This window comes from Amycolatopsis sp. PS_44_ISF1 (genome assembly GCF_032335455.1).
In the GTDB taxonomy this organism is placed as follows: domain Bacteria; phylum Actinomycetota; class Actinomycetes; order Mycobacteriales; family Pseudonocardiaceae; genus Amycolatopsis.
This window is the reverse complement of the sequence record NZ_JANUXO010000004.1, coordinates 694,431-782,902: the sequence shown is the minus strand read 5'-3', so window position 1 is coordinate 782,902 and position 88,472 is coordinate 694,431. Positions and strand designations below refer to the sequence as shown.

Sequence of the window (88,472 nt, the reverse complement as noted above, 5' to 3'; positions counted from 1 at the left end):
TCCTCGGGAGGTCTGCGAGACTTTCCCGGCCTGCTCACGTCGTCACCTGGGCCAGGATGGCGCGGGCCAGGACCGGCGGGACGGCGTTGCCGATCTGCTGGAACGCCTTGGTCCGGACGCCCTGCCACGGGTGGTCCGCCGGGAAGGTCTGGAGCGCGGCGGCCTCCTCGACCGTGACGCGGACCGGCTCCGAGCCGACTCCGCCGTCCTGGGGCCAGCGGAGCCAGCTCCGGGCCTTCTCGGTGACGGTGAAGCTCGGCTGGTCGGCGCCGCGGAGGTCGCGGGCGCGGTACTCGGTGCCGTTGATCGTGACGGCCCTGCCGCCCGGGTCGACGAGCCGCGGGAAGCCGACGAGCCCGGCCGGCCAGCCGAGCGCGTCGGCCATCGAGACCCAGGGCAGGAGGTGCGGGTCGCCGCCGTCCCGGGGGACGCCCTTGACGAGGGGGCGGTGGGTCGGCGCCGGGAGCGCGGCCGTGCCGGAGCGCTTCGCTACGAGGATTGCGCGGGAGCGGGTCTGGGGGACGCCGAACTCCTCGGCGGAGAGGAGCCCGGTGTCCACGGAGTAGCCCTCGCGGCGGAGCACTTCGGCGACGGCCTCCCAGACCGGGAGAACGGTGGCGACCTGTTCGAACGCGGCCCACTGGGCCGGGGCGCCGAGGTCGAGGAGCGCGAGGAGCCACCGGAGCGGTTCCAGCACGAGGGCGGTCCGGTCGTCGGTGAAGGCCGACGTGTCAACGGTCTGGCGGACTTCGAGGCTTTTGATGCCGATGAGGACGAGGTCGAGGGCCCTCCGCCCGGCGCCCTTCCCGGCGGGCGAGAAAGTCTGGCACGGGGGCGAGGCGATGAAGCCGGGCACGCCAAGGAACTCGGCCGGGTCGAAGTCGCGGACGTCGCCTTCGTAGGTAGGGAGTCCAGCGGCGCGGCGGGTCGCGCACGCGGAGGCGTCCTTCTCGATGCCGCGGACGCGGAGGCCGAGGTCTCGCGCGGCGACGTCCCAGCCGCCCGGCCCGGCGAAGAGGTCGGTGGCGTCGTAGTCGGCGGTCGGGTTGGCCCGCAGTGTCTCCATAAAGTGGAGGTCTGCGAGTTAGGGCACCGCCGGCCGGCGAATTTGTTGTGGTGCAACGAAAGTGGAGGCGTGTAAACGCGTCGATAGTGGGCGCGGCGGGGCGTCGTTCAAAACCCCACTCTCGGTGGGGTTTTCCTCCTCTCTGTCATTAACGTCATAGAGATCTCCGATGTATGAGGGTTAATAGGGCAAGAGGGCCAAAACCTCACTCCCAGTGGGGTTTTAAACGCCTCAGCCGCGCTCAGGCGTACTTCCCGCGTCCGAAAGGACTTTGGGGATGGCGGCCCCGCCCAGGAAGTGAGCGGGGCCGCCGGTTCAGTCGCCGATCTGGGCGTGCCAGGCGTCGTGATACGCGGCGCGATCGGCGCCGACGATGGCTCCGCATCGGAGGCACGACGTCAGTGGGAAGTCGTCGGGAACATCGATGAACTCCACCGGGGCCCGGGTCGGAGCGTCCGGGTGCTGGCCGGGTGCCTCACCACGGCGGCGGGCGGCGACGAGTTCGTCATGGAAGCGGCTCACCGGAGGGCCTTCCCGATGAGGTTGCCGATGTTCCAGGCCACTTCGTAGCCCGCGCGGTCGCCGACGATGTCCGGGTGGCGGTTGCGGAACTCCTCCACGCTCCGGTCGTCGTCGCCGGCCATGCGCTCTTCGAGCTTGTCGAGGAGTTCCCGGGCGTTCATCGGGAGCCTCCCTCAGCCGCCGCCAGGAGCGAGCGGAGGTCGGAGACGAGGAGCCGCGCGGCGTCGCCGTCGAGGCCGAACGACTGGATCAGCTCCGGGTTGGTGTTTGCGCCGCTCTTGATGCGCCGGTCCAGCTCGGCGAGGTAGGTCCGGACCCGCGCGGCGGCGGTGCCGGCCGCGGTGCGCCGGGCGACCAGCTCCTCCGCGTCGGCGTCGAGCACCACGTTGCCGTCGGGACCGTAGACGTACTGGACCTCCATTTCGCCATCGGGCTCGAAGGAGTCGTTGCACTGGTGGCAGGGCCGGAAGTTGGTGAGGGCCGTGGCCTTTGCGATGGCCTCCTCCACCGAGTCAGCCTCAACGTCGATGACGCTGCTCATGCCGTGCACGAAGTAGACGCTCATCTTGCTCACGGGCGGCTCCCTTCGTTCTCGGCCTTCTCCTTGTCGCAGTGGCACCCGGGGCATGAGTCGGTGAGGGCGTAGTCGTGCGGGCAGAGCGTGCGCGAGGCGATTTCGCGGCCGGGGCCGGAGATCCAGTACTCCGGCGCGGCGGCTACATCGGCGACCGTCGGGACCTGAACCGGCGGCATCTCCAGCGCGAGCGTGAGCGGGCTCCGGCTGGAGCGGCGGGCGACCGTGTAGCCGGTGGCCAGCCCCTTGCCGCCGAGCCGAATTCCGCCGGGGCCGTCGTCGAGGGTGAAGCCGAAGCGGCTCTCCAGCTCGGCCAGGGCCTCGACGAACGCGGCAACCTTACGAACCTCGGTGGGGTCGACGAACTTGATGGGCACGGACGGCGCGGTCATTGGGCGTTCTCCTCCATGAGGTCGTGTAAACGAGTTGCGGTCGCTGCGCGCTCTGAGGGCGGCAGGACGTAGACAGCGACCGGCGCGAAGCGCGAGTCCTCGTCAAGCTGGAACGCCTCCGGGTGGCGCCTCGCGACGTCGAGCAAGTGGGCCTCGGCGGCCCGCTCGGCGTCGGCGCGGGTGTCAAGCCCATAGTCCGCTGTCTCGCAGCGGCATTCCCAGTCGAAGAGCGGCTCTCCGGTCTCGATGTTCCGGCTTCCCGGCCGGGGGGTGACCGTGGTCGTGTGGATCATGAGTCTGTCCACTTCTGGCCGTTGCGGAGGCCGTCGAGCCACTTACGGATGGCGGAGCGGGTATGGCTCTGCCACAGCGCGATACCGAAGCCGCGCGCGGCGAGGTCGTCGAGGGCCTCCTGGGCGAAGTCCTTGCGCCCCTGCTCGTAGACGGCCGTGACGGCGGCCCGGAACGCGTGCTTGCCGTTCCGGTGCGGCCACGCCATCACCACGCGGCGGACGCCCGGAACCTCCTCGACCTCGACCCGCTCGGCCTCGGCGACCTGAGCGGGTGAGAGGCAGAGGTTGTAGCCGCCGACCGGGTAGGAGGTGCGGACTTCGGGAGCCGCGAAGTCGGCATATCCGGCAACCGTGGCGTTCCACCAGCCGCCCGCCGTCAGCTCGAACGGCACGGCGACGAGCCCGGTGGAGAGGAGCAGGATGTGGCCCTTCACGTCGCGGAAGGGTGCCGGCCGGGCCATGCCCGGGAGCGGCGCTTCGATCACAGCGGGTCCCTTCGGTTGACGAGCGTGCGGAGGGCGTCGGCGCACGGGGCGCACATCCATAGGCGGAGGTCGCGATGACCGCCGACGACCGGCTCCCCGGTCTGCATGAGCACGAAGCGGCCCTCCCCGGGGCGGTTCCGACACGCGGAGTTCGCGCAGTAGTTCGGCATTTCGACGGCGGCGAGCATGGTCACTGCGGGCTCCGGCCGAGGTCGTTGATCCAGGTGGAGACGTGCTTCTCGACGGCGACCAGCGCGGCGCGGAGCGCGTGCGGCTCATCGGCGGCCATCGCAGCGAAGACGCGGGCCAGGAGGTGGTCGGCCAGCGTGTCGACGCCCTTCGCGGCGCGCTCGTCGGTGATGCGCTGGGCCTCGGCAGCGGGCGCGGCCCACGTGGGGCCGGTGCCGTAGAGCTTCGCGGTCACAGGACGACTTCCCAGTCCTCGAATGGGATTATGGCCTCGCCGTGGTGGCTCTCGATCCAGCTCTCCACGGCGCCCTCGTCGTCCGGGTCGACGTCCTCCGGGAGTTCGACGTACTGGGGCTCCGGCCGGGGGAAGTCGATGCGGATCTTCACTCGGCCACCTCCGCCGCGAGCTTCTCGCCGTTGCGGCGGCCGGCCGCGAAGAGCGCGTCGAGCCGGGCCGTCGACTGGCGCCGGTTCTCGGCCGCCTCCAGGAGGTCGGCGATGGTCTCCAGGGCGACCGGCTTGAGCGCCCAGGCGTCGAGTCCCACATGGATCTCGCGCTCCCCGTAGGTCAGGGTCTCCGGGCCGTGCGTGTGGCCGTGGAGGAGCCAGAGGCCCTCGTCCCGGAGGCGCCACTGTTGGTGACGCGCCGGGCCGCGGTCGCGCCGGTACGGGAAGTGCGAGAGGACGACCTCCCGGCCGTTGATCCGGCGCCGGGCGGCGCTCGCCGCGCTGGCGAAGACCTCCAGGTACGTCCGGAGGTGGCGGTGGGCGTCGCGGTTCATCGGGTGCGCCGTGTCGTGGTTGCCGAAGATGAGGTGCTTCTCGCCGGGCAGGTCGGCCAGGACTTCCAAGGCGCGTGTTGGTGAGCTGGCGGCGATGTCGCCGAGTACCCAGACCTGGTCGGCGGGCTTCACGACGGCCCGCCAGCTCGCGGCCAGGTGCTCGTCGTGCTCGTGGGCAGAGGAGAAGCCGCGGATCTCGGCGACGCGCCGGTGCCCGATGTGGAGATCGGAGGTGAAGTGAACGGTCATGCTGGGGACTTCTGCGCGTCGGGGAAAGTCTGCTCACGGCTTCACGAACAAGCCCCGCCCTCCGCGAGGAGGACGGGGCCTGGGCAGTCAGCGGCGGGGCTCGAGGAAGGAGGTGGGTTCCGGCGCCGCGCCGAGCTGGTCCACCCAGAGACGGAGGCGGCGGCCTTCGTCCCACTGGACCGTGACCTTGTCGCACCAGAGGTCGCCCTCGACGATGGTTCCGGTGATGTCGGGGTAACCGGCGAGGTAGACGCGGGTGGGTTCGAGGGTCGGGGCGGTCATCGTGATCTCTGTTCTCGGTGGTGCGGTGTTGGCACGTTTAAACGAAGCCCCCGCCGAAGATGTGCTCATCGGGTCTGCCGTTTCGGGTCGACGAATCCGGCGCGGCGGAGCGCGGCGAGCCCGTTCTGTCGGCCGCGGTATTCCGACGGAGTGGAGCCGATGATGGTTACGAACTTGCCGCCTTTCCGGATCATGTAGTGGAGGCTCCGGGTGCGCTTGACGTCGAAGCCCTGGGTCTTCAGTTGGCGCAGAAGGACGTTTGTCGCCTTGTCCATGTCGATCTCCTGGGGTGCGGGTCGCCCCGCCTCGAAGGGCGGGGCGACCGAGGAACTCTCGGTGGTGAGGTCAGCCGTTGATCAGCTCGGCGCCGCACGGGCAGGAGGGGTAGCCGACGGCGAGCCATTTAGCCGTCGTGCGGACCGTGTAGCCGTCCTCGGGGCACACGAGCTTGAGCATCCGCGTGCCCTGGGCCGACGGGCCGGAAGAGACCTTCGGCTTCGGGGCGGGCTCCTCGCCGGGCTTCGGGGCCGGAGCGTGATCGAAGGCGGTGAACTTGCCGTGCGGGTAGTCGCCCAGGGTCTCCGCGAGGGTGATCATCTCCGCGGCCAGCTCGACCGACGCGACCGTGGCGGTCATCTTGCCCGTGAGGCCGAGCCGGGTGGCAGCCTCGGCAAAGGGGCCTTTGTGGCCGCTCTTGCAGTTGTCCGCGGCGTGGATCAGCTCGTGGATCAGGACGTCCAGGATGCGCGCGGTGTCGTCGAGGACGGGGGAGATGAAGATGTGGTTGGCCTTGTCGGCGCTGGCCTCGGTGGCCCAGCAGACGGCGAGAATGAACTTGTTCTCGGCGCGAGCGGCACCGCCGAAGCCGACGGAGACGTGGATCTTCTCCGGGAGCGGCATACCGACCTCTTCAAAGCGGGGGCGGAGAGCCTCGATGGCCTTGTGGAGCCACATTTCGCGGGTCTGGGTGGGAGCGGTCATCGGGTGCCTCCGGGGTGTTCCTGGTGGCCCTGGGTGGGCCGGACAAGAGGAACACTACCGAGAATTCTCGGTGGGAGGGAAGACTTTAAACCGGTGGTCTACGTCACATCCACAGAGAAGTCTCGGTGGCTTAGGGTGTGTAAACGAAACCGGCCCCGCCTCCACGTGGGAGACGGGGCCGGGTGAGCGGGCCGAGCTACTTGAAGAGGGTCTGGATCTCGTTGAAGGTGGCGTCCGCGGTGGCAGCGCTATTCGGGTTGAAGTGGAAGGCGGCGATGTTGAGCCCGTCCTTGCGGGCGGTGAACTTCGCGGTCATCTTCGCCGACGAGCCGGCCACGAGCTGGCGCGGGAGATCCGCTGCTCCGCCCTCCTGGACGGCCCAACTCGTCGCTTTGTACTGGTCGGCGCCGTAGAGCAACTCGGCCCGGACGGAGCTGCCTTCCGGCGGGAAGGCGAAGGTGGTGTTACCCCGATTGGAGATCTCGGTGGTGATCGTTACCAGGGTGTTCTCGGTGGGGTCGGAGTCGTAGATCTTGGGGTCGGCCGGCTTCGAGGTGGCCGAGACGACGCGGACCTGGATGTCGCCGGGGAGCGTGAGCGGAGCCGTTGCAGGGCCGGAGACTGTGGGCGGGTTGTTCACGCAGAAAGCCTTGTGCTCGTTCAGGAAGCTCGGATCGGCGCACTGCGCGGGGTCGAGGCCGGCGTCTTGCTGGGTGACCGAGGGGGCGGGGCTGGGCGCGGCCGGTGCGGCGGTGTCGGTGCCGCCGCACGCGGCCAGGACCAGAGCGCCGGCCACCGTGAAGAGGCCGACCGAGAGTCTTGAGGTGGGCATAACCGCCCACTTTACGTCATTCCGGGCGCTTCGAGAACCTCGCGCGGTTCAGGAGGAACGCGATGACCGGGCCGACGGTCGCGGCAGGGACCACGACGGCGCCCAGGTCGCCCTCGAAGACGAAGGCGCCTTCGCGGCCGTGGTTCGCGCACTGGCGCTCCACGTAGTGGATGTCCAGGACGTCTCCGGCGTAGTCGACGACGCGGAAGTTGCTACCCGGACCGGGGGTGACGGACAGGCCGTCCCAGGGCTCGCCGGTAAGCGCGGTGGCGACCTTCTCCTCCTCGGCGCCGAGGGCGGTGTCCGCGGTCTCGACCCACGTGGCCAGCTCGTCGTCGGCGGCCAGGAGCGCACGGAAAGCGGAGTCGACCTCCTCGTCCGGCTGGGCGGGCCTGTAGTCGTTGACGAACGGCTCCACGCCGTCGAGGCCGAGGTAGCGGTTCCCGTGCGCAGAGGCGACCAGGAGGACGTCGACCTCGGCGCCGTCCTCGATCTTGGTGACCTGCTCGATGACGGTGACGACGTCGCCGGCGACCAGCTCGGTTGCGTAGGGCTTGTCGGCCAGGACGCGGACCTTGTCGCCGGGGCGGTACTCGGGGTTGGCGGTGGCGCTCATGGTGCTCCTTCGGAGGTGTGTAAACGCAGAAGAGGCCCGGCCGCCGGGACACAGGGTCTCCGGCGGCCGGGCCTCGGTTCAGGGATGGATCAGCGGGCGGTGTGGACGAGCTTCGCCGCGCGGAGGTACGCGATGAGCTTGTCGACCTGCTCTTCGGTGAGGTACTCGCGAGAACCGCGAACCTCCATCATGATCACGTCCGAGTCCGGATGGAGGTCCGGGCCTACGTCCAGGCTGTTGATGTGCAGCGTCTCGGAGGTCACGCGCCGGGCCTCATCGAGGGTCATGTCCGGTGCCGTCTGGACGCGGTGCGTGCTCGGTGCGGCCAGCGCGCCGAGGTCGACGCGTCCTCCCTTCGCGTGCTCGCCGAGGATGAACTCACCGAGTCCGATGAGGGTGTCGAGCGTCGCGTCCTCGCCGAGAAGCGCATGGGCCGCGTGGGCGGCCTGGAGGCGTTTGGGGTCGATCAGGGCGTCCACGGGCTTCGGCCTGCTCTCCGCGGTCGGCTCGTCAGCGTGGGTCATCGGTAGGGACCCGGCGACCCGCTCCACCGTGGTCGCCCGGACGAGCGCGGCGCCGACGCGCACCCGGTGGAATCCCGGCCGGATGCCGTTCGCCGGCACGGCCTCTTCGACCGTGCCGGTCTGTCCGATCTTCAGGCGGCTGCCCGAGGAGTCCGAGGGCAGGACTTCGACAACGCGGACTCGATCACCGACGCTGACCCGGCCGGGCTGGGTGAGCGTAGGGAGCTCCGCCTGGAAGCGCCCAGTCTTCAGGGTGTCCCGCTCGATGCGGGTGGCGCGGATGGTGCAGGTGGTGCGGGAGCCATCCCAGGCGTTGACCTCGACGAGGTAGGCAGGCTTCCCGCTCGCGTCGTTGGTGGAGCCGACAGTGCCACGGAACCGGCCCTTCTTTCCGACGTAGATGTGGCTGTGGATCGCTTCGACCTCGCGGACGATGACCGGGTCGTTGCGGCGGAACGTGGTCATGTGGACGCTCCTCGGTAGGGAGTTTCTCTGTCGGAGATGGACTTCTGCGCACGCGATATGACTTGCTCACCAGAGAACGGAAAGGCCCCGCTGCCCAGGGCGCGGGCGGCGGGGCCGGGGAGGAGCAGGTGCTACCGCTGCTCGCGGACGGCGTCGAGGAAGCCGTCAAGTGCGGCGGTTCCGGCGAACACGGCCAGCGCGGCCAGCGCCCAGGGCCACGACCACGCGATGACGGCGACGCCCATGAGTAGGACGAGGCCGCCGCAACCGATCAGGCGAAGGACGCGGGTGCGCCCAGGTTCCTTCTGGTTCACGGGGTTCCTCCCGAGGTGAGGTAGTCGAGGGCTTCGCCGAGTTCGGCGATGAGCGTGCGGACGGTGGCGGGGTCGGCGGTGCGGACGGCGTTGGTCGTGCGCACCGAGAGCGAACGGATCGCGACGACGCGTCCGCCGGCGCCGTCGTGGCCGAGGAGGACGTCCAGTGAGCCGCCCATGCTTCCGGCGAGGGAGCGCCGGGCGTGGCGGACGCTCATGTCGCGCCGGCCGCGTGAGCCCGGGGGCGGTCTCGGTGGGGCTCGGTGAGGGCGTCAGAGAGGTTGGAAGGCAGCATTCGAGGGCGTTGCTCCAGGTTGCCGGTGTTCGGGGGGCGGCCGTCAAGGGCCTCTTGACGCCGAAGGGCCTCCGCCCAAGGCGCTGGGCGCCGAGGGCGGAGGCCGGGGTCGGGCGGCTCTCAGCCGCGCTTGTCGTTCTTCCCAATCAGGTGACCGAGGAGGAAGCCGCCGAGGAGGGCAAGACCCAGCCAGGCCAGGAAGAACCAGGCCAGGAAGCTCACTCGGCGACCTCACATCCGCGCGGGTAGCCGGTCCGTTGCCAGCGGGCGAGCCGGGCGACGACGGCGTCCAGGTCGGCGAGGATCTCCTGGTCCTCGGCGTCGATGAGGCCGTAGCGTCGGGCCGTCTTGGCCGTGAGGAGCGCCCGCGCATGGACGGCGCGGGCGTCCGTGAGTAGCCCGCTGGAGCGCATCCCGACCGGGAGGGTGTGCTCCAATTCGAGCTGCCGGACCGCGGACTCGGCGTCCTCGCGCCGGGCGTTGCGCCCGTAACAGCGCTCGATCTCGTCCACGATCATGAACGGCCGGACCCGGTGCTCGTCGGGACCGAAGTGGTAGCGGTTACCCGGGTTCGCCGGTGTGTCGACGACGCGGAAGGTCTTGGTCACGTGCGTCCGATTTCCTCGATCAGCGCGAGGGCCGCGGTGGCGGCCTCCTCGGCTGCCTCGCGGGTCTTGTAGCCGCCGTCGAAGTAGCAGGACAGGTTCTCGGCGCGGAGGGCCTTGTCGAACGCCTCGCGAAGTCGGGCGGCGAGATCTTCGCGTCCGGCCGTGGACCTGATCGCGAGGCCCTCGGCCGCGAGCTGCTTGACGACGTCCTCGGCTCGGCGGAGAAACGGTGTCGTTGCGCCGTGGCCCTCCAGCGCGTAGGCCACGGTCGAGAGGACGCGGAGGTCCGTGGCGGTCATCGCCGGGTCCCGGGGCGGGCCGGGAGGCCGGTGACGACCTCCCTGGCGAGTTCGGCGAGGCGGGTCTCCATCTCGTCCAGCTCGTCGAAGTCGAGGGGCCACGTGTCGGTCAGGTCGTCGGCGGAAAGCGTTGAAACGGGGGACATGTCGGGCTCCTGCTCGGTCTTTTTCTTGGGCTGATCGGGAGTTCTGCGGGTCGGGCGGGAGTTGCTCAGTCGCTTTCCGCGGCGAGGGATTCCAGAGCGGAGCGCATGGTGGCGAGGGCCTCGCGCTTGTAGCGGTTGCAGCTCGACAGGGCGAGGCCCATGCACTGGGCCACTTCGCGGTCGCTCATGACGAGGTCGTCGACGTCGGTGCGGAAGCCAGCGCGGGACCGGAGATTCTCGGTGGTGAGGTCGTCGAAGCCGTAGCGGAGGCGGAGGATCTGGGCCTCCCGCTCGGCGACCTTGGTAAAGGCCCAGCGGACGAGGTCGCGGTTCGCCAGGTCCTCCTCGAACGCGGCCATGTGATCGATGAGGATGCGCTCGTGTTCGTTCCAGTCCCCGGCGGCGCCCGCATCGCTGTCGCCCGGCGCGATGTCGAGGGAGATGAGCATTCCGTAGGCCCGGTGGACGGCGAGGAACGTGGACGGGTCGAAGCCGTTCGGGGTGGTGCGGCATTCCTCGTAGGCGGCGCGGACGTCGCCCGCGTGCTTCTGGACGAGGCGGAGGTAGCGGGCGGCCACGTTCTCCTTGATCGCAACGACTCCGCGAGTGCGGGTCTTGTCGGACAGCTCGAAGCGCAGCATGGTCCGGATGTCGCGGGAGAAGGGGAGTTCGGAGTTGAGGTCGTACTCGCGGATGGCCTTCATGAAGCGCTCAAGGCAGATGGCTTCGGCCTCGTCGTAGCCGAGGGTCGGGGCCGTGCGGGCCATCGAGCGGATGAGCGGGGTGAAGCTGACGACGAGCTGGGTGAGAGCGGTTTCGGAGGCGGCGGTCTTGCCGAAGGTGACGGTCTCTTCGCCGGTCTCCGGGTTGGTGGTCACCGTGCAGGGGACGTCCTGTGCGGCGGCGATGAGGGCACACTGCTCCTCGTGCGACAGAAAACTCTCGGTGGCGAGGATATTGGTGTAGTCGCGCACGAAAAAAACTCCTTGAATTGGTAAAGTTGCAGAAAGTGACAATTGAGGGCACGGGTATGCCCGGGTTTGCGCGGACGCGCGCTCCGAAGACGGACGTGGCGTGACGTCTGCACGTCCGAGAGCTAGGACGGAAGTCCTTGTGTGGAGCCGTTTCGGGCGCGGGGAAGGCGCCGGACGGTACGGCTGTCAGGAAGGGGAGGGCTTAGCCGAGGAGAGGAGCCTGCTTTCGGGGTGTTCGGTGCCGGAGTTCAGTCGCAAGGGCTCGTCCGACGCTCTCACCGAGAGTTCTCGGTGGAAAGAACGTAACAGGCTCCCCGGGCCTGATCAACACCAGGGGGAAACTACTCAGATTCGTGATATCTACTTGTAAGTAGCAAAAGACCCCCGCGCTCCATAGTGGAGTGCGGGGGTCGTGGGTGGGCGCGGGTGCTCTCGGTGGAGCCTCCGTCAGCCGGCGGTGGAGAGTGTCAGGTCGTCCGTCTCGTGTGGGTCGAGCTCGTGGCGCTCGTCCTGGGGAATGTCCCAGTTCATCGCAGCAACCGCGGTGCGGGCCTCGGCGAGCAAGCGCGCGTGCAGGACCCGGCCGCCGAGTTCGACAGCCGAGGGGACGGAGCTGGTCACTGTGTTCCTTCCTGGCCCTCCCACCGGTTCACGGCGGAGTGGAGCGCGGGGATGTGCGGTTCGAGGATGGCCCGTGCCTTGAGAAGCGCCAGGCGCGTCGAACGGATCTCGTCCGACAACGCAAGCCGACGGGGGTCGAGCACGGTGTCCAAAGTGGGATTGGAGACGCCATTCGACGCGGGCACCTTGGATGCACGAGTTCCAGGCGGCGCCTCGTACTGAGCGTCGATTGCAGGAGACAACACACCCCCCAGGCGCGTCATGGTGTCGATGAGCTGCTTGAAGCTTTCCTTTACCATACTCAACTGATCTTTTACCTTTCAACTTTGTTCATCGCCCGTTGGGCGCATTCCGTAACCTGCGAACGTATGTTCGAAAAGTGGGATGGGTCACATGGCCGAACCCTTGTCAGGAAGCGTCAAGCAGGGCCTTTTCCTCCTCGGGCATGTAGCCCGCACCCCAGCTCCGGCCGTATACCTCGGGCTCCGACGCAATCGGGATCTCACGGAGCGTGGTCTCCATGAGGCGGCCGATCTCGCGGATGACCTCCTCCGCGTCCTCCGCCGGGGCCTGGCAGACCAGCTCGTCGTGAACCGGGAGGAGCACGTGATGGCTCAGGCCGGCGTCGTCGATCCGGCAGAGCGCACGGGCGAGAACGTCCCGCGCGGTGCTCTGGACCACGTAGTTCGTCGCCGCGTAGGCGCGGTCGCGGTCGAGCGGCAGGCGGCGACCGATCGGCGTGTAAACGGCCCCGCCCTTGTACGCGGCCTGGCGCTGGAGCGTGCGGCCGAAGCGCGGGATCTCCGGGTAGACCTCGTCGTAGCCGTCGGCCGCGGCCTTGACCGGCTCGTAGGGCAAGCCCGCCTGCTTGGCCAGCCCGGTAGGGCCGCCGCCGAAGACCTTGCCGAAGCCGATGATCTTCATCAGGCCGCGCATCTTCTTCTGCTCGGCCGGCGAGGCGGCGTCCCACCGTGCTCCGTAGACCATCCGGGCCGTCTCGGTGTGGAGGTCGGCTCCGGCGGCGATCAGCGTCTTCATGCGCGAGACGTCGGCCAGCGCCGCGAGGACGCGCATCTCCACTGCGGAGTAGTCCGCGGCGACGATGAGCTGGCCCGGGTCGGCGAGGATCGCGCGCCGGATGGTCCAGTCGCCGGAGGGGAGCTGCTGGAGCGGCGGGCCGGACACACTCATCCGGGCCGTCCGCGCGGCCAGGCTCTTGATGGAGGGGTGGATGCGGTCGTGCTCGTCCCGGTCCAGGAGGAAGGGGAGGGCGTAGCTTTCCTTCCACTTCTCCGCGCGCTTCGCCCGGACGATGGAGTCCGCGAGGGGGTTCGGCTCGCGGATGCCGAGCCGCTGCCAATCCTTGTTGAGGTCGGCCATCGGCAGGAGCACTTCCTTGCCCACGGCCGGATTTCCGGTGTCGGTCTTGTCGTTCCAGGCTTCGCCCATGCCCAGAAGGGCCGCGATGACCTGGGCTGTCGAGTTGACGTTCTCGACCCCGTAGCCCTTGGCCGCGTGACGGTAGGTCTCCGCCTCCTCCATCAGGCGGCGGATGAGCTTCTCCGTGTACTCGACGTCGACCAACAGGCCGCGGCGCTGCTGGCGGGCGAGAATGAGCTGGACGCGGTGCTCGAACTGGGCCAGCTTCGAAAGCCCGGCCTGCTTGATGATGACACCCAGCTCGGCGAGGAGCCGGGCGGTGTAAACGACGTCGAGCCCGGCGTAGGTGACGTAGAGCGGGTGGTCGATGGCGACGTGGGTGAAGCCGTACGCGACGTGCGGCTTCTTCGGGTACTGCTGCTGCCACGCCAGGATCTCGTCGCGCGAGACGGTCTTCTTCCAGGCCCGGTACAGCTCCAGGAAGATCCCGTTGAGGCCGCTCTGGGTGTCGGCGGCGTCGGAGTCGACGTACACAGTGGACATCGGCTTGAGGCCGAGGCCCGTGCCGCCGTCGGATTCGGTTCGCGGGTCGCACAGGTGACCGAGGATGTAGGTGTCGAACACCCGCGGGCCGAGTGACTCCAGCGACGCGAGGCCGCACCGGTCGAGGACCAGAAGGTCGAAGACCGCGTTGTGCGCGACGAAGCGGAGGTCCAGGCGGGCGAGTGCGCGCTGGATCGCGGCCCGGAACCGGTCGGTCCGAAGCACCCACGCTTCCCGGGCATCGCCGAACTGGACGAGTCGACACTTGAAGGTTTTGGAGTAGATCTTGAGGCCGGTGGTCTCGGTGTCGAGCGCGATGATGCGGGGGAGAGCGGTGAGGAACCGTTCGAAGCCGGCCAGATCCTCGCCGTGCTCAGGGAAGTGAATGGGGATTTCGTCCCCGTTTACACGGTGCTTGAAAATCTTCACGGGCCGCCGTCCTTCTTGGTGCCGGGCGTGGGAACGCGAGAAGGCCCCGCCTCCCGGGCGGGGAGGCGGGGCCTGGTGGTGGACCGGCGGAGGGCTACTCGCCCAGGAGCGTCCGGAGGTTCTCGATGACGACGGCGTTGTCCTGCCGCTGGGCGGCGGCCTCGGCGCGGACGTCCTCCAGCCGGGCGGCCTCTACGGCGGCCTGGGTCTCGACGTCGGCGAAGCGGGCGTTCGCCAGCTCCAGGTCGTCGATGGCGTGCCGGAAGGTGCCCTTGGCGTGAGCCGAAACGCCCGACGCGGTGGAGAAGATCTCGTCGAGCGAGGGCGGGGTGGCAAGGACGTTCGTGCGCTTGGACATCGGGTGCTTGTGCTCCTTCGATCAGAGGAAGGCGTCGAGGCTGGGGGCCTCGACCGCGCCTTCCACCGGTACTTCTGCGAGGCGCTCGGCTTCTGCTCGCGATTCCTCAGACGAGTTGCCGGGGGCGGTCTTCTCGGGGGCACCGTGCTCAGAGGGGCGGCGCTTGCGGATGCCCTTGAAGGTCACGGTCCCGCTCGGTAGGGTCTTGACGGCGCCGCGCTCTTCGAGGGCCTTCCAGAACGTCGAGCGCTTCCAGCGCTCTTTGCGGTCGAGCTGCTCCTCCTCGCACCACTCCTGGTAGAGGCCCCAGACGTCCTGTCCCTTGATCCGGCCCTTCGGGTCCTTGACGAGATGCTCGGCGTAGAACTCGGCGAGGTTGTCGGAGGTCTCCTTGAACTCCGCGGTGGCCCTGGTGACGACTTCGGGGTCCTGGAGCGTTTCGCGGAACCATTCCCGTGCGCCCTCGACAGCCCAGGCCAGAATCCCGGCCGGACCGTCGCCGTAGTCCTCGCCGTCGCGGTAGGCGGCGTCGGGTACGCGCTTACCGAGGAACTTGGCGGTGAGGTACTTGTCCTTGTCCTCGTCGGTGAAGGTGCGGTCGAAGGGCACGAGCTTGACCCGCCTCCAGAGGCCGTAGTCCTGACCGCGGAAGTTGGGCTTGTAGTTCGTCGCCAGCATGATCAGGAAAGCCGGTACGAATTCGAAGAACTCCTTGCGCATGAAGCGCGCGGAGATCGTGTCGCCGCCCGTGAGCCGCTTGATCACGGCTTCCGCCATCTGGCGGCCCTGCTCGCCCTCGGACGCCATGACGAGCCGGGAGCCCTTGAGCGCGGCGATGTCGTTGGGGATGCCGCCGGAGGGCTTCACCTCGAATGTCGAGAAGGGCGTGGTGGTGGAGATGCCCTTGAAGATCCCGGTGAGGGTCTCGATGAAGACGCCCTTGCCGTTCGAGCCGCCGCCGTAGAACACAGCCAACGCCTGTTCGGTGGTGTGCCCCGTGATGCCGTAGCCGACGAGCCGCTTCATGTAGGCCGGGAGGTCCGGATACTTCTCGAAGATCTCGCCGAGGAACTTCTCCCAGCGCGGGTTGCGGGCGCCCTTGAGGTAGGACGTCTCGACCCGGCGCAGGAGGAGGAGGTCTTTGGTCGCCGCGGAGTACGGCGCGAGGTCGCCGGACTCCAGGTTGACGACCCCGTTCCCGCAGGCGAGGAGGTGAGGGTGCTGGTCGAAGTCCTCGTAGGACGCAAACACCCCCGGGAGCGCGCGAAGCTCACGGATCATGGAGTCGATGCCCTTGGTGGACATGACGTAGGAGACCAGCGATCCGGAGCGGGCCTTCTTGCGCTGGGCGTCGAGGAGGTCCCCGGTGGTCTCGCGGAGGGCCTTGTCGTCGATGCCGGCGACGCGGGTGTCCATCGCCTGCATCCGGTCGAGGATGGCGCGCTGGACTCGAGCCGCGACGGTCTGGGCCTGCGAGCGGACCCACTCCGCGTGGTCGACCTGCCAGGTTCCGGCGTCCGGCCGGTAGGCGATGAAACCCGCCTCGGTGGTGAAGCGGACGTCGCCGCCCTGCTCCTGGATCACGGCGAGGAGCGTCTTGGCGTTGTAGACGTCGGAGAAGAGGCGGGTGATGTCCTGGGCGATCTGCTCCACCGTGATCTCGTCGGAGCCGTAGCGCGGTGCCTCCTGGACGGCCTGGACGAAGGCGCGGTCGAAGGCCGCCCCGGCCAGCTCCCGCCACTTGGTGATGTCGTTCCCGCCCTCGACGGGGATGGTGAGCTTGTGAACCTCGACCTTGCGCGTCGAGAGCGCGGCGGCGACGTCGCGGGTGAACTTGGCCCCGGCGGTGTCGGCGTCCCCGGCGACGACCACGCGGCGCCCGGCGAGCCCGGCGGCCAGCTCGTCGGCGAGCGCAGCGTTCGCGCCGAGCCCGGCGCCGCGGATGAGGATGACGTCGTAGCCGAGCGCGGCGGCGGTGAGCGCATCGCCAGGGCCCTCGGTGACCACTACCTCGGCCCAGCCGGAGCCGCCGGAGAAGTAGCCGTACTTCGACCACGCGGCGCCCTCGGGGTTCTTCGGACCCGACCACTTCGCGCGGACGCCCTCCTCGCGCAGGGCGCGGGCCTGGAGGTAGTGCGGATGGCCGTCGAAGTCGTTGAACGGCACCACGAGCCGCGGTGCGTCGTGGTAGAGCGCGCGGGAGAGGATCAGCTTTCCGCCGTCCACGGTGCCGTCGTCATAACCGAGACCCAGCTCCCAGAACTTCTCGGTGTCAACGCCGAACCGGCGGTAGGCGTAGTCGAGCGCCTCGGCGGTCTCGGCGTCGCGAGCGTGCTGGATCGCACGGTCGAGGTAGAACTTGAGCGCGGCCCGGTCGCCCACCGAGGGCTTCTCAGGCACGCGGCCCGCGGAGCGGAGATCGTCGATCGGGCCGGGCTCGACGTCGAAGAGGTCGGCCATCGAGAGGTCGAGCGCCGTGAGCACGTCCCTGGTCTCGCATCCGGCGCGGCACTTGAGGCCGACCTTGCGCGACTCGGCGTTGTAGCCGACGCGCAGCGACGGCCGCGCGTCCTCGTGGGCCGGGCACGTGACGACGTACCCGTTGGACTCGGTCTCGACCTCGTCGAAGCGGTCGAGGAGAGCGGCGAGGGTGAGGCGATCCGACGGCCCGGCGGGGGCGGGGTCGTTAAAGAGGTCCACGGTGCTCCTGCTTGTTTAAACGACGGAAGGCCCCGCCCTCCGGGTGGAGGACGGGGCCTTCCGGTGCGCGTCCTTGGCGTCGAACCGGGACCTCTGCGAGGAGGCCCGGTTCTGCTCACGTCAAGGCAGGCTTGACGCGGTTCGGCCGCTCAGGACGGGACCGAGCTGATGGGCTCACGCACGCGCCAGGCGGCCGTAGTCGTCACGCCAGACCTGGGTCGGGTAGGGCTGGCCGGGGTAGAACCGGTCGTGCCAGACCCGGCTGGCCGTGTCGGTAGGGCCTTCCCACTTGCCGTCCGCCCAGCTGCTCGTCGCCCAGGCCGAAGCCGGGACACCGGCGACGCAGCCGTGGTAGATGAGCCACTGCTGAATGTTGCGGACCTCGTCGCGCTCCGAGCCGTAGAAGCCGCCGTGGCTGGCGGCAGGACCACGGAGATTGCCGTAGTAGTGGCCTGTCGGCAGATTCCAGGCGAAGACGCCCGGACGCCCAGCCGGAGCCGGGTTCGAGGTGACTCCGCCGAGGAAGCCCCACGGCGCGTTCGAGTCGAAACCCGCGCGATTGCGGGAGAATGACACGTGGACGTGCTGGGTGTGCGGGTTGGAGCCGTTGTACGGCGTCCAGCGTGAGAAGTCATCCGACGTGATGCGCCGGTTCCAGATCACGTACCCGCCGCCTGCCAGTCGCGGGTCGCCGGCCGCGCCGAGCTTGCGCAGCTCCTCGGCCAGCCATCCGGCATCGATGCCGTCCTTATCGATGTCGCGGGCGCGGACGACACCGACGCCGTCCACCACTACCCACGGGTTGTGGTCGGACGTCCGCGACGCGTGCGCGGCGTCGCCGATCGTGCCGTCGCTGGCCTTGTCACGGCCCGGCCATCGCGCGTTGACCGCGGCGACGAGGGTGAGGCTTGCGTTGCAGTTACGCCAAGTCATGAAGGGAAGTTCCTTTCGGAGACGACGAAGGCCCCGACGTCCGAAGTGGACGACGGGGCCTCCGCTGTGGGCGCGGCTACCGGCGGAAGAGCCGGGCCACGGAGGAGGCCGCCCGCAGGACCAGGCGGCCTCCGACGGCCAGGAGCGAGGCGGGGACGATGACCGGTGCGGCAAGGGCCGTGAGGCCCAGCACGGCCGGGGCGTCCTTGCACCACTCGGGCCGACGGATCGGGTTGAACACGGCGCCCCAGCGGACGCCGACCCAGACGAGCCAGCGCGTGACGATGTCCACGTCCAGTTCGCGCATGATGCGGCGGAAGACGGCGTCGGTGTCCCGCGCCGAGATCTCGCCGGCCGCGATGCCGACCGAGCAGAAGTAGTCGTGGACGATGGCGGCCTGGGTGTAGGCGCCGAGCTTCGGGATGGCCCAGGAGACGACGGCCGGGATCGTGGCGAAGTCGGTGACGAATCCGCGCGGGATGCGCCACGAGTCGACCTGCCCCCAGTAGAAGGCGTCGCGGAGGACCTCGAAGCTCACGCCGTCCGGTCGGCAGGCGACCTCGGGGTCATTCGGGAACGGCACTCGTGCACTCCCTCTCGTGAACGACCTCGTTGCCGAGGGCAATGGGCTTCCACTCGGGGTGGGCCTCCTCGACGCGACCGACGACCCGCGACGGGTCTCGGTGACGGGTCGCCCCGGTGAGGCGGGCCTTCGCCTTGCCGGCCGTGTCGTACGGGCCGAGGTAGTAGTGGTGGACGACGTGGCCGCTCTCGTCGAGGAGGCGGATGGACGCGCGGTAGAGGACGTCGCCCTCGTACTGCCGGGCGTAACTGCTCACGCGCTGACCTGCTCCCAGGCCGCCACGGTGGACTCGACGTGGCCGTCCACAGTCTTGCCATGCGTCCGGCCGCAGCGCTCGGCGTACGCGCGGTTGTGGTCGTTGCGCCGTTTCGCGCGGGTGACCGCGGCGCTCGCCTGGCGCCGGTCGATGAACGGGCCGTAGTAGTAGGTGGAGACGCTGGGCTCCTGGCCCTCGCGCTCGATCGTGGTGGTGACGGCTCCCCGGAACAGCTCCGGCGCCTCCGCGTGAGTACGTGCCATGATCAGCTCCTCTTGTCCGAAGTGGACGAGCCGCGGTGCCAGGACTCGCCGCCGCCGTGCTCGTCGTAGGCGTGGCCGTCGAGGGCGACGAGGAAGTAGCGCAGCGATCCGGGCCGGGTGGCCCAGACCCGTCCGGTCCGGTCGGACTTCTCCCAGACCTCGAACCGGTGGCCGTTGGCTTCGATGACGGCGCCGGGCTCGCCGGACTTTGCCGCGAAGACACCCTTGCCGGGCTTCGGCGGCCGGTAAGTCGGGACGGCGGCCTTGCGCGGGAAGCCCGCCCAGCCCATGCCGACCCAGCGGACCGTGTTGCCGTGCCAGGGCAGGCCGGGCGCGTTGACCGTGTGGGTCTCGGCGCCGTCGCCAGGGTGGCCGTCCTTGATGCGCTGGGCGGGCACACCCGCGCGGACGAGTGCGTTGTGGAGCGCCGGGGCGCCCTCGACGAACGTCCGCGCGGGCTCGCCGCCGTCAGGCGTGACGGTGACCTTGTAGCGCACTCAGGCCGCCCGGTGCACCCGGCGGGCCGCGCGCTGGCGCTTGCCGGCCGCGCGGCGACGGCGCTTCTCTGCGGGCTCGATGCCCGCGAAGATCGGGACGCCCGTGTTGCGGGACCTGACGTTGAGGGCCACGAGGGTCCGCGCGGCCACGGGGAGCGCGGCGCGCAGCGAGTGCGGCCGGGGCGCGGCGGGGAGGCCCTCGGTCGGCGCGGCAGCGAACTCGGCGCCGTGGGTCCAGCCGATCTCGGTGGGTTCGGTCACTTGGTCTCGTTCTCCTTCTGGGTGTCGGCCATGTGCTGGTCGAAGAGGGCCGGGCTCGCGCGGAGGAGCTGCTGCTCGGCGCGGCGGAGCCGGGCGACGACGAGGCGGAAGGTGGCCAGCGTCATCACGGCGTAGCCGCGGTCCACGCCGTAGCGGCGGCGCTTCACGACGGCCGCGCCGTAGGGCTCGCCGGCCGCGGTGGCCTGCTTGTCGGCGTCGTTGAGGTAGCCGGAGAAGTTGTGGCTCGCCTCGTCCTTGAGCTGGAGGGCGAACGGCGAGAGATGGATGTCTCCTACGTCGATGTGGCCCTCCTGACGGGGCCGGATCGCGGCCCGCCCGAAGACCTCCCGGAGGAAGTCGAGGACGGACCGCTCCCAGCGCGCGCCCTTGGCCGCGTTGGGATTGCTCACGCGGCGGAGGCCAGGGTCAGCCGTCGTGCGGGGTGGCGGGCCGCCTTCTGCCGCTGGGCCACGATGATCTCGGTGGCCCTGGCCGAGCGACGGGAGCCGAGGAACGGCAGGATGGCGTGGAGCACGGCCACCGCGGGCTCGCCGGTGATCTGGGCGACGAGCAACGGCTTGCGATCCGGGACGATTTCCGGATGGGTCTTCGCCTGCATGAGGTCGGCGGCGCGGAGGATGACGTCGAAGTCGGTCATCTTCACGCGAACGCGGGGGTTGCCGCGCGGGGCGTCGAAGCACCCTTCGCCGTCCAGTAGACCGGCCAGCCAGGCAGCATCAACGCGGTCGAGGTCGAGGGTCACTCGTGGATCTCCTTGGAGCGGGTGCAGAAAGGCCCCCGTTCCCTGGGGAGGGAACGGGGGCCTTTCTTGGGGAGTGGAGAGGTCAGTCCTCGACCGGCAGGCCGTGCGCCTCGCGGTACGCCTTCACGGCCGCTGCCGACAGGAAGCCGCGGACGCCGACCTCCAGGTCCGGACGGTTGGCGCGCAGGTACGCGCGCATCTGCGCGGTGGTCGGTTCGGTGGCGGCGTCGGTCTCGTTCACGTGCGTCTCCTCGAAAGTTCTTGGGTGCTACCAGCGGGCGGGGTGGTCGGGCCGCCCGGTCCAGCCGTGTCTCCGGGAGGGGCCTGGCTCAGCTACTCGGCCCGACCGTGACGATCTCGGTGGCGAGATCAGAAGGGAGTGTCGACCGACTTGGCCAGGAACTCCCGGCCGAGGGTCTTGTCCTCGGCCGTCGCCGCGGCCAGCGTCCACGGGGCACTCTGGCCCGGCTTCTTGTGGCCCTGGCCCAGCCGGCCCAGCACCATCGCACCGATGGACGGCTTGAGCTGGGACTGGAGGACCTTCGGGAAGACCAGGGTGTCCACATAGGATTCACCGCTGTGGTCGCCGTCCAAGACGAAGACGTCGGCGCGGATGGCCGAGGAGTCCCCGTGGACAGTCTTGATGCTGTGCTCCTGCCCGTGAACCTTGACCAGCAAGAGGGAACCGTTGAAGTTCTTCCACTCGATGCCGGTCGCGGTGCTCGGGTCCTTGAATTCGTCGCTCATGCGGGGGCGCTGCTCCTTCTCGTGCCTCGCGAGTGAGCCGGCTTTTCCCGGCTCACTGGGAGAGTTCTGCGAGATGGAGCGCGTCTGCTCAGCTTTGCGGGCAGGTCTTCGCGGCGGCTTCCTGCGCGGCCTCGGCGGTCCGGATCGCGGTGTTGAGGTCGGCAATGGACGGTTCGCGGGGGACTGGCTCCGCGGCCTTGCGCAGGAACGGGGGGAGATCGACGAGGATTGCGAGCGGGCCGACCGTGATGAAGCCGAAGCCATGGTCGAGGGCTCGGCCGAACTCGACGGCCTCTGCGGCGCTTCGCCGGCCGATGGCCGGGATGAAGTAGTGGAGGATGGATCGGATCACGTTGTCCCCAGGAGGAAAGGCCGGGCGGGGACCGTGATGGTCCCGCCCGGCGGTGGTCACGAGGAGGTGGACTCCAGCTCGGCTTTACGCACGGAGGCGAGCGCGGTGAGGCCGGGCGTCCAGATGTCCTGGTGCATCGCGTGGATGCCCTTGAGCTCCGCGTAGGACGCGGCGCGGCGGATCATCTCCGGGATGGGCGTGGCGGTCGGGCGCGCGGTCACCGCGGCGAAGGGCGTCCCGATGTCCTTGCGCTTGCGCCAGGAGTGGACGCCCGGGGCGAGCGCCGAGGCGGCCTCCCATCCGGCCGCAATGTCGACCCAGATGAGCTGGGCCTGACCGGAGCCGGCCGGGAGGTGGCAGACGATGGCCCAGCGCGGGTGGACGTCGGGAAGCGGCGTCCGGGTGCCCAGAGTGTGGTCGTAGTCGAGGGAGTTGCCGTAGACGCCGAGCTGCATGGCGATCTTGTTGAGGCCGAAGAGGCCGGCGTCAATGGAGCCGCCGGTCTTGAGGTCCCAGATGACGTTGCCCTCGACCAGCTCGCCGTCGGGCGCGACGAGGCCGCCGACCGGGACGCGCATGATGCGGTCGTAGGAGCCGCCGACGCGGAGCGCGTCGTTTACACAGAAGCCTTCGATGGCAACGACGGTGAAGCCTTCGGTGATCTGGCGGTACGCTTCGATGTCGGGCTCAAACTCCTCGGGGATGTAGCCGAGGGGGAGGCCCTTGTCGATGTTCTCGGTGAAGGTGTGGAGCGCGGTGCCCATCGTGGCGGCGGCCGAGCCGGAGGCGGCTTCGAGGGCGGCCTTCGCGAGGTCGTTGAGGGTCCGTTTCTGGAACCGGTCCTTCGGGTTCGTGATCGCGGTGGCGGCGAGCTGGAGGTCCCGGCGCTGGGCCATGCCGAGCGCGACCATGCGCATCTGCCACTGTCCGAGGTGGTAGGTGTCCTCCAGGACGCCGACGAAGGTGGTGGTCCGGGTGTAGGGGACGGCCTCGGTCTCGCCCGGCGGCGTGATCAGCGGGCGGCCCCAGCGGTCGCGCGGGAGTTCGGTGGCAACCGTGGTGAACGGATCGGTCATGTGCGGGCTCCGGAGTGGTGTGAGGGTGTGCCACTTCGGGAGGTCTGCGGGATGCTCGTCCACTACTCAAAATCCCCGTCTCGGCGAGGCGTGCCGAGACGGGGATTTTGAGGTGCTGTATGCCGCTTGTCAGCGGTTACTTTCGAGTGCTGTCTAATCGGCGCTTCCGGTGAGAGGCCATGAGTGGTCTCCCTCCGCATCGTCGAGCCAGACGTACTGACAGCCGGTCACGTTCGCGGCCGTGACGCCCATGCGGTTTGCGCCTGGCCGGCCAAGGTTGTCGAACGCGCTGGCCGCGTGCTCGACGATGTCCCACAGCCGATAGTGCCCATATTGCCGCACACGATGCTTGCCGTCCCCGTTCGGGCTCAGACTTGCCTCCGCCCGAACCCTGCCACGGTGGGCGACCACGAGGTCCTGTTTGTCCATCCTGCCCATCTGGATTCCGGGCGCGTGCAACCACAGGAACAACGCGAAATCCGGATCGAGCGCGGTGGCAGGGTCCAGCGCGGTCATGCCGTAGTGCGGCACCCCGAAAACCCCGGTCGAAAGGACTCGGCCCGGGGCGAGAGGGTTGCTCACGTCGTCGCGCAGCGGCATGAACAGAGCAGGGAACGGATCGATCACGCCGACCACCTCATCGTCGGCGGTCTTGTCCAGCACCAGTAACGGACCAGCGGTGGCGGCGTCGAGCGGTGCCACAATCCGGCCCTCGGGCGCAAGCTGGTCGATCCACGCTGGCGGAATCGACGAGACCGCGCACGTCGCGATGATCCGATCGAATGGCCCTCCTTCAGGCCAACCCGCCGCCCCGTTACCGACGACGATCCGCGGATGGCGGCCGGTCGAGGCGAGACGCTCGCGGGCGGAGTCGGCCAAGTCCGGGTCGAGTTCGATCGAACCCACCATGTCCGAGCCGAGCCGGTGTGAGAGCAGTGCTGCGTTGTATCCGGTACCGGTGCCGATCTCCAGCACTCGGTGCCCTTCCCGAGCTTGGAGCAACTCCAGCATCGAGGCCATGACGCTCGGCTTGCTCGATGACGAGCTTGGAACGCTCACCTCGGTCGTCCCTGCCGGAACCTGGCGGACCTGCGTGGTGAGGGCTTCGTCCGCATAGACCATGTCCAGCCAGCGCGGATCATCGGTCGTGATCAACTGGCCGTTGTCGACGATCGCGGGCACGTACCGGTGACGCGGCGTGGCGGCGAACGCCGCGCGCCACGCCAGGTCCGTCAGCACCCCTGCTGCCACCATGTGATCCGCGAGGGCGGATGCCCGGGGCGCCCAGTCGGCAATGTCGATGCCATCCACGGAGCTACTCCTTCATCAGTTCGTCGGCGATCGCCGAAGCGATCGGCAGGTCACATGCTTCCGCCAACCAGCCCCACGCGCCAGTCGCGTTCGCCTCCAGGGCCACCCACGACTCATCCGGGCGTATAACGAAATCGAATGCGCCGAACGCTAAACCGGATATTTTCAAGTATCGGAGTATTCCTGTGCGCACTTGTTCGGGAACCTGGATCACATTGTACGTGTGCGAATCGTAGTCGGACCGCCAGTCCACCAGGCCATTCTCGCTGTCGACGTGAATTGTAACTGCGAAAATTCGATCCCCGACGACGGTGACCCGGGCCTCGTACGACTTGGCCTGCCACTGCTGGAACAGGTGCGCGGTCAGCTCCACGCCGTGGAGGGAATCCAGTTCAGCTGGCCCCACACGGCGCGTGTAAACGAGTGCCTCACCTCCGGATTCGTACACTATGGGTTCGGCCAGGGGCTTTACTATCAGGTCGCCGACAGATTCAGCGAAGGCGCGAACCGCTTGCGCATCGTTGGTAATTAGCGTGGGCGGGATAACCAATCCTGCTCGCTTGAATAACGTGAGCTGGCGTGGCTTGTAGGCCGCGTCGGCTATCGCGGACGGGTGCGAGAACCATCGAACAGGCAGGCTCGCCAAGATTCCACCCAGTCCGACTCGCGCCTGGGCTCGGCTGAAACGAAGTTCGGGACCGGACATGCCTGCTGGCATTTCGAATTCTGTCGGTTTCCCATAATAGATGGAAGTGATTTGATCTAGCGCCAGCGTATTCACATTGTCGCGAAGTGATCCTCGCCAATTTTGCGCGTCGGAGGTGAGTGTTGCGGCAAGGCGCGATGCGACGGGAAAATCTGCGGTGTTTAGCTGTTCCCAGCGGACGCCGCGTTTGTCGAGTTCGGCGCCAACCTGCTTGACCGCCCAGTCTCGGACGCCAGCCATTACGACGAACGGATCGGTGGCCTCAGTCATCGGGCACCGTGTATCCGTCTTCGATCATCTTACCGTCGCTGTTGCATTTGTTGGAAATGTACGTGTTGCCGGCCGCTGTACGGTGCCTCGATGCTGGTAGCGGGTGAACCTGGCGTGCCGTTATGTCGCGTAGAATGAACGGGCGTGTGGAACTGGGGGGCTCGTCGCTCAGGGGAGGGTTCTTGGCGTTTACGGGAAATCGATGCACCGGGGGCAGAAGTGGGTCATTTTGTGGCTGACGCGAGTCAAGGGCTCCGGTCATGCGTATTTATCTCCTTTCGATTTCCGTTTAGAAGGTTCGTGCATTGGGAGCACGTCCATTCGGGGGCAGGCGCGGCTACGCGCGATGCGCTGATTCCGTAGCGTTCGTGGCGAAGTCCGAACGGGCGGTGCTCCTCGCACCACGGCAGAAGTCGGAGAGGGTAATCGGCGGCGAGCTGGTCGCGGCGGTAGAGGTGGGCGACCTGGCGCAGGAAGTAGCGCCACTCGTAGGCGGCGGCTGGTGACATGGCCTGCCTCGTGAGCGCGGTATACAAAGCTCCTCAAGGTTTTTTGGGGTTCCATTTTTCGATTGCACTCAATTTGCTGTGTTTATCTCGGGAACAAGGACGGAGTCTCGATAAGGGGTCAGAATGACGTAGCTATTCACGGGAGAAACCCCGCACTCGGCGCACGAATGCTCCTCGCACGCAAACCATAGTGTATGCGCCGCCTCCTTTCTAAGAGGGTCCTCCAGGTCGGTAATTATTTGGTAGGGAAAAAATTTCCCGTCAAGAAAAGATCGTGCAATTATGATTGTTACCCAGTCGGGAAACCAGTATGCATGGGGCCACGAATAATCAACTGGCGCGTCGTGTCTCAAAGGCTCGAAACGGCCGGTGTCTCGTTTCTGGCGGCCTGCCCAGGGCTGGTAGTTATGTGCGAGCATTCCGAAGTCATAGGCGTCTACTGTGACCGGCCATCGCGCTACAGGGTGTGCCGTGTCATTTGCGTCGGAGGTCATGAAGGTTCCCGGGCTCGTGAGGTGGAGGTCGGCCCCGGCCGGGCTGGGGGGCTCGTTCCCGACCGGGGCCGACGTTCGGGGAGCCTCCGCGGCCTAGGAGGCGGTTCAGCTTGCGCTGGTGAATAGGCGCGGTCAGCGAACATTGCCACTCGCGATTCGCACGCGACGTCTCAGCACGGGCCTACTTGCTCTTCACCAAACCATGTCGGGTGTGGCGCGGGTCGCTGGACGAGTCCGGTTGGTCGGATCGTGGCCGGTGTCCTTGCCTCGGCGGGGATGAAGCATTTCGGATGCGGGGTGAGGACCTGGAACGGTGCGTCGGCCTGGCCGGGCGCACCGATGGTCAGCACGGCGCGGAGAGTCCACTCGGCCGGCGCTAAGTACTGCCATGAGACCAGAGTGGGGAGGAAGACGTCGGTGTCTGGAAAGGTGGGGGTCCGGAAAGCAACGGCGTCCTCCTCATCCCGAAGGATGAAGACATCGGCGCAGGTCGCCCACCTGAAGGTCGCCGCGTAGATGTCCGGGCCAGCTTCATCGTGCCCGAAGAGGTGGAGCGTCCACTTCCGGCGGCGAAGCTCGTCGAGAAGGCGCTTCAGAGCAGGCGAGGTCACTGCCTCTCCCTGCTGAGGACCTCGCGGGCCGGGCGGCGCGTCGCGCGTCGCTTCGAACGTCCTTGCTTCCACTCGGCTAACCATCGATAAACCACCCCGATCGCGAACGCAGCGGCGAACAGGGCAGTAACGGCCACGGCCAGCAAGAGGCCAAGTAGTCCGAAGTCCACGCCCATCGCCCGTACCCCTCAGTCGTCTTGGAGTGGCCGCTCCGGTCGGAATCCGTAGAACTTGGAGAACGGAAGCTACGACCGAGGCAGCCCACTCATGTAGCCTGGTCGTTACAGGACGTGATGTGAACCGGTCAGGGGTTTGCAAGGGTTAGCAACTCGGTGGAGAGCGGCTTGAACGAGCTGGGTGCGCGGTTGCGGGCGGCACGCGAGGCCGCTGGAGTAAGCCTGAACGTGATGGCCGCGAAGACGCACTACAGCAAGCCCTACCTCAGCCAGCTCGAACGCGGCATCCGCGCGGTCAACTCGGACCACGGCGAGGCGTACTCTCGCGTACTGAACGTGTCCGCCGAGGTGCTCCGCGGCGCCCCGGGTGACCCGCTTGGTCAACTTTTACGACGGCTTGGTGACGAGGCCGACACGCTGGCACCTCCAGAGCGGGAGCGTTTGAACGCGCTGATCAACCAGCCCCGATCCGTCGACCACTCGGCCTTGGAGTCCCTCGGCAGCGTTCTGGGAGCAGTCCGTCGGCTCGAGGATGAGACGAGCGCCGGCCACGTGACTCCAATGGTCGACACCCAGCGAGACATCGTCGCGACCTTCGCCGCCGAGGCGCGGTCCCACGTTCGACCGGCCGTCGTCGGCCTGCTTTCGGAGCTGGAGCAGTACCGCGGATGGCTGGCGATCCCCGGAGCGCGTTGGCGACAGTCGAGGCAGCACCTCGACCGCGCCGCGGTCCTCGCGATGGAGGCCGACGATCCGCTCCGGCTCTCGACCGCGTTGTCCTTCGCCGCCTACGGAGCCATCCGACGGCGGGAGTTACGGACGGCGGACGCGCTCTCCGCCGCTGCGAGCAGAGACACCCGTGTCCATACCGGACTCCGGACCTACGAGACATACCAGCGGGCCGAAGTCCTTGCGCGCAGCGGCGAGCGCATTGACGCCGTACGCCTCCTGTCCGAGGCGGACGGCATGGTTGACAACCTTCCTCCCGAAGACGAGTTGCCGCCGTCCGGCTACTGGTATACGGCGGCCTTCTTCCTCGGCCAGCACGCGTTCGTCCTGCGCGCTCTCGGCGACCGCACCGGGGCGGCCGAGGCCGCTCGTGATTGCCTGGCCGAGATGCCGGAAGAGTGGTCGTCATCGGAGTGGGCTGTTCGGCGCCGCGAACTCGCCGAGGTGAGCTGAGTGCCGACGCAAGGCTGGAGCGAGCTGGGCGGAAGACTGCGGGCAATGCGGGAGGCCGCCGGAGTAAGCCTGAACGCGATGGCCGCGAAGACGCACTACAGCAAGCCCTACCTCAGCCAGCTCGAACGCGGCATCCGCGCGGCCGGATCGGACCACGTCACGGCGTATTCTCGTGCGCTCAATGTCGCCGCCGATGCGCTTAGCGGTCCATCCCAAGACCCCCTCCGAGTGGCTCACGAGTGGCTGGTGGCCGATACGCCCGTCGCTCTGCACAGAGAGGCGGGCCGGCGAGTCGGGGAGAGCCTCGTCGACGAGCTGGAGCGGCGAGTCATCGAACTCCGGCTCCTGGACGACACCATCGGAGGCGGCGACCTCATCCCGCTCGTCCGGCGGGAGCTGGCCGACACGGCCGAGGTCGTGAAGTGCGGGAGCTATACCGAACCGGTTGGCCGACGGCTCCGGATCGTGGTCGGCGAACTGGCCCAGCTCGTCGGGTGGGTCGCCAGCGACGCAGGGAATTATCTGGAGGCCGAGCGGACCTACCTCGACGGCGTCTCTGCCGCGCAGGAGGCCGGGGACAGCGCACTCGCTGGCCAGCTTCTCTCTTCGCTCGCGTACCAGATGTCGGATGTCGGCAACCCTGCCGATGCGGCGCTCCTGGCGAAGAGCGCGGTGGCCGGCGCGCGCACGGCTTCCCCGGTCGTCCGCACGCTGCTGCTGGAGCGTGTCGCGTGGGCGAATGCCCGGTCCCGCGACCGGGAGGCGACCCGTCGTGCGCTGGACGCGGTCGACGATGCTTACGAGGAACGCTCGCCAGGTATCGCCGAGCCACACTGGGTTTACTGGATGTCAAGGGACGAAATCGACGTGATGGCGGGCCGGTGCCTCATCGAGATGGGCGACCCCGTGAGCGCGGCGCCGCTGCTCACCGCTGCCATCGACGGGTACGACGCGGACCATGCGCGCGAGGTGGCGCTTTACCAGACGTGGCTCGCTGAGTCCTATGCGCGGGCGGGCGAGTTGGACGCGGCGCGTGGGGTCATCGAGCGGGCGCGGTCAGCGGCGGCCGACGTGAACTCCGTCCGGCTCATCCGGCGCGTCGAGGCAATTAGGCGGCTCGTCAGTTAGGCGGGGCTGATGGACAAGCTCGTATCTCCCGTCCGGCGACGTCGAGACCGTGCCGCGCTCAGCTTCTCTTTCCGAATCGCTGCTGGGCGGCTTGCCGGGAGATGCCGAGGACGCGGCCGATGTCGCCCCAGGAGTAGCCCTGGCCTTTCGGCTGATCCTGGAGCTTGCGGGCCGAATCGACGATGAGGGCGTCCAGCTCGTCGCGGAGTTCAACGAGGCCCTTGAGGCCCTCGATGTCGAGGTTGGCGACGCGGCGGCCGTAGGCACGCATGATGCGGCGGACGAACTTGCCGTACTTGTCGGTCTCGGTCATCGCGGCGCTATTCACGGTGGTGTTGTTCTCGGTGGAGTGCATGTCGGGAAAATTAGCGAGATCAACGGGATGCTGTCAACCACAGAGAGTTCTCGGTGGTAAAGTTAGGCCAATTGGCCTAGCCGACGCGGGCGCTGGGGTGGGATGCCGGTGCAAAACCCCACTCGAAGTGGGGTTTCACGAGAAGCTCCCCATTAATGTCTTAGAGAGTCAACTTGCATGAGGCTTAAAAGGGCGAGGTTGCCGAAACCCCACTCTCGGTGGGGTTTTGAATTCGAGTCAATTAGTTTAAACGCGCTTAAGTCGTCAGTCGGGTCCTAAATTATCTGCCTACTTTCTTGTTGGGGTATTCCGCCCCGCGTCACGGAGTCGAACCAGGAGTTCCGCTGCGCGGCTCTGTACGCTCTGGAGCGCTATGCGGGCGGCCTCGTTCTCCTTCGCGGTCAGGTCACAGGCGGCGGCTTCGTCCACGTACTCCAAGAGCGCTTGGGCGTAGGCCGTCAGCCGGGGAATGTCTTGCCGCGGAGCCGAGGCTTCCTTCATGGCCTGGAACGCCTGGCGGGATGTGGTGGTCCGCTCGCGCGGGCTCACGTCCGTGAGGCCGGCCCTCTGCAAGTCGTTGCTAGGCGCGCGTTCGCGAAGCACATTGCCGACGTGGTAGCGGAGGGCAGTCTGGAGGCGGTCCAGGCCGTCGTCCGAGACGTGAGCATCCCGGTAGATCTCGGCGATGATTTTGCGGTAGGCCGGCGATCGGCCGCTCCAATCGACGGAGCCGTCGTTGAGTCGGTGGTGCGAGCGAAGCTCGACGATGACGGGCGCGAGCTTCTTGAGGAGGTCGGTGGTCGGTGTCCTGACGTATTCCGCGAGGATGGCGGTGGCCTGGACGGCCAGCTCTTCCTCTGGACTGCGGGGTGCCATTGCCTTGAGGCTCCCTGGTTCGGCGATCATGGGTGGGCAGAATCTACCCCATGAAGTTCTCGGTGGGAGAAGTTGCAAGTTGCGTTTAGCCCGAAAACACGAAAGGCCCCCTCCATCCAGGGGATGAAGGGGGCCTTTGGGGTGAAGATCACAAGTGGTTGTACCAGTAGTCGACCAGCTCGTCCGCCTTGGCGTGCAGGGCCGATACGGCGCCATCGTTGCCGACCTGGGCGTTGACCGGCCACTTGTCCAGCGCGGTCTCGGTGATGTGGTTGTCGTCGAGGAGCTGGCCGCCGCGGACGACGCGCACGAGCCGGCCAGCGTTCTCGGTGATGAACTCGGCTTCGTTCGGGTAGCGCACGTCGGTCAGGACGACCGGTCCGGGCGTGTTCCCTACCTGCTGGCGAACGGCGTTGACCCAGATGTCCGGGTCGGTGTGGCGGCGGATGGCGTCGCCGTGCGCTTGGAGCAGGCGCCGGACCTCGCGGACCTCCTTGGCCTTTTCCCAGCCCACCTCGGTCACGAGTGACTTGAGGCGGGTGGTTCCCCACCTCGCCTCCGAGCCCGGCCCCCAGACCACACCGGTTTCGTCCAGGTGAACAGGGATCACTGGGTCCAGCTCGCTCATGACGGCCTTGAGTGCGTCGGCGAACGCGACGCGGGTGAAGCCGTGGTGCTCGATGAGGCGGCGGGCGAAGGTGTCCTTGCCGGCGCGCTTCTTGCCGGTAACGCCGATCACGAGGGTGGCCATGCAACGCTCCAGGAAAGTCGGGGACTGGTCCCCCGGACCTCTGCGCGTTTGCGGCCTGGTGCTCAGGCGTGCCGGATCTTGAGGTTCTCAATCTCGGCGAGCATCTCGCGGAGGCGGCGCTCCAAGTCGTGGATCTCGGCCTTCATGGAGGCTTTTTCCTCGGCCCAGGTCGCGCGCTCCGCGGCGTGCCGGGCGTCGGACTCGGCGAGCTGGGATCGGAGACGGGCGTTGTCGGCCTCCAGCTCGTCGCGGGCGCGCGCGACAACGGCAAGCGACTGGTCGAGGGTGGCCAGGTTCGCCGACTGGACTCCCTCCGGGGACTTCCGCTTGCGCCGGGCGCTCCACCACTTGGCGAGGTCGACGGCGTACTTGAGCAGGCCGGCGGCGATGAGCGCGACGAGGACTTCCGTCCAGTTCACTCGCCACGCTCCTTTCGTATGCGTCGTGCGCCCTTCTGGATGTCGACGATGCGCCGGAAGTGCGTTGCCCGGATGAGCGAGACCAGCGACAGGCTGGCGAACGCGGCGAGCCCGGCGAGCCCGGAGGCGTGGAGGACGACGAACACGGCGATGGCGTAGACGGCGAAGCACCCGGCGGTGAGCTGGAGGCCGGACGCCACGACGAGCGGGTACGGGCGCGACGGCGACCGCAGGCCGACGGCGATGGTGGTCCCGCCCACGGTCAGCGCGGCCGACCACACCATGAAGGCGGCCTTGCCGACGAGGGTGAGGAGCGACGGCGGGGCGCCCGCCCCGAGAAGGAACGGAAGTCCCATAAGGACGGCCACGAGGCAGACGATGACCTCGAAGGGGAAGTTGGTGATGACTTTCGGCGTGAGGTGGGCGGCCATCTCACGCGTGCGCGCCCTCCAGGCGCCGTAGCGGCTCACCGCTCGGTCCAATCGGTGTTCTTGGGCGTGACCTGCGAGCGCGCGCTCTCCACGGCGGGGACGGCAAGGAGCAGGGCGAGGGGCCCGGTGATCGCGGTGACCGCTGATCCGGCGACCAGGCCGACGGTGACGGCGAGCGCGGCGAGGGCGAGGAGGGTGGTGTAAACGCGACGCCGAAGGGGCTCGTGGGCGGGGTCGTAGAAGCGGCGGATCGTGTCGACGATGTCCGAGAGGGGAAGCATCGTGCTCCTTCCGATGGTCAGATGGCGGGGACGTCCGCGCTGGGCGGGGCGGCGTCGGTAATCAGGCCGGCCGCCGCTTCGGCCTTCTGGCGGGCCTCGGCCTCGCGGACGCGGGCTTCCTCTTGGAGCGCGGCGAGCTGGTCGACGACGGGTGCGGTGACCTGCTGGGCCTCGAAGGTCATGAGGGTGGTGGTGACCCAGTGCTTGAGCACCGCGCGGACGGCGGCGTCGTCGTCGAGGTCCGCGGTGATCGTCGGGTAGGTCCCCCGCATCGCGGCGATGATGCGGGGGACCAGCACGGCCGGGACCAGGAGCCCAGCGACGGGGACAGGGGCGGTGGGGTCGGTCATGCTGCTGGCCACGGGGCCGCTCCGTTCTCGGTCCAGGCTGCGCGGTGAAGGTCGTCCTGCTCGGCGGGTGTCAGCTCGCCGGCGAGGAGCGCGTCCCACCGGTCGTCCTCGACGTCGGCTTCTCGCCGCGCCCAGCCGAGTCCGCGGAGGCCGCGCGGGAGGTCCTCGTCGCCGATCTCGCGCGTCTGCATGAGGACGCGCTGGGTTTCGGGGTCGAGTGCCAGAAAGACGTGTGGCACGGTGGCTCCTTCTCGGTTATTGCGTGTACCAGATCCGGAGTCGGCAATCGGAGAACTTGCCGTAGTAGGCGTAGTTCGAGCCGTTCCCGGGGCCGAGCGTGACGACGGTGGCGCGGCCGTTGTAGTTGTCGTTGTTCGTGCCGCGAAAGAACGGGAACCAGTCCGACGGGACGGTGACGGTCTTGCCGCCGGGCTTCGGGTAGCCGCCGACGTACCAGTCCCCGCGGAACTTATACGGACTCGGGCCGACGCCCCGCTGGTCGGAGATGTTCAGAATGGCCGTGCCGCCGTTGCTGTAGTACCAGTGCGTCGAGTACAGGTAGACGTCAACGCGGTCGACGGTGCCGGTGATGGTCGGCAGGTTGAACCAGAACTGCCCGCGGCCGTCTCCGTTGTAGCCGGAGGGGTCCATGCCCTGGATCACCTCGGAGACGTCGGTCCGGAGGGAGCCGTTGCCGCGGTAGGTAGCGCGGCCCGCGGGCGCCAGGTCTGCGTAGTACTGCTGGACCGGGGCGCCGGAGGGCGGGGCGGGCGGTCCTCCGTAGAGCGTCCCGCCTGCCTGGGTGAAGACACCCGTTGCGCCGGAGCCGGCCGGGCCGAGGTCGGTGACGACGAGGTTGATGGTCTGCGAGGCGAGGACGTAGATGTCGGAGTCCGAGGTGGAGCCGCCGCGCTCAACGGTGAGGAGCAGGCGGTGCCGGCCGGTCGTCTCGGCGATGAACTCGGCGTTGCCGCCGAAGGTGAGGAACGTGTTCCCGGCCGGGGAGGTCGTCCACCAGACCTCTTCGCTCGGGGTGGTGATCGTGGGTGCCGGACAGGTCTCCGGGTCGCTCTCCGGCGCGTGGGTGCGCAGGAGGTTCCAGCGGCTCTCCGTGATGGAGAGCGAGGACTTCCAGCCGGCGCGGAAGTTGAACTGGTAGCGGCGGCCCTTGCGGAGCCGGACGGAGACCTCGGCGACGCCGACGCGGCTCCGGATCGGGCCCAGGTCGGCGGACAGGCGGCCCTCGAAGTAGCCCGGCGAGGCGGAGGCGACGTCGCCGAGGAGATCCGACAGCGAGCGGCCCTGGATCACGGCGTCGCCGGTCACGTTCAGGCCGGTGAAGTTGCCCTGACCGGTGTCGTCGACCGACGCGACGAGGTTGCCTGTGGTGTCGACGACCGCGAAGTAGTCGTTAGTGGACGTGCCGAGGCGGATGACCTCGTCAGTGCTGCCGTCGTCGGGGTCCTGGCGGTAGACGCGGAAGCCGTCGGAGGCCATCTCGGCGTGCGTGCCGAACTGGGGACCGGCGATGATCTTCTGGCCGGCCGAGATTTCGCCCGCGACGAGCTTGCCGACGTTGAGGCCGGCGATGGCGTCATCGCCGAGGGCGCCGTCCACCCACGTCGCGGAGTCGTCGTCCCAGTGGACCGGTTTGTTGCCGTGGTCAGTCTGAAACCACAGGTCTCCGGTGATGAGCTTGTCGGCGGCCTTGGTCGGCGCGGCGGAGTCCGTGCGCCAGAACACTTTGTTCTTGCCGTTGGCCGCGATGACCTCGGTGTAGGTCGGGGCCTGCTCGGGCGTCTCGGTGGCGGTGATGGACGGCGCAGAGCGGCTGTCGGCCGTCGAGACGGCGACGAACACGACGGTCCACGGCGTGGCCGGGAGGATGAGGTGGGCGGTCCCGGCGCCGATGAGGTCGAGCCGGTGGGTCGCTTCGCTCGGCGTGTAAACGGAGTAGGCCGAGGCGTGGACTTCGAGGCGGTGGAAGTCGTTGGGCTTGTCGACCCCGCCGAAGAAAGTTCCGTCCCAGGTGATGGCGAGGCCCCCGATGGTCGGCTCGAGGATGGGCGCCGAGGGCGTCGGGGGCGGCGGGCCGTTGACGGTGAGGAAGCCGGTCGTGCCGTCGGGGAGCTGGCCGACCGTGCCGCGGAGGTTGCCGTCGGTGTCATAGACAGCGATGGCCCCGCCCTCGATGGAGCGGTTGGACGCCTGGGAGCCGCGGGAGAGCGAGGAGACCTGGCGCTGGAGGTCGGCGAGCTGCCGGGCGAGTTGCTTCGCAGGGTCGGTGGCGGGCAAGGGGTCAGCCTCCGTAGCGGAAGTGGTCGGAGCGGGTGACGTCGAGGGACGCGGTGCTGCCGTCGCCGGTGAGCGACCATGCGGTGATCCGCACCCACATCTCCACCTCGCCCAGCCAGGGAAGCTCTGCCCGGACGAGGATGTCGTCCCCGGCCTGCCACGAACCGATCGGCGCGTGGGGGTGGTCGATGACGTCGAGCTTGGTGATGCGGAGCGCGGCTTTGCGGTAGGCCAGCTCGTCGGCGATGAGCGCGTCCATGCGCGCGGCGTCGGTGACGGCCTTGTCGGCGTAGACCGAGATGCGGCGGAGCCGTCCGTCACGGAGACCGGTCTCGCGTCGGATCATCGCGCGGCCTTCTCCGGCGCCGAGGCCGAGGATGGTGTTGGCGAACTCGTCTCCGTTGGACTCGACGGACAGGACGTTGGTGACGTTCTCGCCCTCGGCGAAGACGAGGTCGTCGCGGCGCCGGCCGATGCGGGGGTATCCCAGCTCGACTTCGTGGACCACGGCCTCCCGGTCCGGCGACCAGTAGTGCTTTTCGATGTAGTCGAACGGGGTTTGCTTGGCCAGGTTGTCGAGTTCCTCGCCGCAATTCGGGTGCTCCCACCAGAGCAGGGCGTAGGGCTCGGCGTCGTGGTGCTCGGTGCGCTTGGAGCCGTCGGGCTCGGTGGCGGTCTCGTCATGGGCGGCGGTGCCCAGCCGGGCGGATGTCGAGGCGGCGCCGGTCACGATTACGCGGAGGTCGGAGTCCGGGAAGGACTGGACGTGGCGCCACAGCTCGCGGACGACGTCGGCGGGGTCGACTCCGATCTTCGAGTACTCGCCCTGGTAGGTGATCGCGTGCGGGTAGGTGGTGAATCCGGCGCACTCGATGCGCCACGCCTCGCCCTCGAACGAGCTGGAGACGACGATGCCGCCCCACCGGATCTCGCCGCCGGACTCCGCGTAGATCAGCGTTCCCCACTCCTCCAGGAGGAGCCGGCCGTCGTCGGTGCGGAGGCCCCCGACGTCCGGAGAGACCGTGCCGGACAGCGAGCCCGGCCCGGAGAGCGTCCACTCCAAGGAGGACAGAGTGATCGGGACGTCCCAGTCCAGCCATTCGCCCGTCGTAGCGCGCTGGGCGAGGAAGGTCCAGGCGCTCATCGCTCAGACCACCTGCTCGCGGAAGCGGATGTCGAAAGCGATCTGTTCGCCGTCGCCGAACCACAACTGGCCGGTGTTTTGAGGCCAGGTACGACGGGAGTTGACCTTGAGGGTCTGGGTGCTCCCCTGGTAGCCGCGGACGTCGAACTCGCCGTAGGCGAAGTGGTTGATCTTCTCGGTGAAGCCGACGGGCGTACCCGGGTTGCCGTTGTAGTCCAGGTAGGAGATGGCGCCGAAAAGGCTGCCGAACTGGACGCGGGTGTTCACGTCGCCGGGACCCGTCGCGCCGATCCCGCTGAGGTGAACGGAGACTTGGGCGTGCGTCGCCCAGCTCGGGACGGCGACCGCCAGCGTGTTCAGAGGCCAGGTGCGCCAGTCCGCGTCAGTGACACGGATGTATTCGGCTCCGCCGCCGGTGGCGTTGATGCCGGCCTGGACGTCGTAGTCGGCCCATGAGCGCGGCCGGGCCAGCTTGCGGAGATCTTTGATCATGCCAGTGGTGACGGTGCCGGTGTTGGCCGGGATATCGATGCGGGCGAGCGGGATTCCGCTCTGGCCGGATGGCATCGTGGTTGTCGTCGGCGCGACGTTCGGGATGATGCGAGTGAAGACGTAAGGCCCGACGGTCGGGTCCCCCGGGTTGGCCCAGGGCTCGCCCGGCATGTTCGGGTCCTCGATGCGTGCGACGACGAGGTCCGAGCGGCCGGAGCCGGAGCCGGTCGCCGAGATGGAGACGACGTCCTGCGAGGGGTTGCGGCTGATGTAGGTCTGCTGGGAACCGCCGGCGGCGCGGTTGAGCGCGAAGCACGCGCCGGAGAGCACGCGCACGGAGGAGCCGGGAACGTCGAGCGGGACGACCTTGAGGTCTCCGGGCGTGACGACACCCTCCGCCGCGGAGGTGGCGGCGTACGCCAGGAGGCGGGCGATTTCCGGCGAGTGGTGAGCGCCTCCGCCGACGAACCAGGGGACGGAATCCCACATGAGGAAGTTCTCCTTGGAAGACAGGTCGCCCCCCTGGACCCGGCGCAAGACGAGGGGGCGCCAGGCCCAGGGGGCCGAGTTCGGGGCCTACCGGATAGATCTGCGAGGCGGTTGCCTCGGCGGCGTTCTGGCGTCAATGGCCTCTTGACACCTGAACGGCTACGGCGAGATCTCGGTGGGCGAATTAGAGAGAGGCGTACGTGGAGCGCCAGGAGAGCCTCACGCGCGCGGTCCCCGTCTGGTCGAGGCCCTTGAGCCCGACCTCGTAGGAGCCGGGTGCAAGGGCCGCCTTCGACAGGCGGGTCCCGCGGAGAGAGCCGGCGACGTTGGCCGTTCCGTTGCGCATGGCCGAGCGGGCCCAGGGCCGGGTGTCGATGGTGACCGTCTCGTCGTACTGCAAGGCCACGCGGGCCTCGAACTGGATGCTCACCCCGGCCGCGCCGACGACGGTGACGACGGGGTTGGTCACCGGGCCGAGGACCTCGACGACCGGCCAGACCGGCATCTCCGACCTGACCGTGACGGCCTGGGAGCGGTCGGAGTTCATCGTCGTCGACAGGGGCGCCGCGAGCGGAGCCATGAGGCCGCCGCCGAGCGGCGGAACGATGCCGAACTGGATGGACTCCTCTTCGGGCGCGTAGAAGAGGTCGTCGACCGCGGCGAAGTCCGCCGTGGCCGTGACGAAGCCGTTTACACGCACGTCCGCATAGTTCGGCGCGAAGCGGCGCGGCCGTCCGAACGTGACACGCTCCCGGCCCGCGTAGCGGGCGTGCAACTCGGCTACCGCGCCGGGAGTCAGGCGGATCGCGTCCGCGCGCCACGCGGTGGTGAGGGTCGCGGCGGCCTCGCGGGCTTCTTTCTCGGTCCGGCCGCGGATGCCGAGGTCGAAAGCGATCGTTCGGCCTGTGCGGAAGTCGATGCCGAACGCCCGGCCGTCGGTTCGCGGCCGATCGACGTCGGCGACGCGGATGTCCACGTCGCCGACGTCGGGGGTGGTCCGGTTGAAGGTCGGGAGGTCCGGCGTGCCGAAGGTGAAGTCCAGGCCGGGGTACATCAACTTCCATTGTCCATCGATCACCGGAGCGCACCTCCCCGCTTGATCCGCCGGAGCTGAAACATCGCTTCCTCCATCTGGTCGCGGACGCTCGCGCCCTCGCCCACCTGGAGGACGAGGTCCCCACCGATGAGCGGGGCGTCTCCGCCGCCGCCCTTGGCGATCTTGCGCAGCGTGGCGAACTCGTCGTTCGTCAGGACTGCTTCCGGCTTGCCGGAGAGGTTGATGCCGAGATCCCCGTGGCCGAGGATGCCGCCGGAGTCGTAGAGCTTCGGCAGGACACCGCCGAGGGCGTACCCGAGGTAACCGCCTCCGCCGGAGCGCCGACCGCCGGAGATCAGCATTCCCACGCCGTAGCGCCGGAGTGCGTAGTTGACACCGGCGTAGATGTTGGCAAGCGGGTCGAGGATGCCGCGGCCGGTGAACGGCCCTGCGTGCGCGGCGAACGTGCTGGGAATGGTCTGCATGAGGCCCTGCGACGGGTGGCCGGCCTTCGCGTTGCTGTCCCACAAGTTCACGGCTGACGGGTTGCCGCCGGACTCCATCTGGATCATGTGGAGGATGCCGTTGATCGCGTCTGGGGTGACGCCGAGCATCGCGACGACCTGGGCGACCACTCCGCGCCAGCGTTCGGCGCCAGCTCCGGCGCCGGGTGCGGCCGAGGTGCCGAGGAGGCTCTTGACCTTGTCCCAGACCTTCGAGCCGACCTGCTTGACCATCCCCGTCAGCATTGTGGCCCAGTGGCCCTTGCCGAAGCCCTTGCCGCCGTTGATGGCGTCGATGACGTCGGTGACCACGCCGTGGCCGGGGATGACGCTGATGACCGAGTCGAGCCAGCCGGGGAGGTTGATGATGCCGCCGTCGGCGTGGGACTGCGATATTCCCAGCGCTGTCGCGACACCGTTTACACCGCCGGTGCGCGCGGCCTTGTTCAGCTCCTCGATGCCGCCCGCGCCGAGGGCTCGGGTGAACTCGGGCCGCATGATGGCTTCCCCGCCGCTGAGGTTGAGGATGCCGCCCGTCGGGGAGAAGAACCGGTGAACGTCTCGGCCGGGCGTGTAGCCGGGCAGGACCCCGCCGGTTGCGTACGCGTGCGCGCGGCCGAGGTTCTGGGGGACCACGGCCCCGGTTGCTGCGTCGAGCCGGAACGCTTCCAGGTCGTCGCCGCCCCAGAGGTTGTTGATCCAGTTCCACAGCTTGCGGAGGCCGTTGTTCCACACGAAGTCGACGACCCACTGGACGGGTGTCATGAGCTTCGACTTCATTCCGTCCCAGACGCGGCCGATCCAGTCGACGGCGGTCGTGAAGCTGTTCTTGATCGTCTCGACCGCGCGGCCGAACCAATCGAAGACCGGCGAAAGGATGTTGGTCCAGGCCCACTTCATGCCGTCGAACAGCGCAGACCAGGCCGTACCGATCGCGGAAAAAATGGGCTGGAGAATGGTCCGCCAGAGCCAGCCGGCCGCTGCGGCGACGCCGTCCCAGACCGGCTTGAGGATGTTCTCCCAAGCCCAATCGAGCCCGGCCATGAGCGCGCGCCACTCCAGGCCGATTGCGGTGAAGATCGGTAGCAGGATGTTCGACCAAAGCCACTGTGCCGCAACGGTTATCGCGTCCCAGACTGGCTTGAGGATGTTGTCCCACGCCCACTGGAGCGCGGTCATCAGGAGTTGCCACTGGAGGCCGATGATCGCAAAGACCGGCTGGAGAACGTTGTTCCAAAGCAACTGAGCGGCCGTCGAGATGGCATCCCAGACCGGCTTGAGGATGTTCTCCCACGCCCACTCCATAGCGACGGTGAGCGCCTTCCAGGCCAGCATGAGCGGGCCGAAGACGACGACCATGAGGAAGATCGCGAGACCCTGGGCGACCTTGCCCAGCACCGTGAAAACGGGCTGGAGGATGTTCTCCCAGGCCCACTGGATGCCGGTGGCGACGGCGTCCCAGGCCACCTTGAGCGCCGACCAGACCGGCGAGAGGACGTTGTTCCACAGCCAGCCTGCGGCGTCGCCGACGGCCTTGAAAGCGCCCTGCACGATGCCGCGGAAGGTGTCGGAGGTCTGGTAGGCGGTGATGAGCGCGCCGACGATCAGCGCGATGATGCCGATGATCTTGACGATCGGATTGGCGTTCATTGCGGCGTTGAAGAGCCACTGGACGGCGGTCCACGCCTTCTGGATGCCGGCGGCGATCTTCATCGAGCTGATCCACTTGCCGATGAACTGGAGCAGGCCCCCGGCCTCCTGGGCCTTCATGGCCACGGTGTGGGCGAGCATCGCGGCACGGAGCACGCCATAGCCCGCGGCGAGCGCAATGACGGCGCCCTTGTGCTGGTTGAGAAAGCCGGTGATCTGGACCAGTACCGGGAGGAGAAGCTTGAAAGTCTCCCAGACGAGGCGGGCCGAGCCGCCGAGACCCGCCCCGAGGATAGGGCCAAGCTGGGTGGCGATACTCCAGAGATTTTGGAAGACCTCCCTCGCCTGGGCGATGACCGGGAGAAGTTGCTCTGCGGCGGCGCGGAAGATCGCAACCTTGTCTCCGGTGTTGCCGAAGATGTTGTCGAGGACCTCGCCGATTCCCTGGGCGTCTTGGTCGGCGATCGCGCCTACGAGGTTCGGGACCTGCTCGACGAGGACCTTCGACTTTGCGGCGAACGCAGCGAGACCGGCGTCCATGATGGGGGCGGCGCCGTCCATCGCGGCCTTGATGGCAGGGACGAGCGGCTGGACGGCCTCGGCGAGGTTGAGCTGGACGGTGTCCTTGAGCGTGGAGAACAGGCCGGAGAGCGACTGGCTCTGCTTCTCCATGAGGCCGTTGAAACGCTCCAGGCCCTTCCCGGACTCCAGAGCGGCCATGAGCTGCTCAAGCTCCTTGCGGCCCAGCTTGCCGTTCTGGGCCATCCCGGCAAGCTCCTCCTTTGTCTTGCCGGTGGCGCCGGCCAGGAGGTCGAAGACGGGGATGCCCGCGTCGCGGAGCTGATTGAGGTCTTCCGCCGTGATGCGTCCGGCGGCGTTCATCTGCTGGAGGGCGACCGTGGCGCGCTTGACACCTTCGGAGCCAGTGCCCATGCCGGAGGTGACGTTGCCCAGCGTGGTCATGATCGGGATGACCTTGCTCGCGTCGATCCCGATGGAGATGAGGGAGGAGGCTGCCGTCTGGAGTTCGGGGAACTCGAACGGCGTCTTCGCGGCAAATGCCTGGAGTTCGCGGAGGAACTTGTCGGCCTTCTGCGCGGAGCCCAGCATGGTCTCGAAGCCAATGCGGGCGGTCTCCATGTTGGCGGCCGTTTTGAGGCCAAGGCCGCCGGCCGCGGCGAGAGCGGCGCCGATGGGCACTGCGGCCATCTTTGCGAGGCTGCCGATTCGGGACAGTGCACCGGAAATGCCGGACTTGGCCGCGCCTTCGAAGCCGGTGGTGTCCGGCCGGATGCGGACGTAGGCGTCGCCGAGGATGGAGCCCGTGGACAAGGGGAACGCCTCCTCTCGCGGAGGTGGAAGGGGAGGCGGGGTCAGCCGCCGAAGATGCGGGTGAGGCGTTCGATCTCGCGGTGGCGCGCACTGCGGTCGAGCGGCGTCTTGTCGACGGGACGCGACTTCTCGTAGACCTCGTCGATGGTCTTTCGGCGGCCCTCGTCCTCGCGGACGATGCCCTCCAGAAAGGCGAGGAAGTGGCGGGCGTCGAGATCCAGAACGGAGTCTGGGCCGCCGACCCGGGCGGTGAGGCCGAGCATCACTGCTCGTGCCTCGACCTCGTGCCACGAGTCGACGGCCCAGCCGACGAGGGTCTGGATCACCTGGTAGGGCGGCCCAGCGTCTTTTCGAGGATGTCCTGGAGGACGGCGAAAAGGACGGTCTCGTCGTCGGCCGCGGTCTCGGAGCGGTAGACGGCCCGCTTGAAGCGTGCGTACTCCTCGCCCAGGGTCAGCTCGAAGAACTCCGCCAGCACGGCCATCGCGGCCGGGTCACCGGAGCCGGTACGTGCCAGCTCGGAGATGAGCAGGGTGTTCGGCTTGCGGGCGATGGTGAACTCCTCGCCCTCAAAGCTCGTGGTCCCGAAGCCCGCGTCCTTCTTTTCGGCGATCGCGACGTCTGCGGCGGTCTTGCGCTGGGTGGCCATCAGTGATCATTCCTCGTCTTTTTTTGTTGGAGCCTCAGGGAAAGCGGTCAGGGCTTGGTCGGTGCAGTCACACCGGAGCCGCCGTCGCGGGAGTCGTCGTAGAAGGCGTAGAACGGCGAGCCGCCGAGCGCGGGCTTCTCCAGCCGGAACTCGACCGGGACGGTCGCCTTGTCGGCGCCCTTCTTGCGGGCCATCGAGACGGAGCCGCCCTGGAAGACCTGCGGGTAGACCCAGCGCTCTTCGCCATCCTCCGAGTCGAAGACCAGGACCCGGCGGACTTCGGAGCCCGGCTCAGGCGGCTCGTACTTCACGGCGCCGGACTGAGTCCGGGTGACCGTGCCGCCGTTGAAGGCGAGGGTCAGGTTCCGGACGGTGTTCTCCGCCATCGCGAACGTGACGGTCCCGTTGCGGCCGGTCGTGCGGTAGAAGACCGGGTCGAGCGACTCGGCGACCTCCACCGGGTCGGACGAGAGTTCGTAGGAGAACTCCGAGCCCTCCTCGGTGTAGCCGATCGGCTTGAACGCGGGATCGAGCGCAGTGCCAAGGTCGGCCGGTAGCGCCGTGCCGAGCGGGGCGGCGTACAGGCGGCCAGGCCCCAGGGACAGGGCACCAGCGTTGCCGGTGGGCGTGGTCAAGGTGGGTACCTCCGATGGAGAGATCCCGGTGGCGTGGCCGCCGGAGTGGAAAGGGGTCAGCCGTCGGGCTGGAGCGCGGGGCGCAGATGAGGCCGCGCGGCGTGGTTCTGGGTGCCGACCTCCCACCACCAGAGGTAGAAGCCTGGGTGGTGCTTGGCGTAGCCGACATCGACGTAGACGCCCTCGTCGTCTTCGCCGGGGACGGAGACGATGGCGGTGATGGCGTCGCCGTCGGTGGAGGACGGGACCGCGGAGCGTGCGTTCGCGCGGGCGCGGTCGCGGATCTCCATGCCTACGGCGTCGAGGAACTGGCGTGTCTGCGTGTGGCGGAGAAGCTCGTCGAGAGCCTGGGCGTGGAGGCGGAAGCCTTCGCTCACGCCTCCTTGGCGGCCCCCTTGACCGCGGCCGGGCCGGTCTGCCGCGCGGCGGCGACCTTGTCCTGGGCCGAGAGGTTCTCGACCGCGGATGCCGGGACCTCCTGGCCGGCCAGATAGGCCAGCACGCCCGGGGCGGCGTAGATGTCGGTCTTGGCGGTGTAGCGCGTGTCGCTCATGACGGGGTAGCTCCAGAAAGTCGAATGCCGACGGTCACGAGGAACCGCGGGAGATCCGTCTCGGGATCAGGGGAGGGGGTGGGGTCGGCGGCGATCCAGCGCCCGTAGACGAGCGTGTCGCCGACGAGCTGGCGCTTGGCGCTGGGCCACTCGTTCCGCAGAGCCCAGGCGAGGGAACCGGCGATGAACTCGTCCTCGGCCCAGACCTCGACTTGGAAAAGCGGCGTGGCCTCCTGCGGAGTCGGCCCCTCGCGGTCGCTGACCTTGGTGATGCGGAGGGCCGGAAGGGTCGAGTCGAGCTGGGTGGAGACCCGGCCGCCGACCGGGGCCAGGCAGGGAAGCTCGCCGAGGAGCGTGATGACGGCAGGATCGGGGTAAGGGACGGTCACGGGCTCACCGGTCCGACGTACTTGAGGACGGCCGTGAGGACGCCGATCTTGGTGCGCGGGACGACGGCGGCGAATGGCGTGCCTTCGACCGTGTAAACGAGACCGCGTGCGGAGATCTCGTCGGCCGCTCGAAGGTCGACGTCGAGCGCGACGGTCGCGCGGAACTCGTTCACGACGAACGCCTGGCCCTCGGCGGTGCCGGTCGGCGCGAGGACGCCGTCCGCAGTGGTCTCGAACAGAAGAACCCGCGTCGGCTTGCCGAGGGGATCTTTCGGGCCGGGACCGTAGCGGCGAATGGTGAAAAGGGCGGGCTCGAAGAGAGCGCCAAACATGCTCATCGGGGACCTGCCGGGAGGATCGTGAAGGCGCCGGAGCCGCGGCCGGGCGGAGTGGGCGAGACCGTGGCGAGGTCGGCGCGCTCGTCGTCGGTGAGCGAAAAGACGGTGGCGATGTCGGCGTCCGAGCCGCCGAAGGTCAAGCCGGCACCGCCCGCGTTGAGCTGGCGGGCGCCCTTCGGGTTGGCGACGATGCGCACGAGCACACCGAGGAGCACACCGGAGACGACCAGCGCGGCCCGGCCGGTGGAATCCTCGGGGTCGCCGTTGTAGCCCGCGCTCACGACGCGGAGGCCGGAGCGGTAGAGCGAGTCGAAACGGTCTTCGGAGAGGTCCTCGTCAAGGACGAAGGCCAGCTCCTCGCGGGAGATGAGCTGGGCCACGCTGGGCCTCCGTTCTGGTCGCCCGGGAGGGGCCGGTCTCGATGGGACCGGCCCCTCCCGAATCACTCGGCCTTCGCCTCGGCTGTCTTCGCCGCGGGCCTGCGCCGGACGGTCTTGACCGGGGTCGGGGTCAGCTCGGCCGGAGCCTCGATGGGCGCGGCCGGTACCTCGACGCGCAGGACTGGAGTCGGGGCGGGCTCGGTGACGGCGGGCTCGTCCAGGAGGGCAAGGCCGTTGGTCACCTCGGCCCAGTCCGGGACGCGGTCACCCGGCTCGAGGACGGCAGTCTTCGCGCCGTCCTCGGAGCGGACGTGGACGGTGGTGCGCACCCGCATGGGCGCTCCCTTCTATGTCTCCGAGAGGTCTCGGTGGGAAAATCAGACGGAAGCGATGAACAGGCGCTTCGGCTGGGAGAGGATCGGCATGGCCGTCGCGTCCACGTAGGTGAACTGGCGGTAGGGCGGGCCCACCTTCTCGACGATGCCGACGAGGCCGGCCGCGCCCTGGAAGGTCATCTCCGCGTGCTTGCTGTTCACCAGCTCCAGCGCGGTGACCGAGACGCCCAGGGCGGTGAAGCCCAGGTCGCCCAGGTTGGCCGGGGTGAACAGGACCTTGCCGTCCTGCATGACCTTGGTGGCGACGCCGTCCACGTCCAGCGACGTGTCGGGCAGCTCCACCAGGGGCGGGAGGTCCTCCGAGGCCAGGAAGTCGCGCAACTCCTGCGCGGTGACGCGCTGGGAGGTCGAGACGTTCGCCGGGCCACGGATCGCGCGGACGAGCTGCTCGTTCCGCTGCATGAGCCGGATGGTCTTGAGCTTCGCCCGGATCGCACCCGGGGCGCCCACACCGGAATCCACGTACGCCTGCTGCCAGGAGAGCAGGTCATCCAGGATCGGGGCCGTCGGGTCCGTCCAGCTCTTGGCCGCGGAGACGATGTTCCCGGTCGGGACGCCGAAGTCGGCCTCGCCCTTGTAGCCGTTCTCGTCGATGGTCAGCTTGCCGTCGGTGAGCACGTCACCCCAGGCCAGCTCCAGCCGGTTGTAGACCGAGCTGGTCAGGTTCTCCGCGTCGTTGTAGATCGCGTTAGCGAGCGCGGCCTTGTTCGTGCCGGAGGTCCGGGCGAACTGGATCTGGAGCCGCTCGTACTCGCCGAGGTTCATGCTGTTGCCCAGCGGCAGGAGCGAGACCTCGGAGGTACTTCCGCCGTCGCGTGCCATCGTCGGGAGGCCGCCGTCGAACGCGCGGAACTTCGCGGTCCGGTTGGTGTGGACCAGCTCGGAGAAGTCCACCTTGTGGTCGTCGACCGACTTGGTGCCGATGTTGCTGTAGAAAGCCAGGTTCGCCGGCGTCGGCACCTCGCGCACGAAGGCGGTGAGGGCGTCCGGGGTGACCTCGGCGTCGAAGAAGATCGCCATGAGTTGGGGTTGGCTCCTGTTCTCGCCGAGGATCAGGCGTAGAAGTGGATGAGCGGGAGGGCGGTCTTCACGGCCGCGGACGGCGTACCGCCGGGCAGCTTCGAGCCGAACACGAAGCCGTGGATCAGTTCGGCCGTGCCGAACTTCCGGTCGCCGTGGCTGGTGTCGATGCTCTGGAAGAGCAGGCCCTCCGGGACCTGGCGGCCGTCGGTCGCGGTCGTGTCGTACGGGCCGTACAGGCCGGTTGCGGTGACACGGCCGAGCACAGTGCCGGACTTGATGTAGCCGTTGGTCTTGGTGGCAGCGGGGAAGAGGCCGGTGTCGACCGTGATACCGGGCATCGCGTTGGTTTCGGTGCCGTGCGGGCTCGCGAGCCACGAGCGGTCTTCGCTCTGGACGGCCGGGGCCTTGCGGACGGAGATGTCGGTCATGGGGTGGGGTCCCTCCTGCGGGATGGTCAGGACTTCTTGAACCGGCGCGCGGCCTCGGCGCGGCCCTCGTCGGCGGCGGTCGGCTTCGACTTGCCGCCGGTGCCGCCCTGGGACGGGTCGGGCTTGGGAGGCGCGGTCTTCGGCGTGACGCCCTTGAACTCCGCGAGCTTCTTGGCGAAGTCGCGAATGGAGTCCTCGTCGTCGCCCACCAGGAGGTCGGCGGGGAGGCCGGTCTCGGCGGCGACCTTGTACTTCGCGAGGTCGCGCTCCGCCTTGCTCGCCTTGTCCTCGGCGGCCTGGAGCTTCTGGTCCGGGGTCATGCCCTGGGCCTTGATCTGGGCCAGCTCGGCCGCGGCGTCCTTGTTCTCCTTGGCGCGGGTCTCCCACTTGCGGGAGTTCGTCTGGAGAGACTCGAACTTCGCGGTCAGCTCGGCGAGCTTCTCGTCCGTCGTGCGCGCATCTTCTGCGGACTTGTCGCCTTCGGGCTTCTGCTCGGCCGGGGCCGTGTTCTGCTCCGGAGTTTCGGTTTCGGACTGGGCGGTGGAAGCGGTCATGGTGGGTACTCCCGTGCGGGAAAGGCCCCGTTGCGGGGCGGGGAATCAGGCGATGTAGCCGAACCGCTTGAGGAGCCGGACGGCGTCCTCGCGGTTCTCGGCGAGTTGATAAATCGCTTCGGGCATGAGGCGCGGTGTTCTCGCGCGATCGCGGGCGGAACCGGTCTCCGCAGTGAGGCGGGCGCCGGCGAGGCCGCGCTTGGTGGTGCCCTCTGAGGTGATGTAAACGGGGCGGCCGTAGACGTCCGTGCGGGCGAGCCGTCCTCGGTTCTTGCCTTCGCGGAGGCTCTTCTGCTCCTCGGCGGTGAGGCGGCCGGGAGCGGTGAGGCCCAGGGCGCCTCGACGGGCGTTGACGACCTGGTGGATGTTGGCTCCGTCGCGGATGGCCTCGGCGCCCGCCTTGGTGAACTGGCGGTTCTGGTCGGCCTCCGGCAGGGAGCGGAAGTGCGTCATCGGGTCCGACTCCGGCGTCAGGTCCGGTGTGTCCTCGGAGGCGGGGATGTTCCGGCACTTACAGACCGGGTGCCGGTCGAAGCCGCTGCTCCAGCGGTACCAGCGGCCTGCGAGGACGACGCAGCGGGAGCAGGCTCCGGGCTCGACGAGCCGGACCCAGCCGGTCCTCGGCCGTGCGGCGATGGACAGACCGGTCGCGGTCCGGCCCGCGTCCTGGACCTGGGTACTGACGATGCGGGTGAGCTGGGCCAGGCCGGCCGCCATCGCCTCGGCTGCGGTGGCGCCGGTGGCCTGGGCAACGCTGGACGTGATGAGCGGCTGGAGGAGCAGGGAGTCCAGCGGTTGGCCGTCGGACGCGATGCCCGCGAGCGAGGACGTGACGACGGTACCGTCCGCGACCACGAGGGCATCGGCCTCGGCGAGGATGATGTCCGTGTAGGTCTCGGCGGCGATCGCGGCCAGCTCCTGGGCGCGGGCGACGCTGAGGAAGATCTGGTCGCCGATCTGGTCCTGTACCCAGCTCTCGGAGAACCGCGTGGGGTCCAGGCCCGCCCAGATGTCCTGGGTGGCCTGGACCGCGGCGAGCATGATTTTCGCCTGCTGCTCGTAGGACTCGGCGGCGACGGCGGTGTCCAGCATGGACTACTCCGTCGCGGTCGGCGGCGCGTCTGCCTCGGCCGGGTCGTTGACCTCGGTGTTGGCGCCGGGGTTGCCGGTGACGCCCTGGCGGTAGGCGTTGATCTGCCGGGCGAGCACGTCGGTGGCGGCGAGCTGCTGCTCCCGCATCCGCTTGAGTTCCGTGATGCGGGTCTGGGAGTAGCCCATCTCTTCCCAGGCGGCCTCGACGGGGAGGATGTTGGCCTGGACGAGCTTGACCGCGGCGTCGGCCTGCTGGGCGCGCGTGGGCGTGGCCGGGTCGCGCCAGATGGTCTCCAGCTCCTTGAAGGAGTCGTCCCATTCGCCGGTCACGATGCGCTTGACGATGCGCATGGCCTCTTCCCAGGCTCCGCCCCAGGAACGCTGCCGGCGCTCGGCGCGCTTCACGATCCGGGCCTCGTCGGCGCGGATGCCCTCGGCGCTCGGCGGGTTCGCGGTGTTCTGGCCGAAGAAGCGCAGCGGGAGACCGGTCACGCTGGAGACCATCGAGGCGTAGTGATCGACGATGGTCTTGAAGTTGCTCAGGTCCGCGGCGGAGAACTGGAAGAGCTTCGCCTCCGGGTTCTCCAGTGCCCAGATGGCACCGAAGTACGCCTGCCACTTCGGCATGACCTTGCCGTCGGGGCCGACGAAGTCCTGTTCCTTGGCGCCGAGTACGGCGCGTTGGGGGACGGACAGGGCCTCGGTGGCGAGCTGGGCGAGGGTGAGCGCCCGCGCGGCGGCGTCGGTGAGGTCGATGACGTCCTGGAGTTCGGAGACGCCGTAGCGGTCGCCGACTCGTGCCCGGTTGATCAGCGGGACGACAGGGACGCGGCCCAGGCCGTGCTCGTCGCGGTCGACCTCGGTCCAGCCGCGGGTCGGGCCGCTCCAGCGCCTTTCTGCCCAGATGGTGACATGGGGGAGGTAAATGGTGGCCTTGTCGACGACAAGGCCGTCCTCATCCTGGTCGCGGTAGAGCCGGAGCGCGGCGGTAACCTCGCGGGTCTTCGGCGAGATCTCGGCGGTCATCTCCATCGGCGACTCGACCGTGATGAGCGGGGTCTCTGTGTCATCGGCGCGGGAGCCGATGCAGATGTAGGAGCGGCCGTAGATGATGGCGTCGAGGTGGCCGAGCTGGCTTTCCTCATCGAGGTTGTTGGCCTGCCAGATGCGCCAGAGGTCGGCGTCGCGCTCGTGCTTGCCGGGGAGCCGGAAGCCTTCGAGGTCGATGCGCTCTTCGAGGCTGTCGGCGGTGATCCGGGGCCAGTTCACGCACACGACGAACTGGCGCAGGTCCGGCGGGATGGCGAGGCCGAGCTGTTCGAGGTGGTGGGTGCCCTCGTAGTAGTCGCCATAGCGCAGAAGCTTGGCGGCGTCCCGGCGGAGCTGGGTGGCGAGCCGGGTGAGGATGTTGAGTTCGGAGATGGACAGGGGCACGAGGTGGCGCCCTCCCTTCGCGTGAGGGCGCCACCGGGTGATCACAGGGGCGCGGCGATGTCGACGCGAGAGGCGTCAAGGGGGAATTGACGTTCAGGCCAGGACGAGGATTCGCCTGGACTCGGGCTTCCCCCACCCGCTCGTCAGGGCGTCGGAGACGGCCTCGTGGGCGAGCGCGGAAGCCATGGCCACATCGATCTTCTGGTGGTCGGCGGGCTTGGTGAGGACGTACTTTTGTCCAGGGACGGCCCGCTTGCGCGCGTTCGCGATGTGGATCTTCGCGATGGAGCACGCGTCGTGCGTGAGCCGGCCGCTTGCCAGGTCGACCTCGAAGCGGCGCAGGGAGTCGTACATGGCTGACTGGCGGTTGGTCGCCCACTCCATGACGCGTTTGTCGCCGTAGCGCAGCGACCATTCGCCGATCTCGGAGTACCAGTCGTGCGGGTCGGCGTAGAGCCGCCCGACGTTGAAACGGGCGAAGATCTCGTCGATGGCGGCGTGGACCTCGTCGCGCGGGATGGCCCCGCCCCACTCGGCCGGGTTCCAGACCGTCGGGCGCCGGTCCGGGCCGTAGACCGGGGTGAACTGCCAACCGTCGGCGGTCTCGGCGCGCAGGGCGGTCCAGTCGTTGTTCTCACTACCGTCGAATCCGAGGCAGATGAGTTCGCCTTCTACAGGGGATCTCTGCGCGTTCTCTGTCTCATCCCAACGACCGTCCGGCAGCCACGTGCCTGCGGCGTAGACGAGCCTGTTGCCGAAGAACCGCTCCGCTTGCTGCGGGTCGACGCGGAGAAGCTCGGCGGCCTCGCCCTCGATGTCGTCGAGGTTGACCCAGGGGCTCCCGGCGTAGACGTAGCGGAGGATCTTCCGGCGCTCGGCCTTATTCCGGAACGACAACGACGTAGGCGCCTGCGGGAAGTCGACGAAGATGTCTTCCATGCCGGACTCGAAAGTCCGCTGGGCCACGGAGTTCTCCGTCGGGTCCCAGCCGTTCGTCGTCTCCCAGGCCCGGCCACCCATACCGGCGAGGCCGCGGCGCTGGGTCTCGGCGACCTTGACCATGCCGGTCGACGGGACCCAGATACCGGTCTCGTCCTGGGGGACGAACGTGACGCGCGCGCCGAGGCGCGAGCGCGCGTTGCTCGTGACGGTGTCGATGCGTCCGCCGTTGGGGAGGCGGATGAACTCCTCGCCGGTCTTCGGGATGAGTTCGGAGAGCCAGCCTCCCTCGATCATGGGACGGAGCGCGGCGTAGATGTTCGCCGTCTGCTCTTCCGACGTCGCGGTGATCTGGATGAGCGGGGTGGGCCAGTGCGTCCCCATCGGCTCGCCCGGCTCGTAGACGTAGATGAAGCCGCACCCGCAACCCCAGTCGCGGCAGTCGTAGACCTCGCCGCCGGTCGCCCAGCCGTCGAGGAGGACGGGGCCGACGGCCTCGGCGCAGATGACGGAGGACGTGAAGGGGCCTTTGCCGGTCTTCTGCGGGCGCACGGTCTGCGAGCGCCGGAACATGAACGCGGAGGCGTACTGGTTGGCGCGGACGCCCTGGGCGCCCGGCTTGACGCGGTAGTGGTTGAGGTAGTTCCACGCCTGCCAGCCGGACAGGATGAACGGTTCCCCCTTGGAGAATCCGTCGGGGATCACGCAGTGGGCCTCGACCCAGTCGATGTTCAGGAAGCCGAGCGTCGGGAAGTCGATGGGCGGGAACTCAGGGGAGGCCATCGTGTAAACGGCCTCCCTTCTGGGTTAGGCGTCCTCGGGCGGCGGGACGACCTTGAAGCGGTCGCGCGCCGAAGGACGGCTCCGCGCGGGCCGTGCGGCTGGAGACTGCGAAACAGGTGATGCCGTTGTGGCAGAGGGGGAGTCAGCGATCTTCCAGCGGAACCGGGCCAAGCCGACGAGGGAGAGACCGAGGTTTTCCTGGAGTTGCTTGACGAGGTTGCGGAGGTTCGCGGCGGCGCCGGGGAGTTCGGCTTCGGCGAGGGAGCGCACGTAGAGCGCGACCTCGACCTCCAGGCCGTTCTTCTCCCACTGGGCCGCCTGGGGTGCGCCCCAGACTCGGTCCCAGTGCAGGAGTTCCGCGGGCGAGGCCGGGATGGACAGCGGCCATGCCGGGATCGGGCCGGCCCGCTCGGTGAGGATGACCCAGTCGCCCTCGCGGTCGCGGCGCAACGCGTTTACATCGGGTGCGGGGCCGGAACGGCCACGGGCGCCACCGGACGTCATGTGGCCATTCCTTCCTTCCAGGACTAAGCGGGTGCGATTGTCGTTACGGTGCCGGACGATCCGCGGTACTTGAGCGCGCCGGCCTCGACGTAGAGCACGCCCCCGCCGGTCGGATTGGAGGTAGGAGCCGTCGTGGCATTCGCGATGGCGATGACACCTACTCCTCCGCCGAGCGAAGACGTCCGAAGTCGGATGCTCGTGTCCACGTGGAGGCTGTCGTCCGTTTTGAGGACGTCGGCGGCCGAGCGGTAGAGGTTGACGTCGCGGGCCGCGGGGCCCGGACCCCATTCGGTCTTGCCGTCCGGTCCGATGTGGAACGGCAGGGTCGCCCCGGCGCCGAGGTAGAGGTCCGTGGCCACGTGGAGGCTGTCATCGGTCTTGAGTCGGTCGGCGGCCGAGCGGTAGAGGTTGGTGTCCGCTCCGATCTTGACCTGTCCGCCCACCGTGACGTCTCCGGCGACCGTGCCGCCTGACTGCTGGAGGTAGCGAGCGTCGCCCGCGGCCTGGTCGAGCGCGCCGATGGCGGCCGGCGTGAGATGGTCGGCGCCACCGGACGCGTGTCGCGCGGCGTGGGACGGCGGCGCGGTCTCCAAAGTGGTGATTCGGTCGAGCGTCTGGGGACGTTCGGCGTGGACGTGGTCTGCGCGAGCGGAGTACGGGCTGGTCCCGACCGTGTTCACCGAACCGACGGCCTTTGGGAACTGGCCGGAGGAGGGCTGGGCGAGCATCTTCGCCACGCCAGCGACCTCGGGTCGCGCGGCGACGACGGCGGCGACTGTGCGGGCGCGCGCGACGGCGTCGGAGCGGCTGCTCGCGCTGCTCTCGATGTGCGTCCACGCGACTCCCTTTGCGGAGGCGTCGTCGCCCTGGACGTTCGTGAGCGCGGTGAGGCTGGTCCCGGAACCGGAGGAGTCCCAGCCGCGCCCGACGGCGAAGCCGATGTCCGCGAGTTCGCGGGCGATGCGACGCGAGGTCGGACCCGGATTGGCCGAACCGGTCGCGACGATCTTCTCCAGGCCGGGCGCCGAGGAGTCGGCGAAACCGTGCCACTGGACAGCCGGGACGTTCCGGTCGGCGTAAGCGGCGACTACCTGGTGGAAGAGGCTTCCGGTCTGCTTGCAGACGTCGGCGATTGCATAACCGCCCTGCTGGATTCCCGTCGCGTCGCGGTGCGCGCCGGCGAGAATTAGGAGGGCGCCAGGCGTCTTCCGCCAGTGGTCGAGAGCGAGCTTCTCGGAGTGCTGGTCGGCGACCGGGTGGGGTGCCTGAACCATGAGCTGTACCGGCGCGGAAAGGTTGACGAGGAAGGCGCCCCAGGCGCGCTCGGTACCCGTCTCGCACGCGGCCAAGAGGAACGGGCGTCGGGAGACTGAGTCGTAGCCGGGGGTCAGGGAGAAACCCAGCGGCGCGAGCATTGTGGAGGCGTCCGCGCCCAGGAACGCGAGGCGTTCGATGCCGGTGACCGCGGCGAGCGCTTCGGCGGCGGTCGGCTCGCGGTACGCCTGAGCGGTCGAAAACCCGGCGGTGAAACGGGTCAGCCACGCGCCGAGGTCGGCGGTCTGAACAGGGCGGAGTTCGAGGGGGAGTTGGGTGAAGGGGATGGTCGCGTCGGAACCGAGGCTGGCCACGCCGTCAGCGACGCCGCGCGCCGACATCGGGACGGCGTTGATCTGCTCGGGCGTAATCGTCGCGATGGCGGCGTCCAACTCCGCTTGCGTGGCGGGATCGACGCCGTTGCGCGGCGCACCGCCGTCGCTGGCCTCGCGGCGGACGACAAGGCCCTGCGCGGCGAGGCCGAATCGCTCGACGGTCGAGTCCGGGACGACGTCGTTGGCGACGTAGCCGCGGGTGTACCCGAAGAAGATCGGGGCAGTGGCGACCCAGACGAGGACCATGAGCAGACCTCCGGGGGTCAGGTCGAGGGACAGAGGGACTTTGAAGACGTTTGAACCCGGCGGACCCCGAGCTGCCCTCTCCACCGGTCTAAGCAGGGGAGGGGGAGGGGAGGTACCCCCAGGGTGCGGAGCCGGGTCGGCCGGAGTGGTGAGCCGTGCGCGAAGGGAGCGCGCGTCTCAGAGTTTCTGAGGACTTGTTTCAGAGACCGGACTTCCGCCATCCGTAGTTGCATCGGCGACATTGCGCCTCGATGCCGTCATGGCTCGTCCCGCCGTGGCGGACGGCCACGCGGTGTCCCCCGGTTGCGGGGTTGTCCGGTGTAAACGGTGTGCCGCATCGAGTGCAGTGAGTGGCGTTGGCCTTGGCCTTGGCAGTCGCCTTGCGGTGCGCATGTCCGTAGCCGCGTTGCGCAGCGGAGCCGCGCTCGGCCTCGTATTTCCGTTGGCACGCAGTGCATCGCGTGGAGGTAGTGGGCTCACCGCATCCGTCCTCACGGCACACGCGCTTGGCCCTGGCCATGACATGCCTGCCTTCTGCCCCGTGGTGCGTGGGCCTGGAGTTCCCGGGGCTTGAACGCGTGCGCCCCAGCTCGCCGACGAGGGGGAGCTGGGCACGGGTGGGGGGGTGCTGGGATAGGGGGAGGGGTAGAGCTACCGGGGGCGGGAAGCCGGGGGTGTGGCGTGGGTGAGGCACACGGCCTCCCCGGTGCCCGGGTGCACGCGGCCGGCAGGGGCGCTGCACCGATAGCCCTGGGGTGTCCTGGCCTGGCACTTGTAGCCCGCCCGCTGGAGGACTCGCAGCGCTGTCGTCACGGCCTTCTCCTTCCGGCCAGGGGTTGCGCGGGCGCGGGGACTTGAACCCCGTTCGCTGGCTTTGGAGACCAGTGCCTCGACCAATCGGCTTCGCCCGCCTGCACGGCTCCGGGGCGTCCCTCGGTTCTTGACGGCGGCCGTCGCCGGACCTCGGCGTGCCGGAGCAGGGGCCGAGGACGATAGGTGCCCTACGTCGTCAGGCCGACGTCACCACGTGACCGCCCTCCGGGCCAGAGGGGCGCGCGCTCGTCCGGACTTGCGCGCGAGGGGGCGTCACCGCACCGCGGCGGGATGGGCCGATCCTGTCTCTCTGCTCCCGGACCAGGGATCGAACCTGGGACGCGCGGATTAACAGTCCGCCGCTCTGCCAACTGAGCTATCCGGGAAAGACGTACAATGTAGAAATGGGTGCAATCCTGGAGAAGGCCGACGAAAACGGCCCGTTCGGCGTCGAGGTCCGGAGCGAAAGCTTCTACGTTGTAACTGACCCGGACGCCCTCGTCCTCTCGGCCATGCGGAACGCGGAGGGCGGCGGCCGGTTTGGTGTGCCGGCCGCGGAGCTGAAGGCGTTCGTCTCGGCGGTGGCCCAAGCGCTCGGCCACCCGACCGCGAGCGGCGCGAAGCTCGCCGATCGCGACTCCTGGGTCGTCACGCAGAACGGCGGGGACGTCGTCGTCGGCGGTCCGGTCATCACGTTCGGGACGGACGAGCTGGAGCGCAAGCCTGTCCAGTCCATCGAGCTGGAGTACGGGGATGCGTACTGGCTCGCCCGCGCGCTGGAGCCGCTCGCCCGGAGCTGAGTGCCGCGCCGGGGGATCGAACCCCGGACCCACCGATTAAGAGTCGGTTGCTCTACCAACTGAGCTAGCGTGGCGAAGACGAGAAAGGCCCCGCCGGGCGCTCAACTCCGGGTAGCAGGCGGAGGAGCGCTCTCGGCGGGGCGGCGGCGGGCTACGGAGTATTCGCACTGCCGACCGCAGAGCTTCCGGACCGGTCCGCGGCGCCCCCACGGGCTCGCGTCGGCGGACCCAGAGGGTCCGGGCTCTCTACCCAGAGAGATCGGCGAGCGCCGTGACTCAGGAGCGTGAAACGGAAAAGGCCCGTCACCGAGGAGGCGACGGGCCTTTTGCTGCGGGCTACCAGCCGCGGGGGCGCTCCGGCGCCGGGTGACCGTCCTCCCAGGCGGCCATCTCCGCGACGTAGCCAGGCTCGACGTCCACGGCGGCGAGGTTGCGAGGGCGGCGCTCCAGGCCGAGGCGGCCGAGTGCGGCGGTCGAGGCGGCCATGTGGGCGTCGTGCTGGGCGGCGCGGTATGCGCTCCACGCGGCGCGGACGGCGGTCTCGTGAGCCTTGGCCTCCGAGCGGATGACGGCGGCCGGTCGGCCCGCGCGACGACCGGCGCACGACACCCCGGCGTAGACCTCGCCCTCGACGTCGCCGTCCGGGGCGGTGATCTCCAGGCGGACGGTCCCCTTCAGTTCCTCGCGCCCGCAGATCTCGCATTCGGTGACGTCGTCGGTGAAGCCCTTCGTGACGTAGGTCAAGGTCTGGGTGGTCTCGGCCAGCGCGTTCGTCATGCCCTCAGTATAGCCACAGAGAATTCTCGGTGGCAAGTTTAAACGCGAAGGCCCCGCCTCCTGGAAAGGAGACGGGGGCACTTGGTCAACGACAGGCCCGACAGACGGATTGGAGCCCGTCCGGCCGGGCGGCGTTGCGGCCGAACTCGGCGACCGGCTTCTCCGTCCGGCACGACGGGCACCGCTTCGCCGTCCGGATGATCCGCGGGCTACCTGCGACCTCGGCCGCGCGGAGCCGACGAGCTACCGCGTGCCGTAGCACGGCGGCGGCGTGCTCGCGTTCGGTCGGATCAGCGATGGCGCCGACGAGTTCCTGGAGGCTCATCCGTCCACCCGGTCGAGGGCGTTGCCGAGAACCAGGAGACCGTACGCCACCCGGACGACGACCAGATCCCATACGGTCATCGAACCCGTGGACTCGAAGGTGCGGAGGCCGACGTCTAAGAGGCGGTCGGCGGTGTTGAAACAGGTCTGGGCGAGGCGCTTTGCGGGTCCGGTCATGCCTTCGAGATCTGCGCAAAGCGCCCCGCCTGCTCACGCGATGCCGGTCAGCCCGGGGTCGACGACGACGGCGCCGTGGCGATAGGTGTGCTCGGTGTGGCCGACGACGACCGGCGCGTTGGCGACCATGACTACCCGTCGCGGGTCCCACACCTTCGAGCCGCGGTTGTCGTCCGCGGCTCGACGGACGATGATCCACGCGTAATTCGCTCGGAGGAGGTCGCGGCGGGCCTCCGGGTTGTCCTCCGTCGCCTCCCAGACCTGCCGCAGCGTGCTACCGGTCTCGATAACCCGCTCGTTCAACGTCCGCGGAGCGTTGAGCGCGGCCTCCCGGCGAGCCTGGGCGTCCTGGAGCGCCTTGAACGCCTCCGGAGTCGCGGCCTCCGACAGAGCGGAGATGGCCGTGTTGACGGCCTCCTCGGCGGCGGCAACCTCGGCCGCCCCGCTCACCTCCCGACGCTTCACGTACTCCGGCCGGTCACCGAACAGGTCGAGGAAGGCGGTCTTGACGTGATCCTCCAAGCGCGAGGACGAGACGTAGGGCGGCTTCGGGCAGCCGCCGTTGCTGTTATAGCGGCAGAAGTACATCCCGCGCCCGCCGTTGTGCGCCTGGGAGAACGCCAGGAGACGCCCGCATGAGCCGCACATCGCGACGCCCGAGAGCCAGCGGTTCGAGCGACGGCCCCCGGTCAGGTGGCCGCTCGCCGACGTACCGGGTCCCTGGAGGCGACGCTCGGCGGCCTCGTCGACCATCGCGCGGAGCGTGGCGGACTCGTCCGGCGTCAGGATCGCGGGGACCGAGACGATCTTGTTGTCGGCGTCGACTACCGGCCGCTTCTTGCCGTTCACGGTGTGGACGAGGTATCCGGCCTGCGGGCCACCAGTGAGGATCTTTCGAACGGTAGTCGTCGACCATGCCTTGGCCCTCCGCGGAGGGTGTCCTTCGTCGGAGTTCAGCCAGCGCGTGACGGCGCACCAGCTCGCACCGCAGAGGATGCGGTCGGCGGCCTCCCGCACGGCGCGGGCCTCCTCCGGGTGCTGTTCGAGGACCAGGCCCTTCCCGTCCGCGGCCTTAACGGGGCGAAAGCCGTACGGGATCACCCCACCGGACCAGCGGCCGGCCGCGCGCGAGCGGCGATGACGCGCCCTGGACCGGTCAATCATGCGGACCCGCTCGCCGCGCGCCAACTCGGCCGCGATGACGAAGCGGAAACGGAACGCGGTTTCGTCCCCGGCCGAGTCGAGGCCCTTAGTGTCGAGAAGGCGGGCCTCCGCGCGGACGGCTTTACCGGTGACGGGGTCCTTGCCCTCGACCGTGTCCATGATCAGCGCGGCGACGTTGATGCCTTCGCGGGTGAGTCGGTCGACGTGCCAGGTGACGAGCGTATCGGCCCGGCACTCGCGCGCGTCGTCGAGCCACTCGGTGAACTCGGGCCGGTCGCGGACGGCGCCGGAGATGCCGTCGTCCACGTGGATCGCAATGACCGTGATGCCCTCGGCCTCACAGAGCCGGACGCAGTCCTCGACCATGCCGTCCTTGGACAGGTTCGAGCCGTCGGCGGCGACCGACAGACGGACGTACAGGGAGCCCGTCCTCGGCGGAGCGGCGGGCAGCGAGTAGCGGCTGTACAACGTAGACCTCCTTAGTGCGACGGAGTCGCTCCAAGTCGAGGTCTGCGGGTCCGGGCTCAATTACCCATATCGCGAACATCGAAGGAAGCTGGGACGAGTGCATGGCGGTGGTGAAGCAGGCCGTCGAGGCCGCGGGGGCGGGTTCGGCCCGCGTCGGGCTGGTGCTCAAGGCCGACATCCGCCCCGGCTACGACTCCGGCCAGCTCACCGCGAAGGTCGAGCGCGTCGAGGCGCACCTGCGGGAGGACTGACGCTCCGCCGCTGAGGCGGGACCGGCCGGTCGGGCCGCAGTACCCCTGGCGGGCCAGCCGTGACCGAGACGATGTGGTCGAGGCGCCGCAGCCCGGCCGCGCGGCCGGGGACAGCCGTGTCCGCCGTCGTGCGGCCGGGGCGGTGGGCGCAGAGTGGCGTGCCCGTCATCACGGGGTGGGCAGCGCGCCCAACGCAGCGGCAGGAGGATCGGGCCAGGGCAGCGCAGGCAGGGCAGCGCAGGCAGGGCAGCGCGGTCAGGACGGTGCGGTCAGGGCAGGGGCGGGGTGAACGCCACCGTCCACCGGCCGTCCTCCGTGGTCACGGCCAGCCGGTAGCTGAAGGGCTGGCCCTGGCCGGAGCGCCCGCTGACCTCGGCCGTGGTCGGGGCGCGGTCGTCGGGGGACAGGCGCACGGTGACGTCGTGCACGGATCGGTCGTCCAGCACCGCGATGTAGTCGTCGGCGAAATCCGAGGCGCCCGAGCCGGGGTAGTTCAGCAGGTCGCCCAGCGCGTCGGCGTCGTGCGCGGACAGCGCCGAGGCCAGGGCGTCGCGCAGGGCGGCCGGGGAGGGCTCGCCCGGGTCGGGCCGGCGGGCGATGAGCGCGGTGACCACGCCGAGCCACACGACCACCGCGGTGACCGCCAGGGCCACCGTCATCCTCCGCCGGCTCATCACGTTCGCTGCCGCCTCCCGCCCGTTCCCGGGTGCGCTTGCCCGAGCCGGGTGAACCGTACCGGTCGGGGCGGGCACCGGCGGTGAAATGCCGGGGGCGGGCGTGCCAGGATGGCAGGGTGACTCACCCACGCGGATCTGCAGCGAACTCGGCGGCGATGTCCGCCGCACTGTCCGGCGCGGTCGACCTGTCCGCGCTCAAGGCCCGGGCCGAATCGTCCCGGAACCAGCCCCCGGCGCCCCCCGCGGGCGCCCCGCCGGCGAACGGTGGCGCCCCGCCCTCCGGCGCGGTCGTCGACGTCACCGAGGCCACCTTCCAGGCCGAGGTGGTCGAGCGCTCGCTGAACCAGCTGGTCGTGGTGGACCTGTGGGCGGAGTGGTGCGGCCCGTGCAAGCAGCTGAGCCCGGTCCTGGAGCGCCTGGCCGCCGAGTCCGGCGGCGCGTGGGTGCTGGCCAAGGTGGACGTGGACGCCAACCCGCGCATCGCGCAGCTGTTCGGCGCCCAGTCGATCCCGACCATCGTCGCGATCGGCGGGGGCCAGCCCGTGGACGCGTTCTCCGGCGCCCTGCCGGAGCCCGAGATCCGCAAGTGGCTGGACGGCCTGCTCGACGCGTTGCGCGACCAGCTTCCCGGCATCCGGGCCGCGGAGCAGGCCGGTGGCGGACCGGTCGAGGAGCCCGAGGACCCGCGGTTCACCGAGGCGGAGGACGCCTTCGAACAGGGTGATTTCGCCGCCGCGCAGGCCGCGTACGAGCGCATCCTCGACGCCGAACCCGCCAACGAACTGGCGAGGAACGCGCTGGCCCAGGTGAAGTTCACCGCCCGCACCGAAGCCGCCGACCCGGACGCCCGCGCGAAGGCCGACGCCGACCCGTCGGACCTCGACGCCCAGCTCGCCGCGGCCGACCTGGACGTCGCCGAGCAGCACGTGGACGCCGCCTTCACCCGCCTGATCGACACGGTCCGCCGCACCGCGGGCGAGGACCGCAACCGCGTCCGTGAGCACCTGATCGCCCTGTTCGAGCTGTTCGACCCGGCTGACGACCGGGTGATGAAGGCCCGCCGCAACTTGGCGAGCGCGCTGTTCTGACCGGCTCCGGCGAGCGTGATCGAGGCCACCTCGGCTGACGGCTCGGCGGGGCCCGCGGCGCGCGCCGCGGGCACCCATCACGCCCGCGGCCCGATGGGGCCCGGACCGGGTGCGTGCCCGTTGTCCCGGTCGGCTCGCGGTTCGGCGGCAGCTCGCCCGGGCCTCGGCGACCGCGATCTCGGCGGAACCCCAGCCCGACCGGGCCCGGTGGGCGCGGGGCCGCCCGCGCCCACCGGGGTCACGGCTCGGCGAGGTCCAGGGTGACCCTGGACCGGGGGCAGCCCACGCAGGCCAGTACGTAGCCGTCGGCCTGCTGCTGCGGGGTCAGGCAGTTCGGCCCGCTCAGGGCGACCTCGCCGTCGCATAGTTTCACCAGGCAGTCCCCGCAGTTGCCGACCGTGCACGAGTACGGCATCGGCAATCCGGCCGCGAGCCCGGCGTCGAGCAGCGTCTGGCCGGGTTCGACCACGGTGGAGCCGAGTTCGTCCGAGCCGTTGCGCACCAGCATTTCCTGCGGCTCGGTGGTTCCGAGGGTCGTTTCCGCCCCGCTGGTGTAACGCTCGTGGTGCACGTGGTCGCCCGGCACACCCCGCCCGCCCAGGACCTCCAGCACGGTGTCCCTCAGCGCTTCGGGCCCGCAGACGTAGTACCGCGCGTCCTTCGCCGGCCGCACCTCGTCGAGCCAGCCGCGCACGCCCGCGGCGTCGAGCCGGCCTCGGTCCCGAGTCAGGACGTGGCTGACCGAGAGCCGGTCTTCCTGGCCCAGCCGGCGGAGCTCGTCGGCGAAGATCACCTCGTCGGCGCTGCGATTGGTGTACAGCAACGAGATCCGGCGAGTCCCCGCGAGCGAGCGGATCATGCTCATCACCGGGGTGATCCCGCTGCCGGCGGCGATCAGGACCAGCTCGTGCGCCGTCGCCGGGTCGGGGTGGAACGCCCCCGAAGGCCCGCGCACCGACAGCCGGTCCCCGGCCCGCAGGACCCGGTGGACGTGGGTGGAGAACCGGCCGCCCTCGACCTGCTTGACCGTGATTTCCAGCCGCGGGGCCCCCGGCGCCGACGAAGCGGAGTACGCCCGCCGCACCGGGTTTCCGTCGATGTCGGTGACCAGGGTGAAGAACTGCCCGGGCCGGAAGTCGAACGGGCGCGCGCGCTCGGTGTCCTCCAGCACGAGGGTGACCGCGCTGGGTGTCTCCCGGCGCACCTCGGCGATCCGCACCTCCCGCCCCGGGTCCGGCGCGGCCGCCCCGGGACGCGGGGACCCGACCTCGATGTCCTCGTAGCCCTCCTTCCGCAGCCCGGACCGGTACGCGCGGTTCATCACCAGCCGCACCACCCGGCCGATCCCGGGAATCCCCACGACGAGCTTGAGAACGCGGGCGAGCGGACCGCTCGACGCCGTGTTCGCCGCGAGGTGGTCCCCGGCCAGCGCCATCAGGTCCGGCACCGCGCCGCGTTCGAGGTGCGCGGTCCACACGCGGGAGCGCGCCACGGCGGCGCTGGAAGTCACTTCGGCGTGCTCGACGTCGATGAGCAGCGCGGCGTGCGGGGGAGTCCCGCGCAACGCCATGGTCTCCAGCAGCGCCGCGTCGTCGGTGATCGAGCCGCGGCCGCGGACGTGCAGCACCCCGGTGCGGCCCGGGACCAGGGCGGCGAACGAGAGCCGGTCGTCCTGGAGCAGGTTGTGCAGGCTGTCCGCGCGCTTGTTGCCCCGGCGGTCGGGGATGACCAGGGTCCGGTCGTCGAGGATCCGCGCCACGGCCTGCTGGTCCCCGCGCGGGCTGGTGTCGCTCCCGCCGGACCGGTCCCAGGTGGACAGGACGAGGAACGGGGCGGCGGCGAGGAATTCGGCGACCCCGGGTCCGCCCAGCGGGCCCTCGACCCGGGGCGCGGGCGCGGGCGGCGCGGGCGGCTGCCACAGCCGTGACCGGATCACGGCCTGCGCGCAGTGCACGTACGCCTCTTCGATGTCCACAAAGGTCTCGGCCCCCTTGCGCTTGGCCACGGAACCGTTGACCCGCAGCGTCTCCCCGACCCCCGGCAGCAGGAGGACGAACGACACCGGACCGTGCGCCTCGCCGCCGGGCAGGGCGAACGAGATCCGCGTCGGCGAGTGGACCCGCACGAACCCCGGACGGCCGCCGAGGAACGTGGTGTGGCTGGCGCCCGCTGCGTCGCGATAGCCGAAGCCCGCGAGCGGGCAGTGCTCGAGGATCTTCCGGCAACCCTCGTCGAGCGCGCCGATCTGCTTCAGCATGACCATCGACGGTGGCCGCCCGATGACCGTTTCGACCTCGTCGACCGTGGTCAGGCGGTGACTGGTGGGCAGTCGCATCGGTTTCCTCCCTCAGTCCGGTGTGGACCAGCCGTGCCGCCAGTAGCCGGCGAACGAGATGTCGGCCTTCGGCACACCGCGGTCGCCGACCAGGTGCCGCCGCACCGACGTGGCGAGCCGGGACTCGCCCGCGACCCACGCGTGGAGCCGGCCGGGCGGCAGCTCCGCGCGGCGGACCGCTTCCAGCACCACGGTTCCCGGCCGCCGGCCCGGCGCGTCTTCGCGAGTGACCCAGTGGATCCGCACCCCGGGCGGCACCACCACGTCACGCACGTCCGCGCGGGTCGGCACTTCCAGGTGAACCTCGGCGGTGAGCGAAGACGGCGCCTGGTCGAGGATGGCCAGCACGGCCGGCAGCGCGGTCTCGTCCCCGACGAGCAGTTGCGGCCGCGAGGGCTCCGGAGCCCGGTAGGTGGTGCCCAGGTCGAAGAGGCCGGCCGGGTCCCCGGGGCGCACCCGGCGCAGCCACGAGGACAGGGGGGAGTCGCCGTGGCGGGCGAACTCGATGTCCACTTCGTCCTCGCCGGGCCGGGCCCGGCGGATGGTCAGGTTCCGCACCCTCGGGCGGGCCGATTTGGGCATCAGCATCACCTGGGCCATCCACGCCTCGCTGGACGCGGTCGGCATCCGCAGCGCGGCCTGGCCTTCCCGGGGGAAGAACAGCCGGACCGCCTGGTCCCCACCGGCCACGACCAGGTCCCGCAGACCCGGCCCGCCGAGGGTGACGCTCGTGAAGCCCGGCGACAGCCCCTCGATGCGGCGGACTCGCAGCGTGATCATCTTGCGAGTGGCCGGCCGCTGGACCTTCGGGATCACGACGCCCGGCCAGGGTTTGCGTTTTCGCAGCTCATAGCAATATTATGAGCATTAGCTCAGTTACTGGCTACTCGCTTTTGTTCCCCCGGGAAAGGACCCGCGATGCCCTCGGCCGAACGTCGTCTGGAGCCACGTCGGCGGCCTCGACAGGTGCGGGCCGAGCTCACCCGCGAGCGCATCCTCGCCGCGGCTGCTCACGTTTTCGCCGAGCACGGCTACGCCGCCGGCACCACCAACCGCATCGCCGAGCGCGCCCGGGTCTCCATCGGCTCGCTGTACCAGTACTTCCCGAACAAGGACGCCATCCTCGCCGCGCTCCTGATCCAGCACATCGACCGCGGCACCTGGACCGAGGCCGGGGAACTCGACCTCGCGCCGGGCACGCTGGAGGCGACGGTCCGCGCACTCATCCGCGACGCCCTCGACAACCACAGCGACGACCCCCAGCTGCTGCGCGTGATGATCGAGGAGGCGCCGTTGTCCCAGGAGCTGCTCGACACGGTCGAACGCCACGGAAAGCAGCGCACCGCCCAGATCCGCGACGTCATCGTCCGGCACCCGGACATCCACGTCGGCGCCCCCGACGTCGCCGCGGAGCTGGTGCTGTTCACGGTGGAGATGAACACGCACAAGTTCATGGCCGCCCCCCGCGACGCCCCGGTCGAAACCTTCGAGCGCGAGCTGGCCGCCATGATCACCCGCTACCTGCGCGGGGACCGCTAGGGCGTGTCCTCGAAGTCCGAGGAGCAGGGTGGCCAGGTCGATGAGACCTCGGTAGGAGATGGCTGTCTTGTCGGAGCGGGTGGCGATGGCGCGGAATTGTTTAAGGCGGTTGAAGCACCGTTCCACGATGGTGCGCCGCCGGTAGGCGCCCCGGTCGAAGGCCGGTGGGCGGCCACCGGCCCGGCCACGGCGTACCCGATTGGCTTGCTGGTCCCGGCGTTCGGGAATCGTCGCCGGGATGTGCCGTCGGCACAGGTAGGAGCGGATGGCGCGGCTGGAGTAGCCCTTGTCCGCCAGCACCCGGCGCGGCCGGATCGCTGGACGGCCTGGCCCCGGCCGACGGAACTCGATACCCGCCATGACCTGGGTGAACATCGTGCAGTCGTTGACGTTGCCGCCGGTCAAAACCACCGGCAGAGGCCGCCCATGACCATCGCAGGCCAGGTTGATCGTGGTGGTGGCTCCGCCCCGGGAGCGGCCGATGGCATGATCATCTGGCTCGCTGTGCTCGCAGCCGACGCCGGCTTCCCCCTGTGGGGGATGCCGTCGTCCGGCCCCCGCCGGCGGGGTGCTGATGCGCCCGCACGATGCTGGAATCCACCGAGACCTCGCGGTCGAGGTCGTTGATCGCCTCGGCGATCACCCGCACCTGCGCCACCAGAGCGGACAGGGTGCCCGAGCGAGACCAACGCCAGAACCGGGTGCAGACCGTCTTCCACGGCCCATACCGTTCCGGCAGATCCCGCCACGCCACCCCGGTCTTGGCCTTGCACAGCATCCCGTTGATCACCCACCGGTCATCCACCCGCGGGCGACCCCTCACCCCCGACACCGGCAACAGCGGCTCGATCACCTGCCACTGCTCATCAGTCAGCTCATGCCTGCGCACCACAACCGAAGATCACAGCAGATCACGCACACCAGCTTTAAGGACACGCCCTAGGGCCTGTCCTCGAAGTCAGAGGAGCAGCGTGTCCTCGAAGTCCGAGGAGGGTGCGGTCGTAGGCGGGTGGGCGTCCGCGGCCCGGTCGATGGAATTTGATTCCGGCCATGATCCGGGTGAGCATGGGCGCGGACGATGCTGGAGTCGACCGAGACCTCACGGTCGAGTTCATCAGTCAGCTCACGCCTACACCCCACAACCGAAGACCACAACAGATCACCGCACCCGCTGTCGAGGACAGGCCCTAGACCTCAGCCGTACTGCTTCGAGCAGACCGAGGACCCTTCCAGGTACCCGCGCCGCAGCGACTCGACGCGGTCGAAACCGCTGTCCGCGCGGCGGCCGTTGACGTCGGCGGAGACCAGCCCGTCCGGGCGGAGCAGGTCCGCGATGCCCTCGTCCAGGTCACCCGCCGAAAGCCGCAGCTCGCCGGGCCGGTTGGTGAACGCGGCCCACGCCCCGACCAGGCACGAGGTCCGCAGCCCGGCGTTCGGGTCGTCCAGCGAGGCGCCCACCCCCTTCTGCACGCCGAGCGCGTACCGCGAGGCCACCTCCGTGAAAGCCGCGAAATCACCGAGGCCGTCACTGTCCTTTCCGGACTGCTCGGCCTCCGGGTCGGACGGCTGGGCCAGCCGCGCGAGCCGGTCGAGGTCGATGTTCACGGTGTTGTCGGCCGGGCAGTACGAAGCGGGCGGCGTGCTCGGCCCGCCCGCGCAGCGGCCACGGCCCGCCACGATCGCCGGCCCGACCACCCCGGCGCCCTTGAACGCCTCGTCGAGGCTGCCCTTGAGCAGCTTCAGCGCGCTGTCGTCGAGCTTCGCGTCCCCCCGGCCGCGGTCGGCCTGGTCGAACGGCCGCTCGGTGAGCCGGGCCCGCACGTTCTGCGGGTTCATCCCGGCGCACTCGGGCGGGCCCTTCTCGAACCCGGACTGGAACGCGAAAGTGCGGTCGAACGCGGTCCCGTGCGCCTGCCGGTCGGTGGCACTGGTGCCCGCCTGGTCGCGGATGAAGAACATCGCGGCCATGACCTGGTCCAGCCCCTCGGCGGTGGACACCTGGTAGTACTTGCTCTTCCCCTCGGCCACCCAGCGGAAGTAGCTGCCGGCGAAGCAGTCGGCCTGCTGCTCCTTCACCACGGTCGGGGTGCTGCGGTCAAGCCCCGCCCTGCTGCCCAGCCGGTACTGGATCGCGTGGCCGAACTCGTGCGCCAGCACGGTGACCACCGACATCGGCCCGAAGCGCCGGCGCAGCATGGGCAGCAGCACCCCGCGGTCCCAGGCCACCGAATCGTCACCCGCGCAGTAGAAGGCGTTCACCAGCTTCTTGACGCTGCCGCAGGCGGTTTCTTCGGAGTCGGAGTTCGAGTCGTAGGACAGCAGCGAGGTGACGGGCTTGAACCCCAGACCGCCGAACTCCGTCGGCAACGCAGACCCCCAGTAGGTCTCCACGTCGGCGATCGCCGCGGTGGCGAGCTGGTCGTCCTGGCCTCCGTCGGCGTTCTTGACCTCCAGCCCGGGCGAGTGCGCGCCCGGCTTGAGCCCGCTGTCGAAGTGCGTCACCGGCAGCCCCGCCACGTTCCCCGCCCCGGCCGCGACGGGCCCGGCCGGCCCCCCGTCCCCACACCCGGCCACCCCGAGCGCCGCCACCAGCGCGAGCGCCACCAGCGCCCGGCCTCCCCCTCGGCTCATCTTCACCAGCTCCGCTCTTCGGCCCACCGGAGCCGGGTCGGCAACGGCCAGGCAGGACCCTACTAAGCGGTTACGCCGGCTGCGCGCGTTATCCCCGATTCGAACCACTACCGGTGAAGCAAGTGGGGCCTGGGACCCGCCTGGCCGACCCGGGTCCGCACGGTGTGGGTGCCCGCCGAGACGACACGGGTGGCGCGGGTGGCCGGACATCGCCAGTCCGCGTGGCCGAGCGGCGTGGGCGGCCAGGAACCGGCCGGTGGCGGGGCCGACTCGGGCGAACCACCGCGAACCGACTGGCCGTGAGGCCACCAGTGCTGCGGCCTCCCCGATGCCGATGCCGATGCCGATGCCGATTCCGCCCGCCGCTCCGGTCCGCAGCCCCTGCCCGCCGCGCTCGCTGATCACCGTCGACTCGCCACCGCCCGCCACCGGCGAAGCCGCCCACCTCCGGCCCGACCCCCCGCTGCGGTCACAGGTCCGCGCGCCCGTCGCCGCGGCCCGATATGGTCGCTGCTCATGCGTGCAGTCCGCCGGTTCACCGTTCGCGCCAGCCTGCCCGAGTCGCTCGCCGGGCTCGGGGCGCTGGCCACCAATCTTCGCTGGACCTGGCATCCGCCGACCCGCGACCTGTTCGCGTCGATGGACGCGGAGCTGTTCAACGCCATCCGCGATCCGCTGCGGATGCTCACCGCGCTGCCGCCGGAGCGGCTGTCCGAGCTGGCCGTCGACGAGGACTTCCTGCGCCGCACCCAGGAGGCCGCCGCCGATCTGGAGCGCTACCTCACCGAGCCGCGCTGGTACCAGCGGCGCGACGACGAGGGACTGCCCGGCGCCGTCGCGTACTTCTCGATGGAGTTCGGCGTCACGGAGGCGCTGCCGAACTACTCCGGCGGGCTCGGGGTGCTGGCCGGTGACCACCTCAAGGCGGCGTCCGACCTCGGGGTGCCGATGATCGGCGCCGGGCTGCTGTACCGGTCCGGCTACTTCCGCCAGGCCCTGTCGCTCGACGGCTGGCAGGTCGAGCACTACCCGGTGATCGACCCGAACGCGTTCCCGCTGGAGCTGGTCACCGAAGGCGGCGATCCGGTGCTGGTCGGGGTCGCCATGCCCGGCGGGCGCGAGCTGCGCGCGCAGATCTGGCGCGCCCGCGTCGGCCGGATCCCGCTGCTGCTGCTCGACTCCGACATCGAGGCCAACGACGAGGACCTGCGCCCGGTCACCGACCGGCTCTACGGCGGCGACGCCGACCACCGCATCCGCCAGGAGCTGCTGGCCGGCATCGGCGGCTTCCGCGCGGTCCGGAAGTTCTGCGAGCTCACCGGACACCCGCAGCCGCTGGTCTTCCACACCAACGAGGGCCACGCCGGTTTCTTCGGCCTGGAGCGGGCGCGCGAGATCATCCAGTCCGAGGGGCTGGCCTTCGACGAGGCGCTGCCCGCCGTGCGCGCGGGCACGGTGTTCACCACGCACACCCCGGTCAGCGCGGGCATCGACCGCTTCCCGGTGGACCTGGTGCAGCGCTACTTCACCGACGGCCGCCTGGTCCCGGCCGTCGACCCGCGGCGCGTGCTGGCGCTGGGCGCCGAGGACAACCCGGGCCTGTTCAACATGGCGCACATGGGTTTGCGGCTGGCCCAGCGCGCGAACGGCGTCTCACAGCTGCACGGCCGCGTCACCCGCCGGATGTTCTCCCGGCTGTGGCCCGGGTTCGACGAGGACGAGGTGCCGGTCTCGTCCATCACCAACGGCGTGCACGGGCCGACCTGGGTCGCGCGCGAGCTGAGCGCCCTGCTGGGCGGCAACCACGACGAGTTCGGCCACGAGGGCCGGACGCCGGGCAGCTCGTTGCGCGACGGCGTCACCGACGAGCAGCTGTGGGCCCTGCGCCGCGAGCTGCGGGAGAAGCTGGTGGCCGAGGTCCGCCGACGCGTGCGCGCGGCTTGGGTGCAGCGCGGGGCGTCGGCGCTGGAGCTGGGCTGGACCGAAGGGGTCTTCGACCCGGACGTGCTGACCGTCGGCTTCGCCCGCCGCGTGCCGACGTACAAGCGGCTGACCCTGATGCTGCGCGACCCGGACCGGCTGCGCGCGCTGCTGCTCGACGAGCGGCGGCCCATCCAGATCGTGATCGGCGGCAAGTCGCACCCGGCCGACGAGAACGGCAAGCAGCTGATCCAGCAGATCGTCCGGTTCGTCGACGATCCGGCCGTGCGGCACCGGATCGTCTTCCTGCCGGACTACGACATGTCCATGGCCCGCTACCTCTACCGCGGCTGCGACGTGTGGCTGAACAACCCCGTGCGGCCGCTGGAGGCGTGCGGCACCTCGGGCATGAAGTCGGCGCTCAACGGCGGGCTGAACCTGTCCATCCGCGACGGCTGGTGGGAGGAGTCCTACGACGGCAGCAACGGCTGGGCCATCCCGACCGCCGACGGGGTCACCGACCCGCTGCGCCGCGACGACCTCGAGGCCGCCGCGCTGTACGACCTGCTGGGCCAGCAGATCGCCCCGCTGTACTACGACAACGACGCCGCGGGCGTGCCGTCCGGCTGGCTGGCGATGGTGTGGCACACGCTGGAGACGCTGGGACCGCGCGTGCAGGCGTCGCGGATGGTGCGAGAGTACGTGGATTCCGGCTACCTGCCCGCGGCCCGCATGGTCGCCGCGGCGACCGGCGACGGTTACCGCGGCGCTCTGTCGCTGGCCGACTACCGCACCAAGCTCGAGGTCGCCTGGCCGCGGGTGCGGATCTTCGATTCGGAGCTGCGCCACGAGCACGCCGAGCGGCTGGTGGTCGGCACCGAGGTCACCGTGCGCGCCCGGATCGACCTGGCCGGTCTGGACGCGTCCGAAGTGGACGTCCAGGCAGTGGTCGGCCAGGTCGGCGACGCCGACGAGCTCACCGAGGCCGTCACGGTCCCGATGCGGGAAGACGGCATCGGCGCGTTCACCGCGTCTCTGACGTTGCCGCGCGCGGGCTCGGTCGGCTACACCGTGCGGGTGCTGCCGAAACACGAGCTGCTGGCCAGCCCGGCGGAGCTGGCGCGCGTGGTGCTGGCCTGAGCCCGCCTCCCGACCGGCCCGGCCGGGCCCGGCCCGGCCCGGATCAGGCGTCCCCCGGCCGAGCCTCAGGGCACCGCCGGCGAACCCCCCGGCACCACCGGCAGCCCGGCCGCGGCCCAGGCGCGGAAGCCACCGGCCAGGTCGGTCGCCCCGGGCAGGCCGAGGCGTTGCAGGTCGGCGGCGGCCAGGCTGGACGAGTAGCCCTCGTTGCACACCACGATCGCGACCGTCTCCGGGGTCACCCCCGGCAGTTTCCACTCGCTGTCCGGGGCCAGCCGCCACTCCAGGTGGATCCGCTCGACCACCACCGAGCCGGGGATCTCGCCCTCGGCCAGGCGGTTCGCGTGCGGCCGGATGTCCACGACCAGCGCGCCGCCGGACTGCAGCCGCTGGGCGCGGAGCGGGTCCGCCCGGTCCAGGGTGGACCGGGCGCCGGCCAGGAGTTCGTCGATCGCGCTCACCGTCCGAGTATGGCCGGGAGCGGCGGGATCTCCGCGGGCACGTCCGCGAGGCTCCGGTAGTCCCGCGTCGCCACCAGGGGCGGGGAGTAGGCGTGGACGCTGGCCGCCGGGGCGTCGCCGATGCCGGTGACCTGGTGCGCGCGTCCGGCGCCGAAGCCGATGCCCTCGCCCGCGGAGTGGGTGCGGCGGCGGACCGGGCCGCCGGGGTAGCGGTACTCCTCGCCGATCTCGCCCTGCAGCACGGTGAACGAGCCGGAGGCGCCGCCGTGGTCGTGCGGTTTCGTCTGCTGGCCGGGCAGCCACGACAGCAGCCACAGCTCGACGCCGTCGGTCAGCGCGAGGCGGGCCCACCAGCGGCGGTCCTCGTCGAAGCGCAGCAGCCCGCGCAGTCCGCCGGTCAGCTCGGTGGCGACGGTCCGGGTCAGCTCGGCCAGCTCGCGCGGCGTCCACAGCAGCCGCGACGGGTGCAGCAGCGACGGCAGCAGGGGATCGGTCAGGTGGGGGTGGATCTCGAAGTCGGGACGGGTGATCGACGTGATGGACACGGTCAACGCGGGTGCTCCTCGATCGGAAGTGACGGCTGGGGTGACTTCAGCGCGGCCCGCGAGGACCTCGGTCGTCCCCGGCGTTCAGCGGGCGGGCCGCGCGGGCCTACACCCGGCGGAGGCCACGAGGAGCAGATCGATCGCCCGGCGGCGCCAGAACGATCCCCGGGTGACGGGGACGGCGGTGGGCGCGGGCCTGGACATGCCCCGATCCTGCCACGATCCGGCGGTCCGCCGGGTTCGCGTCCCATCGGCTGGACGTCCGCGGGGCGAACAAAGCCGGGCGGGTGCGGGCGCGGGCGCGAGGGCGGCCACAATGGGGTTCGTGAGCGAGCCGACCCTGCCCAGCGACCTTGACGACCTCGTGGTGCGGATGGCCGGTGTCGGCGTCCGACGGAGCGGGAACGACCTCCTCGCCGGCCTCGACTGGAGTGTCGAGCTGGACGAGCGGTGGGTCGTGCTCGGCCCGAACGGCGCCGGCAAGACCACCCTCCTGCGGCTGGCCGCCGCCGAACTGCACCCGACCGCCGGCACCGTGGACCTGCTCGGCGACCGCATCGGCCGGGTCAACGTCTTCGACCTGCGCCCGCGCATCGGCTTCACCTCCGCCGCCATCGCCCAGCGCATCCCGGGGGACGAGCTGGTGCGCGACGTGGTGGTGAGCGCCGGCTACGCGGTGATGGGCCGCTGGCGCGAGGCCTACGACGCGATGGACATCGGCCGCGCCGCCGAGCTGCTGGGCACGCTCGGCATCGAGCACCTGGCCGAGCGCACCTTCGGCACCTTGTCCGAGGGCGAGCGCAAGCGCGTGCTGATCGCGCGCTCGCTGATGACCGACCCCGAGCTGCTGCTGCTCGACGAGCCGGCCGCCGGGCTGGACCTGGGCGGCCGTGAGGACCTGGTCGCGCGGCTGTCGCACCTCGCGCTGGACCCGGACGCGCCGGCCATGGTGCTGGTCACCCACCACGTGGAGGAGATCCCGCCGGGCTTCACCCACGCGCTGCTGCTCTCCGGCGGGCGCGCGGTGGTCGCCGGGCTGGTGGACGACGTGATCACCAGCGAGAACCTGTCGAAGACGTTCGACCAGGACCTGGTCCTGCAGCGCTCGGGCGAGCGGTTCTTCGCCCGGCGTCGGTAGGTTGGTCCCTACCGGCCGGTAGCCTGCTGGCCGTCCGTCATCGAGGAGGAAGTCGCGTGGCAGAGTTCGTAAGCCTGGAGGTCGAGGGCGGGGTCGGCACGATCCGGCTCGACCGGCCGCCGGTCAACGCGCTGAACAACCAGGTGCAGGCCGAGCTCGCCGAGGCGGCGCGCGAGGCTTCGGACCGCGACGACGTCCGCGCCGTGATCCTGTACGGCGGCGAGAAGACCTTCGCCGGCGGAGCGGACATCAAGGAGATGGCCGACCGCACGTACCCGGAGATCGCCAAGTTCGGCGCCGAGCTGACCGCTTCGCTCGCGCGCATCGCGAACATCCCGAAGCCGGTCGTCGCGGCCATCACCGGTTACGCCCTCGGCGGCGGCCTGGAGCTGGCGCTGACCGCGGACCGGCGGGTGGCGGGCGACAACGTCAAGGTCGGCCAGCCGGAGATCCAGCTCGGCATCATCCCCGGCGCGGGCGGCACGCAGCGGCTGACCCGGCTGATCGGTCCGGGCAAGGCCAAGGACCTGATCTTCACCGGCCGGTTCGTGAAGGCCGAGGAGGCGCTGGCGCTGGGCATCCTCGACGAGGTGGTGGCCCCGGACGACGTCTACGCCGCCGCGCACCGGTGGGCCGCGCAGTTCGCCGAGGGGCCCGCAGTGGCCCTGCGGGCCGCGAAGACCGCGATCGACTCGGGCCTCGACGTCGACCTGGCCACCGGCCTGAAGATCGAGACCCAGCTTTTCACCGCCCTCTGGGCGACCGAAGACCAGCGCAACGGCATGAAGTCGTTCATCGAAAACGGGCCTGGCCAGGCCACCTTCGAGGGGAAGTGACCAGCGTGACGGACCCGGTTCCGAACCCGCACGCCACCGCCGAAGAGGTCCAGGCGGCCTACGGCGATCCGAAGCTCGCGAACGTCCTGTACCACGACTGGGAAGCCGGGACCTACGACGAGAAGTGGTCGATCTCCTACGACGAGCGCTGCATCTCCTACGCCACCGACGTGTTCGACGCCGTTGCGGGCGAAGACGGCCAGCCCTACCGCCACGCCATGGAGCTGGGCAGCGGCACCGGCTTCTTCCTGCTGAACCTGATGCAGGGCGGCGTCGCCAAGAAGGGCTCGGTCACCGACCTCTCGCCCGGCATGGTGCAGGTCGCGCTGCGCAACGCCGAGCGCCTCGGCCTCGACGTCGACGGCCGGGTCGCCGACGCCGAGCGCATCCCGTACGAGGACGACACGTTCGACCTCGTGGTCGGGCACGCGGTGCTGCACCACATCCCGGACGTGCGCGCGGCGTTCGCCGAGGTGCTGCGGGTGCTCAAGCCCGGCGGCCGGTTCGTCTTCGCGGGTGAGCCGACCAAGGTGGGCGACCTCTACGCCCGCAAGCTCGGCCAGCTCACCTGGTTCCTGACCACCCGCGTGACCAGGCTGCCGGCGCTGAACGGCTGGCGGCGCCCGCAGGAGGAGCTGGACGAGTCCTCGCGCGCCGCCGCGCTCGAGGCCGTGGTGGACATCCACACCTTCGACCCGTCGGAGCTGGAGTCGATGGCGCGCGGCGCCGGGGCTCAGGACGTGCGCGCGGTCACCGAGGAGTTCTCGGCCGCGCTCGCGGGCTGGCCGATCCGGACGTTCGAGGCGGCCGTGCCGCCGGAGAAGCTGACCGTGCGCTGGCGCCTGTTCGCCTACCACCTGTGGCTGCGGCTGTCCGCTTTGGACAAGAACGTGCTCTCGAAGGTGCTGCCGCGCGAGCTGTTCTACAACGTGATGATCACCGGGACCAAGCGGCCGTCCTGAATTGGCCTACGGTTTCTCGTCCGAGGACGTCGCCTTCCTGCGCTCCGGCGCGGGACGGGCGGCGTTGCTCGCGGCGTCCACGCTGCCGCTGACCGACGCCACCCGGATCGCCGACGTCGGCGCCGTGCGGCGCTCGGTGGGCGAGCTCCGCGCCGCCGCGGTGCTGGAAACCGTGGTGCTGCGCCGGAAATCGGCGGCGAAGCTGGCGGACGCGGACGAATGGCTGCTTACCGGAGACGCGCTCCAGCAGGCGAGCGCGACGCCGGTGGCCCGGCACCGGGCGTCGAGACTGGCCGGCCGGGACGTGCACGACGTCACCTGCTCGGTCGGCGCGGACCTGGTGGAGCTGGCCCGGGTGGCGCACCGCACGCTCGGGTCCGATGTGGACGCCGTCCGGCTGGAGATGGCGCGGCACAACGCTTCCGCCGCCGGGGTCGCGCCCGGGATCGTGCGGGCCGACGCGCTCGCGCCGGTCAGCCGCGGGGCCGTGGTGGTCGCGGACCCGGCCCGGCGCGATGCGGCCGGCCGCCGCACCTGGAAGCCCGCCGACTTCCGCCCCCCGCTCGACGGGCTGGTGGACGCCTACCCCGGACGTCCGCTGTCGATCAAGTGCGCACCGGGCCTGGACTTTTCGATCGTGCCGTGGGCCGAAGAGGTCGAACTGGTCTCCCTGGACGGAGCGGTCCGGGAGGCGTGCCTCTGGCGCGGGCTGTCCGAAGGGGTCTCGCGGCGGGCCACCGTGCTGCGTTCGGACGGTGCGCGGTGGACGCTGACCGACGCGGAGCCGGACGAGATCCCCGCCCGGGAGCCGGGGGAGTGGATCGTCGACCCGGACGGCGCCGTCGTCCGGGCCGGGCTGGTGCGGCACTACGCGGCGCGCCACGGGCTGTGGCAGCTCGACGAGCGCATCGCCTACCTGACCGGGGACACCCCGCCGCCCGGCCGGGCCTTCCGGGTGCTGGAGCACGGCCCGTTCACCGAAAAGGCCCTGCGCTCCACCCTCCGGCGACTCGAGGTGGGCCGGTTGGAGATCCTGGTGCGCGGGCTCGACGTGGATCCGGACGCGTTGCGTCGCCGGCTGAAACCACGCGGTCACGCAGAGTCCACTGTGGTGCTCACCCGGATCGGCCGCTCGCCGTTCGCGTTCGTCTGCCGGGCCGAGCGCATTCCTTCAGAGGGTGGAATCGGCGGCGGCGGCAGCGTAGGTTCGCCAGGTTCGCCTGATACCTAACCGAGGGGTCGCCGTGTCCCGTTTCCCTGGTCTCGTCAAGCTCGCCGCCGCCGCGGCCATCGGTGCCACCGTGGCGGGCGGTGCCACCGCGCTGGCCGGCTCGGACGCCGTCACCGCCGCCCACGGCCGGGAGCCGGCCAACATCGGCCAGGTGAAGAACGACGTCAAGGCCTACTACGGCGACTACCTCGACGCCTCGGGCAAGCACCACTACTCCGACAGCAGCCGCTTCGTCACCGACACCAAGCGGGTGCTCGCGGACGCCAAGCGCTACCTGACGCAGAAGCTCGGCACGGTGAAGAACCCGGCGATCGTGCTCGACGTCGACGACACCTCCGAAGTCACCTACGGCTGGGAGGCCGACAACGACTTCGGCTTCGACCCGGTCAAGCAGCAGCAGGCGATCGACAACGGGACCTTCGTGGCCAACAAGCCGGTGCTGGAGCTGGCGAACTGGGCGGCGCAGCGCGGGGTCGGGGTCTACTTCCTGACCGGGCGCAGCACGCCGCAGGGGCCGCAGTCGCTGAAGAACCTGGCGAACGAGGGCTACCCGGCCCCGGCCGGCGCGTACTTCAAGCCGGCCGGCACCGCTCCGGCCTACCTGCCGTGCGGGCTGACCTGCAACACCGTGCAGTACAAGTCCGGTACCCGCGCGCACATCCAGGCCACGGGCGCGCACATCGTGCTGAACCTCGGGGACCAGTTCAGCGACCTCGAAGGCGGTTACGCCGACAAGCCGGTCAAGCTGCCGAACCCGATGTACTACCTGCCCTGAACCCGGCGCGGTCCCGGACCTCCACTGTGGACGTCCGGGACCGGGGGTTCAGCCGCGGTAACCGGAGAAGATCTTCGCGAACTCGTAGGGCTGCTGCGGGATGTTGGTGCACTTGTAGAGCGCGCCGGTGCACGCGGCGGCGTCGCGACCGGACTCCCAGAACGACAGCAGGCCGAGGTGCACGGTCTTCGCGAAGCCGACCAGCGCGGTGGCGTCCTTCTGGTAGAAGACCTCGTTCTGCGAGTCGTTGACGCCGATCATCGGGGTGACGCCGACCTTCTTCCAGGCGTCCGCGTCCGACAGCCCGAAGATGGACTTGACCTGGGCCTGTGTGGCCTTGGCGGCGGAAATGGCCTTCGCGCCCTGGTCGCCGGCGCCCTGGTAGTAGTCCATGGCCATCACGTTGACCAGGTCCACGTCGACGCCCGCGGACTTGGCCGCGCCGACCACGTTGAGCCCGTCCGAGGTGAGCCCGTTCGGCAGCACGGGCAGGGTGAGCGAGATCTTCAGCCCGGGATTGTCGGCCTGCACGATCTTCAGCGCCTGGGACCGCCGCTGGATCGTCGCCGGATCGGCCACGGCGGCGCCCTCGATGTCCAGGTCGATGTACTTGAGGTTGTAGGCCTTGACCACCGCGTCGTACTCGGTGACCAGCGAAGGGACGCTGGTGCAGGCCTGGGCCAGCTCGATCCCGGACGCGCCGCCGAACGACACCTTCACGTCACCGCCGTTCGCCCGGATCTTGCCGATCTCGTCGGCCTGCCAGGCCGCGCGCGGGTCGTAGGCGTTGAACCAGCTGGCCTTGCACCCGGCGGAGGTGACGAAACCGAGGGTGAAGCTCTTCGATCCGCCGCCGGCGGACATGGTGGACAGCACGGGCGTCGGCCAGGCCCCCATGTCGACGTAGGGCGCGAGGGTCACGGACGAGGCAGCGGGCGCGGCACCGGCGGACGCGGCGGGCGCCGCCAGCCCGGCGGCCACGGCCACCAGCCCGCCGAAGGCGAGGGCGGTTTTGCGGGGAGAGGGGAGTCGCATCGGTGAGACCTCCACAGCGGGGACCTGGAGAGCGGGAAACCTTGACCAAATGGTATAGACCAATGACGGTTTCCGGCCATAGCCCATTCGGCTGCCCCGGGTCCCGATCAGCGGGAAGGGCGGATTTTCGCCGCCTTCGCCGGGCCGGGGCCTCTGGTGCTTTCGGTGCTTTCGGTGACTCCGGTGCTTTTCGCCTGGGGTCCGGCCTTCGGTCGCTGGCCCGGTCCGCCCGCGGTTCGCCTGACCGGGCTACCCGCGGTCCGCCTGCCCGGTCCGCCCACGGTCCGCGTGCCCGGTCCGCCTGCGGTTCGCCTGACCGGGCTACCCGCGGTCCGCCTGCCCGGTCCGCCCACGGTCCGCGTGCCAGGGCCGCCCGCGGTTCGCCTGACCGGGCTACCTGCAGTCCGCCTGCCCGAGCCGCCCACGGTCCGCGTGCCCGGGCCGCCTGCGGTTCGCGGCCACGGCCGGACGACAGCCGTCCACGCCGGTGCCGATCGCACTCGCCGCCACCCCGGCCCGACTCCGCCGATCGCGCGCGCCGGGGCCGCTCAGCCGGTCGCGGACCGGCCCCCGGTCGATTCAGCCGACCGCGAGCGCGGTGACCCCCGAGACGTAACGCCCGCCCTTCAGATCACCCAACGGCACCAGCCGCGGCAGCGCGAGCGGCTTCCCGTCCTCCACAGTGGACAGCAGCAGTGGCCGCCCGCCGACGTAGTCCTCGGCGAGCGTCACGGCGGCGCCGTACCCGTCGGACCCCACGGCGACCACGGGCTTGTCCGGCGTCGGCACCACCCCGGCCAGCAGCAGCACCAGGGCCAGCGGCGGCCCGGACTCGGTGTGGGTCTGCGCTCCGGCGTCCGAGCCGAACCTCGCCGTCACCGTCCGTCGCGGCAGGTGGGCGATCAGCTCCGGTGGCAGCGTGACGCCCCACCGCCCCTGCGTGACCCGCACGGCCCGATCCGACGCCCCGGCCCCCGACACGACGACGGTGACCGTCCGCACGTCAGTCACGGTCCGGCTGCCGTTCCGATCACCCGGCACGGTCAGGTCGACCCCGCGCTGCCCGTCCCGGAACACCGCCGGATGACCACCGATGGCCGGATCGACCTCGGCCAGCGCGAACGTCACGTCCCGGTGCGCGCTCCCCGCCACCCGCACCGTCACGCGCAACGCGGTGTTCTTCCCGGCCGGCACCGCAGGCACCGCTGCGGCGACAACCCGCTGCAGTCCCTCCCCGGCCAGTTCCCCCGCCGAGTACGAAGCGGGAATCCCCACGGCCCCGCCCACGGACACCACCTCCGCCGCCGTGGCCACCCCACCACCGGCCACCACCCCGACCACCACGACCAGCCCGACGACGATCCCGCGCATCCCGCCCCCATCCCCGCAACCACGAACGACCGCGGGAGCTTAGCCGTTTCCCCGAAGATCGCCTACGCGCCGCCGCCCGGCCCGCCCGGCGGCGCCACCCGCCCACTCGCTCCTTGCGCCCTCTTCCGCGCCGCCCGCCCTCTCGCTCCGCCCTCTCTCGCACCGCCCTCTCGCGGCGAACCGGCGCCACCTGCCCTCTCGCACCGCCGTCTCTCTCGCACCTCCGCCCGCTCTCCCTCTCGCGCCGCCCGCCCCACTCGCCCCTCGCCCGCCCGCTCGCGCCACCCGCCCCGGCTGGCAACGTCGGTAGCTTCGCCTTCCTTCGATAACACTCGCCGCCCTTGACTCCCTCTCCGCCTTCGGCCGCTTCGCCGCCCTCGACTCGCTCGCCGTCGTCGTCGTTCTCGACGCTCTCAACCGCCGACCATCTAGCCGACGATCGGCAAAACCGGCCCGCCAAGCGCCCGCCCCCCACCGGGCGTTCCAGTCGTAGCCGATTTCCGGTGAAGCCCCGAACCGATCGGTTCCACCCAGTCCTCCACCGCCCCGCGACCCAAGCCATCCGTCTACGACCTGCGCAAACACCGGCTCCCCACCCCTCGCCGCAAATCGGCCACAACTCGGGGCTGGCCCCGCCGCGCTTCCCGCCGCCCAGCCGTCACCCCTGGCCGCCCACCCCGCGTCGGACCCACCCCAGCCGGTCGCCGTCCGTCGGCGACGCTGCCAGGGCGCTCCGCCTCACACCAGAACGAGACCCACCTCAACCGGTCGCCGTCCGTCGGCGACGCTGCCCAGGCGCCCCGCCCCACACCACACCGGACACCCCACCCGCCCCCGGCCCGGCTCCGTCACGCCCGCCGGCGGGCCACCAGCACCGCGTCGTGAATGGTCACTTCGCTCCCGTCCGGAAGGGTGGCCGTCCGGGGCCGCGCGTCCGTGACCACCCGGTCCCACCCGTCGTCGAGGATCTCGGCGATCTCCTCGGCCGGGTAGAACATGCCGGGAACCTTCGGCCGGGGCGCGCCGGTCTCCAGGTCAGACGGGTGGTGGCCGACGATCAGCAGCGTCCCGCCCGGGGCGACCGCCGCCGCCAGCCGCTCGAACAGCGCCGTGCGCTCGGCCTCCGGGTGGTGCATGAACTGGGCCGACACCAGGTCGAACCGGCCTTCGGGCGCCCATTGCGTCAAATCGGCCTGCACCCAGGAGATCCGCTCGTCCAGACCCAGCGATTTCGCCTGTTCCGCTCCGCGCGCCAGCGCCGTGGCCGAGAAGTCGACGCCCGTCACTCGCCAGCCGGCGGCGGCGAGCCACAGCACGTCGCTGCCCTCACCGCAGCCCGCGTCCAGCGCCCGGCCGGGCGAGAGGTCCGTCGCCTCGGCCACCAGTTGGGGGTTGGGCCGCCCGCTCCAGATCGACGGCTGCGAGCCGTACCGCTCCTCCCAGAACTCCCGGTCGAAGACCGGCATCCGCTCCGTCACGTCAGACCCCGTGCCTTTCCGGACCGGCCACCAGCTCGCTGATCCGTCGTTCGTTTTCGGGGGTGAACGGGCCGATCGCGTCCACCGCCCGCCGCACGTCCTCGTCCACCAGGTCCAGGTTCAGCGCGGCGGCGGCGTTCAGCCCGGCACCCGCGGAGATGACCACCTGCGACCTCAGGTCCGTCACGTTCCCCGCCACCCACACCCCGGGGACGGTGGTGGCGCCGTTCGCGTCCGACGGTACGGCCGAGCCGATGACCTGCCCGCCCATCTCCTGCACCACCGTCGCGAGGCCGAGGGACTCGAGCACCCCCACCCGCGCGGTGAACCGCGGCGCGACCACCACCGCCTGCCGCGCGACGACCTGGCCCGAGCGCAGCCGGACGCCGGTGAGCGCGTCCCCGCTCACCTCCAGCGCGGCGACCTCGCCCCGCACGACGCGCACCCCGCGCGCGGACAGCCGCGTGAGCTGGTCTTCGTCGGGCTCCGGTGCGGTGTGGAGGAACAGCGTGACGTCCGCCGTCCACTGCCGCCACAGCGACGCCTGGTGCGCGGCCATCGGGCCGGTCGCGAGCACGCCGACGGCCTGGTCCCGCACCTCCCAGCCGTGGCAGTAGGGGCAGTGCAGCACGTCGCGGCCCCACCGCTCGGCCACACCGGGCAGGTCCGGCAGCTCGTCGACCAGGCCGGTCGCCACGAGGAGGCGACGCGCGCGCACCGACCGGCCGTCGGACAGGTCCAGGTCGAAGTCGCCGTCCTCGCGCCGCCGAGCGGTCGTGACGGTCCCGTTCACGACCTGGCCGCCGTATCCTGTGACCTCCGCGCGACCGTCCGCCAGCAGCTCGGCCGGCGTGCTGCCTTCGCGGGCCAGGTAGTTGTGCACGTGCCCGGCCGGGGCGTTCCGCGGCTCGCCGGCGTCGATGACCAGCACCGAACGGCGCGCCCGCGACAGCGCGACCGCGCCGCTCAGGCCGGCCGCGCCGCCGCCGACGACGACCACGTCGTATCTCTCGTCCACTGGGTTCCTCCCTTGTGCGTCTCCCTTCGGACTATCCGCACCGGCGCGGGACTTGACAAATATGTTTGCCGAACCAGCAAATAGAGGCATGACCGACGAACTGCCCGACTACGGCGAGGTACTCCAGACGATCGGCCCGCGCCTGCGCGGCCTGCGTCGGCAGCGCAACGCGACGCTGACCCAGCTCGCGGCGAGCACCGGGATCTCGGTCAGCACCCTGTCGCGGCTGGAGTCGGGGCAGCGGAAGCCGACCCTGGAGCTGCTGCTGCCGCTGGCCCGGGCCCACCAGGTGCCCTTGGACGAGCTCGTCGACGCGCCGCCGACCGGCGATCCGCGGCTGCACCCGCGACCGGTCGTGCGCAACGGCATCAAGATCCTGCCGCTCACCCGCCGTCCCGGCGGCCTGCGCGCATACAAGCAGATCTTCCCGCCGCACTGGCCGGACCAGGAGCCGGACCTGCGGGTGCACGACGGGTACGAATGGGCCTATGTCCTTTCCGGACAGTTACGCCTGATCCTCGGCGAACACGACTTCATCCTCCGTCCGGGGGAGGTGGTGGAGTTCGACACCCACGTTCCGCACTGGTTCGGCAATCCCGGCCCGGAGTCGTGCGAGGTGCTCGCCCTGTTCGGTCCGCAGGGCGAACGGTTCCACGTGCGCGCCCGCCCCGCGCCGGGCGCCTGACCGGTGCCACCCGGTTCAGCGAGGACACGCGCCCGCACGCATTCCGGCCCCCGCGAACTCGCCCAGGTCAGCGTTCCAGCCGAGCCACCAGGCCCACGGTCCGCTTCCGTTCCGCGCGGGACCCGATCGGTGCCACGGCGAGATCGGTCACCCCGGCCTGCCAGTACCGCCTCAGCTCACGCATCCCCGTTGCCTCGTCCCCGGTGACGACGGTGTCCGCCACGCCGGAAACCCATCGTGGCCAAGAATGGCGCAGTACGAGGGCAGCTCACTAGCGACGCAGAAAACGCGGGCCGCCACCTCGCGGACACCGTCCGGATCGTCGCTCACTGCCGTCATCACATGACCACGCGGTGATCAAGGAGGCGCGACTGGGCCCGATGCCGAGCATCAGCCGCTTGCCGGTGAGGGACTAAATGGTCAACGCCGAAATCGCCAGTACATTCGGGTGCTGGGAGTAGGTGGGCACGATTGCAGCGCCGAGTTCCGCCAGGCCATGGCAGTGGTGCTGGCCACTGTCGCCGTCGCTGTAGCCACTGCGATGGCAGCTGGTGCTGCACGAACCGCGTGCGCACCCTGCCGCTCGAACCGGAGTCGTCGATCACCGGCTACGTCTTCACCCCGGAGGACGACGCGTCGGAGCCCTGTGCGGACCTCGTCGTCTCAGTCTTCCGCGATCCGGTGCCGCGCGTGGGCCGACCGCCGATGGGCGACCCCAACCACCCGGCCGTCCTACGCGCCGGCCTGCCGGACCGCTTCCGCCACCTGCGCGGCGGAGGTGTGCGAGGGGGCACCGTGGCCGGGAAGGACCCACGACGCCGGCAGCTGGGCGAGCCGTTCGAGGGAGGCGCGTGACTCGTCCGGGTCGTCGGTGAACGGCGCGGGCTGCGGGCCGGTGCGCCCGGTCAACACGTGCCGGGTGGTCAGCGCGTCGCCGACGAAAACAGCGTCGGCGAGTGGCACGTGCACGGCGACGCTGCCCGGCGAATGGCCCGGCATCGACACGATCACCGGGTGGCCGGGAAGGTCCAGGACGTCGCCGTCGGCGACCTCGACCACCTCCTGCACGTGTGGCGTGCGCAGCGCGTTCTTGCGCAGGGAGTACCAGAAGAAGCCGAGTGCGGCGCCGATCTTCATCGGCCCGATCGCGGTCTTGGGCTTCTCGCCGGTCCGCGCGCGGACGGCGTCGGCGGCGTGGATGTAGACCGGCACCCCGTGCTCACGCCGCAGCCGTTCGGCGAAACCGAGGTGGTCGGCGTCCCCGTGGGTCAGCACCAGCCCTCGGATGTCATCGGCCGACTTGCCCAGCGAGCGCAGCTCCTCCTGCAGGTCGTGCCAGTGGCCGGGGAGGCCGGCGTCGATCAGCGTGATGCCTTCGTCGGTGTCGATCAAATAGCACGCCACCACGTCGTTGCCGAGGCGGTGCAGGTGCGGGGCGAGCTTCATGGCTTTCCTCCCGGGCTGGTCTTCGCTACGATAGCTACGGTACATAGCCATGATGGCTATGGTCAATAGCTTTAACCGGTTTCAGCGGAAGAAGGGCGAACGGTGCCAACTCCTGAGAAGACTTCACTGAGCGCGATCGTCGCGGCGGGCCGGGAAATCCTGGAGTCGGGCGGGCCGGACCGGCTGACCATGCAGAGCGTCGCCGGACGCGTCGGGGTTCGCGCCCCGTCGCTGTACAAGCACGTCCGCGACCGCGCGGCGCTGGTGGCCGCCGTGGCCGGGGCGGCCATCGACGAGCTGGTCGCCCGGCTCGAAGCGACCGACGGCTCGTTCGAGGGGCTGGCGCGCGAGTACCGCGGCTTCGCCCAGGACAACCCCGAAGGGTTCCGGCTGATGATGCTGTCCACGCTGGCGCCGCCGGAGGCCCTGGACCGCGCGGTCGCACCGATCCTGAAGGTGTCACGCGAACTCGCCGGGGAGGGGACCTCGCTCGAAGCCGCGCGCCTGCTGACCGCGTGGGCCACCGGTTTCATCCAGATGGAGCTGGCCGGCGCCTTCCGGCTCGGGGGAGACGTCGACCGCGCCTTCGAGTACGGCCTGGCCCGGCTGCGTCGCGCGCTCGCGGACGACGCGTTGCCTGAGGGCTGACCACGGCCGCTCGAAGCGTCGTGGCTCAGGCCTCCACGGTGCGGGACCGGCCCGGCGGCGCGTGCAGGCTGCCCAGCAGCGCGAGCGCGTCGGCGTGGGCCGTGCCGGGTTCGGCGTGGTAGATCACCAGCTGCTGGCCGGGGGCGCTGCGCACGTCGAACGCCTGGTAGGTGAGCGTGAGCGGACCGACGTCCGGGTGCACGAGCTGTTTGGGCTCCCGGCTCTTGCCGCGGACCTGGTGGCTCTCCCACAGCTTGCGGAACTGCTCGCTGCCCTCGCTGAGTTCCTCGACCAGCCGCCGCAGGGCCGGATCGTGGGGGTCGAAGCCCGCGGCCACCCGTAGATTCGCCACGGTGGCCTGCGCCGTGGCGTTCCAGCGGGCGTAGAAGTGCCGCCCGGCCGGGTCGAGGAAGGTCATGCGGGCCAGGTTGCCGGCCCGGCGGAACGGTGAGAACAACGCGTCGGCCAGCTTGTTCGTGGCCAGCACGTCCAGCGTGCGGTTGAGCACGAAGGCGGGGGTGTGCGGGTAGCCGTCCATGAGCTGCCGCAGCTCGGCGCTCACGGTCCCCGGCACCGGCGCGGGCGGGTGTTCCGGGGCGGCCCCGGCCAGCCGGTACAGGTGATCCAGGGCGTCCTGGTCGAGGTCCAGCGCCCGGCCCAGTGCCGCGATGACCTGCGGCGACGGGTGGTTCTCGCGGCCCTGCTCCAGACGGGTGTAGTAGTCGGCGTTCACCCCGGCCAGCACGGCGACCTCTTCACGGCGCAGACCGGCCACCTTGCGCCGACCGGAGGAGAGCAGCCCCGCGTTTTGCGGGGACCGTTGCGCGCGGCGCGCCCGCAGGAACTCGCCCAGCTCGTTACCGCCCATCGCCCCAGGCTAGTTCGCCTCCGGGCCGGTTGCCTGGGTGCGGCGCACCCGGTCACCTTGCGTCCTGCCGCGCTCCTCGCCGGTCGTCGACGGTGGGGTTCATGAGAGATCTTCGGAACCGGGACACCTTCACCGGAAGCATCGCAGCCGGACGGTGCGGTCATGAGTGAGCTGGACGGGAAGGTCGCGCTGGTCACCGGCGCCGCTCGCGGGGTCGGGGAGGCCACCGTCGCCTGGCTGCACGCCCGGGGTGCGCGCGTGCTGGCCACCGACGTCCGCCCCGGGGTGGCGGATCTGGCCACCCGCTTCGACGGGGTGTCGACCTTGATCGGCGACGTGTCGCAGGAGGAGACCGCGGTGCGGTCGGTGGCCGCGGCGCTCGACCGGTTCGGCGGACTGGACATCCTGGTCAGCAACGCCGGCCGCTCGGTGAACAAGCCGATCACCGAGACCACCGCGTCCGACTGGGACGAGCTGATGTCCATCAACGCCCGAGCGGCGTTCCTGCACTCCCGCGAGGCTTTCCGCGTCATGCGGGAACGCGGCGGCGCGATCGTCACGGTCGGCTCGTTCGCCTGCACGGTCGGGCTGCCGGAGGCCGCGGCCTACAGCGCGTCGAAGGGGGCGCTGGCGCAGCTGACCAAGGTGCTCGCGCTGGAGGGCGGTCCGCACGGGATCCGGGCCAATGTCGTCGCCCCCGGGGTGATCGAGACGGACATGCTCGACAACTTCCGCGACGACAGCCGCGCGTACCTGCGCTCCTTCGGCGGTGCCCACCCCCTGGGCCGCGTCGCGCAACCCGGGGAGATCGCCGAGGTGATCGGCTTCCTGGCCTCGCCCCGCGCGAGCTTCATCACCGGCGCGGTCGTCGCCGCCGACGGCGGTTACACCGCGGCTTGACCCCCACTACGCCATGACCCCGCTGAGCAACGAGGAGAACCCCATGACCGGACGGCTGACCGGCAAGATCGCGCTGATCACCGGCGCGACCGGCGGCATCGGATCGGCCACCGCGGAGCTGTTCGCCCGCGAAGGCGCCGACCTGATCGTCACCGACCTCGCCGAGGACGCGCTGCGCGAACTCGCCGCACGGCTGGCGGCCACCGGTGCCGAGGTGTTCACGGCCCGCCTGGACGTGTCGTCGGCCGAGAGCTGGCACGAGGTCATCGAGCGGACTCGACAGCGCTTCGGTCGCCTGGACGTGCTGGTCAACGTCGCCGGCATCGTGGACTGGCCGGGTGTCGAGGGCACCACGCAGGAGAGCTGGGACCGGGTGATCGCGGTGAACCAGACCGGCACCTGGCTCGGCATGAAGGCCGCCATGCCCCTGCTGCGCGCTTCGGGCCGCGCCTCGATCATCAACACGTCGTCGGTCCTCGGGCTGGTCGGCAGCGGGGCCGCCGCCGCGTACCAGGCGTCGAAGGGAGCGGTGCGGCTGCTGAGCAAGACTGCGGCCGTCGAATACGCGACGCAGGGCATCCGGGTCAACTCGGTGCATCCCGGCGTCATCGCCACCCCGATGATCCAGGACATCCTCGACGAGGAAGGCGACCAGCAGCCCGACATCGTGCGCACCCCGATGCGCCGGGCGGGCCACCCGGGCGAAATCGCCGCCGCGATGCTCTTCCTGGCCGGCGACGAATCCTCGTTCGTCACGGGCACGGAGCTCGTGGTCGACGGCGGCCTCACCGCCCACTGAGCGGCACGTCCCGCCGGAGTCGCCGGACGGACTGCTCACCCCGCGGCAAACCTCAGCGGGTCCACCCGGGCACCCCGTGTCCACCGGGCCGATCTCGCAGTGGAACCCGCCAGCGGGTGGGCCACGCGTTGGGTCCGCGAAGGTCAGGCGGTCGGCCGCCCCGCGCCCGCGTAGTCGTCGCCCGGTTTGCGGTACGGGTGGACCTGCACGGCCTGGCCCGTCTGCGGCGCGTCGATCATCTGCTGGTTGCCGATGTAGAGGCCGACGTGGTGGATCTTGGTGGCGGGCTCGCCGTAGAAGATCAGGTCGCCCAGCCGCGGTTCGTCCACGTGCGGGACGCTGCGGAACTGCGTGTCGGCCGTGCGCATGAGCTTGACGCCGGCGCTGCTGTAGGCGGCGGTGGTCAGCCCGGAGCAGTCGAAGCCCGGATCGGCGTCGCCGGTGCCGTTGCCGCCCCAGACGTAGGGCAGGCCGATCTGCTCGATGGCGAAGTCGACCGCGCTGAGCACCGCGGGGTTGGGCGCCTGGCTGCCCTGCCCGACGGTGCCGTAGACGTTGGTCGTCGCCAGCGTGCGGTGCAGGAAGAGCGGCGCGGTCTGCAGGGAGCTGACGGCGTTCCACCAGTCCTTCGACAGGTCCCGTCCGTCGGCGCAGAGGGCCCGCCCGGTGGTGAGGGCGGCGTCGTCGACGTTCTGCGGGTCGGGCTTGCCGCCGGACGCGCTGCGCTGCCACTTCGCCCAGATCGCCGGTGAAAGCTGCATCGGCCCGGACGCGTTCGCCGTCGAGACGACGCGGCTGTAGAAGTCCCGCACCTCGACGGTGCCCAGGGGTTTCGCGAGAGTGCCGTTGGCTTCGAGATGGTCACCCTGGGCGCGGCCGTGGTCGCTGGTCACCTTGCCGACGGCGGCGAGCGTCACCCACGAAAGGTGGCAACCGGGCTGTTCCTGGCCGAGCGTGACGGTCGCCTGCGCGTAACCGGTCATCGCCCGCAAGGGAATGTCGAGCCACTGGCTGGTCCGCGAAGCCCAAGCGCCGAACTCGCTCGCTTTCGGCACGCTCGGCTGCTTCGGCACAGCGCTGCTCGGCGGTGCCGAGGGCGATGCCGACGCCGTTGTGGGCGCATGAGAGGCAACGGCCGCGGTGTTGGCCGCCGGCCGACTGTCCGGCGCGAACTGCACCGCGACGACCAATGCCGCAACAGCCACGACAACCGCGGCCAGAACGACCACGGCCCGCCCCCGCTTCGACCGCGCGACTGCGGTGGCCCCGCCGTCGCCACCCATCGGCGACGATGCCCCGTCCTCAGTTCGACCAGCGGAAATCCCACTCCACTGCGGCTCGGACGCCGCTGCGTCCACGGCCGGCTCCGGCGGCTCCGAAGCGAAGAGGGGCTCCGTGGCGAACCGCTTTTCAGGCTCCAGCCCCGGCCGCGCGGTCTCGGCACCCGGCGTGCCGGACCCAGCCTCAGCCGATCCGCCCGCCGCGCTGGCCTCCGGCGACTCGAAACGGGTCTCGTCGGCCCCCGTCGAACCGGTTTCGCCGTCCGGCGGCGAGCCCTCGCCTGTCGCCATCAGCGGGCCTCGATCAGTCTCGTCAGGACGAACTCGCGCAGGCCGTCCAGGTCGGTGTCGGTGGCCACCTCGATCAGGCGTCCCGGTTGCGCTCCGGGGTCTTGGAGGGCGGGCCGGCGGTCGACCAGGGTCTGGCCGCGGGACGGGCCCGCGCTGGTGTCGACGTTCACCGGGTAGGTCTCCGTGCGGAGCAAGCCCGGGTTGATGGCCTCCGCGACAGCGACGGCGTCGTGCATCACGATCCCGTCGTAGCCCAGGACACGGCGGTAGTGCGCGAGGTAGTCGGGCGTGAGAGCATCCAGCGCCTTTCCGATTGGCCCGGACGACGCCAGCTTCGCCAGCCACGCACTGTCGACGGCGCACCGGTGGGTGAGATCGAGCGGGACCATCACGCACGGCACGTCATCTTCGGAGAGCACGCGCCGGGCCGCCTCCGGATCGGCCCAGATGTTGAACTCGGCCGCGGCCGTGATGTTGCCGTGGGCCATCCCGCCGCCCATCAGCACGATGCGCGCGATCTTGTCGCGGACGCCCGGGTGCGCGGCCAGCAGCGCGGCCACGTTCGTGAGCGGCCCGATCGGCGCGATCGTCACCGGCTCGTCCGAAGCCTCCAGCAGCGAGACCATCAGGCCGACGGCGTCCTGCGGTTCCAGCGGCCGGGTCGCCTCGGGCAGCGAACCGGCGCGCCCGGACAGCCCGTCGACACCGTGCACGGTGCTGTTGCGCTCGTTGCGGTGGACCAGCGGCCGCGCCGCGCCGGCCGCGACCGGCACGTCCGGGCGGTCGCACAGCTGCAGGAGCCGGCGGGCGTTGGCGGTGGTCATGGCCAGCGGGACGTTGCCGAAGACGGTCGTCACCCCCAGCAGGTCGACGTCGGCGGAGACCGCCGCCAGCGCGATCGCGAAGGCGTCGTCGACACCCGGATCGGTGTCGATGATCAGCTTGGTCCCCATCCCTGCTCCCCTTGCCTGTGGCGGGCGTCCACGCACAGGTTACGGTCAACGGCATGACGTCGATGTGGGGTGCGCCCGCGTTGTCCCGCGTGCGCGCCTGGCGGCGGGCCCGGCGCGACCCGCACCAGGCCCGGTTCGTCACGGCCGACTCGCTGCGCTGGATCGTGCGCAACCGGGCGTACACGCCGTGGTACCTGGTCCGCTACTACCGGCTGC

General features: G+C 70.0%; 106 protein-coding genes, 3 tRNA genes and 2 pseudogenes (1 of these 111 only partly in view). 17 read left to right on the top strand and 94 right to left on the bottom strand.

Annotation, left to right across the window (positions count from 1 at the left end; genetic code table 11):
• Positions 1–34: 34 nt before the first annotated feature.
• The 42 genes from NYF13_RS33590 to NYF13_RS33385 all read right to left on the bottom strand — a co-directional run bounded on the left by NYF13_RS33590 (position 35) and on the right by NYF13_RS33385 (position 26,551).
• Positions 35–1,066, bottom strand: coding sequence for a DNA cytosine methyltransferase (locus NYF13_RS33590; protein ID WP_315661954.1), 1,032 nt, complete (start codon positions 1,064–1,066; stop codon positions 35–37).
• A 315-nt stretch (positions 1,067–1,381) separates the two neighbouring features.
• Complete coding sequence (locus NYF13_RS33585) at positions 1,382–1,588, bottom strand: hypothetical protein (protein WP_315661953.1); 207 nt, start codon at positions 1,586–1,588, stop codon at positions 1,382–1,384.
• Positions 1,585–1,749 carry a hypothetical protein gene (locus NYF13_RS33580; RefSeq protein ID WP_315661952.1) on the bottom strand — a complete coding sequence of 55 codons (165 nt, stop codon included), beginning with the start codon at positions 1,747–1,749 and terminating at the stop codon, positions 1,585–1,587. Before NYF13_RS33580 ends, NYF13_RS33585 begins: the two co-directional genes overlap by 4 nt.
• Positions 1,746–2,162, bottom strand: coding sequence for a hypothetical protein (locus tag NYF13_RS33575; protein ID WP_315661951.1), 417 nt, complete (start codon positions 2,160–2,162; stop codon positions 1,746–1,748). The genes NYF13_RS33580 and NYF13_RS33575 overlap by 4 nt, the downstream gene beginning before the upstream one ends.
• Entirely contained in the window at positions 2,159–2,554 is a 396-nt protein-coding gene (locus NYF13_RS33570) for a hypothetical protein (protein WP_315661950.1), read from the bottom strand. The genes NYF13_RS33575 and NYF13_RS33570 overlap by 4 nt, the downstream gene beginning before the upstream one ends.
• The gene (locus tag NYF13_RS33565; RefSeq protein WP_315661949.1) at positions 2,551–2,847 is read right to left on the bottom strand and encodes a hypothetical protein; all 297 of its coding nucleotides are present in this window, start codon (positions 2,845–2,847) and stop codon (positions 2,551–2,553) included. The genes NYF13_RS33570 and NYF13_RS33565 overlap by 4 nt, the downstream gene beginning before the upstream one ends.
• Positions 2,844–3,332 (bottom strand): hypothetical protein, encoded by a 489-nt coding sequence (locus NYF13_RS33560; RefSeq protein WP_315661948.1) that lies wholly within the window; start codon positions 3,330–3,332, stop codon positions 2,844–2,846. The genes NYF13_RS33565 and NYF13_RS33560 overlap by 4 nt, the downstream gene beginning before the upstream one ends.
• Positions 3,329–3,526, bottom strand: a complete 198-nt coding sequence (locus NYF13_RS33555; protein ID WP_315661947.1) for a hypothetical protein — start codon at positions 3,524–3,526, stop codon at positions 3,329–3,331. The genes NYF13_RS33560 and NYF13_RS33555 overlap by 4 nt, the downstream gene beginning before the upstream one ends.
• The gene (locus NYF13_RS33550) at positions 3,523–3,756 is read right to left on the bottom strand and encodes a hypothetical protein (protein ID WP_315661946.1); all 234 of its coding nucleotides are present in this window, start codon (positions 3,754–3,756) and stop codon (positions 3,523–3,525) included. The genes NYF13_RS33555 and NYF13_RS33550 overlap by 4 nt, the downstream gene beginning before the upstream one ends.
• Positions 3,753–3,908, bottom strand: a complete 156-nt coding sequence (locus NYF13_RS33545) for a hypothetical protein (protein ID WP_315661945.1) — start codon at positions 3,906–3,908, stop codon at positions 3,753–3,755. Before NYF13_RS33545 ends, NYF13_RS33550 begins: the two co-directional genes overlap by 4 nt.
• The gene (locus NYF13_RS33540) at positions 3,905–4,552 is read right to left on the bottom strand and encodes a metallophosphoesterase family protein (protein WP_315661944.1); all 648 of its coding nucleotides are present in this window, start codon (positions 4,550–4,552) and stop codon (positions 3,905–3,907) included. Before NYF13_RS33540 ends, NYF13_RS33545 begins: the two co-directional genes overlap by 4 nt.
• 87 nt (positions 4,553–4,639) lie before the next feature.
• On the bottom strand, positions 4,640–4,834 hold the full coding sequence (locus NYF13_RS33535) for a hypothetical protein (protein WP_315661943.1): 195 nt from the start codon (positions 4,832–4,834) through the stop codon (positions 4,640–4,642).
• 65 nt (positions 4,835–4,899) lie between these two features.
• Positions 4,900–5,109 carry a hypothetical protein gene (locus NYF13_RS33530; RefSeq protein WP_315661942.1) on the bottom strand — a complete coding sequence of 70 codons (210 nt, stop codon included), beginning with the start codon at positions 5,107–5,109 and terminating at the stop codon, positions 4,900–4,902.
• Between the two features lie 70 nt (positions 5,110–5,179).
• Positions 5,180–5,815 (bottom strand): hypothetical protein, encoded by a 636-nt coding sequence (locus NYF13_RS33525; RefSeq protein WP_315661941.1) that lies wholly within the window; start codon positions 5,813–5,815, stop codon positions 5,180–5,182.
• Between the two features lie 196 nt (positions 5,816–6,011).
• On the bottom strand, positions 6,012–6,647 hold the full coding sequence (locus tag NYF13_RS33520) for a hypothetical protein (RefSeq protein WP_315661940.1): 636 nt from the start codon (positions 6,645–6,647) through the stop codon (positions 6,012–6,014).
• Between the two features lie 16 nt (positions 6,648–6,663).
• Positions 6,664–7,263 (bottom strand): hypothetical protein, encoded by a 600-nt coding sequence (locus tag NYF13_RS33515; RefSeq protein WP_315661939.1) that lies wholly within the window; start codon positions 7,261–7,263, stop codon positions 6,664–6,666.
• A gap of 89 nt (positions 7,264–7,352) precedes the next feature.
• A complete protein-coding gene (locus NYF13_RS33510; RefSeq protein WP_315661938.1) occupies positions 7,353–8,252 on the bottom strand; it encodes a hypothetical protein in 900 nt (299 codons plus the stop codon).
• 310 nt (positions 8,253–8,562) lie between these two features.
• The gene (locus NYF13_RS33505) at positions 8,563–8,784 is read right to left on the bottom strand and encodes a hypothetical protein (RefSeq protein ID WP_315661937.1); all 222 of its coding nucleotides are present in this window, start codon (positions 8,782–8,784) and stop codon (positions 8,563–8,565) included.
• 295 nt (positions 8,785–9,079) lie between these two features.
• Positions 9,080–9,469: a hypothetical protein gene (locus NYF13_RS33500; protein ID WP_315661936.1), complete on the bottom strand. Its 390-nt coding sequence runs from the start codon at positions 9,467–9,469 to the stop codon at positions 9,080–9,082.
• A complete protein-coding gene (locus NYF13_RS33495; protein WP_315661935.1) occupies positions 9,466–9,768 on the bottom strand; it encodes a hypothetical protein in 303 nt (100 codons plus the stop codon). Before NYF13_RS33495 ends, NYF13_RS33500 begins: the two co-directional genes overlap by 4 nt.
• Positions 9,765–9,914 (bottom strand): hypothetical protein, encoded by a 150-nt coding sequence (locus tag NYF13_RS33490; protein ID WP_315661934.1) that lies wholly within the window; start codon positions 9,912–9,914, stop codon positions 9,765–9,767. The genes NYF13_RS33495 and NYF13_RS33490 overlap by 4 nt, the downstream gene beginning before the upstream one ends.
• A gap of 65 nt (positions 9,915–9,979) precedes the next feature.
• A complete protein-coding gene (locus NYF13_RS33485) occupies positions 9,980–10,888 on the bottom strand; it encodes a hypothetical protein (RefSeq protein WP_315661933.1) in 909 nt (302 codons plus the stop codon).
• A gap of 447 nt (positions 10,889–11,335) precedes the next feature.
• Positions 11,336–11,509: a hypothetical protein gene (locus NYF13_RS33480; RefSeq protein ID WP_315661932.1), complete on the bottom strand. Its 174-nt coding sequence runs from the start codon at positions 11,507–11,509 to the stop codon at positions 11,336–11,338.
• Positions 11,506–11,808 carry a hypothetical protein gene (locus NYF13_RS33475; protein WP_315661931.1) on the bottom strand — a complete coding sequence of 101 codons (303 nt, stop codon included), beginning with the start codon at positions 11,806–11,808 and terminating at the stop codon, positions 11,506–11,508. The genes NYF13_RS33480 and NYF13_RS33475 overlap by 4 nt, the downstream gene beginning before the upstream one ends.
• Before the next feature lie 109 nt (positions 11,809–11,917).
• A complete protein-coding gene (locus NYF13_RS33470) occupies positions 11,918–13,861 on the bottom strand; it encodes a DNA polymerase (protein ID WP_315661930.1) in 1,944 nt (647 codons plus the stop codon).
• Between the two features lie 94 nt (positions 13,862–13,955).
• The gene (locus NYF13_RS33465; protein WP_315661929.1) at positions 13,956–14,219 is read right to left on the bottom strand and encodes a hypothetical protein; all 264 of its coding nucleotides are present in this window, start codon (positions 14,217–14,219) and stop codon (positions 13,956–13,958) included.
• A gap of 21 nt (positions 14,220–14,240) precedes the next feature.
• A complete protein-coding gene (locus tag NYF13_RS33460; RefSeq protein ID WP_315661928.1) occupies positions 14,241–16,919 on the bottom strand; it encodes a phage/plasmid primase, P4 family in 2,679 nt (892 codons plus the stop codon).
• Between the two features lie 174 nt (positions 16,920–17,093).
• On the bottom strand, positions 17,094–17,852 hold the full coding sequence (locus tag NYF13_RS33455; protein ID WP_315661927.1) for a hypothetical protein: 759 nt from the start codon (positions 17,850–17,852) through the stop codon (positions 17,094–17,096).
• 76 nt (positions 17,853–17,928) lie between these two features.
• Positions 17,929–18,435, bottom strand: coding sequence for a DUF1353 domain-containing protein (locus tag NYF13_RS33450; protein WP_315661926.1), 507 nt, complete (start codon positions 18,433–18,435; stop codon positions 17,929–17,931).
• Positions 18,419–18,691 (bottom strand): hypothetical protein, encoded by a 273-nt coding sequence (locus NYF13_RS33445; RefSeq protein ID WP_315661925.1) that lies wholly within the window; start codon positions 18,689–18,691, stop codon positions 18,419–18,421. Before NYF13_RS33445 ends, NYF13_RS33450 begins: the two co-directional genes overlap by 17 nt.
• Entirely contained in the window at positions 18,688–18,954 is a 267-nt protein-coding gene (locus tag NYF13_RS33440) for a hypothetical protein (RefSeq protein WP_315661924.1), read from the bottom strand. The genes NYF13_RS33445 and NYF13_RS33440 overlap by 4 nt, the downstream gene beginning before the upstream one ends.
• A gap of 2 nt (positions 18,955–18,956) precedes the next feature.
• Positions 18,957–19,451: a hypothetical protein gene (locus NYF13_RS33435; protein ID WP_315661923.1), complete on the bottom strand. Its 495-nt coding sequence runs from the start codon at positions 19,449–19,451 to the stop codon at positions 18,957–18,959.
• Complete coding sequence (locus NYF13_RS33430) at positions 19,452–19,712, bottom strand: hypothetical protein (RefSeq protein ID WP_315661922.1); 261 nt, start codon at positions 19,710–19,712, stop codon at positions 19,452–19,454.
• Entirely contained in the window at positions 19,709–20,122 is a 414-nt protein-coding gene (locus NYF13_RS33425; protein WP_315661921.1) for a hypothetical protein, read from the bottom strand. The genes NYF13_RS33430 and NYF13_RS33425 overlap by 4 nt, the downstream gene beginning before the upstream one ends.
• Positions 20,119–20,475, bottom strand: a complete 357-nt coding sequence (locus NYF13_RS33420) for a hypothetical protein (protein WP_315661920.1) — start codon at positions 20,473–20,475, stop codon at positions 20,119–20,121. Before NYF13_RS33420 ends, NYF13_RS33425 begins: the two co-directional genes overlap by 4 nt.
• 82 nt (positions 20,476–20,557) lie before the next feature.
• The gene (locus NYF13_RS33415) at positions 20,558–20,716 is read right to left on the bottom strand and encodes a hypothetical protein (protein WP_315661919.1); all 159 of its coding nucleotides are present in this window, start codon (positions 20,714–20,716) and stop codon (positions 20,558–20,560) included.
• Between the two features lie 128 nt (positions 20,717–20,844).
• The gene (locus NYF13_RS33410; protein WP_315661918.1) at positions 20,845–21,222 is read right to left on the bottom strand and encodes a hypothetical protein; all 378 of its coding nucleotides are present in this window, start codon (positions 21,220–21,222) and stop codon (positions 20,845–20,847) included.
• An 88-nt stretch (positions 21,223–21,310) separates the two neighbouring features.
• The gene (locus tag NYF13_RS33405; RefSeq protein ID WP_315661917.1) at positions 21,311–21,634 is read right to left on the bottom strand and encodes a hypothetical protein; all 324 of its coding nucleotides are present in this window, start codon (positions 21,632–21,634) and stop codon (positions 21,311–21,313) included.
• Entirely contained in the window at positions 21,631–22,650 is a 1,020-nt protein-coding gene (locus NYF13_RS33400) for a hypothetical protein (RefSeq protein WP_315661916.1), read from the bottom strand. Before NYF13_RS33400 ends, NYF13_RS33405 begins: the two co-directional genes overlap by 4 nt.
• Positions 22,651–22,803: 153 nt before the next feature.
• On the bottom strand, positions 22,804–23,961 hold the full coding sequence (locus NYF13_RS33395) for a methyltransferase domain-containing protein (RefSeq protein WP_315661915.1): 1,158 nt from the start codon (positions 23,959–23,961) through the stop codon (positions 22,804–22,806).
• A 4-nt stretch (positions 23,962–23,965) separates the two neighbouring features.
• Positions 23,966–24,937: an MvdC/MvdD family ATP grasp protein gene (locus NYF13_RS33390; RefSeq protein WP_315661914.1), complete on the bottom strand. Its 972-nt coding sequence runs from the start codon at positions 24,935–24,937 to the stop codon at positions 23,966–23,968.
• Between the two features lie 1,173 nt (positions 24,938–26,110).
• Entirely contained in the window at positions 26,111–26,551 is a 441-nt protein-coding gene (locus tag NYF13_RS33385; protein ID WP_315661913.1) for a hypothetical protein, read from the bottom strand.
• Between the two features lie 344 nt (positions 26,552–26,895).
• On the opposite strand from NYF13_RS33385, the gene NYF13_RS33380 reads away from it, so the two are divergent.
• Positions 26,896–27,909, top strand: coding sequence for a helix-turn-helix transcriptional regulator (locus tag NYF13_RS33380; protein ID WP_315661912.1), 1,014 nt, complete (start codon positions 26,896–26,898; stop codon positions 27,907–27,909).
• Positions 27,910–29,037, top strand: coding sequence for a helix-turn-helix transcriptional regulator (locus NYF13_RS33375; protein ID WP_315661911.1), 1,128 nt, complete (start codon positions 27,910–27,912; stop codon positions 29,035–29,037).
• A 58-nt stretch (positions 29,038–29,095) separates the two neighbouring features.
• Here NYF13_RS33375 and NYF13_RS33370 read toward each other — a convergent pair whose 3' ends face one another.
• From NYF13_RS33370 to NYF13_RS33215, 32 genes are all read right to left on the bottom strand, one after another.
• Positions 29,096–29,392 carry a hypothetical protein gene (locus NYF13_RS33370; RefSeq protein WP_315661910.1) on the bottom strand — a complete coding sequence of 99 codons (297 nt, stop codon included), beginning with the start codon at positions 29,390–29,392 and terminating at the stop codon, positions 29,096–29,098.
• A gap of 288 nt (positions 29,393–29,680) precedes the next feature.
• Positions 29,681–30,298 (bottom strand): hypothetical protein, encoded by a 618-nt coding sequence (locus NYF13_RS33365; RefSeq protein WP_315661909.1) that lies wholly within the window; start codon positions 30,296–30,298, stop codon positions 29,681–29,683.
• Between the two features lie 118 nt (positions 30,299–30,416).
• On the bottom strand, positions 30,417–31,019 hold the full coding sequence (locus NYF13_RS33360) for a hypothetical protein (protein WP_315661908.1): 603 nt from the start codon (positions 31,017–31,019) through the stop codon (positions 30,417–30,419).
• Positions 31,020–31,081: 62 nt separating this feature from the next.
• The gene (locus NYF13_RS33355) at positions 31,082–31,438 is read right to left on the bottom strand and encodes a hypothetical protein (RefSeq protein WP_315661907.1); all 357 of its coding nucleotides are present in this window, start codon (positions 31,436–31,438) and stop codon (positions 31,082–31,084) included.
• Positions 31,435–31,908, bottom strand: coding sequence for a hypothetical protein (locus NYF13_RS33350; protein ID WP_315661906.1), 474 nt, complete (start codon positions 31,906–31,908; stop codon positions 31,435–31,437). Before NYF13_RS33350 ends, NYF13_RS33355 begins: the two co-directional genes overlap by 4 nt.
• Complete coding sequence (locus tag NYF13_RS33345) at positions 31,905–32,150, bottom strand: hypothetical protein (RefSeq protein ID WP_315661905.1); 246 nt, start codon at positions 32,148–32,150, stop codon at positions 31,905–31,907. Before NYF13_RS33345 ends, NYF13_RS33350 begins: the two co-directional genes overlap by 4 nt.
• A gap of 17 nt (positions 32,151–32,167) precedes the next feature.
• Complete coding sequence (locus NYF13_RS33340) at positions 32,168–32,512, bottom strand: hypothetical protein (protein WP_315661904.1); 345 nt, start codon at positions 32,510–32,512, stop codon at positions 32,168–32,170.
• Positions 32,497–32,739: a hypothetical protein gene (locus NYF13_RS33335; protein ID WP_315661903.1), complete on the bottom strand. Its 243-nt coding sequence runs from the start codon at positions 32,737–32,739 to the stop codon at positions 32,497–32,499. Before NYF13_RS33335 ends, NYF13_RS33340 begins: the two co-directional genes overlap by 16 nt.
• Positions 32,740–32,755: 16 nt before the next feature.
• Positions 32,756–34,795, bottom strand: coding sequence for a hypothetical protein (locus NYF13_RS33330; protein ID WP_315661902.1), 2,040 nt, complete (start codon positions 34,793–34,795; stop codon positions 32,756–32,758).
• A 4-nt stretch (positions 34,796–34,799) separates the two neighbouring features.
• A complete protein-coding gene (locus tag NYF13_RS33325) occupies positions 34,800–35,939 on the bottom strand; it encodes a hypothetical protein (protein WP_315661901.1) in 1,140 nt (379 codons plus the stop codon).
• A 3-nt stretch (positions 35,940–35,942) separates the two neighbouring features.
• Positions 35,943–36,920 carry a hypothetical protein gene (locus tag NYF13_RS33320; RefSeq protein ID WP_315661900.1) on the bottom strand — a complete coding sequence of 326 codons (978 nt, stop codon included), beginning with the start codon at positions 36,918–36,920 and terminating at the stop codon, positions 35,943–35,945.
• Between the two features lie 184 nt (positions 36,921–37,104).
• On the bottom strand, positions 37,105–37,998 hold the full coding sequence (locus NYF13_RS33315; RefSeq protein ID WP_315661899.1) for a hypothetical protein: 894 nt from the start codon (positions 37,996–37,998) through the stop codon (positions 37,105–37,107).
• The gene (locus NYF13_RS33310; protein WP_315661898.1) at positions 37,995–41,441 is read right to left on the bottom strand and encodes a tape measure protein; all 3,447 of its coding nucleotides are present in this window, start codon (positions 41,439–41,441) and stop codon (positions 37,995–37,997) included. Before NYF13_RS33310 ends, NYF13_RS33315 begins: the two co-directional genes overlap by 4 nt.
• A 41-nt stretch (positions 41,442–41,482) precedes the next feature.
• A complete protein-coding gene (locus NYF13_RS33305; protein ID WP_315661897.1) occupies positions 41,483–41,767 on the bottom strand; it encodes a hypothetical protein in 285 nt (94 codons plus the stop codon).
• Positions 41,764–42,090 (bottom strand): hypothetical protein, encoded by a 327-nt coding sequence (locus NYF13_RS33300; RefSeq protein ID WP_315661896.1) that lies wholly within the window; start codon positions 42,088–42,090, stop codon positions 41,764–41,766. The genes NYF13_RS33305 and NYF13_RS33300 overlap by 4 nt, the downstream gene beginning before the upstream one ends.
• A 47-nt stretch (positions 42,091–42,137) precedes the next feature.
• Entirely contained in the window at positions 42,138–42,725 is a 588-nt protein-coding gene (locus NYF13_RS33295) for a hypothetical protein (RefSeq protein ID WP_315661895.1), read from the bottom strand.
• A gap of 56 nt (positions 42,726–42,781) precedes the next feature.
• On the bottom strand, positions 42,782–43,102 hold the full coding sequence (locus tag NYF13_RS33290; RefSeq protein ID WP_315661894.1) for a hypothetical protein: 321 nt from the start codon (positions 43,100–43,102) through the stop codon (positions 42,782–42,784).
• The gene (locus tag NYF13_RS33285) at positions 43,099–43,278 is read right to left on the bottom strand and encodes a hypothetical protein (RefSeq protein ID WP_315661893.1); all 180 of its coding nucleotides are present in this window, start codon (positions 43,276–43,278) and stop codon (positions 43,099–43,101) included. Before NYF13_RS33285 ends, NYF13_RS33290 begins: the two co-directional genes overlap by 4 nt.
• Positions 43,275–43,667 (bottom strand): hypothetical protein, encoded by a 393-nt coding sequence (locus NYF13_RS33280; RefSeq protein WP_315661892.1) that lies wholly within the window; start codon positions 43,665–43,667, stop codon positions 43,275–43,277. Before NYF13_RS33280 ends, NYF13_RS33285 begins: the two co-directional genes overlap by 4 nt.
• Entirely contained in the window at positions 43,664–44,005 is a 342-nt protein-coding gene (locus tag NYF13_RS33275; RefSeq protein ID WP_315661891.1) for a hypothetical protein, read from the bottom strand. Before NYF13_RS33275 ends, NYF13_RS33280 begins: the two co-directional genes overlap by 4 nt.
• Positions 44,002–44,385 carry a hypothetical protein gene (locus NYF13_RS33270; protein ID WP_315661890.1) on the bottom strand — a complete coding sequence of 128 codons (384 nt, stop codon included), beginning with the start codon at positions 44,383–44,385 and terminating at the stop codon, positions 44,002–44,004. The genes NYF13_RS33275 and NYF13_RS33270 overlap by 4 nt, the downstream gene beginning before the upstream one ends.
• Before the next feature lie 62 nt (positions 44,386–44,447).
• Positions 44,448–44,720, bottom strand: a complete 273-nt coding sequence (locus NYF13_RS33265; RefSeq protein WP_315661889.1) for a hypothetical protein — start codon at positions 44,718–44,720, stop codon at positions 44,448–44,450.
• A 42-nt stretch (positions 44,721–44,762) separates the two neighbouring features.
• Complete coding sequence (locus NYF13_RS33260) at positions 44,763–45,800, bottom strand: major capsid protein (RefSeq protein WP_315661888.1); 1,038 nt, start codon at positions 45,798–45,800, stop codon at positions 44,763–44,765.
• A gap of 32 nt (positions 45,801–45,832) precedes the next feature.
• Positions 45,833–46,231 carry a head decoration protein gene (locus NYF13_RS33255; protein ID WP_315661887.1) on the bottom strand — a complete coding sequence of 133 codons (399 nt, stop codon included), beginning with the start codon at positions 46,229–46,231 and terminating at the stop codon, positions 45,833–45,835.
• Between the two features lie 26 nt (positions 46,232–46,257).
• The gene (locus NYF13_RS33250) at positions 46,258–46,785 is read right to left on the bottom strand and encodes a hypothetical protein (RefSeq protein WP_315661886.1); all 528 of its coding nucleotides are present in this window, start codon (positions 46,783–46,785) and stop codon (positions 46,258–46,260) included.
• Positions 46,786–46,830: 45 nt separating this feature from the next.
• The gene (locus NYF13_RS33245) at positions 46,831–47,877 is read right to left on the bottom strand and encodes a hypothetical protein (RefSeq protein WP_315661885.1); all 1,047 of its coding nucleotides are present in this window, start codon (positions 47,875–47,877) and stop codon (positions 46,831–46,833) included.
• A 3-nt stretch (positions 47,878–47,880) separates the two neighbouring features.
• On the bottom strand, positions 47,881–49,311 hold the full coding sequence (locus NYF13_RS33240) for a phage portal protein (protein WP_315661884.1): 1,431 nt from the start codon (positions 49,309–49,311) through the stop codon (positions 47,881–47,883).
• Positions 49,312–49,404: 93 nt separating this feature from the next.
• Positions 49,405–51,033, bottom strand: coding sequence for a hypothetical protein (locus tag NYF13_RS33235; RefSeq protein ID WP_315661883.1), 1,629 nt, complete (start codon positions 51,031–51,033; stop codon positions 49,405–49,407).
• 24 nt (positions 51,034–51,057) lie between these two features.
• Complete coding sequence (locus NYF13_RS33230) at positions 51,058–51,537, bottom strand: hypothetical protein (RefSeq protein WP_315661882.1); 480 nt, start codon at positions 51,535–51,537, stop codon at positions 51,058–51,060.
• A 23-nt stretch (positions 51,538–51,560) separates the two neighbouring features.
• The gene (locus NYF13_RS33225) at positions 51,561–53,432 is read right to left on the bottom strand and encodes a hypothetical protein (protein WP_315661881.1); all 1,872 of its coding nucleotides are present in this window, start codon (positions 53,430–53,432) and stop codon (positions 51,561–51,563) included.
• An 839-nt stretch (positions 53,433–54,271) separates the two neighbouring features.
• Positions 54,272–54,343 (bottom strand) — tRNA-Trp (locus NYF13_RS33220).
• 215 nt (positions 54,344–54,558) lie between these two features.
• Positions 54,559–54,631: transfer RNA gene (locus tag NYF13_RS33215), tRNA-Asn, on the bottom strand.
• A gap of 18 nt (positions 54,632–54,649) precedes the next feature.
• Here NYF13_RS33215 and NYF13_RS33210 point away from each other — a divergent pair.
• A complete protein-coding gene (locus NYF13_RS33210) occupies positions 54,650–55,045 on the top strand; it encodes a hypothetical protein (protein WP_315661880.1) in 396 nt (131 codons plus the stop codon).
• Between the two features lies 1 nt (position 55,046).
• Here the strand turns inward: NYF13_RS33210 and NYF13_RS33205 are convergent.
• From NYF13_RS33205 to NYF13_RS33190, 4 genes are all read right to left on the bottom strand, one after another.
• Positions 55,047–55,119: transfer RNA gene (locus tag NYF13_RS33205), tRNA-Lys, on the bottom strand.
• 262 nt (positions 55,120–55,381) lie between these two features.
• Positions 55,382–55,822, bottom strand: coding sequence for a hypothetical protein (locus NYF13_RS33200; protein WP_315661879.1), 441 nt, complete (start codon positions 55,820–55,822; stop codon positions 55,382–55,384).
• 321 nt (positions 55,823–56,143) lie between these two features.
• The gene (locus tag NYF13_RS33195) at positions 56,144–56,323 is read right to left on the bottom strand and encodes a hypothetical protein (RefSeq protein WP_315661878.1); all 180 of its coding nucleotides are present in this window, start codon (positions 56,321–56,323) and stop codon (positions 56,144–56,146) included.
• 33 nt (positions 56,324–56,356) lie between these two features.
• Positions 56,357–57,955 carry a recombinase family protein gene (locus NYF13_RS33190; RefSeq protein ID WP_315661877.1) on the bottom strand — a complete coding sequence of 533 codons (1,599 nt, stop codon included), beginning with the start codon at positions 57,953–57,955 and terminating at the stop codon, positions 56,357–56,359.
• Positions 57,956–58,029: 74 nt separating this feature from the next.
• Between NYF13_RS33190 and NYF13_RS33185 the strand changes: the two are divergent.
• Positions 58,030–58,206, top strand: a pseudogene (locus NYF13_RS33185) (MTH1187 family thiamine-binding protein); the annotation flags it as partial.
• Positions 58,207–58,475: 269 nt separating this feature from the next.
• Here NYF13_RS33185 and NYF13_RS33180 read toward each other — a convergent pair.
• Positions 58,476–58,865, bottom strand: a complete 390-nt coding sequence (locus NYF13_RS33180) for a hypothetical protein (RefSeq protein ID WP_315661876.1) — start codon at positions 58,863–58,865, stop codon at positions 58,476–58,478.
• Positions 58,866–59,038: 173 nt separating this feature from the next.
• Between NYF13_RS33180 and NYF13_RS33175 the strand changes: the two genes are divergently transcribed.
• The gene (locus NYF13_RS33175) at positions 59,039–59,971 is read left to right on the top strand and encodes a tetratricopeptide repeat protein (protein ID WP_315661875.1); all 933 of its coding nucleotides are present in this window, start codon (positions 59,039–59,041) and stop codon (positions 59,969–59,971) included.
• Positions 59,972–60,209: 238 nt separating this feature from the next.
• Here NYF13_RS33175 and NYF13_RS33170 read toward each other — a convergent pair whose 3' ends face one another.
• Together NYF13_RS33170 and NYF13_RS33165 are read right to left on the bottom strand one after the other, a co-directional pair.
• Positions 60,210–62,306: a 2Fe-2S iron-sulfur cluster-binding protein gene (locus NYF13_RS33170; RefSeq protein WP_315661874.1), complete on the bottom strand. Its 2,097-nt coding sequence runs from the start codon at positions 62,304–62,306 to the stop codon at positions 60,210–60,212.
• 12 nt (positions 62,307–62,318) lie between these two features.
• Entirely contained in the window at positions 62,319–63,086 is a 768-nt protein-coding gene (locus NYF13_RS33165) for a siderophore-interacting protein (RefSeq protein ID WP_315661873.1), read from the bottom strand.
• A gap of 186 nt (positions 63,087–63,272) precedes the next feature.
• On the opposite strand from NYF13_RS33165, the gene NYF13_RS33160 reads away from it, so the two are divergent.
• Positions 63,273–63,845 (top strand): TetR/AcrR family transcriptional regulator, encoded by a 573-nt coding sequence (locus tag NYF13_RS33160; protein WP_315661872.1) that lies wholly within the window; start codon positions 63,273–63,275, stop codon positions 63,843–63,845.
• Between the two features lie 12 nt (positions 63,846–63,857).
• Here NYF13_RS33160 and NYF13_RS33155 read toward each other — a convergent pair.
• A pseudogene (locus NYF13_RS33155) lies at positions 63,858–64,737 on the bottom strand (IS5 family transposase); the annotation flags it as partial.
• 302 nt (positions 64,738–65,039) lie between these two features.
• Positions 65,040–66,476, bottom strand: a complete 1,437-nt coding sequence (locus NYF13_RS33150; RefSeq protein WP_315661871.1) for a neutral zinc metallopeptidase — start codon at positions 66,474–66,476, stop codon at positions 65,040–65,042.
• A 516-nt stretch (positions 66,477–66,992) separates the two neighbouring features.
• Here NYF13_RS33150 and glgP point away from each other — a divergent pair.
• Positions 66,993–69,536 (top strand): alpha-glucan family phosphorylase, encoded by a 2,544-nt coding sequence (gene glgP / locus NYF13_RS33145; RefSeq protein ID WP_315661870.1) that lies wholly within the window; start codon positions 66,993–66,995, stop codon positions 69,534–69,536.
• A 65-nt stretch (positions 69,537–69,601) separates the two neighbouring features.
• Here glgP and NYF13_RS33140 read toward each other — a convergent pair whose 3' ends face one another.
• Both NYF13_RS33140 and NYF13_RS33135 read right to left on the bottom strand, forming a co-directional pair.
• On the bottom strand, positions 69,602–69,997 hold the full coding sequence (locus tag NYF13_RS33140; RefSeq protein ID WP_315661869.1) for a rhodanese-like domain-containing protein: 396 nt from the start codon (positions 69,995–69,997) through the stop codon (positions 69,602–69,604).
• Entirely contained in the window at positions 69,994–70,548 is a 555-nt protein-coding gene (locus NYF13_RS33135; protein ID WP_315661868.1) for a cysteine dioxygenase family protein, read from the bottom strand. Before NYF13_RS33135 ends, NYF13_RS33140 begins: the two co-directional genes overlap by 4 nt.
• Before the next feature lie 310 nt (positions 70,549–70,858).
• On the opposite strand from NYF13_RS33135, the gene NYF13_RS33130 reads away from it, so the two are divergent.
• The 5 genes from NYF13_RS33130 to NYF13_RS33110 are packed head-to-tail and all read left to right on the top strand — an operon-like array spanning position 70,859 to position 75,484.
• The gene (locus NYF13_RS33130; RefSeq protein ID WP_396287798.1) at positions 70,859–71,680 is read left to right on the top strand and encodes an ABC transporter ATP-binding protein; all 822 of its coding nucleotides are present in this window, start codon (positions 70,859–70,861) and stop codon (positions 71,678–71,680) included.
• Between the two features lie 56 nt (positions 71,681–71,736).
• Positions 71,737–72,516 (top strand): enoyl-CoA hydratase-related protein, encoded by a 780-nt coding sequence (locus NYF13_RS33125; protein WP_315661866.1) that lies wholly within the window; start codon positions 71,737–71,739, stop codon positions 72,514–72,516.
• A complete protein-coding gene (locus NYF13_RS33120; RefSeq protein WP_315661865.1) occupies positions 72,513–73,478 on the top strand; it encodes a class I SAM-dependent methyltransferase in 966 nt (321 codons plus the stop codon). The genes NYF13_RS33125 and NYF13_RS33120 overlap by 4 nt, the downstream gene beginning before the upstream one ends.
• A gap of 1 nt (position 73,479) precedes the next feature.
• Positions 73,480–74,709, top strand: a complete 1,230-nt coding sequence (locus tag NYF13_RS33115; RefSeq protein WP_315661864.1) for a THUMP-like domain-containing protein — start codon at positions 73,480–73,482, stop codon at positions 74,707–74,709.
• A gap of 13 nt (positions 74,710–74,722) precedes the next feature.
• Positions 74,723–75,484, top strand: a complete 762-nt coding sequence (locus NYF13_RS33110) for an HAD family acid phosphatase (protein WP_315661863.1) — start codon at positions 74,723–74,725, stop codon at positions 75,482–75,484.
• A 48-nt stretch (positions 75,485–75,532) separates the two neighbouring features.
• Here the strand turns inward: NYF13_RS33110 and NYF13_RS33105 are convergent, their stop codons facing one another.
• From NYF13_RS33105 to NYF13_RS33090, 4 genes are all read right to left on the bottom strand, one after another.
• Complete coding sequence (locus NYF13_RS33105) at positions 75,533–76,519, bottom strand: chitinase (RefSeq protein WP_315661862.1); 987 nt, start codon at positions 76,517–76,519, stop codon at positions 75,533–75,535.
• Between the two features lie 579 nt (positions 76,520–77,098).
• Complete coding sequence (locus tag NYF13_RS33100) at positions 77,099–77,890, bottom strand: hypothetical protein (protein ID WP_315661861.1); 792 nt, start codon at positions 77,888–77,890, stop codon at positions 77,099–77,101.
• A gap of 848 nt (positions 77,891–78,738) precedes the next feature.
• Positions 78,739–79,368 carry a class I SAM-dependent methyltransferase gene (locus NYF13_RS33095; protein ID WP_315661860.1) on the bottom strand — a complete coding sequence of 210 codons (630 nt, stop codon included), beginning with the start codon at positions 79,366–79,368 and terminating at the stop codon, positions 78,739–78,741.
• A gap of 1 nt (position 79,369) precedes the next feature.
• Positions 79,370–80,386, bottom strand: coding sequence for an NAD(P)/FAD-dependent oxidoreductase (locus NYF13_RS33090; RefSeq protein WP_315661859.1), 1,017 nt, complete (start codon positions 80,384–80,386; stop codon positions 79,370–79,372).
• 88 nt (positions 80,387–80,474) lie between these two features.
• Between NYF13_RS33090 and NYF13_RS33085 the strand changes: the two genes are divergently transcribed.
• Complete coding sequence (locus NYF13_RS33085; protein WP_315661858.1) at positions 80,475–81,071, top strand: XRE family transcriptional regulator; 597 nt, start codon at positions 80,475–80,477, stop codon at positions 81,069–81,071.
• A 67-nt stretch (positions 81,072–81,138) separates the two neighbouring features.
• Here the strand turns inward: NYF13_RS33085 and NYF13_RS33080 are convergent, their stop codons facing one another.
• The gene (locus tag NYF13_RS33080) at positions 81,139–81,294 is read right to left on the bottom strand and encodes a hypothetical protein (protein ID WP_315661857.1); all 156 of its coding nucleotides are present in this window, start codon (positions 81,292–81,294) and stop codon (positions 81,139–81,141) included.
• A 509-nt stretch (positions 81,295–81,803) separates the two neighbouring features.
• A complete protein-coding gene (locus NYF13_RS33075) occupies positions 81,804–82,517 on the bottom strand; it encodes an MBL fold metallo-hydrolase (protein ID WP_315661856.1) in 714 nt (237 codons plus the stop codon).
• 102 nt (positions 82,518–82,619) lie between these two features.
• Here NYF13_RS33075 and NYF13_RS33070 point away from each other — a divergent pair, with 102 nt between their 5' ends.
• Positions 82,620–83,165 (top strand): TetR-like C-terminal domain-containing protein, encoded by a 546-nt coding sequence (locus NYF13_RS33070; RefSeq protein WP_315661855.1) that lies wholly within the window; start codon positions 82,620–82,622, stop codon positions 83,163–83,165.
• A 25-nt stretch (positions 83,166–83,190) separates the two neighbouring features.
• Here the strand turns inward: NYF13_RS33070 and NYF13_RS33065 are convergent, their stop codons facing one another.
• The gene (locus NYF13_RS33065; protein ID WP_315661854.1) at positions 83,191–84,033 is read right to left on the bottom strand and encodes a helix-turn-helix transcriptional regulator; all 843 of its coding nucleotides are present in this window, start codon (positions 84,031–84,033) and stop codon (positions 83,191–83,193) included.
• A 162-nt stretch (positions 84,034–84,195) separates the two neighbouring features.
• Here NYF13_RS33065 and NYF13_RS33060 point away from each other — a divergent pair, with 162 nt between their 5' ends.
• Both NYF13_RS33060 and NYF13_RS33055 read left to right on the top strand, forming a co-directional pair.
• Entirely contained in the window at positions 84,196–84,933 is a 738-nt protein-coding gene (locus tag NYF13_RS33060; protein WP_315661853.1) for an SDR family oxidoreductase, read from the top strand.
• 43 nt (positions 84,934–84,976) lie between these two features.
• On the top strand, positions 84,977–85,732 hold the full coding sequence (locus tag NYF13_RS33055) for a glucose 1-dehydrogenase (RefSeq protein WP_315661852.1): 756 nt from the start codon (positions 84,977–84,979) through the stop codon (positions 85,730–85,732).
• 143 nt (positions 85,733–85,875) lie between these two features.
• On the opposite strand, the gene NYF13_RS33050 is transcribed toward NYF13_RS33055, so the two are convergent.
• Together NYF13_RS33050 and NYF13_RS33045 are read right to left on the bottom strand one after the other, a co-directional pair.
• Positions 85,876–87,015, bottom strand: a complete 1,140-nt coding sequence (locus NYF13_RS33050; protein ID WP_315661851.1) for a C40 family peptidase — start codon at positions 87,013–87,015, stop codon at positions 85,876–85,878.
• Positions 87,016–87,302: 287 nt separating this feature from the next.
• Positions 87,303–88,256 (bottom strand): nucleoside hydrolase, encoded by a 954-nt coding sequence (locus NYF13_RS33045; protein ID WP_315661850.1) that lies wholly within the window; start codon positions 88,254–88,256, stop codon positions 87,303–87,305.
• A gap of 53 nt (positions 88,257–88,309) precedes the next feature.
• Between NYF13_RS33045 and NYF13_RS33040 the strand changes: the two genes are divergently transcribed.
• Positions 88,310–88,472, top strand: the 5' portion of a protein-coding gene (locus NYF13_RS33040; RefSeq protein ID WP_315661849.1) for an acyltransferase. The gene runs 593 nt beyond the window's last position; 163 of the gene's 756 nt are visible here — the first part of the coding sequence; the start codon lies at positions 88,310–88,312; its stop codon lies off the right edge, out of view.

Coding starts and splice junctions, on each gene's coding strand:
- NYF13_RS33590 (WP_315661954.1), bottom strand. CDS start 1,066: ATGGAGACACTGCGGGCCAACCCGACCGCCGACTACGACGCCACCGAC.
- NYF13_RS33580 (WP_315661952.1), bottom strand. CDS start 1,749: ATGAACGCCCGGGAACTCCTCGACAAGCTCGAAGAGCGCATGGCCGGC.
- NYF13_RS33570 (WP_315661950.1), bottom strand. CDS start 2,554: ATGACCGCGCCGTCCGTGCCCATCAAGTTCGTCGACCCCACCGAGGTT.
- NYF13_RS33565 (WP_315661949.1), bottom strand. CDS start 2,847: ATGATCCACACGACCACGGTCACCCCCCGGCCGGGAAGCCGGAACATC.
- NYF13_RS33540 (WP_315661944.1), bottom strand. CDS start 4,552: ATGACCGTTCACTTCACCTCCGATCTCCACATCGGGCACCGGCGCGTC.
- NYF13_RS33535 (WP_315661943.1), bottom strand. CDS start 4,834: ATGACCGCCCCGACCCTCGAACCCACCCGCGTCTACCTCGCCGGTTAC.
- NYF13_RS33530 (WP_315661942.1), bottom strand. CDS start 5,109: ATGGACAAGGCGACAAACGTCCTTCTGCGCCAACTGAAGACCCAGGGC.
- NYF13_RS33525 (WP_315661941.1), bottom strand. CDS start 5,815: ATGACCGCTCCCACCCAGACCCGCGAAATGTGGCTCCACAAGGCCATC.
- NYF13_RS33520 (WP_315661940.1), bottom strand. CDS start 6,647: ATGCCCACCTCAAGACTCTCGGTCGGCCTCTTCACGGTGGCCGGCGCT.
- NYF13_RS33515 (WP_315661939.1), bottom strand. CDS start 7,263: ATGAGCGCCACCGCCAACCCCGAGTACCGCCCCGGCGACAAGGTCCGC.
- NYF13_RS33510 (WP_315661938.1), bottom strand. CDS start 8,252: ATGACCACGTTCCGCCGCAACGACCCGGTCATCGTCCGCGAGGTCGAA.
- NYF13_RS33505 (WP_315661937.1), bottom strand. CDS start 8,784: ATGAGCGTCCGCCACGCCCGGCGCTCCCTCGCCGGAAGCATGGGCGGC.
- NYF13_RS33495 (WP_315661935.1), bottom strand. CDS start 9,768: ATGACCGCCACGGACCTCCGCGTCCTCTCGACCGTGGCCTACGCGCTG.
- NYF13_RS33490 (WP_315661934.1), bottom strand. CDS start 9,914: ATGTCCCCCGTTTCAACGCTTTCCGCCGACGACCTGACCGACACGTGG.
- NYF13_RS33475 (WP_315661931.1), bottom strand. CDS start 11,808: ATGGTAAAGGAAAGCTTCAAGCAGCTCATCGACACCATGACGCGCCTG.
- NYF13_RS33465 (WP_315661929.1), bottom strand. CDS start 14,219: ATGTCCAAGCGCACGAACGTCCTTGCCACCCCGCCCTCGCTCGACGAG.
- NYF13_RS33455 (WP_315661927.1), bottom strand. CDS start 17,852: ATGACTTGGCGTAACTGCAACGCAAGCCTCACCCTCGTCGCCGCGGTC.
- NYF13_RS33440 (WP_315661924.1), bottom strand. CDS start 18,954: ATGGCACGTACTCACGCGGAGGCGCCGGAGCTGTTCCGGGGAGCCGTC.
- NYF13_RS33410 (WP_315661918.1), bottom strand. CDS start 21,222: ATGAGCGACGAATTCAAGGACCCGAGCACCGCGACCGGCATCGAGTGG.
- NYF13_RS33400 (WP_315661916.1), bottom strand. CDS start 22,650: ATGACCGATCCGTTCACCACGGTTGCCACCGAACTCCCGCGCGACCGC.
- NYF13_RS33390 (WP_315661914.1), bottom strand. CDS start 24,937: ATGACTGAGGCCACCGATCCGTTCGTCGTAATGGCTGGCGTCCGAGAC.
- NYF13_RS33370 (WP_315661910.1), bottom strand. CDS start 29,392: ATGCACTCCACCGAGAACAACACCACCGTGAATAGCGCCGCGATGACC.
- NYF13_RS33365 (WP_315661909.1), bottom strand. CDS start 30,298: ATGATCGCCGAACCAGGGAGCCTCAAGGCAATGGCACCCCGCAGTCCA.
- NYF13_RS33360 (WP_315661908.1), bottom strand. CDS start 31,019: ATGGCCACCCTCGTGATCGGCGTTACCGGCAAGAAGCGCGCCGGCAAG.
- NYF13_RS33345 (WP_315661905.1), bottom strand. CDS start 32,150: ATGCTTCCCCTCTCGGACATCGTCGACACGATCCGCCGCTTCTACGAC.
- NYF13_RS33325 (WP_315661901.1), bottom strand. CDS start 35,939: ATGAGCGCCTGGACCTTCCTCGCCCAGCGCGCTACGACGGGCGAATGG.
- NYF13_RS33320 (WP_315661900.1), bottom strand. CDS start 36,920: ATGTGGGATTCCGTCCCCTGGTTCGTCGGCGGAGGCGCTCACCACTCG.
- NYF13_RS33300 (WP_315661896.1), bottom strand. CDS start 42,090: ATGGCCACCCAGCGCAAGACCGCCGCAGACGTCGCGATCGCCGAAAAG.
- NYF13_RS33285 (WP_315661893.1), bottom strand. CDS start 43,278: ATGAGCGACACGCGCTACACCGCCAAGACCGACATCTACGCCGCCCCG.
- NYF13_RS33275 (WP_315661891.1), bottom strand. CDS start 44,005: ATGAGCATGTTTGGCGCTCTCTTCGAGCCCGCCCTTTTCACCATTCGC.
- NYF13_RS33265 (WP_315661889.1), bottom strand. CDS start 44,720: ATGCGGGTGCGCACCACCGTCCACGTCCGCTCCGAGGACGGCGCGAAG.
- NYF13_RS33260 (WP_315661888.1), bottom strand. CDS start 45,800: ATGGCGATCTTCTTCGACGCCGAGGTCACCCCGGACGCCCTCACCGCC.
- NYF13_RS33255 (WP_315661887.1), bottom strand. CDS start 46,231: ATGACCGACATCTCCGTCCGCAAGGCCCCGGCCGTCCAGAGCGAAGAC.
- NYF13_RS33250 (WP_315661886.1), bottom strand. CDS start 46,785: ATGACCGCTTCCACCGCCCAGTCCGAAACCGAAACTCCGGAGCAGAAC.
- NYF13_RS33245 (WP_315661885.1), bottom strand. CDS start 47,877: ATGCTGGACACCGCCGTCGCCGCCGAGTCCTACGAGCAGCAGGCGAAA.
- NYF13_RS33235 (WP_315661883.1), bottom strand. CDS start 51,033: ATGGCCTCCCCTGAGTTCCCGCCCATCGACTTCCCGACGCTCGGCTTC.
- NYF13_RS33230 (WP_315661882.1), bottom strand. CDS start 51,537: ATGACGTCCGGTGGCGCCCGTGGCCGTTCCGGCCCCGCACCCGATGTA.
- NYF13_RS33225 (WP_315661881.1), bottom strand. CDS start 53,432: ATGGTCCTCGTCTGGGTCGCCACTGCCCCGATCTTCTTCGGGTACACC.
- NYF13_RS33210 (WP_315661880.1), top strand. CDS start 54,650: ATGGGTGCAATCCTGGAGAAGGCCGACGAAAACGGCCCGTTCGGCGTC.
- NYF13_RS33200 (WP_315661879.1), bottom strand. CDS start 55,822: ATGACGAACGCGCTGGCCGAGACCACCCAGACCTTGACCTACGTCACG.
- NYF13_RS33195 (WP_315661878.1), bottom strand. CDS start 56,323: ATGACCGGACCCGCAAAGCGCCTCGCCCAGACCTGTTTCAACACCGCC.
- NYF13_RS33180 (WP_315661876.1), bottom strand. CDS start 58,865: ATGACGGTGGCCCTGGCGGTCACCGCGGTGGTCGTGTGGCTCGGCGTG.
- NYF13_RS33175 (WP_315661875.1), top strand. CDS start 59,039: ATGTCCGCCGCACTGTCCGGCGCGGTCGACCTGTCCGCGCTCAAGGCC.
- NYF13_RS33170 (WP_315661874.1), bottom strand. CDS start 62,306: ATGCGACTGCCCACCAGTCACCGCCTGACCACGGTCGACGAGGTCGAA.
- NYF13_RS33165 (WP_315661873.1), bottom strand. CDS start 63,086: ATGATCACGCTGCGAGTCCGCCGCATCGAGGGGCTGTCGCCGGGCTTC.
- NYF13_RS33150 (WP_315661871.1), bottom strand. CDS start 66,476: ATGAGCCGAGGGGGAGGCCGGGCGCTGGTGGCGCTCGCGCTGGTGGCG.
- glgP (WP_315661870.1), top strand. CDS start 66,993: ATGCGTGCAGTCCGCCGGTTCACCGTTCGCGCCAGCCTGCCCGAGTCG.
- NYF13_RS33130 (WP_396287798.1), top strand. CDS start 70,859: ATGGGGTTCGTGAGCGAGCCGACCCTGCCCAGCGACCTTGACGACCTC.
- NYF13_RS33105 (WP_315661862.1), bottom strand. CDS start 76,519: ATGCGACTCCCCTCTCCCCGCAAAACCGCCCTCGCCTTCGGCGGGCTG.
- NYF13_RS33100 (WP_315661861.1), bottom strand. CDS start 77,890: ATGCGCGGGATCGTCGTCGGGCTGGTCGTGGTGGTCGGGGTGGTGGCC.
- NYF13_RS33085 (WP_315661858.1), top strand. CDS start 80,475: ATGACCGACGAACTGCCCGACTACGGCGAGGTACTCCAGACGATCGGC.
- NYF13_RS33075 (WP_315661856.1), bottom strand. CDS start 82,517: ATGAAGCTCGCCCCGCACCTGCACCGCCTCGGCAACGACGTGGTGGCG.
- NYF13_RS33065 (WP_315661854.1), bottom strand. CDS start 84,033: ATGGGCGGTAACGAGCTGGGCGAGTTCCTGCGGGCGCGCCGCGCGCAA.
- NYF13_RS33060 (WP_315661853.1), top strand. CDS start 84,196: ATGAGTGAGCTGGACGGGAAGGTCGCGCTGGTCACCGGCGCCGCTCGC.
- NYF13_RS33055 (WP_315661852.1), top strand. CDS start 84,977: ATGACCGGACGGCTGACCGGCAAGATCGCGCTGATCACCGGCGCGACC.
- NYF13_RS33050 (WP_315661851.1), bottom strand. CDS start 87,015: ATGGGTGGCGACGGCGGGGCCACCGCAGTCGCGCGGTCGAAGCGGGGG.
- NYF13_RS33045 (WP_315661850.1), bottom strand. CDS start 88,256: ATGGGGACCAAGCTGATCATCGACACCGATCCGGGTGTCGACGACGCC.